We start from the raw sequence: 111,068 nt of genomic DNA, 5'->3' as shown, positions 1-111,068 counted from the left end.
TTGGGCAGATAATCATCGACGCCGGCCTCCAGGCCCTCGATGCGGTGCTCGGGGTCCGAGCGCGCGGTGAGCATGCAGATGGGGACGGGGCGCGTCGCCTTCAGCTCGCGCGCCAGATCGAGCCCGCTTTCGCCGGGCATCATCACGTCGAGCAGCACAGCATCGAATTCGAGGCCGCGCATGCCGGCGCGTGCGGCGGCTGCGTCCTGGGCGGTGGTCACGCGAAAGCCCTGCTCAGCAAGATAGCGGCCCAGCAGGTCGCGGATCTTCTGGTCGTCATCTACAATGAGGACATGCGGTGCGTTGTCGGGCAGCGGTGCGCTCGCGAGTTTGGCGGAGGTTCTCATCTTTGCCCCTCGTCTAGTAGTACCGGTCTATCTGGCGCGCATCCCTGAGGCCAGCTTTACCAGCGCCTCGACGCGCGGGCGATCCGACTCCGTAATCATGGCAAAAAGGAAGCGCCGTGCAAAATCAGCGGCGCCGGGACCGGCATTCGACAGTGCATTCTCGATGTGGCGGCTCTGCTGGGTGGTGAGTTTTTCGGCGAGCCGGCTTCCTTTGGCGGTGACGAACAGGCGACGCTCGCGGCGGTCATCATTTCCGGCGCGTTGCATAATGAAGCCTTTATCGATGAGCTGCTTTAAGACGCGGGCGAGGCTCTGCTTGGTGATCTTGAGAATATCGAGCAGGTCGGCCACCCGCATGCCGGGGTTGCGGTGCACGAAATGCAGGACGCGGTGATGGGCGCGGCCGAAGCCGTATTCCTCCAAGACCGCGTCGGCGCCGGCGGTAAAGTCGCGATAGGCGAAGAAGAGCAATTCGACGCACGCGAGTAGATCGGCGTCGGGTATGGCGTTGCGGCAGGCGGGCTGGCCCGCCTCGGCGATCGCCTGGTCGGGGCCAGACGGCGACAGGCGTGGGGTCGAAACGGCGTCGGAGGTTATGTCAGCCATGTTGACTTATTTGGCCCCGATTGTTAGTGATGACAAGTCATTTTGCGCCATCGATCAGCGCCGTCGCGGGGGCAGAAATTGCCCAGGCGATGTGCGGGGTAGCCCCGAACAGCAGCGGCAGCACCAGACACCGGCCCGGGATCGGGCTAGTCCTGTTGGGCCAGTCTAGTTAGCGATCTGGGCGCGAAAGTCTACGGAGAGGACACGCATGTCAGGGCCAACCCCCTTCAACGATCGCGACGGCTTCATTTGGCTTGATGGGAAGATGGTCCCTTGGCGTGAGGCCAACGTTCACATTCTCACGCATGCTCTGCACTACGGCAGTGCGGTGTTCGAGGGTGTTCGCGCCTATGGCGGCGAGCCTTTCAAGCTGTCCGAGCACTCGCAGCGCCTGAAAGACAGCGCGCAGATTCTCGATTTCGAGGTGCCCTATTCAGTGGCCGAGATCGATCAGATCTGTCGCGACGTCATTGCGGCGAACAAGCTTTCCGATTGCTACGTGCGCCCGATCGCATATCGCGGTTCGGAGCAGATCGGCATTTCGGCTCAAGCAACGAAAATTCATCTCTCGGTCTCGGCTTGGGAGTGGGGTTCCTACTTCCCGATGGAACAGCGGCTCAAGGGCATCCGGTTGACGATGGCGAAGTATCGCCGTCCGGATCCAGCGACGGCGCCCTCCAAGAGCAAGGCAGCCGGTCTTTACATGATCTGCACGGTGGAGAAGCATCGGGCGGAGAAGGCGGGCTACGCCGATGCGCTGATGCTCGATTGGCGCGGCCGCGTTGCGGAGTGCACGGGCGCCAACGTCTTCCTGGTGAAGGATGGCGTCATTCACACGCCCGAGCCCGATTGTTTCCTCGATGGCATCACTCGCCGCACGGTCATCGGCCTCGCCAAGAAGCGGGGCTATCAGGTGATCGAGCGGGCGATCATGGCTGATGAGCTGAAAGACTTCTCGGAAGTGTTTCTCACCGGTACGGCGGCGGAGGTCACGCCCGTGTCGGAGATCGGAGAGCACAAGTACAAGCCGGGGCAGATCAGCGAGACCCTGCTCAACGATTACATGGCCATGGTGCAGCCCTCGCGCAAAGCGGCGGAGTAAATCCACAGCCCAAACCGAGCCGGCCGGCAGCGTAACCCGCTGCCGCGCAAGGGCGTCTGTACAAGGCGTGGCCACAACGGCACACCTGTGCGCGGGTTAAGCACCGTGATTTCGCCATTTGGTTGCTGGTTTCTGGCGGCTCACTCACACTGAAGCCTGGTTGAGATGCATCGAGGCTTCAGGATGCAACGCTTAGGCTTGTGTGCAGTGGTGCTGGCTGCGGCCTTCGCAGTGGTGCCGACTTTCGTGCTGGCGCAGGAAGGCCCCGGCGGGCTGATCAATCCGCAGCGCGATTGCCAGACGATTCTTACCTGCAACTTCCGCAAGGGCGGCTCCTATCGGGGCTGCCTGTCCAGCTATAGCTGCCGCAGCTGCCGATTCGTGAAGGTCGCGTGCGGGAGCGGGCGGGTGTGCGAGAAGCTACGCTGCGGCTGGGGCGGCGTAGGCTAGAGGCCCATCGTCAAAGGGTTTTTCAGCTAGGCAGTGCGCGCGGGGCTGCGTTCAGCGGCGGATCAGCAGTGCGTGGAAGATGGTGGCACAGAAGGCGGCGATGGCCGTGCCGAACACCATCAGGGCGGCAGGGCTGGGCGTGTGGCCAACGGCGCTGCCGATGCCGGCGATCGCGAGGGTCCAGAACAGGGCCGGAAACAGCGAGACGACCAGCATGCCGGCGAACTGATAAGGGGCGTCCTCGTTCGTGCGTGGACGGGCCAGAACTTTCGCAGCTGTCTGCATTGTGTGTCTCCGGCGTGCGGATCTGATACGCCGACGCTAGGTGGCGACTCCTCAACGAGAAGCTAACGCGCTCAAGCACCCCAAAGCTCCACCTGATTAGAATTAATGCACCGTAATCGGTTGTCCCGGCTGGAACCGGCGGACTGGGGCGGCTATGCGCAGGGTCGGAACGGCAAAGATTGAAGGCAGAGCGCGCGGTGATGGGCAGTCAGGTGGCAGGGGCGGGGGATGTCGATGCGCTCATCATCGGGGCAGGTCATAACGGGCTGACCTGTGCCGCCTACCTGGCGGCGGCGGGGCTGCGCGTTCTCATGCTGGAAAAGAACGAGGTCGTGGGCGGGGCCGCGGTCACCGAGGAGTTTCACCCCGGCTTTCGCAATTCGGTCGCCTCCTACACCGTCAGCCTGCTCAATCCGAAGGTGATTGCCGATCTTGAGCTGGCGCGACACGGTTTGCGCGTGGTGCATCGGCCCGCGGCTAACTTCTGGCCGGTGGACGAGACGCGTTATCTGCTGATGCGCGGCGGTTTGAAGGAGAGACAGGCCGCTATAGCGAAGTTTTCAACGCGCGATGCCGAGCGGCTGGCCGACTACGACGCGACGCTGGAGCGCGCAGCCGACGTGCTGCGTGATCTGGTGCTGACGACGCCTCCGAATGCGGGCGGGGGAATTGTAGAAGCGATTAAGGGCGCGGGTGTCGGGCGGCGATTGTGGGGACTCGGCCTCGATGAAAAGCGCGTGCTCGTTGATCTGTTCACGCGCAGCGCTACGGACTTCCTCGATGAATGGTTCGAAAACGAGACCGTAAAAGCAGCGTTCGCTTTCGATGGGATCGTCGGCAACTTCGCTGCGCCTTCGACGCCGGGCAGCGCGTATGTTCTGCTGCATCATTGCTTCGGCGAGGTGAACGGCAAGCGCGGCGCCTGGGGGCACGCGATCGGTGGCATGGGCGCAATCACGCAAGCGATGGCGGGTTCGGCGCGCGAGCGCGGGGTCGAGATCAGAACCGACGCGAAGGTGCGCGAGATCATTTGCAGAGACGGTGTGGCGGCGGGCGTGGTGCTCGACAGCGGCGAAGCAATTCACGCGCGGGCGGTGGTCGCGAATGTGCCGCCGAAGCTGCTGTTCCGCGATCTGGTCCCGGCCGGAGCTGTGCCGCAGCAGACGCGCTCGACGTTCACGGGCATGAAGACGGGCTCAGGCACGTTCCGCTTGAACGTGGCGCTGAGCGAACTGCCTGATTTTGTGTGCCGGCCCGGCAAGACAATGCAGGATCATCACGGGGCGGGCATCGTCATCGGGCCCACGCTCGATTATCTGGAGCGCGCCTATCTCGATGCGCGGCTCGAAGGCTGGTCGCGTGCGCCGGTGGTGGAGATGCTCATTCCCTCAACTCTCGATGACAGTCTGGCACCATCAGGGCAGCATGTCGCGAGCCTCTTCGTGCAGCATGTGGCCCCGCATCTTCCGGCGGGACGGAGCTGGAGCGATCCGCGAGAAAAAGAAGCATTCGCCGATCTCGTGATCGAGACCGTGACGCGGCACGCCCCCAACTTCAAGGCGGCGGTCCTGGCGCGGCAAGTGCTGTCGCCGCTGGACCTCGAAGAACGGTTCGGGCTGGTCGACGGCGATATTTTCCACGGCGCGCTGTCGCTGGATCAGCTTTTCTCGACGCGCCCACGGCTCGGCTATGCAAACTATCGCCTGCCGCTGGGTGGGCTCTACCTTTGCGGGTCCGGTGCGCATCCGGGCGGTGGCGTAACCGGTGCGCCGGGGCACAACGCGGCACGCGAGATCATCCGTGATTTTCGCGGCTGGGGGCGGGGACCGTTCCGCATTTCACGGAAGACTTGAGCGATGCCCAAGCTTGCAATCAACGACCGGGTGGAACTCGACGACAGCGAGATCGAGGAGCGCTTCGTGCGCTCGTCCGGGCCAGGTGGGCAGAACGTAAACAAAGTGTCTACGGCGGTGGAGCTGCGCTTCGATGTGCGTGGATCACCGTCGCTGCCGGGTGACATACGCGTACGCCTGAAACGACTTGCGGGGAGGCGCCTCACCGACGAGGGCGTATTGGTGATCCGCGCGGAGCGTCATCGCACGCAGGATCGCAACCGGGAGGATGCGCGCGAGCGCCTGTTCGAGCTGATCCGCGAGGCGTCGATCGAGCCCAAGCGTCGCATCAAGACCAAGCCGACGCGCGCCTCGAAGGAGCGGCGGAAGGATGCCAAGACGCGGCGCGGGCAGGTGAAGCGGCTGCGCAGCGGGAAGCCGGATCTGGGGTGATCTCCAGCATTTTCGCGATTTGCCGCTTTGCAGCATATCGGACAAGCCAAAGAGTCACAGCGGCCATGCGTGCCCGGCATTGTGCGCGACGCGGGTTTGACCATATCGTCGCCGCATCAGTGTCGCGTCCGTTACTGCAAATCGTCGCCAGCGTGCCATGATCATGCATGAGAATCGCTGGGCTTGATTCGTTCTGATGGCTGGGGCGAGTCCGATTACAAGGGTGCAAGGAATGAGGACTCTGTTGAAGGCGTGCTTCGTCGCGGCTGCGGCGATTGTTGGCACGAGCGCTGGAGCGGCAGAGGGGCCGCTCGGCATTTGGTACGACCATACGGGCCGCGGTGCCGTCGAGATCACGGACTGCGATGGTTCGCTGTGCGGCAAGGTCGTGTGGGTGCAGGACCCGAAATACGCCAAGGGCTGCGGCATGCAGATCATCGGCAACGTAAAGCCGATGGGCGATGGCACTTTCGATGAAGGCTGGATCTACGATCCGGACAAGGACGCCAAGTTCGACGTCGAGCTTGTTCCGCAAGGCGACAAGATGACGGTCGTCGGCTACGCGGGCGTGAAGTTCCTGAGCCAGACGTTCACGTGGACGCGCGCGCCCGACAACCTGCAGCGCTGCACATCGTGAGCGCACGCGCGAGAAGCGTGCTCAACTGACCTTCGACATGGCAGCGGCTGCTTCGGCAGCCGCTATGATCGGATTGCGGGCTCGCCTCAGGCGCTCGACTTCTTCCAGTCCCCACCAATAGGCGTTGCGCACGAGCTCGGTATGCCGGCGCCAATCGAGGATGCCCATGTCCGCGGGGATGGGCGGCACAAAGAGTACGTCGCTTGGCCGTAAATGACGCTGGAAGTCGTTGCGGTTGGCCATCAGCGAGCGCATCAGCACAGTGGTAATGCCGGGGGCTTCCGGCAGCTTGCCCCAGGCAAGAGGGTTGAGCGCCGCGCGGACCATCTCGGTGCGCGAAGGCAGCTTGGCGTAATCGACGTTGAATCGCTCCAGCTCGGGAATGTGGAAGCTGACGACGACGTTGGGGCCGTTCTTCAGGGCGTGCATGGCGCGTACCGGGACGTTGTCCAGCAGGCAGCCATCGACCAGCATCTCGCCGTCGTGCGTGTAGACGGGGGGCAGAAGCACGGGGATCGAGCCCGAAGCGCGGATTGCTGCGAAGAGGTCGCCGCGTTCGTGGCGGTGAAGCTCATAGCTCGACAGGTTCGTCGAAATCGAGAAATACGGGATCCAGAGATCCTCGATGTTTGTACCGGCGAAATAGCGCTCGAGCTGCGCGTCGTAATGCCGGTGATCGAGCAGCCCGTAGCGCGGCCAGGTGTAGCGCTGCATCGCATGATTGGTGACGAAGATGTCGTGCGTGCCGCGGTCGATGTCGTCGGGGTGCTTACCCATCGCGAAAGCCCCGGTCATGGCCGCGCCGGCGGACGTTCCACCGAGCGCGTCGAACTCGAAGCCGCTTTCGATCAGCGCCTTGTAAAGCCCGACGTGCGCAGCGCACAGCGCACCGCCGCCGCAGGCTATGAAGCCAATGGCCGTACCGTTGATGAAGCGAAAGAGGCGCGCGGTGGTGCTGTCGTCATCAAGGGCGACGTGGTGGTGCGCCGCAACCTTTCGCTTGCGCAGCCAACGTGACGTGCCGGTGATGGGCTGGCGGTGCTCGTGCACGAGCACGAGGCGCTGGGCGTCGGGGCTGACGAGGTTGGCGGCGAATAATTCGAGCGGATTGGGTGAAGTATCAGCCCCATCGACGCCTACTGCGAGAACGAGATCAGCATGGCGGATCGCCTTCTGCGACCAGTCGGTTATGTCGGCATCGGCGAGAAAGATCAGATAATCGTATGAGCTTTCCAGCTTGTTGAGCGATTGCGTCGCCTCGATGCTGTCGAGGCGCGTGCCCGATGGCATCTGTTGCGCGGCGCGGGAGGAGTCGAGGACGAGCGCGGTGGCATTGGTTGCGAAGACTTTTGCGAGGGCTTCGAGGAAGCGCTGTGGAATCTGCGATGCACCGGCTCGGATCACGGCGATGGTTCGCGGACGCGGATCGGCTGCGGCCGGCTCAGGGGCCGTGGTTGCGGCTAGCCGCTGGGAGAGAGCGTTGGCCAGTGTGCGCCATATGCTCGGGCATTGGCCGGCAAGGCGCTCGAAATCGCTGCGGTCGAGCCGCAGGACGAGGCTATCGCGCATGGCGGAAACGGTAGCCGTTCGCGTGCCGCCGGTGAGGAACGCGATCTCGCCGATGGGTTGGTCAGGGCCGATTTCGGCGATCGGATCGCGGCGGCCGTCAAGGGTGACGGCAAACCGGCCGGAGATGACGAAGTAGAGGGCGTCGGCCGGGTCCCCCTGCCGCACAAGGATGCCGCCGCGCTGCAGGCTGCGCGTCTCTAATCCGCTCACCAGGGCGGCGCGCTCGCCGGCGGATAGATCGGAGAAGAGACCAACGGCGGGAAAGTCGGGCGTGGAAGATGAAGAGTGCATGCAATGCCCTCAGTGCGGGGCCCTCAGTGCGTGTGCTGAGCTTAGCTCACGTCGCGGGGCAGTGCGCGGGCAATTGCTTGACTGGCGAACGAGGAGTTCCCGGATATTGGCGTGCGCGTCAGATTAGGCGGCGCTCGATGAGCCAGCGGCAACGCAGCGTCTTCTCGAGCGGGGCCATATTGCGTGTCGGTCGCTTGGGGCATGGCGGGGGAGGCTGCTCGGCGTCCTGGGGAAGCAGCGTGTGCTCAGAGAGCATGCGGCCGGGGGCATCCAGGGCGTCCTCGAGCTTGCGGCTATAGCCGAAGTAGGTGAAGTCGCGCGAGTAGATGCGGTGGACCAGCCCGATGGTGACCGGATCGAAATGTTCAGCCAGCTTCTGTTGTGCGCTGCGGGCATGTGGGGAGAAACGGGCGAACTCGAACTCGGGCACGATTTGCTCGAGAAAGCTCGCCATCGGTTCGGCGTTCTCCAGGTAAAACACCGCGTCATACGACACGATGGGGTAGTTCAGATTGATGTGCTGGGGCCGGAAGTGGACATCGAGGAGCAGCGGGTCGTGATCGGCGATGGCGCGCAGGAAGCTCTCGAATGTCACGGATCGCAGATTGCGAAGCTCGGGGTAGTTGCGGTGATCCCCGGCGACGACCTTGTCCAAATAGGCCGAAAGAACGCGCGCCAAGGGATTGCGCACGCACGAGAAGACGTAGCGGTTCCGGCAGTTCGAGGGCGCGAGCCCTTTGCGGCGCAGGCAGTCGTCGTCAGTGTGAGGGTCGACGAGGCGGGTGAATGAGCGGCCCGAGCGCTCGTAGTGTCGAGCCTGGGCGGACTTGAGGCTCTGCTTGATGCTGGAACATCCAGCCTTGGGGTTGCCGACGTAAATGATCGGGATCTGGGGCGTCCACCAGATCTGCATGTTTCCTTGGACGCCGATGTAGCCGAGTACGTAGTTGCGAACGCGTCGGCGCGCTAGCTGCATCTCTCCGGGCCCCCACCCTGAATGTCTTCAGAGGCAGCTTAGCGCAGTGAGTGTCGAATCCGTCAACGAATGTGTTTCGAAATTTTTCTGTGGCAGCTGGGTCACGCTGCGTAGCGGTGCTCGCGGGGGGCGTGGTCGCGGCGATACCCTTCCATGGCAATGACGTTGTCGGCGAGTGCGGCTGATAATTCGAGTAGGAAGAGCTGGGGGTTGAAGCCGCGATGGCCATTGAGGCGCATGCAGGCGGCGACTGAGATCGCCGGGGCAATGGCAGCATAGCCGGTGTCGAGCAGGAGCTGCTGCAGTCGCCGGGTGGCGAACACCTCGATGAGATGGCGGAAGCGGATGACCGCGGCGAGAGAGCCCCGCGGAGCGGTGCGGTGGCGGTTCTGGAGCACGGCACAGGCGGCATCGAGATCGTCGGCCGAGGCGCCGTTGAGCAGGACGAGGGCGCGCCCGTTCTCGATCAGGGTCTGCATGGCGGCGCCGAGGTCGGCCGCGTCGGCGGCGGGTACATCCGAGATGTCAAACGTCGTAGCCATTTCAGTCTCTCCGTTGGCCTAGCAGGTTGAGGGCCTAGTGTTGCGTGCGGCCAAAGACCGACCATGGGGTGCCAGTCATCAGGATGATGTCTTTGGGGCGGCGAGCACTCAGGACGAAGTCGACGGTGTGGCCGACGAGCTTGCCGTTGAGGTTGACGACCTCACTTCCGGTGAAGCGGTAACGCGATCCATCGTCCGCCTCGATTACGCCAGCCCCATTCTGGGGGCTGAATTTGGTGATGCGTCCGTGCATTGCACTCTCTCCGGTTACTGTGGCGCTATGGCCGTGTCGTGGAGGGAGAATGGCGGGGTTGGGGCGAGTGCGCTGTTCCGGCTGTGACAGGTTTTCGCGCTTGTTCGCCGTGCTGCGGCGGCTCGCCGCGGAGGCAAATGCCGTGTAAGAACGGCGAGGCCTACGGATATCCGGGCCGCGTCACTATTCAGGCCGGGTTCATGGGCTAAAGGCTAGTGTCGGCAAGGGAATGATTTAGGGACGTTAAGGTGAGGAAGATGACCACCGCTCGGCAGCGCACCGCTTTGTACCTATTGGCCTTCGCCTGCGCGGTGGCCGCGGCGTCCCTGCCCGCAGCCGCGAATTGCGACTGGTACGTCAGAACGGCGCTGGAGCAGCAGCAGCGCAACCTGAAGCTCAAATGCGGGTTCTCGGGTCCGGAGTGGACGATCGACAAGGGCGCGCATGCGGCCTGGTGCGCTTCGGTGAGCCCGGATGCATCGCGGGCTAGCGCGCAAAAGCGCGAAGCTGAACTCGGCAAGTGCGCGGCGAAGTAGGCGCAACCTTTTCGATTGATTGGTGAAGCGGCGCGCGCCGTAAAATTGCTCTGGCGGTTGCGCGCGCGTTGGGCGGTTTGTCCCCTTGGAGGGCTTGATTGCGTCAGCCGCGCGGCCGATGCTGGCGGCAAAGGAATCTTCCTCTGCCGACACGAGGGACATGCTCAATCCCATCCTTATCGAGGTGACACGCGGGCCGCTGGTTGAGAGCTGGCACCGTGGCGCGATCGCCATTGCGGCGCCTTCGGGGGCGCTGGCGCTGAGCATAGGCGATGTCGATACGCCCGTTTATCCGCGGTCGGCGGTAAAGGCGCTGCAGGCGCTGCCGCTGATAGAATCTGGTGCTGCTGATCATTTCAATTTCGGGCCGGCAGAGATTGCTTTGGCGTGCGGCTCGCATGCGGGCACGGAGCGGCACACGCATCTGGCGGCGGCGATGCTCGACCGGGCGGGACTCAATCCAGATGATCTGGGGTGCGGCGCGCACATGCCGCTCGGCAGTTCGGCGGCGCATGCTTTGATCGCTGCGGGGCAGTCGGCGAGCCAGCTTCACAACAATTGCTCGGGCAAGCACGCGGGCATGCTGGCGACAGCGGTTCATCTCAAAGAGCCGACCGCAGAATATTGGAAGGTGGATCATCCGGTGCAGCAGCGCGTGCACGCGGCGATGCGTGACATCACGGGGATGGCGCTCGGTGCGGATGTGCGCGGGATAGACGGCTGCTCGGTGCCGAACTGGGCGATGCCGCTGCGGGTGATGGCGCAGGCGTTTGCGCGGCTCGTTACGGGCGAAGGCATGTCGGCGGAGCGGAAGGCGGCCGTCGGGCGCATTCTCGATGCGTGCTGGCAGTACCCTGACATGGTGGCCGGCAAGAGCCGCGCGGATACGGTCGTGATGCGGGCGCTGCCGCGCCAGGTGTTCATGAAGACGGGCGCGGAAGGCGTCTATTGCGGCGCATTCCCTGAGCTTGGGCTCGGCTTTGCGCTGAAGATGGAGGACGGCGCCAAGCGCGCCGCCTCGGGTGCTGCGATATCGCTGGTGGAGCGGCTCTATCCGGCGGCGCTTGGCTTGATGCCCGCCGGCGCGATCAAGACGTGGCACGGCCAGATTGTGGGCGAGGTGCGCTCGTCGGCCTACTTCGAGGACGCGCTCGCCAGCTTGAAGGTGTGAAGGTCGTCGTTCGACTGAGGCCGCCCTTTTCACTCCCCGTCAGTAGTCAGACCGATAGGTTGCCGGATATCGAGAGCTGCTTGTCGCTGCTGCCGCCTTGCACCAGTTCCGCCCCAGTGGGGTCGCCGTTGCTGTCCATGGCGCGGATCGAGCCGTTCGTCGCGCCGGAGATCATGTTGCTGGCGAGCAGGCATGCGCCGGTGCCAGGATCGGCCGCGACGAGAATGCCGACCTTGGAAGCCCGCACCAGATTGCTGGTTGCCACCACCTCGCGCATGTAGGCGCCCCACCCGATGACGATGCCCGCGGTCGGAGCGTTCTCGATGACGTTGCCGGTGAGAGCCGTGTCGGCTTCGACGGTGATGCCGTGGCCGCGTTTGTCGACAGGCTCATGCTCGCGGCGAAACAGGTTGCGCACGAGGTTTCCCTGCACGACCGCGAGCCGGCCTCCGTCGTTGAAGTTGGTGACGGTGATGCCGGTTGCGGCGGTGTCGACGATGTTGTTGGCGATGAGCGCGCCTTCGAAACCGAACTCGGCGTAGATGGCGACTTCGCCTAGACGGGCGCACGAATTGCCAATGATCTGGATGTCGTTTGCGGCGTTGCCACGAACGGCGGTGAACGCGCAGTCGGTGATGCGGTTGGCCGACACGAGCACGCTGCCGGCGCGGAAAAGGCTGACGCCGTTTCCGTTCTGTCCGCTGCCGCCGCCGTCGGCGCGGATGCGCGCGATGCGGTTGGCGGAGACGATGCTGCCGTCTTCGCCCGCGTCTGAGCGCCAGACCTGAATGCCGGCGTTGCCACAGTCGGCGATGTCGTTGTGGGTAAGTTCGAGGCCGGCTGCGTCCATGCTGCGGATGGCGGCCTGCATGGCGTTGGTGATGTTGCAGTCGGCAACGCTTCCGGCGCAGCGCGAGAGCGATATTCCGTTGGCGGGGCTGCGCGTGAGCGTGAGACGGCTCAGGTGCACGCCGCGCGCGTTGGTGATGGCGATGAGACCGTCGGCATCGAGCGGGAGATAGGCCCCGTCGAGCGCCACGCCTTCGATGCTGATGTGGTCAGTGTCTTCGGCGGTGATGAAGCTGCCGCCGCCCGCATATTCGAGCGTGGTGGTACCGGCAGCGCCGATGAGGCGGGTTCCGGCCGGAAGCTTCAGCGGTCCGACGCGAAAGCGGCCGGGCGGCAGCTCGATGGGTGCTCCGCTCGCTGCGGCCGCGTCGATGGCCTGTTGCAGGACCGGTGCCTGATCGATGGCGCTGCCGCTGACGAGCCCCGTGTCGCGACGAGGCGCGCTGGCGCGTGCCATTGCTGGACGGGTTCCTGCGGTGACGCCGACGGCGAGGCCCGCGGCGGCACCAGCTCCCAGCAAACTTCGACGATCGAGTGTCATTGGCTCCGGTCTCCGTGACTTAATCGCGTTGGTACGCAAGTCCGGGGCCAGGACTGTCGGAAGCGCTGAATGATGGTTAAGCGGAGGTTTCCTGCTCGAGACAGGCGGCGATGATCTCTATGCCGCCTTGCAAGGCATCATCCCAAGAAATGCGCGATGCGCCGACCGCGGGCATACCGGGTGCGAGATCGGCCGGCAGGTGAACGAAGCCGGCGAGGGTTTGTGTCTCGCGCATCTGCGCGACGGTGAGCGAGTGGTAGAGCGTCGCGTTGCAGAGATATGTGCCGGCGCTATCCGACATTGCACAGGGTAAGCCTGCGCTTTCGAGGCGGGCGATGATGCGGTCCAGCGGAAAAGTCGAGGTGAGCGTTTCCGGGCCGTCAGCGATCAAGCATGTGACATCGGGGATGGCTCCGGCAGCGTCATGGCGCGGCTCGCAGACGTTGCGGCCGATGCGTTCGATCTGGAAACCTGGTGCGTGCCGCGTGACGCCGAAGTGTAAAGCAAGTCGAGGCGACGTTCGGGAGAGCAGCTGTTGCAGCAGTTGCGGTGTACGCGCCCATTCGACCGGCAGAACTTCGTCAACGACATCGAAGTCGGGAAAGCGCGCGCGTGCGCCAGCTGCCAGTGCAGGGACGAGCGCGGCGGTGGCGTTTTTCCCGACACCGGGAAAGGCGCCGAAGCCGGTGAGCAGAATGGTCGGTCGTACTGTGGGCACGGAAGCTCTCTCTACCACTTAGACCCGCAATACAGGGATCACGGACGGATGCCGGCGAGGTCCAGAATTTCGTCGACGGCGAGGGTGGGCAACAGGCGGCCGGCGCGCACGTCGGCTTCGATCTGCGGCAGGCGGGCTGCGACGCGCGGATTGCGTTGAATGCCGGACATGATGCGGTCATTCAGCATGTCATGCATCCAGGAGACGGTCTGGCGCTGACGGCGCTCGGCGAACTCGCCGGACTCGGTGAATGACTTGCGGTGGTTGAGGACGTGCTCCCACAGCTTGTCGAGGCCCTTTCCCTGAATGCCGGACATGGTGATTACCGGCGGCGACCAGGTGGGCGAAGGCGGGTTCAGAATTTGCAGAGCGGCGCGATATTCGGAAGCGGCGCGCTCGGCGCGCGTGACGTTGTCGCCGTCGGCCTTGTTGATGGCGATCATGTCGGCGATTTCGATGATGCCCTTCTTGATGCCCTGCAAGTCATCGCCGCCGCCGGGCAGCAACAGGACGAGGAAGAAGTCGACCATGTCGGCGACGGCGATTTCCGACTGACCGACGCCGACTGTCTCGACGATGATCACGTCGAAGCCGGCGGCTTCGCACAATGCCATCGTTTCGCGCGTCTTGCGTGTGACGCCGCCAAGTGTGCCGGACGTGGGAGAAGGACGGATGAATGCTTTCGGCTCCTGCGCAAGGCGATTCATGCGCGTCTTGTCGCCGAGGATCGAGCCGCCGGTGCGCTTGGACGTCGGATCGACAGCGAGTACCGCCACCTTGTGTCCGCGGCTGGTGAGAAACATTCCAAGCTCGTCGATAGTGGTCGACTTGCCGACGCCGGGCACGCCGGTTATTCCCAGCCGTAGTGCGCCGCCGGTTGCCGGCAACAGAGCCTGCAGAAGCTGCTGGGCGCGGGCCTGATGCTCGGCCTTGGTGCTCTCAACCAGCGTGATGGCGCGCGCGAGCATGGCCCGGTCGCCGGATTTCACGCCAGCGACCAGCATGTCGATTGTCGGGCCGGCCGGAGCCGTGGCTGTTGGAGCGTTCTGCATCGAGCCTTTCCGAATATGCGTCGCGCCCTGTTCATAAGTTGAGAGGACGTCGCTCTCAAGCGTGTCATGCGGCCGCTTTGCTGGGGACGCCGGGTTGCGGTGGCTGGCATCGACCCATAGTTTACGGCCGACCAAAAGGGGCAGGGCCGCAAAGACGGCCTCACGATGGGGGAGGCGATGTCCGCAATTCTCGTCGCTTTGGTCGCCGCGCTAGTGGGAATCGCCATTTATCTTGGCGCGCGGCGTGCCACGGTAGGCCATTCACGTGCCATCCGGCTGTTGGTGCGCGGCGGTGCGCTGTCGCTAATCGGTATTGCGCTGGCGGCCGTGTTCGTGCTGACGCCGACCTTGCAGCAGGCGCACCGGGGCGCTGATACCGAAACGCGTCATGACTCGCGGCTCGATGACGAGGCCCCCGCTGCGCGGGCGCCGGCGAGCGAACAACGGGACGCAGCCGCTCCGCTCGACGCGCCACAGATCGCCGCCGATCCATGGCAGGTGGTGCCGGTCTATTACGGCACGGACCGGGAGGACCAGCCCGACCCGAAGCGCGCGCGCTATGGCGCGGAGCGCGGGCGGCGGCTCGATCTTGGCCGCGCGATGGTGACAGTGCCGAAAAGCCATCTCGTTCCGCAGATCGAGCGACCGTGGGCGATACGCGTGCCTTATTTCGACGTGACGATCTACGAGGAGGCGGAGGATCCGGCGAAGCATTTCACGCTGCAAACGGTGGAGAAGCTGTCAGAGGGAGACTTTCTGCAGCGCGTGCGCGAGCGGCTGGCAGCGTCCAGCCGCTACAAGGATCACGCCATCGTTTTCGTGCATGGCTACAATACGTCGTTCGACAATGCGCTCTATCGTACGGCGCAGATTTCATATGACCTGAAGTTCGACGGCGCTGCGTTTCTCTATAGCTGGCCATCGGGTGGCTCGGTCGCGAGCTACACTTATGATCGCGAGAGCGCGGAGGCTTCGACGCCGTATCTGCGTCAGTTTCTTGAAATGGTGATCGAGAAGACCGGCGCGAAGTCGATCAGCATCATCGCGCACTCGATGGGCAACCAGCCGTTGCTCGATGTGCTGCGGGATCTGCGTGGCAGCGGCCCGGCCAACGTTGTCATCAACGAGGTGATCTTCGCCGCGCCGGACGTGGACGCCGACAACTTCGCCAATCTCGCGCACCGTATCGAGGGCATAGCCAAGGGCGTTACGCTGTATGCGGCGGGCAACGACCGGGCGCTGATCGTATCGCGCGGATTCTGGCGCAATCCGCGGGCTGGCGACGTAATGGCGTCGGGTCCGCTGATCGTGCCGGGGATCGAGACGATCGACATTACGGCGGCTTCTACCGACACGTTCGCGCTTAATCACTCCGGTTACGCGGAGAACAACGATCTGTTGCAGGACATCGGTAAGCTGATCCTAAGTGGGCTGAGGCCGCCAGATCAGCGATTGCCGGTGCTCAAACGTACTGCGTCGCCAAAGGGCGATTATTGGCGCTATACAACGCCCTAAGGGGGCCACAGCCATCAGGTATTGCGGCCGCATTGTTTGCCGCACCAAGTGGGGACGAAACCGTGTCGGCTCGACAGACCATTGTTAGTACAGGCCTTTTGCTGTTTCTGGCGTTGTTTTCTATTGCTGCCAGGGATGTAGCCCAAGCCGAAGAGCGCTGGCCGCCCTGGCAGAGCTTCACCGAAGCCGAAGAGGCGGCGCGTCAGAAGGCGCTGCGCCGTAAGAAGGCAGCAGCTCAGGATCTCGTCAACCTCAAGCGGCAAGCGGCGCAGCTCGAAGCGGCCGGAAAGTACGCGCAGGCAGAGCCGCTGGCGCGGCGGTATCTGGAACGGGTGGACCGGAAGGGCGCGAACAGCATTGTCGTGGCCGATGCGCTGGAAAGCCTCGGCCGCATTCTTGCCGCTCAGGGAAAAGCGGCCGACGCTGAGCCGCTGTTGAAGCGTTCGGTGGGGCTGCGTGAGAAAGCTCCGGGACAGCCGGGCCTCGCTGCTGCTCGCGAGCAGCTTGCTGCCGTCTACGATAAGCTCGGCAAGGGCGATGAGGCTCTTGCGATGCGCAGGGGCGTGCAGCCGGACACCACCGCTGCGGAGCCGGAAAAGGAAGTTGCGGCGAAGCCCGCGGAAGAACCGAAGCCGGTTCAGAACGAGGCTCCGTCGACCGAGGTCGAGGCGCCAGCGGTGTCGCCGGAGAAGCCGGCCGCAGAGGAGCCATTCAGCATTCCATCGGCCGATGCACCCTCAGCCGATGCGCCGCCCGTCAGTGCTGAGGCCGATGACAGCGAGGCGAAGCCTTCCGATCAAGATGCTGCCGCCGAGCCGTTCAGCATTCCGTCTGCGGATGCCCCTTCGGCGGACGCTGCCCCACCGCCGCCGCCTGAAGCCGAGGTGACATCCGAGGACGGGACCGAGAAAAGCGCTGGTGCAGAGAGCGAAGCCCCCGCCACAAGCGATCCAGCTGGTGGTTCCGGTCCGGCCCCGGCCGCAGAGGCTCCGGCGCCTGCTCCGCCACCTGTGGCCGAGCCGGATGTCCCTGACGCTCGTCCATTGCCGAAATACAGCGCACGGCGGATGGAGAGGCCGAGAATCGGCGGCCCGCGTGCTGCTGAACCACCGCCGGCTGCGGCTCGGGCACCGTCTGAGGATATGGCCGCGCCATCACCGCCGCCTCCGCCGCCGGCCGTGGTGGCAGAACCGTCGCCGCAGCCCATGGAAGGCGGCAGCGGTGCAGGCGCGCAACCCTCGACCGGCATGGGGCAGCTAGGTTCAGGAGGCGGCAGTTCTGCCGAGGCACCGGCGGCGGCTGCGCCCTCGCCCAGCGAGAACGACGGGATGGGCGCTGCGGCAGCACCCGAAGCCGTCGAAGAGGCCCCAAAGAATGGGGCTGCCGCGACGGATAATCCCGAAGCAATGATGGAGGCTGCGCCTCCGGCGGCGGGGGGAGCGGCGCCTTCTGGCGGTGCTGCGGTCGCGCCTCAGGTGAACCCTGATTATCAGGTGGTGCCGGTCTATTGGGGCACCGACCGCGCGGTGCAGCCAAATGCGCAGCGGCTGGCATTCGGCTCGGATCGGGCGCGCAAGCTGCAGCTTGGTGTGGCTGAGATCACGGTGCCAAAGGTGCACGAGGTGCCGAATGTTGAGCGCCCGTGGGTGGTGAAGATCCCCTACTTCGACGTGACGCTCTACGCCGAGAAGGAGGACGCCAAGAAGCACTTCACGGTGAAAGACATCAAGGCGCTGACCAAGGAGGAATTGCTGGCGCAGGTGCGGGAGCGCCTGAAGACCTCGAGCATCTTCAAGGATCAGGCGCTGGTGTTCGTGCACGGCTACAACACGTCGTTCGACAACGCGCTCTATCGCACCGCGCAGATTGCCTACGATCTCGATTTCGACGGCGCGCCGTTCGTCTACAGCTGGCCATCGGGTGGAGCGGTTGCGAGCTACACCTACGATCGCGAGAGTGCGCAGGCCTCCGAGCCCTATCTGCGCCAGTTCCTGGAAATGGTCGCCAAGGAGACGGGGGCGAAGAAGGTCAGCATCATCGCGCACTCGATGGGCAACCAGCCGGTGATGGATGTGCTGCGCGACATGCGCAACGCGGCGCCCGAGGGGGTCGAGATCAGCCAGGTGATCCTCGCAGCGCCCGACGTCGATGCGGACAACTTCGCCAACCTAGCCAACGCCATCAAAGGTCTGGCGACGAACGTGACGCTCTATGTCGCCTCGAACGACCGGGCGCTGATCGTGTCGCGTAATTTCTGGGGCAGCTATCGCGCCGGTGACGTGCCGCCGGCCGGTCCACTGATCCTGCCGGGTATCGATACGATCGACGTGACTGCGGCATCGACCGACGCCTTCGCGATCAACCATTCGGGTTATGCGGCCAACAATAAGCTGCTATCGGACATCGCCGAGCTTTTGAAGACGGGTCTCAGGCCACCGGAAATGCGAGCCTTGAAGCCAGGCAAGGTGACGACGAATACCGGCGATTATTGGCGATATGTGCCTGTGCCGCAGTAGAGCGGCGCCGCCAGGCTGATCGGCCGCGGCGAGAGGAAGGGATTGTTTACCGCGTCCTGCCAGAGTCTCTATCGGCCTCCCATTCCTGGGCGGTCGTGGGGACTTGCGCCGGTGATTGCCGGCTCGCTGAGTGGTTCATGCGTAGGCAGCGGCTTTCTAATTTCGATCTGGTAACGGTAGCCCATTGGCCCGCGACTTGCGCACGCCTGATGCCATCAATGGCGTTGTCGGCGTGCGTGCTCGCGGGCGCAATGCTTGTGCTTTATCCGACCCCAGCTCCGGCCGAGGATGACAAGCTCATCGAGGGCGGCAAGGTATACAACTCGGACGATGTTTCGGATCGCGGGATGCCGGCCTCCAATCCGCGTGTCAAATCCATCCTAGCTGCGCACCCGAACGATCTCGTCACAGTGTGCGTCGCGGGCTGTGACAAGCCTACGGTCGTGCAGATGCTGCCGAAGCCGCGCGAGCGGCGGATCGGTGGCATGCGGACGACGGCGGCGGGTGGCGAGGCGGAGGCGCCGCTTCCGGCCTACGATCGTGTCGACCGTGACGCAGTAATGTGCGTTGCCGGTTGCGCCGGGCGATCAGGACAGGTGGTGCAGCGGCTGCCGAACCTTCCACCGGTGAAAGTGGCTCCTGCGCAGGCGCCTACGGGCAACGAGCCGCTCGATCGCTGGCCGTGAGCTAGTTTTCGAGCAGCTTGCGTACTTCGTCGTAGCTGGCGACCTTATAAACAAAGCCATTTTTGATGAAGTAGAGCCATTCGAGTTTGCTCGAAGCGGCGAGGTCTTCCGGTGTCACCGATTGCAGAGCGTCGAAGTTCTGCTTGCGGAACAGCACTGCGGTGGTTTTCGAGGTTTCAGGGTCGAGGTAGCTCCAGTCCTCGCGCTCGGGCAGGCGCGTTGCGGCCTCTCGCTCGAACACGACCTCATTGAGGGCCGACGGTGGTAGCTCACCGGCCTTGATGTATTCGAGAGCTGCTTCGACGAAGCCGATCTGCACCAGACCGGAGCAAATGAATTCGTTGGGCGGGTTCCAATTGCGCTCGCGGAAGCGACGCACGGTGGTGCGGTCACCACTGACGCTGCGCTCGACGCCGAACCACAGGCTTCGCACGATCGAGCCGATCGCCCAGTAGTTATACGAAGCCTTGATCTTATCGAGCAGCAGGCCGCGGACACGCGATTGCTTGGTCTCGTCGAACCAATCCTTCTTGAAGCGCTTGATGCCTATGAAGGCGCTCTTGTCGGCGATGTAGTCGCGTAGATTGGTGAGGTCGACGCCGCCGGTCCCGGCCTCGATGATGAAGGTGCTGGAGTAGCCGGATTCGAACTGCGGGCCGGTAAAGATCATGGCCGCGTGCGAGAACGGCGAGTTGGTGGCCCAGCGGATCGCCCAGGAAGCGGGGTCCCACTCGCGGCGTGTCAGCACGACGTCGGCCCGTTCGAGATGCTTGCCGGCGAGGAAGTCCTCGACGGGCATCGGCCAGACCTCCTGGGGCACTTCGTCCTCGAGAGCGGGCAGCTCGGGCACGGCTGCGGGGACTGGGGCCGTCGCGGCAGGCGGCGGTGTGGCGGCGGGTGTTGCCTGCTGTGCGACTTCTTCAGGTTTCGACGCCGGTTGTGGTGCTGGCGGTGTCAGAGCCAGGGTCGAGCCCGCAATGATCACCAGTCCAAGCACGCTCAATCCGGCAGCAGCGAAATTGCGCTTCATCGACTGCCCCCCTTCAAGAAAGCTCAGGCTCCCAAATTGCCGGTCGTTCGCGGCGGTTGGCGTGGACCGCAGCATAGCTTGTTAGCGTCAGTATGGCGGCATTGTCCGGTATATCCAACTTGCAGTGAGGCGCGGCGTCGGCCAAAAGAGCGGCCCTGAGGCAAGGAGAGGCGTCGGCACCACCATGGGCGTTGCGCAGCCGGTTAATTTCGAGGCGCTCGAAGCGCAGGCACGCACGCTGCTGGCGGTGTTCATCGCGGCCGGCTACGAGGCGGTTGCGCCGGACATAATCCAGCCCGCCGGGGTGTTTCTCGACGTGGTCGGGGAGGCGCTGCGCGGGCGCACCTACGTCTTTACCGATCTCAACGGCGAGGAACTGTGCCTACGGCCTGACCTGACGGTGCCAACGTGCCGGCTCTACCTGCAACGGCATCCGGCGGCTGATCGCGAGGCGTTCTACAGCTACAACGGGCCGGCCTTCCGCTTCCAGCCGGCGGGCGCAGGTGCGTCGCATCCTCGCGAGTTCCGGCAGTCCGGCATCGAGGCATTCGGCGACAAGGACGCCGGCGAGGCGGATGCGCGCACGCTGGTGCTGATCCTGCGCGCCTTGCAGCAGGCGGGACTGGGGAACTGGAAGCTGCGCATCGGCGATGTCGGGCTGTTCGATGCGCTGTTGGGAATGGCGGAAATGCCTGACCGCTGGCGGAGGCGGTTGCGGCACCAGTTCTGGCGCCCGGAAGTGTTCCGAGCCGAGCTGAAGCGGCTGTCGACGGAACCGGCGCGCTCTACGGCTGCGCTGCCCGCTGCGCTGATCGAGGCGCTCGATCCGGACGATGTTGCTGGTGCCGAAGTGCTCGTCAGCGAGCATCTGGAAAAGGCGGGCATCGAGCTCATCGGCGTGCGCTCGGCGGCGGAGATCGCCGAGGGGCTGCTGGCGATCGCAGCGGACGCAAAGGCGCCGCCGCTGAAGCCGGAAGCCGCGGCGCTCATCGATGCGTATGTGGCGACGCGCACGCCGGCGCTCGATGCTGCGGGCGTTGTGCGGAAGCTGGCAGGAAAGACCAGCGATGGTCTCGGCCAGGCCATCGATGCCTACGAGCGGCGGTGCAAGCTTCTGGTGGAAAGCGGCGTCGATATGAGCAAGGTCGATTTCTCGGCCGAGTTTGGGCGCAACGTCGGGTATTACACGGGCTTCGTGTTCGAGGTGCTGGTCGATGCGCTTGGGCCTTCCAGCCCGGTCGCTGGCGGCGGGCGCTACGACGGGCTGCTGAAGGCGGTCGGGGCGCCGCACGATGTGCCTGCCGTCGGCGGCGCCGTACACACAGAGCGATTGCTGACTGTGGTGCGCGGAGGAAAGAAATGAGCGCGCGCCTCACCTTTGCGGTGCCGTCCAAGGGGCGGTTGATGGAGCAGACGGCCGACTTCCTGGCGGAGTCCGGGCTAAAGCTCAAGAAGGTCGGTCATGACCGCGGCTATCGTGGTGAGATCGAAGGTCTCGATGGGATCGATGTCGCGTTCATCTCGGCGTCGGAGATCGTATCGGCGCTGAACAGCGGGCGCGCGCATATCGGCGTGACCGGAGAGGACCTGATCCGCGAGAACATCGTCGATGCGGATACGCGCGTCACGCTGCTGAAGCCGCTGGGGTTCGGACGCGCGGACGTGGTGGTGGCGGTTCCAAGCTGCTGGATCGACGTCAACGCCGTGGCCGATCTCGAGGCCGCAGCGGTGGCGTTCCGGCGCGAGCATGGGCGTCCGTTCCGCGTGGCGACGAAGTACATCAATCTGGCGCGACGCTTCCTGTCGGGGAAAGGGATCGCCGACTACCGGATCGTCGAGAGCCTTGGCGCTACCGAGGGCACACCGGCTGCGGGCACGGCCGACCTCATCGTCGACATCACGACCACGGGGGCGACGCTCGCGGCCAACGGACTGCGCGTGCTCGATGATGGCGTGATCTTGCGATCGCAGGCGAACCTCGTTGCCTCGAAGGTGGCGCAGTGGGACGCGGACACGAAAAAGGCGCGCGATGATCTGTTCGCGCGCCTCGGTCTTTCAGCTTAAACGACAGCCGCTTACTTGTCGGGGCGGACGAAGGCGTCGACGCGCATGCCGGGCAGCAGCGGGGCGTTGCCTTCGAGGTTGATCGTCATTTCGAGCACCTCGATGTCGGACGGGCGACGCGGTCCGCGTGCGGAGATGCGCGGCGTTGCCATCGTGGGCGCCAGGTCGACCACGGTGCCTTCGAAGTCGCGGCCGGGATAGTTGATCGAGCGCACGAAGGCCTTCTGACCGATCCTGAGCTTGGCAACGTCGCCATCGTCGACCTCGGCCTTGACGTGCAGCACGGCCATGTCGCCAACGACAGCGAGCGGTTGATCGGGCGAGGGGGCGACGATCTCGCCCTTCTTGGCGTTGAGCTGCAGCACGGTGCCGGCGCGCGGCGAGCGGATGCGCGTCTTGTCGAGCTGCGAGGCGGCGAGCGCGACGTTGGCACGGGCTGCGGTCAGGGCGGATTCAAACTGGTTGGGTGAAGGCAGGTTGGCTTTCGCCTGGGCCTGGGCATAGGCGAGGCGTTCGCGTTCGACGCGCTCCTCGGCTTTGGCGAGGCGGCGGCGGGCGTCGGCGAGTTGCTGGTCTGTGGTTTCGCCACGACGCTTGCCGGTAAGGGCGGCATCGAGCTCGAAGCGAGCGCCGATGACTTCGCGCTCCGCGGAAAAGACGTTGTCTTCGCCTTTGGTGACGTTCTCGCGTCCACTGGTGGCTGGCTCGGCGTCGCGTTGGCGTTTGCGCAGACCGGCCTCTGCTTCTGCGGCGGCGAGGCGGGCACGTGCTTCCTCGTCGTCGAGGCGGATGAGCAGCTCGCCTTCTTCGACCTTGTCGTTGATCTTCACGGTGACGTCGGCGACCTGGCCGAGAATGGCGGCGCCGATATGGACTTCGCCGGACCCTGGCTCGACGCGGCCCGGGGCTGCCGCCACCCACTGCGGGCCGGTTTTCTCCGTGGCTTTTGCGGCCTTGCTGTCGCCGGAAAAATAAGAGCTGTCACTCATCACGTAGCCAAGCGCGGCGGCGCCAGTAAGAGCGGCTACAATACCAATGGCTTTAAGCATGGCGTCTGATCCTGAAACGGCCGCCGAAGGTCTTTGACGGCGTCGATGGTTTGTCGTCCGGGGCGGTTGCCGCCGGAGCGGATTGAATGGCGTGTGCGTCGTGACCGGCGTCGTACCCTTGTGTGGCGCTCTTGTTCGGCCGCTCGTCGCTGTGAATTTTCCCGTCCTCGATGCGCACGATACGATCTGCATACGCGAGCGTGCGGTGATCGTGTGTTACGGCGAGAACAGCGCGGGAAGGATCTTTTGCGACCTCGGAAAGAAGCTGCATCACGGCGCGGCCATTCTCGGCGTCGAGGGCGGCAGTGGGCTCGTCGGCCAGGATGACTGACGGGGCGCCAGCGAGCGCGCGGGCAATGGCAACGCGCTGCTTCTCACCGCCCGACAGTTTTGCCGGGTAGGCGTTGGCGCGATGGCCCAGGCCGACCGCCTTCAATGCATTGAGTGCGTGCGTCGGCGGGTCGACCACCGGGCGCGAGCGAACATCGAGCGCCAGCATCACGTTCTCCCGCGCGGTCATCGTGGGGAACAGGTTGTAACCCTGAAACACGAAGCCGACGTGCTGGCGGCGGATGTTGGCCAAGCCTTCGGCATCTCGTCCTTCCGTCGAGTTGTCGGCCACGACGAGGCTGCCCTTGGTCGGCGACAGGATGCAGCCGAGGATCGACAGCAGCGTCGTCTTGCCGGAGCCGGATGGTCCCATCAGCAACGTGAGCTCGCCGGCGTAGAGCTTCAAGTCGATGCCCTTGAGCGGCATGACCTCGCCAGCCCCCGAGCCGAACACCTTGGTGATGCCGTTGGCCTCGAGAAGCACACGGCGGTCGTTGGTAGCGGTCATCGGCTGAAGACTCCTGCGGGATCGATGCGAGTGACTTTGAAGATGGCGGATACGGCGGCGATAGCGCACATGCCAATCGTGAGAGCGAAAAGCAACAGCGCCAGTCCTGGCGTCATGACGATGTAGAGTGTGGTGTCCTTGGATGCCCAGATGACGAGCATCGAGAGCACCATGCCGATGCCATAGCCGACAACGGCACTGAGCATTGCCTGGATGAGAATGACCTTGTGAATATACCCGGCAGAGGCGCCGAGTGCACGCAAGGTGGCGAACTCGTTGATGTGATCCTTGGTGCTCGAGTAGAGGGTCTGGGCGACGATGACAACGCCGACGATCATCCCGAGCGCAGCGCCGGCGATGAGGGCGGAGCCGGCGCCGGTCTGGAACAGCCAGTAGTCAACCGAGCGATTGCGGAACTCCTGCTGGGTGAGGATCTCGCGATCCTGCAGGCGGTCTATGAGGTCTTGGCGAACCGTCTCGATGTCTGCGCCCGGTGCGACGGAGACCAGCGTGTAGGACGCCTGATTGCTCCCCGCGTCGAGCAGCATGCGGGCCTGCTTCAGCGAGGTGAACACGTAGGGCAGCGTGGTGAAGGAGCGGATGCCATGCGTGACGGCGGCGATGCGGACGCGTACGCCATTGATCTCGGAGGTGTCGCCGATCTTGTCGATGCCGAGATCCTTGAAATAGGTGTCGTCGGCGGCGACGGTGAATGGGGCATCGAGGTCGCCGAGGTTGCCTTGCGTCAGGTTCCAGGGCTTGAGCGAGCCCTGCTGATGGTCGGAGCCGACGAGCAGCACGGCGGTGGTGCCGCCTTTGGGTTTGCGCCAGGCGGCAAATCCGACGACGAGTTCCTCCGAACCGGCAACGCCAGTGGTCGAAAGCACGGAATATTTCTCGTGGCCGATGAGCAGTGAGGGATCATCGAAGCTCTTGGTGCCGAGGGGAACGACCCACAGGTCGCCATTCGACTGATCGAGCATGGCGGCGATCATGCGTTCAGAACCGATGTAGAGACCGCACTGAACGGCGACCAGAACGACCGAGAAGACGATGCCAGTGAGCGTGACGATGAGGCTGAGGCGGTCGTGAAACAGGTTTCGGTAGGCGAGCTTGGCCGCCATTTTGACGGTCTTGGGCTTGCCTTGAAGCTCGTCGGCGGCCAGCGACATAACATTGGCGTGCGCCTGCATGTGGTTCCCCTTGGCCCGGCGCAATGCATTGCCGGAGTTTGTGGCGGTCTTTGGTAAGGATCCGGCAGAAGCCGGTTGCAATCCAATTTGCCGCGAGCCACCGGGGCGGCCCGCGGTATCTATCAGCTATCTTCTCATTCGCATGGCACAGTGAGGGTCATGCCGACGGATGGGAAGAACTTCTTGCAGTCAAGCTTGCTCGCCTGCTTGCCCGGCTTGATTGCGGGCTTGGGTTCGGGAATCTGAACGTCGATCGACTCAGTGTTGTCGATGTCGGCAGTGGGCTCGCCGGCTTCCAGAGACGCGGTTGTGATGGATGAGTTCTCGGTGTCGGCCGGCGCTGAAACCTGTGCAGGCGCCTTGGCAACGGCAAGGGCTTTTTTCGTTGCCGGCTTGGCGGCGACCTTCTCCTGTTGCTGCTTTTTCGCGACCTTGGGTTCGGCAGATTTCTTTTTGGCGACGTGCACCTTCGGCTTCTTGGCGTGGTGGCGCGCAACGTAACGCTTGCGGTGATATTCGCGGGCGCCGTGATAGCTGTTGCCGTGGGCAGTGAAAGCGGGGAGTGGTCCGCCGAAGCCGAGGCGAATCCTGAAGCCTGCTTCAGCGCCCGAAGCGAATGTCGTGGCGGCGCAGATAATCGCTGCGATGAGAGCGAGGGGAGACCATTTCATTGTTTCCTCCAACGATGCGAGTGCATTTCGGTTGAATGGGCGGTGTCTGATGCTTGCGCCCAACGTGCCCGCATCATCGCCGGGCCTGTGCAATCGTGCTGTTCCTGCTGTGACACCGGGTCGGAGTTTGTTTTGTCCGCTCGCTAATCGCAGGGAACGGAAAGCGTCATGCCGACCGTCGGGAAGAACGTCTTGCAACCGACCTCGCGGTGCGCCGTTCCGCTGCGGTCGTCGGTGCCTTCGGCCAGGCGCGTGCCGCTGGTGGCGATGGATGAATTTTCGATCTTGGCCGTTGCCCGTGGTTGCGAGCTGCTATCGGCGGGCCGACGTGCGACTGGCTGATCGTCCTCGCGCTTTGCAGCGCTTTGGCGAGTACGCGCGTAGGCCTGTTCGGCCTGTCGTGGCTCGTCCCGACGCGGCCGATGACGCGGTTGCTGCTCTACGACGTAGCCTTCCTCTTCGGCTTCTTCGCGCGCGGCGGCGCGTTCGTATGCTGCTTCGTGTGCTTCGATAACGCAGTCGTCATCGCACCAGGCCAGCGCGGCGGACATCGGCAAGGAGCCGAAAATCATGAGCGTGGCACTCAACGGCAGTAGCTTGTTCATTGCAGTCCCCGAGCAGATTGCATCGCTCGGAGCATGATGAACGCGTGATGAATGCAGCGCTGTTCCTGGCGTGACATGCGCGAGAGCGTGCTCGCAAAAGACAATCGGCCCCGGAGATCCGGGGCCGATCGAAGCGTCTGGTGGTGGCGTTGAGGTTGTAGCTTACTCGCAGGGTACAGAGAGCGTCATGCCGACGGAGGGGAAGAACTTTTTGCAATCCATCGCGTGGCCGGCTTCATCGTTTGCTTCCGGAGTTTCTTCCGAGACTAGGGATGCGGTCTCAGCCTTCGCCTCGGCGGGCTTATCGGTCGAGCCGGTCGTGATCGCCGGTGCAGCGTCATTGCTGCTGGAGGCGATGCTGCTTGCTTCGCTGGAGACGGGCTCGGCCTCGACCTCGATCTCCGCGGTCTGCTGCTGCTTGCTCATCGATTTCTTGGCGGCGCGGGCAGGGCTCTTCTCGCGTTCACGGTAGACCGTGCGAGACTTTTTGCGGGCGCGATATTCCTCAGCTTCGTGGTGGCGGTGAGCGTTGGCGATGGCGCCGAGCGCCAGTGCGCCGACGCCGATACCAATGCCGACGCGCATGCCGGCTTGGGCGGTGGTCACGGAAGTCGAGATGGCTAGGATGAATGCGGTGGCGATGGCGAGCAGCTTGGTCATGGTCGTCTCCGGCGGGTTCAGCTCCACGGCCCGTTTGGGCTTCGTTGAACTGGACTATGAGGCGAACCAGGCGACACCGCTGTTCCAGCCGGAACAGGGGCTCCACGGAATAGGGTGCGCCTCGGCGGGGCCTATGTGCCAGAAGCCGCATGTGACATTGTCATGACAGCGGGTCGATGCCGGGACGCAACGGCGGAGGGAAAACGAGCTTTTTTTGGCTCTGGAACGGCAGTTAGCTTGATAATTTGACTCTCGGAGTCGATATTTTTGCTTTAGAAGCATGGGCGATTGGGAGAAGTGGTTGCCAAGCTTGCCCAAGATGCCGTAACGCTGATCAGTCTCAAGTCTGAGAGCCAGATTCGCATGCGCCTAAATAAATCTACCAGTCACGCAGTCCGCATTCTGATCGACTGCGCAACGGCTGAGGGTTCGCTGATCAAGGTGGGCGATATTGCCGGCCGCCTCGATATTACGCAGCAGAACGCCTTCAAGATCGTGCATCTGCTGTCGAAGGCCGGGTTCCTTGCCTCTGTGCGAGGCCGGCATGGTGGCGTGCGTCTGGCGCGCCCTGCGTCGCAAATTCGCATCGGGGACGTGGTTCGCTCGATCGAGAGCCTCGGGCACGACGAGCAAGAGGATGACGGGCGCGGGAGCCTGCATCGGATCGTCGACGACGCGCTCGACGCGTTCATCAGCGTTCTGGACCAGCATACGCTCGAGGATATGGCCGCCGGTGCTGCCCGCAGGGCAGGGGGGCGGGACTCGGGCGGCCGTACAGGTAAGGGCAGCCAGAAGGCGGGCGGAAGTCGCACGCGCCGGGGTTCGCAGCAGTCAGCGCCGCAGCGTCCAGTTTAGTTAACGGGCCCGATTGCGAGAAATAACGCTCAGACCACGTGATTTTACTTCTTTTGAGGCCTTGACTCGAAGGCGCTTCCCTTCAAAAGTTGAGTGATCGTTTCCATAAATAAGGCACGCGCAGCCTTAGATAAAAACGCGCGGCAGGGAAGCTGGCGATGATCGTTTGTTCGTGCACTGTCATAACTGACCGGGATGTCGAGACGGCGCTCGTGGAGATTTTGAATGCTCCCAACGCCCCGATCCCGACGCCAGGCGTGGTTTTCCGCCACCTCGCCAAGCGCATGAACTGCTGCAGCTGCGCCCCTGTTGCCGTCGAGACGATCTACAACAAGGTCGACGAGCTGGAGAAAAAGGGCCTGATCTCGCCCACCCTGAGTGCCACGACGCGCAATAAGCTGCTGACGTTCAAGACAAAACGCGAGCGATTGACCCCGGGTTCGAATGCCGACCAGCCGGCTCGGCAATCGAAGGAAATCGTTCGCAAATCCGCCTGAGCGGCACTTTAGGCTGGAATCTTTCTAATTTACCAATCTATATTGCGCCCGCGTCCTCGAGGCGAGGATCGCGCTCCTGAGTCACGTCGCCAGCGCCAACGTTCGACTCAGCACCCGACCAATTCAGTTGAGGCATAGAGGGCGGCCATGAAGGGTAATAAGGAAGTTATCGACGCGTTGAACTTTGCTCTGAAGCTGGAGCTCGGCGCGGTCAACCAGTACTGGCTGCACTATCGCCGCCTTGATGACTGGGGCTACACCAAGCTCGCCAAGAAGGAGCGCGAAGAGTCTATCGAGGAGATGCAGCACGCGGACAAGATCATCACGCGCATCATCTTCCTCGAGGGTTTCCCGAAGATGCAGGAGATCGCGCCGCTGATGATCGGCGAGAACCTGAAAGAGGTTCTGGAGTGCGATCTGAAGGGCGAGTACATCGCGCAGGAATTCTACTCCAAGGCACGCGAGCTTTGCCGTCAGCATAAAGACTATGTGTCGATGGACCTGTTCGAGGATCTGCTGCGCGACGAGGAAGGCCACATCGACTTCCTCGAGACGCAGCTCGACCTTCTCAAGAACATCGGCATCCAGAATTACGGCCAGCTGCAGGCTGCTCCGGCCAACGAGGTCGAAGGCAAAGCCGACTGATCGACTTCCGGCGAAGACAATTTGCGTGACGAAGTGGCCCCGGGTTCAAAGCCGGGGCCATTTTCTTTGGCGGTGTCAGCCGCCGCGGGCGTCGATTTCCAGAGAGCGGAAATGCCCGCGACGCTGGAGCCATACCATCAGGATCAGCGCTGGGATGGCGCTCAAAGCGGTGCCGATGAAGAACAGTGGCCAGCCAAGTGTTTCGGCAACGTATCCGGTGCCAGACGAGAACAACGTTCGTCCGGTCGAAGCGAGTGCTGTGAGCAGCGCGTATTGCGTTGCCGTGTGCAACGGGTCGCGGCAGAGCGCTGACAAGTAGGCGACGAAAATCACCGTGCCGATGGCGCCGGAGAAGTTCTCGACGATAATGGCAACGGTCAACGCTTCGGGGCTCGGTGTCTGATAGCCAAGCCACAGAAACACGAGGTTGGAGAACATCTGCAGGAATGCGCCGACCCAAAGGGCCGTGTGCATGGACATCGCGCGCGCGACGGCGCCGCCGGCAAATCCGCCGACCAGAAGCGCAACAAGGCCGACGCCCTTTACGATCGCGGCGTAAGTGGCCTTCGAATAGCCGAGCGATAGCACGAACGGGGCAGTCATGGTGCCGGCGAGCGCATCGCACAGCTTATAGAGGATGACGAACAGGAGGATCGCTACGGCGGCGTCGCGGGCGAGGAACTGCGAGAAGGCGCCCTTTGCCGTCTCGAAAAGGCGGGTCATCGGGCTTCCTTCGACTGGCCTCTCATTGAGGTCTGATTTGGGCTCTTTGGCGATGACCGAGGCGAAGAGGCCGACGAGGACGAGGGCTGCCGCAGCGGCATAGGCGAGTGGCCATACCGCGGCCTTGTCGAGGCCCTGGGTTTCGAGCCAGGCACTGAAGCCGATGACACCGGCACCGGATGCGAGCATGCCAATGCGATAGGCGGCGACGTAGCCGGCCATCCCGGCTGCCTGCTCGTCGTTGGGAAGCGCCTGCACGCGGTAGGCGTCAACGACGATATCTTGCGTCGCCGAGGCGAAGGCGACGATCAACGCGCCGAGGCCGATCATCCATGGAGCGTTGATAGGATCGCGCGTGCCGAGAAAAATGATCGCGGCCATGAGCACGAGCTGTGAGGCAATGAGCCAGGCGCGGCGACGGCCGAAGATGTCCTGCAGGTATGGAACCTTCCAGGCGTCGACGACGGGCGCCCAGAGGAATTTCAAGGTGTACGGCAGGCCGGCGAGCGAAAGCAGACCAATGGTGCCGAGATCGACGCCGCGGTCGGCCATCCATACGCGCAGTGTTTCGCCAGAGAGGGCCAGGGGCAGACCCGACGAGAACCCCAGCAGCATGATGACGAGCACGCTCGGCCGAAAGTAAACGGTGAGCGCTTCCAGATACGATGGGGGTTGGCGCGGCTCACTTTGCGTGGGGACGCTCATTCGGGAGGGCTCCGCTGGGGATTCCGCTGGGACAAGGGGCAGCGCTTGCTACTAGGGTCTTGCCGATCTGTCGATGCTGTGTCGCCTGTTAGGGTGACTGCAGTGCGGCAATAAGAAGAATCGGAGGGGGCGATGGGCCGCTACGTGCTGGCGATCGATCAGGGGACAACATCCTCACGGGCGCTGCTGTTCGACGAGAATTGTCATGTGCGGAGCGTATCGCAACAGGAGTTTACGCAACATTTTCCATACTCGGGCTGGGTGGAGCATGACGCGGAGGAGATCTGGCGCAGTGTGCTCGATACGGCGCGCGAGGCCGTAACCAAAGCGGGCGGGCCCACGCAGATCGTGGGCATCGGCATCTCCAATCAGCGCGAGACGACGGTAGTCTGGGAGCGCGCCAGCGGCCGGCCGATCTACAACGCAATCGTATGGCAGGACCGGCGCACGGCGGAAGTGTGCGAGGCGTTGCGTGCTGCGGGCCATGAGGCGCTGGTTACGCAGCGGACCGGACTGCTGCTCGATCCTTATTTCTCGTCGACGAAGATCGCGTGGATTCTCGATCATGTTCCGGGCACGCGTGCGCGGGCGGAACGCGGCGAGCTGGCGTTCGGCACGATCGATTGCTTTCTGCTGTGGCGGCTGACGGGCGGGCGCGTGCATGCGACGGATGCCACGAACGCTGCACGCACGTGTCTGTTCGATATCCGCAAGGGGGAATGGGACGAAGATCTGCTGCGCGTGTTCGGTGTGCCGCGCGCGCTGCTACCGGAGGTGCGCGACAACGCGGCGGAGTTCGGCGAGACGGATGGTGACATCTTCGGCGCGCCAATCTGCGTGCGCGGCATGGCGGGCGATCAGCAGGCAGCGACGATCGGACAGGCGTGCTTCAAGCCGGGCATGCTGAAATCGACATACGGCACCGGCTGCTTTGCAGTGCTGAATACGGGCGATGACTGCATCGCCTCGCGGCATCGGCTGCTATCGACCATCGCGTATCAGATCGGCGGGCGCCGCACGTATGCGCTGGAAGGATCGATCTTCATTGCCGGAGCCGCGGTGCAGTGGCTGCGCGACGGCTTGAAGATCGTGCATCACGCATCAGACACGGGGCGGATGGCGAGCGAGGCCGATCCCGGGCAGGAGGTGGTGCTGGTGCCGGCGTTCGTTGGTCTCGGCGCACCGTATTGGGATCCCGATTGCCGCGGTGCGATGTTCGGGCTCACGCGCAATGCAGGTCCAAACGAGTTCGCGCGCGCGGCGTTGCAGGCGGTGTGCTTCCAGACGCTCGATCTGCTGACGGCGATGCGCGGCGACTGGCCGGCGCAGAACGGCACGGTGCTGCGCGCGGACGGCGGCATGGCCGCATGCGATTGGACGATGCAGCGTCTGGCCGACATTCTCGACGTGCCGGTGGATCGCCCGACGATTGTGGAGACGACGGCGCTGGGCGCGGCGTACCTCGCGGGATTGCAGACGGGATTCTATCCACAGCCGGAACAGTTTGCAGCGATGTGGGCGTTGGGTCGCCGCTTTCAGCCGGGCATGGCGGAGGCCGAACGCGCGCGCCTCATCGCATCATGGCACGACGCGGTGAGGCGAACGCTGACGCAACAAAGGTCACGGCTGTAGCTTACTTGTGGGCTCACTTGTGGGCGTGTTCTTCGCGGGTCTTCGCGGCTTTGCGCGCAGACGCTTCGCGATCTTCCTTCGTTCGCCCCGTGCTTGGATGGCTGCCAAGCTCTTTCCAGTTCTTTTCCGTCATGTCGACGCCGTAATGCGCGGCCGCCTTCTTGATGTTGGCGAACGCAAGCTCTCGATCCTCATCTGACACGCCGACAGTCTGGTCGAAGCGCGCGATCGCGTTTCTGACGTGACTGGCGTCGGTTAACGGCTCTTTACGTTCTTTGGGAAAGGCGAACACGGTATCGGGCAGATCACTGCGCCCGGTGAGTTCTCCATGCTTTTCGTGGGGTTTCCATGTGGTTTGCATGACCGTTCTCCATTGGCTTGGATTGGGCCCCCTCATGCCGACATGGTGGCGCTCGCTGCCAATTTCAAACTACGCAGTTGGGCGATGCGCGGATGCGCAGCATCAAGCCCGAATAAGGTCGATCTCTGGGGGCGACGCTTGGTGCAGATGACCGACTTTATCTGATCACCGCGACGACGCGGGCGGGCGCGGCGGAAGCGCCGACGATCTTCAGTGGAAACACCATAACTTCGAAGCCGGTCGGCGGCAGCGCGCCGAGATTGGTCAATTGCTCCATGTGCCAGAAGGGGCGCTTTTGGCCGACGCGGTGGGCTTCCCAGAACAGCGTTGCGTCGTTCGTTGCTTTCGAGCGTGCGATCTGCGTGTGAAACGGCAGGTCCCATCCCCACTGGTCGATGCCCATGACGGTCGGGCCGCGGTCGAGGAGCCAATCGGTTGCGGCGGCGCTCATGCCGGTGCCGCGCCGCCAGAATTCCTTCGTTCCCATATATCGGTCGCGCCCCGTGCGAATGAGCACGATGGTGCTCTCATCGAGCGTGGCGCTTGTCTTGGCGAGCGCGGCTTCGATGTCGGCCGGTGTGATGGCGTCATCATCGGCCTTGTGGGTGAGGTCGAGTACGACGCCGGGGCCGATGCATTTGTCGAGCGGCATCTCGTCGATGGTTTGCGCGGGAGCGCCGGCGGATGTGGGGCCGTAGTGCCAGGGCGCATCGATGTGCGTGGTCGAATGCACGCCCATCTTGGTGATGGTGTCGTCTGCCCAGCCGGTGAAGTCGGAGGGGAAGAGGCGCTTGGGCAATCCGAGCAGGCGCACCAGAAGCTTTGCGGCGCGGTGTGGCTTGTGGCGGATCTTCACCTGCATGAAGCGTGGATCGCCGTGATTGAACTGGATCGGCTTCGACAGATCTATGACCTGCATTGAATCCTCTAAACGATGCGGTTGGTCAGTGTGCCGATGCCGTCGATGGAGAGGCTGACAATATCGCCGCGTTGCAGAAGGCGGCCGGTCTCGATGCCGCTGCCGCGCGGCAGTGTACCCGTGCCGAAGAGCTCTCCGGGATGCAGCTGCTCGTCGCGGCTGGCGTGCGCCAAGGCTTCACCGAGGGTGTAACGCGCGCCTGCCGTGGCGCAGGTCGAGACTGCGGTGCCGTTGACGGTGACGCCGGCTTTGAGATCGCGCCAGCGCGGCAGGATTTCGTCGGCGCTGACGAGGACGGCGGACATGGCGTTTGCAAAGTGTTTCGACTTCTGTGGGCCGAAGCCGGAGCGCATTTCGGCGAGCTGAACATCGCGGGCCGAAAGGTCGTTGAGGATGACGAAGCCGCCGATTGCGCGCTCGGCTTCGGCAGGCGTGGCGTTGCGGAGCGGATGAGCGAGGACGAAACCGAGTTCCAGCTCATAGTCGAGGGCGTGCGTATAAGCTGGACAGGGAATGTCTTCGCCATCGGCGGCGAAGTTGAGGTGGTTCCCGAAGTAGTAGATCGGCTCGCGGTACCAGAGCGCGGATGGTTTGAGCGCGGGGAATGTTCGCCGCGTCACCCGCTCGTAGATGTCGATGATGCGCGCGCCAGCAGGCATGAAGCGTTGCGCGAAGCCGCGTGCTGCATCAATCGCGTGTGCCTCATACAACATGAAGTCACGGAACGAGCGTGGCGCGAAAGGGAGCGCGGGCCGCGCCGCGGAGCTCTCGGGTGGAGATACATCTTTAGCGGCTTCTGCAATCGCGGCCTGAACGTCGTCCGGCAGGGCGACGAGCGCGACTGCATCGGAGGCATCGACGGCTGCAAGCTGAGGAAGGCGCCGCAACGTCTCTGAGGCGCTGACCCATCCGTGCGGCGCAAGTAGCTCGAGCCGCAGCCTTCCATCGTGTGCAGTGCGGCGGAGCTTCATGGGATGTCCATCACATCAACTGTGGCTCGCATTGTCGTGAGCGGCTTTAGAGTTTCGGAACGGGGCGATTAGTACGACGTTTCCAATGGTTCGGCATAATTCCAATTGATGAGAGGAAACGTCATGACGCTACGGAAAAGAACGATCGTCGGTACTCTCGCTGCAGCGGCTGCTTTTGCGATCAGCGCGGGTGCTGCGTTTGCAGACCATCATTTCGCCGGCACTTGGCAAGTGAAGGATAGCAGCGGTTCCGACTTCAAAATCATGCTCGACAAGGATGGAACGGCGCGTGCTGATCGCGGCTCCGAGGGCATGAAGGGCAAGTGGGAAGAAAAAGACGGCACCGCTGTGATCAGCTGGGATACCGGCTGGACGACGAAAATCGCCAAGCAAGGCGAGCACTACAAGAAGACGGCATTCCAAGGTGACGAGAAAAAGAGCACCTCTGATGCCATGAAGGTGAAGTAGGTCCAACAACTAGGCGAGGTGCCTGCCGGCACCTCGCTCATCAAGCCGATCGGAGCGGGCAATGGTTATAAGCTGGGCGCAGATCATCGTATGGCTGATCATAGGTCTAATCGGTGGCACCCTCGCCGGAATGGTGGTGCGCTGGCAGCGAGAAGGCTTCGGCTTGTGGGAGAACCTCGGCATCGGTCTCGTCGGTGCCTTGGTCGGCGGCTTCATATTCCGAATCTTCAACCTCCTCCCGGCACTCGAGGCGATCTCTATTTCGCTGCGCGACATCGTGTCGGCGGTGATTGGTTCGCTGTTGTTCCTGATCGGGCTTTGGCTCTGGCATAAGCGCGGCGCTGTCTGATGGTGCGTGTGGTCAACATCGACCACATATCGGTTCGAGTTTCCGATTTCGCGCGCTCGAAGGCGTTCTACGGCAGGCTATTCGACTTCCTCGGCTTCAAAGTGCTCGACGAGTACGAGGACGCCATCGGCTGGACCAACGGCAAGACGCGCTATTGGCTCGAGCAGGCGGATCGCAAGGGTCGGAAGCACACGTTCCGCATCGGCGATGTGGGTCTACATCATTATGCGTTCGAACTGCGCAGCCGCAAAGACGTGGATGCGCTGCAGGCATTTCTGAAAGAGACGGGCGCGAAGATCGTCGATCCTGCCGACGAGTATTACGACGACTACTACGCGGTATTCTTTCTCGATCCCGACGGCATGAAGCTCGAAGGCATGAAGTGGGGCGAGAAAACGCGCGCGTTGCAGCGCAAGCGCGCGCTGAGGCGGAAACGTTGATGGCTACCGATGTGCCTTCGATGTGGAAGGCGCGGCGGGCCAGCAAAGGGATATTAGAATTCGAAGCGTCCCAAGTAGTAGTCGGGCGTATCCATCTTGTTTGGAGTGTCCAAGCTGCCGGGAAAGCGCTCGGTGGTATCTTCGAATTTGTAGTGGCTGCGGCTTGCGTACGATACCTCGAGAACGCTGGGAAACGGTACGCCCCCCAGTAGAAGCATGGGAGCATAGTTGTTTGCGTGCACGTGGATTGACTGAAAGCGGTTGTTGAGCTTGCCCAGGACGCGGGCGTAAGTCGCGTATGTAGCGTCGTGAGCAATGCGATCGAAGAAATGGAACTCGCACACGATTTGCGAGATTCGAGATAGCGCGTCGTCAGGTACTGTGTCGAACACCGCCCACTCGTCCCCTTCAATGTCGATTTTGAGGATCGCCGGGGCTTCAGCAGTTACTTTTAGTTCATCCAAGATCTGGGACAACGTCACGCCGACTGCGGCAGGCTTGGCCATGATCTGCTGGCGATGGAAAATGATTCGGTCATCGACAATTGGCGGACCAGAGATCGTGTGATCGAACTGGTGTACGAGCAGCCCGCTGGCCGCGATGTCGGCGTCCCAGGTGGCGTTGGTTCCCACTCCGAAAGACAATGCGATGTGCTGGCCTTCGAAGGCCGGGAGCATCACGTAGCCGCCGTCGCCTTCGCAACCGAAGCGCCTCTTTTTAATTCCAAGGGCGGCCTTCGGCGTGATCAGTTCACCCAAGGTTCTGGCGCGCTCCCCTACATCGAAAGTTGGGACGGCTTCGATTTGGAAGTCGATGCGCCGGCGGAGTCCTTGGATGTCGGAACTCAGTTGATCGATTCGGTTGACAAGTTGGGTTTGGCCTAGAGCTCGACGGAGCCCCGATTTCAATGAGCTAAGAACTACCATCATGGGCCCTTGTGCGAGTTCGCTGTCTAAGGTTGTTCGCTTGGGGGTTCTTTGGCAAGGGCCTGTGAGGGGTTTGGCCACTGGGATTTAGCGGCGCGCCGATCAAGGATGCAATGATGAGCGTCAATGAGCGCTGGGAATTTGGACGGTGACTAGCAGGCCGCCGAGTGGTGATCGTCCGAGGGTGATGTCGCCGCCATAAAGCTGCACGAGGTCTCGCACGATAGGAAGGCCTAGACCTGATCCGTCTCCCGGTTGGCTGGTCCACTGTGCGCCGATCTTGAATACGACATCCCATGCCTCCGGGGGTAGCCCTGGGCCATCGTCCTCGACACTGACAGATACAAAGCCGGGGGCGGCGCTTCCTTCGGCGCGAATGACGACCTCAGTCCTTGCGTGCTTGCAGGCGTTGTCGACGAGGTTGGCGAGCATCTCGTTGAGATCCTGCGCTTCGCACGCCACCATGAGGTTGGCGGGAACGCAATTCTCGATTTTTAGCCCTCGTTCGATATGGAGGCGGCCGAGTGCGCGTACCACCTGCTCGGCGGTGTCGCCCAGCGACGAGGCGGCAACGGGTCTGGACCGGCCTACGGCTGCGCGCGCACGGGCGATCTGGTAGTCGATTTGATTTTGCATGCGCCGGCATTGCTCGCGAATGATGCCCGCTGAGTGCTCTGCGCCGCTTTCACCGAGCTGGCGGGCTTCATCGACGAGGACCGCAAGGGGTGTTTTCAAACCATGCGCGATGTTGCCGGCCTGGGCGCGGGCACGCAAAATCTGCTCGCCCGAAGCCGTCAGCAGATTGTTGAGGTCATCAATGAGCGGCTGCACTTCTTCGGGGAAGGCACCACTTACCTGCGGTGCACCGCTGTTGCGCAGCCGGGCCAGCGCTGCTCGCAGTTGGCCGAATGGCGCCATGGCGTAAAGCAGCAGCAGAACTGCAGCGCCGATCATGGACAGGGCGAAGGCACCCAGCGACCAGGTAAGTACCTTGTTGAATTTCTGCAGTTCGCCATCAAGGTAGCGCTTGTCGGTGCCGATGATGATGCGCAGCGGATCGCGGGTGCTGTCGAGCCAGCGCAAACGTTCAGCGACGAGCAACTCGCCTGTCGGCCCGTTGATACGATGCGTGTGCACTTGGGCATCGGCGCCGTCGTCGTTGGGCACGTTCAACTTCGGTCCCTCGAGAGAGGACGACCGGGCAAGGATGTGACCGCCTTTCTGGATTTCCCAGTAGAAGCCGGAAAGAGGCTTGAGGTAGCGGGGATCGCTGAGCGGACGCTGAAGGCTGAATTGGCCCTTGTCGTCGTACTCCATCAAACCCTGGAGTTCGTCGAGGTGGACATAAAGCTCGTCGTAAAATTGGCCGACGAGAAATTCCCTCGTCACACGCGAAAGCAGGAAGCCGGAGACGATGACAGCGATGGCAATCCAGATGGTCGCCACGGTGATGAGCCGTGTTTTGAGGCTGCGTATCATCGGCTTCAATCCATCCGGTAGCCGAGGCCGCGCACTGTCGTGATGACGTCGCGGCCAAGCTTGCGGCGCAGGCGGCTGATGTACACTTCGATGGTGTTGGACTCGGCGCTATCTTCGAGCGCGTAGAGGCGCTCGGTCAGCTCTCCCTGGGAGATGATGCGGCCCGGGCGGTGCATGAAGTAGGTCAGGAGTTTCAGCTCGGACGCAGTGAGGTCCACCGGCGTGCCTGCGACGGTTGCTTTGCAGGACGCGGTATCGAGACAGATCTCCTTGTGCTTCAGAAGCGCATCGGCAGCGCCGGATTTGCGCCGAATGAGTGCGCGCAGCCGTGCGACAACCTCGGGAATGTGGAACGGCTTAGTGATGTAATCGTCGGCGCCCGCATTTAGACCTTCGACTTTCTCAGTCCATGTTCCCTGTGCGCTAAGGATCAGTACGGGCATGTCGCATTTTTCGATCCGCCACTTCTTCAGGACGGCGATGCCTTGCATTTTAGGCAAACCGAGGTCGAGCACTGCGGCCTCGTATTGATCGCCGAGGCCCATGACGACGCCGTCCTCTCCGGTCTTGGCGCGATCCACGACAAACCCTGCCGTTCGCAGCCCGGAAACGAGCCGCCCAGCGATGTCGTCGTCGTCCTCGACCAGCAAGATGCGAATGAGAGCCTCCAGTATCCGCAACTCATAGGACAGGCAGCTGAATTCAAGCTGAAAGGCCAGTCGGGCTGAAGAACGGGCCGCGCGTTCTTTGGATTTATTCTAGCTTTCAGGTTGGTTTCAGGTAGGTGTGGCACAGCCCTTAAACGCACCTGGAGGGTTGCGCCGTATGTTCTTAACAAAACAAGATTTTTTTGCAGTTGCTAGCGTGATCGCGGCTCTCGTCGCACCGATGTCGGGGGCTTGCGCTTCCGAGATTGCTGTTTCGGAGGCGCAGATCGATCGCCTAGAGATCCGCCTCGAAGAGGTCCGGCCGGCTACTGAAGAGGCCATCGCGCTTCTACCCGGCACGATCATCCCCCCGATGAATTCCCGCATTGCGGTGCCGGCGCCGTTTGCGGGTACGGTCGTTTCGGTTGACGTGCTGCCGGGACAGACTGTAGCCCCCGGCGCTGTCCTTATGACGATTGCGAGCCGCGAACTGGTCGAGACGCTTTCGCAGTTGCGTCAGGCGGAAGCCAATCTCAGTGCGGCGCAGGCGGTGGCCGAGCGATACAAGGGGCTTGCCGATAAGAACATCGCTTCACCGACACGCGCTGCGGAGACAGAGGCGCAGCGGGCGGGATTGCAGGCCGTCGTCGAGGAACATCGCCGGCTCGTGACGCTTGGCAACATCAAGACGAACCCCGACGGGTCATATGCTCTGATCGCGCAGCGGGCGGGCCGCGTCGTCGAATCGAACGTGGCGCCTGGCGCCAGCATCGTCGCCATGGCGCCTGCAATCACAATAGACACGAGCAACGACCTTTGGGTCGAGGCGCAGCTACCCGCATCGCTCATCGGCAGGGTTCGCGCGGGTGACACGATCCGGCTGGACAACGGCGCGACCGGGAAAGTGCTGTCGGTAAGCCACTCGATAGATGCGAGAACGCGATCGGCCCTCCTGACCGGCAGCATCCCGGCGAACTCGGGGTTCGTACCGGGGCAGATGGTGACGTTGAGCATTCATCGCGAAGCTGCACAGAGCGGTCTCGATGTGCCGGCGTCCGCTGTGGTGTGGCTGCGCGGGAAGCCCAGCGTTTTCGTTCGCACTCAGACGGGATTCAATGTGCTCGAGGTTACCCTGAAGGGAAAGACGCTGCACGGCGCCACGATTGAGGGCGCGCTCAATCCCGGCGAGAAGGTCGCCGTGTCGGGGCTCGCACAGCTCGAGAACATGATCGGCGGAGAATAGGATGCTGTTGCGCCGGGTCGTCGAGTTCGCGCTGACGCAGCGAGCGTTCGTGCTGTTCTGCTCGTTGCTGGTCGCGCTGGCTGGCGCGTGGGCGTTCATGCGTATTCCGATCGACGCCTTCCCGGACATTTCCTCGGTCCAGGTGAAGATCATCATGAAGGCGCCCGGCATGACGCCGGAAGAGGTGGAGACGCGTGTCATTACGCCGATCGAGCTGGAGCTGCTCGGTATTCCGCACCTGTCGATCCTGCGTTCATCGGCGAAGTATGCGATTGCCGACATCACTCTCAATTTCGAGGACGGCACCGACATCTACTGGGCGCGTCAGCAGGTTGCGGAACGGCTGGCGGGCGCGAGCGATGCTCTTCCGGCAAATGCTTCGGGTGGACTTGCTCCCATCTCGACGCCGCTGTCCGACGTCTTCATGTTCACGATCGAAGGTGGCAACCTCTCGCTCGAGGAGCGCCGAACGCTGCTCGACTGGACGATCCGGCCGGCGCTGCGCACCATTCCAGGTGTCGCCGACGTGAATGCGCTGGGCGGCATGGTCCGCACATTCGAAGTCGTGCCAGACAGCGCTGCGCTGGCCGCCGCCGGCATTTCGCTCACTGATATCAAGGAAGCCATCGCCGCGACGAACCGCAATGACGGCGCCGGGCGCCTATCTGATGGCGAAAAGGCGTTGGTGGTGCGCGCGGAGGGTGCGATCAAGACGCCAGCCGACCTGCAGCAGATCGTGTTGCGGTCGGAGGGCGGCAAGGTTTTGCGCCTGCAGGATGTCGCATCGGTCGGCATCGGTAATCTCACGCGCTATGGCGCGGTGACGAAGGATGGCAAGGGCGAGGCGGTTGAGGGGCTCGTGCTGTCGCTGCGCGGTGCGGATGCGAGCAGCATCGTCAAAGGCGTTCGGCAGCAGCTAGAGGAATTGAAGTCGGCTCTCCCCCCGGGTGTGGAGCTGCACACGTTCTACGATCGCTCGGATCTCATCCAGCGCGCGGTCGGCACGGTCTCCAAAGCACTGCTCGAGGCCACGGTGCTGGTGGTGGTGCTCTTGATCCTGTTCCTCGGCGACATTCGCGCTTCGATCGTGGTCGCGGTCACGCTGCCGATGGCAGCGCTGATGACGTTCCTGTTGATGAAGCTACTGGGGATGTCCGCCAACCTGATGAGTCTGGGCGGTCTTGCCATCGCGATCGGCCTCATCGTCGATGCCGCGGTGGTCGTGGTCGAGAACGCTGTCGAGCGGCTCAACCATCATGCCGGCGATACGCGCATTCCCCCGTTGCATCACATCTATATGGCGGCGTCGGAGGTCGTGACGCCCGTCGCATCGGGCATCCTGATCATCTGTCTCGTGTTCCTGCCGCTGCTGTCATTGGAAGGCCTGGAAGGCAAGCTGTTCGCACCGGTTGCCATCACGATCGTGCTGGCGTTGTCGGCGTCGCTGCTGCTGTCGCTGACGCTCATTCCCGCTCTGTCGTCGATGGCCCTGCGGGGCAAGGCGCACAAGAACCCCATCCTCATGCGCATCATCGAGGCCGGCTATCGGCCGCTGCTGCGCTTCTGCCTGGCGTTTCCGTACCCCGTGTATCTGGCAGCGGCGGTGGGCGTCATCGCAATGGTCATGGGCTATCTTGCAGTCGGCAAGACATTCATGCCGACGATGGACGAGGGTTCGGTCATCATGCAGACGACCAAGCTACCCTCGATCAATCTCGAACACAGCATCGACGGCGACCTGCGAATCCAGAGGACACTGCTGGAGCGCGTTCCTGAGGTGCAGGAAGTCATATCGCGCGTCGGCACCGACGAACTGGGGCTGGACCCGATGAGCCCAAATGACACGGACGCGTTTCTTGTACTGAAGCCTAAAGGGACGTGGCGCGTGCCGGACAAGGATTGGCTGCTGCAGCAATTGCGCGATGCAATGGCAGATATGGCAGGGGTGGAATTCTCGTTCACGCAGCCGATCGAGATGCGCACATCGGAAATGCTGACCGGTGCGCGCGGCGATCTCGCAGTGAAGATATTCGGCTCAGATCTCAACGAGCTGGCGAAACTTGCCGGAGGAATCCAGAAGGCGATTTCCGGTGTGCGCGGCGCTGCGGAAGTGTTCACTGCGTCCAACGATACTGTCGACTACCTGCAGATCGAGATGAATCGGCTCACTGCCGGCCGCACAGGGCTTTCGGTGACGCGTATCGAGGACGAGCTGCGTGCCCTGCTCGAGGGCACTCCTGCGGGCATCGTCCCCGAAGGGCAGAAGCGCACCAATATCGTCATTCGCGGTCCCGAGACGCTGCGCAAGGCGCCCGAGCTGTTCATGCAGAGCCAGCTCGTTTCTGGCGACGGAGGGCTCGTGCGTATCGGCGATGTCGCGCATCTGAAGCGCACGGCCGGCCTCGTGAAGGTCGATCGCGAGAATGCGTCGCGGTTTGCCATCGTGCAGGCGTACGTGTCGGGGCGCGACCTCGTCGGGTTCGTCGAGGATGCGCAAAAGGCGGTCGATGCCGCTGTGAAGCTGCCGCCGGGCTATCGCCTCGTGTGGGGCGGCGAATTCGAGAACCAGCGGCGCGCCGCTACGCGCTTAGCCGTGGTGGTGCCGATCGCGCTGGCGCTCATTTTCGTGGTGTTGTTTGCGACGCTGCGGTCCGTCAGGCAGGCTTCGCTGATCCTGGCGAATATTCCGTTCGCGCTGATCGGCGGTGTGCTGGCGCTTTGGATATCGGGAGAATACCTGTCGGTGCCGGCGTCGGTCGGGTTCATCGCACTGCTCGGGATTGCCGTGCTCAACGGTCTGGTGCTGGTGAGCTACTTCAATCAGCTGATCGCCAGCGGCATGCCGCTGAAGCAGGTGGTGTTCGAAGGGTCGATGCGGCGTTTGCGGCCTGTGCTGATGACTGCCAGCATTGCCGCCTTCGGTCTGGTGCCGCTGCTCTATGCGAGTGGTCCAGGATCAGAAATTCAGAAGCCGCTGGCGATTGTCGTCATCGGCGGCCTGGTGACGTCGACGACGCTGACGCTCATCCTGCTGCCCATTCTCTTCCGCCGCTTCGGTGTTTCTGCCGGGGCTGCGCTTGCGGATTCACGGAGTCTGGCATGGACCAATCCCTTTGCAAGCTGACGCTCATCTATCCGCCGGCGTCTGAAAACCACCTCGTGGAGGTGATGATGAACTCCGAGCCACCGCTTTCGGGCTTCACGACGTGGCAAGCGGAGGGGCATGGGCATTCGTTTGCGGAGGCCAGCATGCGCGAACGCGTGCGAGGCCGGATCACGCGCGGAGTTCTGATGGTGGTGCTGCCACGTGCCCGCATCGAGCTTCTGGTCGAAGAAATCCTATTGAAGGCGGCGATTGCCGATCTCGTTTACTGGATCGAGCCGGTGTTGGCTTTCGGGCGCATGAGGCCCGTGGCTGCAGCATCCGCGGACGAGCACTCCGGCTGACAATGGCGGCGGGCCGAGATACGGCCGCACCTGCCGGTCTGCGGCGCTGAAAGAGTTTCAGTTTTTCAATTGAATTGGTAGCGGGAGGCGGACTCGAACCGCCGACCTAAGGATTATGAGACCTTCGCTCTAACCACCTGAGCTATCCCGCCACGTGGCGCGCATTTACGGAGTGCCGGCGGGCACTGTCAAGAATCCGCCGGCCGTTGCGCCATAATTTATTCGGCAGCCACGGGCTGGCGTGCCGAGTCGCGCTTGGCGAAACGCATCATGGTGAAAAGTCCGAACGGCCGCAGCGCCTTGCGTTCCAGCAGCTCGAGGTCGTCGCAGACCTCAACGCGCGACTGATCGAAGATCGAGCGCCAGCCGATCTTGTCGGCGAACGGAGCCATGCGCCGCTCGACCCAGCCGCGCACGCCTTCGCGCTGGCTGAAATGATTGACCAGCATGACCTCGCCGCCCGGCTTCACCACGCGGGACAACTCGCGCATGACCTTTTCGGGGTCCGGCACGACGGTCATCACGAACATGGCCACGACGATGTCGAAGGAGCCGTCAGCGAATTTGAGATCGGAGGCGTCCATCTCGTGCAGGCCGGTGACGTGATCGAGCTTTTCCTCGTTCACGCGCTCGCGGGCCTTTTCGAGCATCTCGGGGGAAAGGTCGATACCGACCACTTCAAGATGACGCTTGTAGTCGGGGAGGGAGAGGCCGGTGCCGACGCCAACCTCGAGGATGCGTCCCTGTCTCTGGTTGAGAACCTGAACCGCGTGGCGGCGGCTTTCGCCCGCGACGAGGCCGAAGGTGTAGTCGTAAACGGGTGCCCAGCGGCGGTAGGCGTCGAGCACGTCGCTCTCATCGATGCGCCCGATGCTCACGACCCGGCCCTGATGGCGTTCCAGCACTGCAGATCGTTGGCGATAATCAGTTTGCGACATCGATTTCACGAGCCCCTGGGCCCGCGCCTCTCAAACCCGCTGACTTTTCTGCGCTGCGGGACTCGGATGCCGTGGAGGCTCCGGGCTGCCGCGCGATGGTTCGGGCGATAAAGCCACCGCCCAAGAGGCGGGCATCGTCAGCGCCGCTAGCGTAAAACACGCATGCCTGCCCTGCCGCTACCCCGTCCTCGCCGTCTTCTAACACAACAGTGGCTGTTGCGTCCGCCTCGGCGAACAGCGTCGCCGCCTGCGGAGCCTGCGATGAGCGGATGCGTGCGAAGATCGGCAGACCCTCGCCTGCGGCTACTTCGAACGGCTCATCACCCAGCCAGTTGGTGTTTCTAAGGAGAAGGCTTTTGGTACGCAAGCAGTCACGCGGTCCCACCACGACCTCGTTGTGCTCGGCATCGAGCCGGACCACGTAAAGTGGCTCAGGCCCCGGAATTTTAAGGCCTTTTCTCTGTCCGATAGTGTAGTTGACGATGCCCTCGTGGGTGCCGAGGCGGCGCCCGTCGATGTGGACAATGTCGCCCGGCTTCAGGGCGCCTGGCTTCAGACGCTCTATGACGCCCGTATAACGGCCAGTAGGTACAAAGCAGATATCCTGGCTGTCTGCTTTCTCGGCAACAGGTAGCCCAAATTCGTGCGCGAGCTCGCGCACCCTGGCCTTGGGCATGCCACCGAGAGGGAACCAGAGGTGGCTCAGCTGCTGGGCTGTGGTGGCGAAGAGGAAATAGCTCTGGTCGCGGTCGGGATCCACGGCACGCAGCAGCTCCGGCCCATTGGGGCCCTCGCGCCGCTGAATGTAGTGGCCCGTGGCCAGGACGTCGGCGCCAAGCTCCTTGGCAGTGTCGAGCAAGTCCTTGAACTTGATCTGCTGGTTGCAAGTCACGCAGGGAATGGGTGTCTCGCCCGCGGCGTAGCTCTCAGCGAAGCTGTCGATGACGGCGGAGGCAAACCGGCGCTCGTAGTCGAGCACGTAGTGGGGAATGCCGATCGCATCAGCAACTCGGCGCGCGTCGTGGATGTCCTGCCCGGCGCAGCAGCTGCCCTTCCGGCCCGTTGCGGCGCCGTGGTCGTAGAGTTGAAGGGTAATGCCGATAACCTCATGCCCGGCCCGCTGCATGAGCGCGGCGACAACCGAGGAATCGACACCGCCGGACATGGCGACGACGACCCGGCGGCGGGCTGCATGCTCCGGGCTCGAGGCGAGAACGGTGCTTGCTTCGAGGTTGGGCGTTCTATCGCTCACGCGTTTGGCTACCAGCGTTTTTCTGACTTTTGGGCCCGCCCGGTTTTGCAGCGCCGCGGGCGGCCGAGATTAGGGCTGGACCTGGGGGATACGCAAGTCGGCTCACAGATCGCCGATCAGGCACCGGAATACGGCGTAGTTATGGGGCTTCGTTTGGCCATGCAATTGTTGCATAAACCTTAATGGTCTACAGGACGACGTGCGGCGCCGATTTATGTTATGTTTACTCAAGGGCTTAGGCCGGTATTAATCGTGTTGGACTACAACTGAAGGCTGGTCAGCGAGTGTGTAATGAGTATCATGACCGAGCAACAGATGAGAGCGCGGGTGCGCTACGTTATCGGCCCCGATGGGAGCCCGCTAACGATTGCGGATCTTCCTCCCCGAGATACAAAACGTTGGGTGATCCGTCGTAAGGCGGAAGTGGTTGCCGCGGTTCGCGGTGGCCTACTCAGCATCGAGGAGGCTTGTGACCGCTACAAGCTGACCGTCGACGAGTTCCTGTCCTGGCAGCGCTCGATTGACAAGCATGGCCTTCCGGGCCTGCGGGCTACGCGCATCCAAGAGTATCGAGACTGACGCGTCGAAAAGGTAGCTGACGGGACGATCCATCAGTTGCTCTTCGGAGCAGGCTTCCGCTTGCCCTCCTTTTCGGGGGCGGGGGGTGGTGGCGCGTTCTCGGACCAACCGCCTGATTGTGCCGGTGTGCAACCGATTTCTCCGGTTGCCCAACGTCTGGCGTCTGTCTCCAGCGATAGCGCCACCGGCTCGAGCATCTTGATGTTCTCGAAGGTGAGCGTCGTTGCGTCGTTCTCGGCGGCGATGGTGATCCGGTACGCGCGCATGCCTTTTGGATTGTCCGAGAGGCGATTGCGCTCGTGCAGGCTGATTTCGGCTTTGCCGCCTTTACTCGGGGGATCGGCATCTGCGTGATAGACGTATCCGGCTTTCAGCGGGCCGGCGGCGCCGAACCAGCATGACAGCGCTCCGCGGGCTATACGCGCGTAGACTTCAGTCGGAGAGCCGACCACGGGCGCTTCAGTGACGCTTCCGGTGAGTTCAGGAAGGCTGGGCAGCGAGGAGCCGTTGCCAGAGCAGCCGCCGATAAGGCCGCTCAAGAGTGCTGCGAGCCCCAAGAGGGCTCGGTGCGGAAGACTGCGCATACCCATCACGCCGGTCCGGCTGCAGAAGCGGCGCGATCAGGCGATCGCGCGATGATGCAACTCGTTCGCATGGCCCCAGCACGAAAACAAGCGGGGCCTGGCGGGGCGTTGTTGAGGAGTTCAAAACGGGACGGAGGATTGGTGAGAGGGGCGCTAGCGTTTCAAAACGCGCCCCTCATCATGGGTCAGCGCAGGACGGCCGCGGTGCGCTCGGAACGGCGGCGATTGCGCAGTTGCTCGTGGCTGGTGGTGGTGTCAGCGCGGGCGACCTGCTCCAGCGCTTCGTCGCGCTCGCGCAAGGCGGCTTCGAGCTTCGCACGAAGGCCGTCAGCAGAGGTCTTCAGATTATCGCGGCGCTGGCTCGCTGATTTGGCGAAGGTGGAGTAGGCGAAATGAGCGGGATCACGCACTCCGGTGCGCTCCTCCTCGGCCTTGATCTGGCGATCGAGGTCGCTGGCCATGCCGTCGAACTCACGGATCATGTGCTCAAGATCGGCGACTTTGCGCGCCATTTCGTCGGCGGTGAACCGCTTCAGCCTCATGGCCGATTCACGTGCTTTCATTGTTCGATACCCCGGACTAATTCGAACTCGCGCCGATAACTAAACAAGAATCATGCCAGCGCTTACGTTGACGGCCGAAATCGCAACTTGCCAACCTTGGCCGACCTTGCGGCGAAGCCTCTTCGAGGGCAGCGTGATCGCGGCGCACAACGTTCGCACCAAATCTGACACGCTGCCATTAAGTTGCGGTAAAGCAACGCGAAGATCAATCCCATCAATCCCGACTCGTTTGGGGCAAAAAAATGGCGGCTGCCCCCTAGGGGGGTGCCGCGAATTCTGTTACCTCTTGATTCGTAAGCGCATTGGGCTTGTGTGGCGCTGTCCTGGTTCGAGGCTTCCCGGTCGGGAAGGTGTTCAGGGTGGCATGCCGTCGCGGGCTCCGAGTTCGTCTGCATACCAGCACATATATTATGGCTTCGACGTAGCTTAGCCGCTGCGGACGGCCCGGTTTTGTCGGCGATTTGCGATTGCTGGCGGATGGCAGTGACGCTGGAAGGTAACCAAGTTCGTTACAAGATGAAGTCGCGAAGAAAGACTTAATTAGGGTTTGTTAACCTTTGAGCGGGTAAATTCCTAACGATGGCTTAGCTTGAAAAGAGTGGGCGCTCTTTTGGGCTTTTGGGGCAGCGGCGCGGACTAAGAGGAAGAACCATGAGAGTCCTTCTGATCGAGGACGACAGTGCAACAGCACAAAGCATCGAGCTGATGCTTCAATCCGAAGGGTTCAACGTCTACACGACGGACCTGGGTGAGGAAGGCGTCGATCTCGGCAAACTGTACGACTACGACATCATTCTTCTGGATCTCAATTTGCCGGACATGAGCGGCTATGAGGTTCTGAAGACGTTGCGTGTAGCGAAGGTCGGTACACCGATCCTCATCTTGTCCGGACTTGCCGGCATTGAGGATAAGGTGCGTGGCCTTGGCTTCGGCGCTGACGACTACATGACGAAACCCTTCCACAAGGACGAGCTCGTTGCGCGCATCCACGCCATCGTGCGCCGTTCGAAGGGTCATGCACAGTCCGTCATCGAGACGGGCGATCTGCGCGTCAACCTCGACACCAAGACCGTCGACGTGAACGGGCAGCGCGTGCATCTCACCGGCAAAGAATACCAGATGCTGGAGCTGCTTTCCCTGCGTAAGGGGACGACGCTCACCAAGGAGATGTTCCTTAATCATCTCTATGGCGGCATGGATGAGCCGGAGCTCAAGATCATCGACGTGTTCATCTGCAAGCTGCGCAAGAAGCTGCAGGCGGCGACCGGTGGTCAGCACTACATCGAGACAGTTTGGGGCCGCGGCTACGTGCTGCGCGATCCGAGCGACGATAGCGCGGTCACTGCCGCCTGATAAGGCACGCAAGGTTCGACGCTGCTGCTCTGCTTACTGCGCTTCGGGAGCCTTCGGGCTCCCGTTTGCGTTTGGGCGAGGCAACATCCGTAAGCTTTACGACTTGGCTTTGCGGCTTGACGCAGAAGCCGGGGGAAATAAGCATTGCCCGTCGAAAGCGATGGAGGGATCAGGTGTCTTTGGCGACGTTGGTGGGGTCGGTGGGTGTCGGTCTTTTGCTGCTGGCATTCGTTCTCAATATTGCAGGGGCACTGAAGGCGGAGAGCATTCCCTATTTAGGGCTGAATCTGCTCGGCGCGGGGCTCGCGTGTCTTTCGTCGTGGATGATCGATTTCATGCCGTTCGTCGTGCTCGAAGGCACGTGGGCAGCGGCGACGTTGATTGCGCTGATAAAGACTATTGCGCGGCAGAAGGCGCCAAGTTGAGGAGCGCTTGCGTTTCGGCGTCGGGCAGCCTGTCTCTAATGGCAATCCAAAATACGGCGAGAGAGAACGCACTAACGATGGCGATGTCGGTGTACTGCGGCAATAGCCCAAGTCCGCCCCCGTAGTTACCGGTCAGTGAGAACAGTCCAAGGCCGTTGATGAAGAGCCAGAACCAAAGGGACTGCTTCAGGTCGAGCTTCTCTCGCTCTCCGCCCCAATAATGCAGGGCGATAAGGAGCGCACCGCCAACGAGTGCAAGCGCAAAGACCTTCCAGTTCGTCTGCCAGCCGGCCCAATAGACGATGCAGCCGACGAACATGAAGGCGATCGCCGATATCGTCAGTCCCGCCTTGAGGCGGAATGGGCGCGGATGGTTCGGCAACTGGTGGCGCAAAGCGGCCAGCGAGACTGGGCCGAAGGCGAGCGAAAGAATCGCAGCCGAGGAGATGAAGCCGATCAGCTGCGACCATCCCGGGAGCGGAAGCAGCAACAGAAGGCCGACGAGGAAGTTGATCGTTATCGACCACACCGGAACGGCGGCTGCATTGAGGCGCATGAACAACTTCGGCAGCTGGCCATTCTCGGCCAGGGCGTAGTTGATGCGCGCGGTCGCTCCCGTGTAGGCGATTCCAGTCCCCGCGGGCGACACGATTGCGTCGACGTAGAGCAGCGCGGCGAGCCCCTGCAACCCTAGGATCGTGGCGAAGGCGGCGAAGGGGCCATCGGCGACGTTTTCGGATAGGCGGGTCCAGCCACCAGCGAGGTGGGCGCTCGGCACGGCTCCGACGAAGGCGATTTGCAGCAGTACGTAGATGACCAAGCTGATGACGACGGCGCCGATCATGGCCAGGGGAACGTTACGCTGGGGATTGGATGCCTCTCCCGCCATGTCGATCACGGTGCGGAAGCCGAACAGCGAGAAAATAACGCCGCCACCGGCGACGGCGGCAAAGATTCCATCGGCTCCAGTTGGCATGAAGCCGCCATGGTCGGTGAAATTTGTGCGATCGAAGCCGAAAACGATGAGGCCGACGACCGCCAGGAGGGGGATGGCGAGCTTCCAGGCCGTTACCGCGAGGTTGGCGCGCGCAAGCCAGCGCACGCCGGCCAGGTTGAGAATGACGAATGCGAGCAGCAGAGCCGTTGCAACAATGAGCCCGTGCCCGGTGAGCACGCGGTTGCCATCGACGAGCGTTGTCAGCCACGGGAGGTAGTTGGAAGTGTACTGCAGGACCGCCGTAACCTCAATTGGGGCTGTTGCAACGTAAGCGATCCAGCACAGCCATCCGGCCATGAAGCCGGACATCGAGCCATGGGAGAAATAAGGGATGCGGGCGATGGCACCGGCCAGGGGAAGCATGCCACCCAGTTCGGCGTAGACGAGCGACAGGAGCAGCGCGACGCCGCCGCCGATAATCCATGAGATGATCGCAGCAGGGCCTGCGATCTGGGCGGCATAGAGAGATGCGAACAGCCAGCCCGACCCGATGATGCCGGTGATGCCAGTGAAAAGCAGGGCCACTGGTCCGATCTGGCGCTGCAGCGCGGGCGTCGGCTGAGGTTTAGCGCACTGCGAGGGCCTATGGTCGTTGGTCGTAGTGCTCATTCTGCTCAGTCTCCGGGTGCGCTGGCGGAGCGTACCCCGAAGCTGGTGAAAGTCCGGTGGATGAGGCTTATGTTGCCGTGCTGCTCATAGGGAAACCGGCTCCCACGTTTCCGGGAGCACTCTACGAGGCGTGGCGGGTCTGCGTGGAGAAGTCGATAGCAGGTTGCGGCCGCCCGAACAGGTAGCCCTGGCCTTCGGAGCACCGTTCCTGCCTCAGCACGGCGAGTTGGTCTTCCGTCTCGATGCCTTCGGCGAGGACGGGGATGCCAAGCGTTTTGCCCAGGGCCACGATTGCCCGAATGATGGCGCGGGACTCGCCGCTGCCGACGATTTCAGTGACGAAGAAGCGGTCGAGCTTGATCTTGTCGAAGGGGAAGTAGCGCAGCGTCTCGAGCGAAGAGTAGCCGCGGCCGAAGTCGTCCAGCGCGATCGCGACCCCGAGCCGCTTGATCTGCTGCAATACTTCTCTGGCGGCTTCTTTGTCGGCGATGATCGCCGTCTCGGTAATTTCGAGCTCGAGGCGATCGGGGGCTAGACCGGATTCGATGAGCACGTCGTGAACCAGTTCCGGGAGCCCAGGACGGGCGATCTGCAAGCCTGACAAGTTGACAGCGACCTTGTCCGTGCTTGGCCAAGCAGCCGCATCGCGACAAGCAGTGCGGAGCACCCATTCGCCGATTTCGTGGATCGCCCCGCAGGTTTCGGCGAGCGGGATGAACTCGGCTGGCGAGATGGGGCCCAACTGGGGATGCGTCCAGCGCAGGAGTGCCTCATAGCCGGTGACAGCCATGGTTTTGAGCGACTTCTGCACCTGATAGTGCAGGGACAGCTCGCCATTCTTTGCAGCGATAGCAAGGCCAGCAATGAGGAATCGGCGGCGACGCGCCTCCTTGTCCAACAATGCTTCGTAATAGCAGACGCCATTCGGGACGGTGCTGGCTTTCGAGCGCTCTAAGGCATTGTCTGCCTTGGCGAGGAGGGCGTCGGTGGTGCGAGCGTCATTGGGCCATACGGCAACGCCGATATGAGCGGTTGGGTTCAGCTCATCAACGTTCTGACCGTGATCGATATGCAGGGCCCTCTTCAGGCGCCCAACGAACTTGAATAGATCCGATTGATCGCGGTAACGCCTGAAGGCGACGAATTCGTCTCCGCCGACGCGAGCTACGAATTCACCTTCCTCGAGTGTTTCCGCCAGATTTGCGGCCACTTCCGCGATGACACGATCGCCTACGTTGTGGCCGTGCGTGTCGTTGATCTGCTTGAAATCATCCAGGTCCAGCGATGCGAGACCGATCTTCATATTGGATGGACACTCTGCGACGGCCTTGTCGAGGAAGCGTCGAAGGCTTGCGCGGTTGGGCAAGCCCGTCAGCGCATCGTGCTGCGCCATGTGCGCGATCTTGTCTTCGGCGATGTGCTTGTCGAGTAGGTTGTTGCGGAAGACGACAAGCGATCTAGCTAGCGTTCCCAGCTCGTCGGAGCGCGTGGCGCCCTCGATCGCGACAGCAAGGTTGCCTTCTGACAGGTCGCGTGTTGCCGCAGTGAGCCGCCGCAATGGCGTCAACGTGGTAATGCTCAACACGGCCGCGATCGTGCCGATGCTGATGAGAACGATGCCGAGCGCAGTAGCGATCTCGAACACAGTGTTTTGACGCCACTGCGCCCTCGGAAACGCAAGGTTTACGGCGGCGCTGTAGGTGCCGATGACGTCGCCGTTCGCCAAGCCAGCATGACAGGAAGCGCAGCGGGGAGCGGCTGCGTTGCCAACACCAAGGATCGCGGGGCGGGCGACGTGAAGCCAGTCGCCAATGATTGCGGTCTGTGTTGTCGCTGTTTCAATTGCGGCGCGATCAACCCTGTTGCGCGGTCTCTCAATCTCGCCGGTTGCGCCGGCTTTGCCTACGTTGGCCATCTGCTGTGCGATGAGTTTCGGGCCCATCGACAGCCATAGGCGTATATCGTTGTTGTCCGCCGAGAATTGCTGAATCGCGCCGTCGAGTGTTCTAATGGCAGGGTCGCTGCTGTTCGCTGAACTGCTGTTGAGCATGGCCTGCTGGTGAAGGGTCTCCAGCAAGTCGAGGGCTGCACCAGCTCGCCTTTCGGCACGATGGGCAATCATATTCCAGTCGGACGACATGCGGTAGCCGAGGGCGATTACTTCCATCAAGACGAGCGCTATGCCGATGACGAGTAGGATGGTTCGGGCGACGGATGCAGTTCGTATTGCGTCAGACATTCAGACCTCTGAATTTCGTCTGAGCCGAGTGCATCTGGCGAATTAATTTATAGATAAGCCGAACGCATAAAGCGGGTGTCATCCGACAAAAGTCGGATGCGACAGAACTCCGCTGTATCCCGGAAATCGGGGCTTGCTGCAGCGGTTGTTGATCTAGATCAATCCGCGAGAAGGCGTCCGACGCAGTCGGCGACGCCGGTCTGCCAGGGGGGAAGACGGAGCCCGAACGTGCGTTCCAGCTTGCTGCAGTCGAGTTGTGAATTTGCGGGGCGGGGCGCCGGAGTCGGGTAGTCCGCGGTGCGGATCGGCGCCACGCTAGCGGACGGCCCGCCGAGGGCACGAGAGCGGTCGAACACCTCCTCAGCGAAACCGCGCCAGGTCGTGGTGCCAGTGTTGGCGACGTTATAGATGCCCCAGGGGACATCGGCGTCGGGCTTGGATGCGGTTGCCGCAAGATCAAGAATGGCGTTCACGAGGTGGGGCGCGTAAGTGGGGCTGCCACGCTGGTCGTCGACGACGCGCACGCTTTGGTGCTCACCGGCTTGGGAAAGCATTGTCCGCACGAAGTTGCGTCCGGTGGGACTGAATATCCACGAGGTGCGCAGGATGAGGTGCTTCGGGTTAGTCGCGCGAACAGCCTCCTCGCCTTCGAGCTTGGAGCGGCCGAAGACGGTGGCAGGGGATGTTGCGTCCTCCTCGGTGTAGGGGGCCTGCTTCGTGCCGTCGAAGACGTAGTCGGTGGAGATGTGGATCATCGGGATGCCGCGCTTGGCGGAAGCTTCTGCGAGCAGGCGGGCGCCGTCGCGATTGAGGGCGAAGGCGCGTTCGGGTTCGCTTTCGGCCTTGTCTACGGCGGTATACGCGGCAGAGTTGATGACGACCGTTGGCGAGATCGCCGACAAGGCGCGCTCGATGGATTTCGCCTCGCAGATATCGAGGGCCGCGCGGCCGACTGCGCACGCCATCACATCCGGGCGACCGGGAGCCATTTCTACGAGGGCGCGGGCGACCTGACCCTGCCAGCCGGCAATCAAGAGTCGCATGGGTACTCCGCTTGTTGTTCAGTCGCGTTCGGTTGCCAGACTTGTCTCGCCGTCACCACGGCCGCGACGGTTCAGATGCCACAGCAGCTCTCCGTCCACGATCGCAAAGGCGAAAACGTGGCCCAGCGAGGCTGCGATCACAGTTTCCCCGACGATGCGAACGGTGACGGGCTGGCCGTCGCAGGGTTGTCCTGCGGGAAGGTCGGCAAGGGCGCGCTCCCACACGGGGCGCCCGGTTGCCGCCTCGAGCAGCAGCACCGAGCCCGCGTGACCTACAGCGATGAGCGCGCGCGATTGTTCGGATGTCGAACGTCGCTCAGGCAAGCTCGTCATCCTTCTGGTTGAGGAACAGCAGCACGAGGCCGATGCAGGTGATAAAGCGGAAGGCGGCCTGCTGGCCATTCCACGTCTGAGACTGCCACATCTGGAACCATTCGCCGCCAACGGTCATGAAGCCGAAGAACCACAGCGCAAAGCCGGTGGCGAGGCCGGCAACGGCGACGTCCTTGGCGGCATTGAACGCCGGGGCGGAGGCTGTGCGGGCGTGCCAGAGCTTGCGGGCGCCGAAGAGGCAGAGGATTCCGGCGAGCAGTTCGCCGGCGATGATGAGCGCGTACCCCAAATGATAAAGGGTGGGGTTCGTGATCGCGCGCCAGGTGAGGGTCGAATTCGGGAAAATCGTGTCCATCGACATTACATGCTGCACGAAGGCGTAGTTGGTGCCGTAGTCGATGATGTTGTCGAGCCCGACCAGCAGCGAGAAGATGCCGATCATCAGGACGAGCAAAACTTTTGCGTAGCGCACGACCATCGGCGATGACCCTCAAAGATTCGGCGGGGCGATTATGCTGCTCTGGATAGCTGGAGCCAACTCCGCTACTTAAGGGCCGACACAACTCGTTAACTGCGCGAGGAATAGACCCGCGATATGAGCGATACACCGAACGCAAGCCCAGAGCGCGGCCTCAAGGCGGCGATCATCCCGGTGACGGGATTCCAGCAGAACTGCACGCTGTTGTGGGATCCTGAGACCATGAAGGGGGCCGTCGTGGATCCAGGGGGCGACCTCGATCAGATTCAGGCGGCGATTGCTCAAGTTGGTATGCAACCTGAGAAGATATTGCTCACCCATGGGCATATCGACCACGCGGGCGGGGCGGCGGAGCTGCGCGAGCGGCTGGGCGGCATTCCCATCGAGGGGCCGCACGTCAACGAGCGCCCGCTGCTCGACAACCTGGAGAAGCAGGGCGAAGCGTATGGGGTTCCAGCGCGCGCGGTGACGCCGGATCGTTGGCTGGACGAGGGCGAGACAGTCTCGGTTGCGGGGCACACGTTCGAGGTGCTGCATTGCCCCGGCCATTCACCGGGCTCGGTTGTGCTGGTCAACCGTGCGCAACGATTTGCGCTGATGGGCGATGTGCTGTTCCAGGGCTCGATCGGGCGCACCGATCTGCCGCTCGGCAATCATGAAGCGCTGATGCACTCTATCCGCACCAAAGTTATGGCGCTGCCAGACGAGTTCGTCTTCATTTGCGGCCACGGCCCGATGAGCAGCATCGGCCAGGAGAGGCGGACCAACCCGTTCATTGTGGGGGACGCGGCCTAATCCGAAGCTGTGAAGGTGGTTGGCCAACGCAAAAGCGGCGCTGAAACAGCGCCGCTGAAGCAATTAGCAAGAGTGTCCGAAGCTTAGAAGCTCCACTCCCGACGGAGGCAGCCGAAGATGCCGCATTCGGCGCTGAGGGTGCCGACGCCGATGGGGCTTGCATCATCGATGTTGGCCCAGACGTCTACGGTGTTCACGCGCAGCGTCTCGGAGCAGCTGCGCTTGCAATAGACCCAAGTACCGTGCGGCAGGCGTACCTGATAGCCGACATCGGTTGCCCGGTAGGGCGCGCGGATGGAGCCGTTGCCGTCGTGGCTGTGAGCCGTGACGTAGCCGAGCACCTTGCTGACTGCACGGGGGCCGGCAAGGGCGGGGCTGGCTACGATTGCCATGGCGGCGGCTGCGGCCATGACGCGGGCGACGGTCGAGGGGAACTTCATCTGGATCTCCGGTCAGGCCTCAAGACTTTCGAATCTGGCGAGGCAGATTAGCACGATTGGAGTTGCCCTTCCGGCGCCGGAACTAGGCGGCGGAGGTGCTGTGGCGCCAGGGCATCGCTCCCGCGCGGGTGCAGGCTCAGCTGCCGCGCGCGAAGTTGATGCTGACGCCCTTCAGGGTTGAGCCCTGCGTCGACAGGGAGACCGACTGCGTTTTGTCGTCGAGCGATACGGACAAGAGGCCGGTCAGTGCGCCGCCACCGATATTCAGGCGAAGCTTGGAGTCGTCTGCGCTGCCGGAGATGGTGCCGACCTGATTGTAGGTTCGCTCTTCCCAGGTGCCGGTGACGCGGCCGCCGGCATATTTGAGGACCGAGCGAAGCTCGACCTTGGTCGAGGGGTTGGCGCAGATAATGTTGAGTTTGAGCTGCGAGCCGCCCGAGCCAGAGTAATAGCCCTTGCAGGAGAGCCTCTCGCTCTTGCCGCCTTCCAAGCGGGCCGTGCCCTTGCCGCTCCATGTGCCCACCAGGGCGGAGAACGGACTACCAGCGGTGGCCGGGATGCTGGCCATGAGAACCGCGCTGGCAGCCAAAGCCAGAGCCTTTGCTCCCCCCTTGAACAAGCTCACAGTACACCTCCCAAAGCTCGAACTTCACAAGAATTCCGGTGATCGCTTCTTCCGGCTCTGCCCGACGGGCGGGCGCGCACGGCCTTGCCGCCGAAGAGATTAGTATCGGCATGTCCCAAAATAGCACAGCTATCGTTAAATAAGTGTCGCGTCATCCGATCGACAACCCGGGGGAAGGGGCCAAGGGTGGTCATCGGCCTATTTGCAGCTAGTTCATAAAGATGCTGTGGCCGACGCGCAGCAGCAGTTGCGCTGGGAAGAACGCTGGCTATATTGCGCCGCTTGCGACGGAGGGGTGGCCGAGTGGTTGAAGGCGCACGCCTGGAACGCGTGTAGGCGGGCAACCGTCTCGTGGGTTCGAATCCCACCCCCTCCGCCAGCAATTTCCCAAATTCAGATTGCCGTTCAATTCAGCCGGCAGTGCGAGCCTCCAGACTAAGCCGGGGGGCGGGACGCTGCGTCTGAGTAGAATCAGAATTTCGCGCCGGCAAGCGGGCTTCTCCGTGGGCGCGTGGAAACAAAACCACTGTAACTCAAGTATTTGATGGCCTTCCCGGGCTGCCGGGCCGCAAGGGTTGTCATTGTGGTCAAAGGGGTTACTATTGCAGTGCAATAACTTCTTGAGGAAGCAGCACTCGGTAAGTTGAGCTTATCTCGACCAGTTCGCCGCATTGGCGGCCATTCACCTTGTGCACCCTCTGATCATTGGAGGCAGCGATTTGCGCACAAGCGATCGAGATGTGACTGACGTCCTTAGCAAACGGCAGATCAGACCCAAGCGTCCCATCGGTGAGGGCGCCGACGTACGGCGGGTGGCCGTGCTCGGAGCTGGGGCATGGGGTACGGCGCTAGCCATCGCTTTGGCGCGGCAGGGCCTCGAGGTACGGCTCTGGTCGCGGCGGGCCGACCATGCCCTCGCCATGAGCCGTGACCGCGAGAATGGCGATCGCCTGTCCGGCTGCCCGTTTCCAGCCGAACTTGAGCCGACGCATTCGATGGAAGCGGCGCTCGCGGGCGCCGACCTGGTGTTGCTGGCGGCGCCAAGCGGCGCAGTGGAAGGCCTCGCTGGGCGTGCCCGCGCATTTGTCGGGGACGACGTGCCGGTGCTGGTCTGCGCCAAGGGATTGGCGGGAGACGGCACGCTCCTGTCGCGGCGCGTTGCAGCCAAATGGCAGTCTGGTCCGGTGCTCATCCTTTCGGGGCCGAGCTTTGCCGACGAGGTGGCGCAGGACCTGCCGACGATCGTATCGCTGGCCGGCGAGATGCCGCTTGCGGCATCGCTGGCGGAGCGCCTTTCACGCGGCCGTTTCATGTTGTCGCCGACAAACGATGTGGTCGGCGTGCAGGTGGCGGGCGTCTTCAAGAACGTCGCTGCTACTTTGTGCGGGGCCTCGGATGGATTGAACCTCGGCGCCAACGCGCGCGCGGCCATTCTCAGTGAGGCGGTTCGCGAAGCTTCGAGCCTGATCGTTGCGCTCGGCGGCTGCATCGAGACGCTGCTGGGGCCGGCCGGCTTCGGCGACTTCGTGCTGACGTGCACCGATGCCAAGTCGCGCAACTATCGTTACGGGCTGCAACTGGCAAAGCCAAAGTCCGCATCGTCCGGAGCCTCGGAAACGCATGAAGGGGCAGCCAACGTCGAAGCGCTGATCAGGATGGCGGCGCGTGTCGGCCTCAAGCTTCCGCTGGCGGAAGCTGTCGCCGCGCTGGTATCGGGGCGGCTCGATGCGCGCGGTGCCACGGAGGCGGCATTCGAGGGACGTTGCACGGACGCGATCGTGCTGGCGGAGGCGGGATGAGCGGTGCCCTCAGCACATCGCTCGCTTCGCGTGCACTGTTTCTGGCCGTCGATCTCGACGGGACATTTCTGGGCGGAAGCGATGAGGATCGCGCCGAGCTCTATGGCCTGATCGAAACACGCAGGAGTGAGATCGCGCTCGCCTTCGTCACCGGCCGGGATATTCCATTCGCGTCAGCGCTGGCCGGGACGCACGGCACGCCCGAGCCGGATCTGATCATCGGCGATGTCGGAACCTCGGTCGTGGTCGGGCCGCACTGGCAGCCGCATGCCGAGACGGAGCGCTGGATCGACAGCCGCTGGCCGGGCACCTCGGATGCCGAAGCGATCATGAGCCGGCGCACCAAGCTCAAGAAGCAGGACATCTTCGGGGGTCGCCGTCTTTCGTACTTCTACGACGATGCGGTCGAAGCCGAGGCTGCTGCGGTGGAGATCGATGCTGCAGGCTATGCGGCGCTCACCTCCGCCGATCTTTATTTCGATGTGCTGCCGCGTGGCGTGAACAAGGGCGAGACGCTCCTGAAGCTGCTGGAGCACGAGCGGTTGCCGCATGAGCGCGTTCTGTGTGCCGGCGACACGATGAATGACCTGTCGCTGTTCGAAACCGGGCTCAAAGGTGTTGCCGTCGGCAACGCGGAGCCGCGGCTGCGGGAAGCAATTGCGGATTTCGACAACGTCTATCGCGCGACGCGCGCGGGCGCTGGCGGAATTCTCGAAGCCATTGCTGAGCTGCGTATGCTTCCTCAGTCGCACGCTACGAAGGAGACTGCCTGATGGCTCAAGCCAAAAAATCCTCGTTCGTGATCGTCTACCACCGCCAGCCTTACGAGGAGGTGATCGAGAACGGCCGCGTCATTTATAAGGAGAACAAGAGCCCGAATGGCATCGTACCGGCGCTGAAGGGCTTCTTAGGCAGCGCGAAGGACGCGGTGTGGATCGCGTGGAAGCAGGTGCCGGCGAACGGCAAGGGCTTCGAGCGCACCGTCCACATCAAGGATTCCTACGGCGAGTACGACGTGGTGCGTCTGCCGCTAAAGGCCGAGCAGGTGAAAGCGTTCTATCACGTCACGTCGAAGGAGGCCTTGTGGCCGATCCTTCATTCGTTTCCCGGCAAGTTCAATTACGGGCCCGTCGATTGGGAGAACTTCCGCGAGGTGAACAGGCTGTTCGCGGAAGCTGCGTGCGAACAGGCGAGCGATGACGCGTTCATCTGGGTGCACGACTACAATCTATGGCTCGTGCCGCATTACGTGCGGCGCATCAAGCCGAACGCGCGCATCGCGATGTTCCATCACACGCCGTTCCCGGCAGCGGACACGTTCAACGTGCTGCCGTGGCGCGAGGAGATCCTCGGCAGCCTGCTCGATTGCGATATCGTGGGCTTCCATATTCCGCGCTATGCGGAGAACTTCGCCTCTACGGCCTGCTCGGTGCTTGGTGCCGTGCGCGCCGAGACGCGCGCGGTGAAGGGCCCGTTCTGTCCGACGGGGACGGTTCTTTCGGAGCCCACCGTCACCACTGCGCTGAACTACAACGGCCGCCGCGTCGAGATCGATGCGTGGCCGATCGGGACCAATCCAGAGGTCATCGATAAGCTTCTTTCCACCTTCGAGGCGGGCCAGCGGGTCGCTGAGATCAAGTCCGAGATCGGTGATCGGCGCTTGCTCGTTTCGGTGGGCCGCGTCGACTACGTCAAAGGCACCAAGGAGATGCTCGAGGCGTTCGACAGGCTGCTGGCGCGCCGTCCGGAGCTGAAGGAAAAGGTGAAGCTGTTCTGCGTGTGCGTTGCTCCCGCGGACGGCATGAGCGCCTATCGTGCCGCGCAGCGCGAAGTCGAGCGGCTTGTCGGTTCCATCAACGGCAAGTACGGCAATTTGCGCTGGTCGCCGATCATGCTGTCGACGCGCGGCGTGCCGTTCGAGGAGCTTGTCTGCTACTATCGCGCCGCCGACGTTTGCTGGATCACGCCTTTGAGGGACGGGCTCAACCTCGTCGCGAAGGAATTCATCGCCGCGCAGAACGGCGATCCCGGCGCGCTTATTCTTTCGGAGTTTGCGGGCTCCGCGGTAGAGCTGGCGGAGAGCATTCGCGTCAATCCCTATTCGGAACGCAGCATGGATGCCGCTATCGACGCGGCTCTCGACATGGGTGCAACAGAGCGCTCGGACCAATTGCAAAAGATGCGCGAGCGCGTATCCACCTGGAACGTGGACCATTGGGCGCAGCACGTGCGGGAGCGCTTCGAGGCGTTGCCGGCATCGCAAAACGAGAACGCGCGCAGCGCCGCGTAACAATCGGTGACTGAGAAGGGGGGAGCCCGTGGTTCTGGGCTTGCTCGATTGGGGCGTCATTGGCGCCTACCTGATGGTCGTCGTCGTCATCGGCGTCATCGTCACGCGCAAGGCTACATCTGGGGAGGAGCTGTTTCTCGCCGGGCGTAGCCTCGGGTTTGGCGCGATTGGGCTGTCGCTCTTTGCGTCTAATATTTCCTCTACCACAATCATCGGCGTCTCGGGCGCAGCCTACCAAAGCGGTATCAGCGTTGCGCACTACGAGCTGATGGCGGCACTGATCCTCGTCTTCATGGCGGTGGTGACGATCCCGGTCTTTCTGCGCACGCGCGTCACGACGATTCCGGAATACCTGGAAAAGCGGTTCGGTCCGCTGGCGCGCAAGTACGTCTCGGCGCTGACGATCTTTCTGTCGATCTTCGTCGATACCGCGGGCAGCGTCTATGCGGGCGTTCTGGTGCTGCAGACCCTGATACCGCAGACGCCGTTTTTGCCGGCGTGTATTGCGCTTGCTGTTTTCACCGGTATCTACACGGCGGCAGGGGGATTGCGTGCGGTGGTCTACACCGATGTTCTGCAGGCGATCGTACTCATCGCTGGAACCGGCGTTATCGCCTATGAGGTTTTCGGGCAGTTCGATTTCTCATGGGCGGTCGCTATGGCGGCGGTCGCGCCCGAGAAGCTGTCGCTGGTGCGGCCGCTGGATGATCCGGGTCTTCCGTGGCTTGGCGTGATCGTTGGCCTTCCGGTTCTCGGATTCTACTATTGGGGCACCAACCAATACATCATGCAGCGCGTGCTCGGTGCCCGGTCGCTGGAGCAGGCGCGGTGGGGCGCGATGCTGGCGGCGGCATTGAAGGTGCTGCCGCTGTTCCTGATGGCCATTCCGGGTGCGCTTGCGTTCGCCCTTCTTCCCAATCTCGACAATGCCGATCAGGTGTTTCCGGCTATGCTCGTCACCTTCCTGCCGGTGGGTCTGACGGGACTGGTACTGGCGGGGCTGATCGCAGCCATCATGTCGACGATCGATTCCACGTTGAATGCCGCTTCGACGCTCGTCATGTACGACTTCGTCAAGCCTGATGAGCGGGGATGGTCGGCGGAGCGAGTGGTCTGGGTCGGGCGTGTGGCAACGGCCGTGTTCATCGTGGTGGCGGCGCTATGGCCGCTGGTGATCCGCGAGTTTCCGGGGCTGTTCAATTACATCCAGCAGGTGTTCTCATATGCCGTACCACCGGTCGCCGCTGTGTTCCTGCTTGGCATGTTCTGGCCGCGGATGACCAATGCAGGTGCGATCGCCACCTTGGTGCTCGGGCACATGCTCGGCGCTGCACTCCTCTGCTGGAAGATTTGGAGCCAGTCCGCGGGTGTCGCCGATGGGCTGCCGCACTTCACCATTGTTGCCGGGCTGACGACGCTGTTCTGCCTATGCGTCGGAATTGCAGTGAGCCTGATGACCGCACAGCCCGCACCGGCTCGTGTGGCGGGACTGCTTTGGTCCCGCGAGGGGGCGCCGTGGCGGGGGGGCGCCGATTATCGGTGGCAGGCGACCATGATTGTTGCCACGGTTGGCGTGCTCATTTGGGCGTTCCGCTAGAGTTTCCTTGGTCAAAGGAATTTGCGGAAGCCGAGCTTGCTGTCCCAGGCGTCGATTGCGTCGCCCTGCTGCTCACGATCGATCACGAAAGCGATGGAGCGTGCAATCAGCTGGTGCGTGCGGTCGATGGCGTCCACGGAGGCGCGGCGGTCGGTAGTAATCGCGGCCACAGGGGCGCCGCGCGGCAGGTGCAGGCCGGACCGTTGAAGGCCGCGCAGTCGCCCGAACAGAGGCACTTCGACGGGCATGGAGCCGACGTATCCGACGACCTGGCCGGCGGAGACGAGATCGCCAATTGCAGCGACTCCGAGGAAGAGGCCCGTGCAGGGCGCGTGAACGAGGGTCTCAGGCATTGCGGGTGCGGCATGGGAGGCGCTGGCCGAGCGGATAACGGCACCGGGGTCGTTGCCGCCGATTTCGATGACGATGTCGCAGTCGTCCCCGGCGATGGCGCCTGGCCCCAGGACGATCGTCATCTCCGCCGGTATGCGTGCGCGGGTGGCAGCATCGGGATCGGGCCGTGCATCGATCACTACATCCCACGGCCAGCGCGATATCGCCTCGATCGAGCGCTGGGTGAGGATTGGAATGGTCAGGGCGCTGCGGAGTGCCTGCAGAAATTCCGCGTCAGAGTCGGCGCGGCGGGCCTCGACATCCTCGAGGACGGCGGCGCCGTCGTACCAGGCATCGGAGAAGCTCATCGACCTGCGGAGGATGGCAGGCGGTGCCGGAGCGTGCATGGCGACAGCATAGCCGGCGAGCAGAAGCCGCCGGGCAACCGCTGAAGCAAGCTCGTCCAACCCAAGGACGAGGATGCAGCTCTTGTCGCCCATTATCGATAAGTCCCTACGCTCGCGAACTTGAGGGCATCATAGGGGAACGTTGCGGTCCCCGCTATTTGTTAGCGCCGCCTGCTTCATCTTGCGCAGCCAGACCCAGCTTGTTTTCGAGCGAGGTGATCTCGCTACGCAGCTTCTCCTGCTCCTGGTTGCGGCGGACCATGCGGATCTGGATCTTGCCGATCTCCATTGAAAGCGTGCGGCGCGAGTCGGCGTCGCCGCTGCTGGATGTATCGAACTGCTTGTCGAAGATCGCCTGCTGGTCGGACTTGTTGGCTTCCTGGAGCTGGTGCAGGCGCTCGCGCGCCTGGGCGAGCGCGACGATGTTCTGCGTGTGCTCGGCGTCAGCGCGCCTGGCGGCTGCTTCATCAACGGGGCGGGCGGCACGCGTTGCTGTATTGCCGGTGTCGCCGTCGTTGTGGAAGTGGAACTCTCCCGTCAGCGCTGAGTGATCCCATGGCACCTGCTTGCCATCCGTCGAGGCGAGCACGTCTTTGCGCACTTCGATCATCGTGGAGGTGAGATTGCGGCCGGGCTCGCGCACGTGTTTGGCGAGCGCCGCGGTGAACGGTGAGTTGCGGCCCTTGCCATCCAGCGCGACGTTGCCCGGCTGGGTCGAATAGGAAATGAACGTGCCGACGCCAGTTTCGACCTGGGCGAGGCCTTTGCCGATGCTGGCAGAGCGCGTGCCCATGGAGCGGGCGAGGTTGCGGCCGAACGGGTTATCGCGGCAGGCGTCGAGGAACACGATGTTGGTCTTGTCGCCGCGGCCGAGCTCCATCTGCTTGAGGACGAGATCGAGGCTGACGGCGTCGAAGTCGAGATCGCGTTCATTGGCAAGGCGGGCGTCGGTTGGAATGAGGTAGTTACGTCCGCCGACCTGCAGGCCATGTCCGGCATAGAAGAAGATCGCCACGTCGGAGCCTTCGAGGAGCTCGCCAAAGTTGCGCACGCGGGTGTCGAATGCACGCTTGTCGACGTCGATGCCAAGGATGACTTCGAAGCCAGCGCTTTTGAGTGCGGAGGCGATGTCGTTGGCGTCGTTGACGGGATTGGCTAGCGGCGTTGCCTCGACGTACTTGGAATTGCCGATGACGAGCGCGACGCGCTTTTCGGCAAGGGCTGGCATGGCTGATACGGCAAGGGTGAAGGCGAGGGCTGCAAAAGCGCGAAGCGACAACATGCAAAACTCATTATGTGGTTGGCTGGGGTAGCAGCCCGGGATGAGGGTTATCACCAGATCTCCGTGACAACTTTTGGACTATAGCAGGTTGCGGCGGGGGGGCTGCGCGGCCTGGGAGCCACACCCCGGCGACGTTTACAAAGCGTCGTTAAACGTGATCGATAAGGCCACGTGTCTGCCCCATGCGGCATGCTTCCTCGGCGCCAAGCGAGGGAGAGCTATGGTCCAGAATCACAAGGCAGACAGCTTCGACGGCCGCCGGGCGGCCAGCATCGTGCCGGAGACCAATCCGGTGAGCATGGAAGAGCTGATGCGCAAGGATGCGCCGGGAACAAACGTCGACCCCGACGATGACGATGTGCGCGCGCTGCTGCTTGCAGCGATGGCGCTGACCAGCGGCAACGAGTAGGCGCCGCTTCGGCGGTTGCCCACATGACGCGCGGCCCGTATCAACGGAATCGGCGCGGCTATCATGGCCGCGCCGATTTCACACGAATGCGGGGCTCAGATTTCCAACATGCGTGTTCTCATCACGGGGGCAGGTGGGTTCCTCGGATCGCATCTGTTGCGGGGGCTGCGCGGGCACACGCTTATCGCTGCGTCGCGCCGGCCGGTTGGCGGAACTGAATGGCGGCAGCTCGGTGACCTCGGCGGCTCCATCGATTGGGACGGATTGCTGCGCGACGTCGATGCGGTGGTGCATCTCGCCAATATTGCGCACCGGTCGGCGAGCGATGAAGAGTTCGACCGGGTCAATCGCCAGTCGACGGCAGATCTATGCGCTGCGGCCAAACGAGCGGGACTCCGGCAGCTCGTGTTCGTGTCGTCGATTGCGGCGCAGGTCGGACATTCATCGCAGACGGTCGTCACGGAGGCGGATGCGCCAGCTCCTGTCGGCGCCTACGGGCGATCGAAACTGGCAGCGGAACGCGTGATCGCCGAAAGTGGCGTGCCGTTCACGATCCTGCGCCCCGTGCTGGTGCTGGGTGAAGGTGCGAAGGCGAATGCTGCAAGCCTGGAGAAGCTGGCGCGGCTACCCGTGCCGCTGCCGCTCGGGTCCATTGCGGCTGAGCGCTCGTTCCTGTCGGTGGAGAATTTCGTGTCGGGTGTCGCCACAGTGCTCGGTAATCCGCGGGCGCTGGGCGAGACCTACGTCATAGCAGATCCGCTACCGATGACTGTCGGTGAGGTAATCGCCAAGATGCGAGCAGGCATGGGGCGCCGTCCAGGGATCGTGACGCTCCCGCGCGGCAGCCTTGAGATGCTGATGAAGTTGCCCGGTGCGCGCGCAATTTGGGAGCGCATCGGCAAGCCCCTCGTGATCGATCCGGCCAAATTGATGGGGCTCGGATGGTCGCCTACGCGCTGAGACGTGCGCTTCATGACGCGAGGCTTGGCGAGCCTCGCGTCACGACACTGGTGGGATTGTGTCAGTAGAAGCGACGGTAGTAGCGCGGGCCGTAATAAAGACGGTACGGCCGGTAGTAGCGGTAGGGGCGATAGTAGTACGGGCGGTAGCCGTAGTAGCGGTACGGTCTGTACCAGCGCCGCCAACGCACTTGCTCGACCGGGGACGCGGTCGTGGTGGCTGCAATGTCAGCGCGCGCCGGGGCAGGGAGTGCCGAGGCGCTGGGCATCGTTACGTAGAGAAAAGCTACAAAGGCGGAAGCAACGAGGGCGTTTGTTCGCATGGCGTTCGCTCCTTGGAAGCGTTGAGTGCACCGCTCCCGCCCGGCGTGGCATGTGGTCGGAGAGGCGACTAACAGAAGACCTATGCGGCGACCGCGCCAATTTCCAGCCTCGCAGCTATGCGTGGTTCACGCGGAGTGAAGGCGCGAGTGCATGCGTCGATGATGCGATGCGGACGAGTGCAAGCGCGTTGGGGTTCTGTTAGCCCTTTTGTGACTTCGACGTGCGTCAGGCAGGCGTTGCCGGCGCGGCGGTTGTGCCCTTGCGGGCGGCCTTGCGGCGCTGCCGCCATTCTTCGAAACGCTGCATGATGACGAACACCGACGGGACAAATGCCACCGTGAGCAGCGTCGATCCGAGCATGCCGGTGAGCACGGCGATGCCGATCGATTTCTGAGCATTGGCGCCCGCGCCCGAGGCCAGCACCAGCGGCACGACACCTAGAATGAACGCGAACGAGGTCATCAGGATGGGACGGAAGCGGGAGCGGGCTGCTTCGACCGCCGCATCGAGGATGTCCTTGCCCTCGTGGATGCGAAGCTCGCGGGCGAACTCGACGATGAGGATGGCGTTCTTGCTCGAGAGTGCGATCAGCAGGATGAGGCCGATCTGGGTATAGAGGTTGTTGCCGACGCCGAGTGCGAGCAAGGCCGCGGCGGTGCCGAGCAGCGCAAGGGGCACCGAGATGATGACGGTCGCGGGGGCGATCCAGCTTTCGTACTGTCCGGCGAGCACGAGATAGACGAGCAACAAGCTGAGGCCGTAGATCAGGTAGATCTGATTGCCGACCTCCTTTTCCTGGTAGGACATTGCCGTCCATTCGTAACCAGCGCCGGGCGGCAGCGTCTCGTCGGCGATCTGCTCCAGGAGGTTCATACCCTGGCCGGATGAAAAGCCCTGCGCGGTCGAGGTGATGACGGTTGCGGCCGGGTAGAGATTATAAAGGCTGATAACCGAGGGGCCGGCGACTGTCTCGATCGAAGCCAGCGTTCCGAGCGGCACCATGTTGCCGTCGTTGTTGCGGACTTGCAGGTATTGCAGGCTTTCCGGATTGACGCGCGCGGAAGCATCGGCCTGCACGTAGATCTGGAATACGCGGCCGAACTTGTTGAACTGGCCGACGTAGCTGGAACCGATGAAGGTCGACAAGGCATCGAGTGCATTGCCGAGGGGCACGCCGAGTGTTTCGGCTTTGACGCGGTCGATGTTGACGTTGATCTGGGGCGCGTCGGCGAGGAAGACGTTCGTCGCGGAGCGGACCATCGACTGAGCGCCGGCGCGATTGGCGATCTCCTGCGCAAGGCGCTGCAACTTGGCATAGTCGAACGAGCCGTCGCGCAGTTCCACTTTCATCGTGGAGCCCGCGGTGTTTCCGATGCCCTGAATGGCTGGTGGCGGAATGACGAGCGCAGTGCCGTCGGGGATGTCGGCGACGCGCTTGGAGAGGCCGGTGTAGAGGCCGAGAAGATCCTCGCCCTTGCCGCGCTCGTCCCAGTCCTTGAGGATGACGTAGGCCACACCGGCGTTGGACAGGCTGGCGCTGTCGTTGAGGGCGGCAATGCCGCCGATAGAGACGACGCGTTCGACGCCAGGCTGCTGCTTCAGGCGAATGGTGAGATCATCGAGCGCCTTGGTGGTGCGTTCGAGCGAGGCGCCTTCAGGAAGCTGCACGACGGCGATAAAGTAGCCCTGATCCTCGATGGGGAGGAAGCCGGTGGGCACGCGGCTCAGGCTCCAGACGGCGAGGACGACGAGGCTGGCCACGATCATGAACATGAGGGCGGCGTGGCGCACCATGCGCCGCATCAGGCCGGTGTAAGCGCTCTCCAACTTGTCGTAGACGTAGTTGAAGCCGCGGGCGAGCACGTTGCGCTGCTCGGGTGGCGTGACGGGACGTAGCCACAGCGCGCACTGCGTCGGTTTCAGCGTCATGGCGTTGATTGCCGAAATGAGCGCGGTGGCGGCGATGACGAGGGCGAACTGGCGGTACATCTGACCGGAGAGGCCGGGCAGGAATGCTGCGGGCACGAACACGGCCATGAGGACGAGGGTGATGCCGATGATCGGACCGAGCAACTCGTCCATGGCTTTGACGGACGCGTCATGAGGCGTCATTCCATGCTCGATGTGCTTTGCTGCGCCTTCGACCACGATGATGGCGTCGTCGACGACGATGCCGATCGCCAGGATGATGGCGAACAAGGTCGACAGGTTGACGGTGAAGCCCAGCATCGCCATGGCGGCGAACGCGCCGATGATGGTCACCGGTACGGTGGTGGCGGGTACGAGGGTTGCGCGCCAGTCCTGCAGGAAGACGAGAATGACGACGAGCACCAGCAGGGCGGCTTCTATCAGCGTGTGGTAGACGTCATTGACCGCGGAGGCGACGAACTTGGTGGTGTCGAAGGGCACGAGCCACGTCATGCCTTCCGGGAAGGCCTTCGCCAGCTCGGTCATGCGCGCTTCGACGCGCTTTGCAACATCGAGTGCGTTTGCGTCGGGCAACTGATAGATGGCCATGCCCGCGGACGGTTTGCCGTCGAGCTTGAAGGTCTGGCTGTAGGTCTGCGCGCCGAGCTCTACGCGCGCTACATCCTTCAGGCGGGTGATGCGCCCACCCTTGTCGGTCTTGACGATGATGTTCTCGAATTCGGAGACATCGTCGAGCTTGCCGTGGACGTTGACGGAATACTGGAATGCCTGGCCTTGCGGCACGGGCGGCAGGCCCACCTGACCTGCGCTGGTCGATCGGCTCTGCAGGTTGACGGCGTCGATCACATCCTTGGGGATGAGGCCGCGGGCTTGAAGCTGCTGGGGATCCAGCCAGATGCGGATGGCGTACTGACCCGCGCCGAACACCGAGACGGAACCGACGCCGTCGAGGCGCGCGATCTCGTCGACGAGGTTGATGGTGGCGTAGTTGGAAAGGAACAGGCTGTCGTAGCGGCCGTCAGGCGAACTGAGCGCGACGATCTCGAGGATGGATGTCGACTTCTTGTTCGTCTGCACGCCCTGCTTTTGCACGGCGTCGGGAAGCGAGGCGAGGGCGCTCGACACGCGGTTCTCGACAAGGATCTGCGCCTTGTCGCCGTCGGTGCCGATCTTGAAGGTGACGGTGAGCGTGTACTGGCCGTCGCTGGTCGAGAGCGACGACATGTAAATCATGCCCTCGACGCCGTTGACCTTTTGCTCGATAGGCAGCGCGACCTCGCGCGTCACCGTCGAGGCGCTGGCGCCCGGATAGCGTGCGGTCACGACCACGGTTGGGGGCGTCACGTCGGGATACTGGGCGACCGGCAGGCGCGCGAGCGCGACCAGGCCGAGGATCACGATCAGAAGCGCGATCACATTGGCGAGGACGGGGCGGTCGATGAAGAATTTGGCGATCATTTGCCGCCGGTCCCCGCGTTCTTGGCGTCAGATGCGGCGGCCGCAGCCGTCGTCGTTTTCGGTACGACGGTGTTGCCGGGCAGTGCCCGCATCAGACCGGCGACGATGACGCGGTCATCCGGTTTCAGGCCGCTCGTGATGATGCGCAAGCCGCCGTCAACGAGGTCGCCGACTTCGACGACGCGCTGCTCGACGATGTTCTTGTCGTTGACGATCAGCACGTAGCGTCCCTCCTGGCTGGTGCCGAGGGAGACATCGGGCACAAGGAGAGAGGGCACGTCGATCTGTTTGGGAATGCGCACGCGCACGAACAGACCCGGCGTCAGGATGTTATCCTTGTTGTCGAAGATGGCGCGGCCGGCGAGCGTGCCGGTGCCGGCATCGATTTCCGGGGCGACGTAGTCGAGCGTTGCCTCGTGCGGGTAACCCTGCTCGTTCTGCAGGCCAAGACCGACCGGGATGGGGCCTAGATCCTTCAGCGTGACGCCGGCCTCGCGCATGCGCTCGCGCACGGCAAGTACCTGCTGCTCGTCGATGTTGAATTTTATGTAGATCGGCTTTTGCTGAACGATGGTGGCGAGCTTGGTCGGCTCGCCGGCGCCGACCATGGCGCCGGGATCGACGAGACGTGCGGATACGGTGCCGTCAAAGGGGGCGAGGATGGTCGTGTATTCGAGGTTGCGCTTTGCCTGCTCGACCTGACCCTTGGCCTGCAGGAGTGCGGCTTCGGTCGAGTCGCGTTTTGCGCGCGAGTCATCGAGCTGCGCGACGGATACGGCTGATGTTTTGACGAGGTCCTGCTTGCGCTTCAGATCGGCGTCGGCCTGCTTCAACAGGGCTTCCTGCTGGGCCTGTGTCGCCTCAGCGATCTGGAGCTGGATTTGGTAATCCCGCGGGTCGATCTGAAAGAGGAGATCACCCTTCTTGACCTCGGCGCCGTCCTTGTAGCCGACCTTCTCAAGGAAGCCCTGCACGCGCGCTACGAGGTCGACGCGATTGTAGGCGGCGGACGATCCGGTCACCTCCATATACAACGTAACCTTGCGCTCTTCCGGCTTGGTGACGGTCACCTCGGCGGGGGGCGGTGGCTGGTAGGTGTTGCGGTCGCCGCAGCCGGCGAGAGCCAAAACTGCGAGGGAAAGGCCGAGAAGGAGGGCGGGTCGACGAGATGGCATGGCGCGGCTGATGACCGTTGGCGGGCGGGGACACGGGAAGCGTGGCGGATACCAGTAACCTGACGATGACTTCCGTATAGCTAACAGAACTTCTACCAGGGCGCCTTGCAGCGAATTTCTCGTTTGGGGGGTGGGCAGGCAACGATCGGGTCGCAGGGGACATCGATTGAATGCCTGGTTAGGGGCCGCTATTGAGGCCGCACCCCGGGGCAGTTCGGGCGAATGTCACAAGGGGTTTTGACCAGCGATGGGGCTCATCGATCCAGGGTTGTGGTTTTCAGGCGCCGATGCTGCGGCCTTTGCCGGGCGACCAGCCTTGTTTCTCGACCGCGATGGCGTGATCGTCGAAGACAGCGGATATGTCGGCGACCCCAATGGGGTGCGGCTGATCCCCGGTGCAGCAGAGACCATTGCCGAGGCTAATCGGCTGGCTGTTCCCGTGGTGGTCGTGACCAATCAGTCAGGTGTGGCGCGTGGCTTGTTTGGGTGGGACAGCTTCGAAGCCGTGCAGGATGTGATCCGCACGCGTCTCGCCGAAGCGGGTGCTCGCTTCGATGCCGTGCTGGCGTGCGGTTATCACGAGAAGGGCACGGGAGCGATGGCGGTCGCGGATCATCCGTGGCGCAAGCCGAACCCCGGAATGCTGACGAAAGCGGCCGAGGCGATGCAGATCGATCTGGCGCGCAGTTTGATCGTCGGCGACCGCGTTGCCGACCTCGAAGCCGGGCAGCGTGCGGGTTTGCGCGCGGGTATCTTAGTCGAGACGGGCAAGAGCGGCGAGGAGCAGGGCGACCCGAAATCGTTACCGGCGGACTTCACCTGGCGGCGCGTAGACAGTCTCGGCGCCGCCCGCGGCGCGGTGGTGCGTTACCTGACGCGGCCGCAGCCGCAGCCGAAAGAGTGATTGGTTGAATTTCAGTTGCCCGGAGCGAATGCCTCGAGTGTAAGGGCAATCGGCTCAACCTGCTTTCGCCGCCGGCAATTGATCCATCGCGGGCGCAAGACGGATTTCGATCTGCTCGCAGAGATAATGGTAGATGGTGATGTGGAGCTGCTGAATGATCGGCGTGCTCTTGGACGGCACGTCTATCAGCACGGTGCTCAATGCCGCCATCTTGCCGCCGCCCTGGCCCGTGAGGCCGATCGTGTTCATTCCCAATTCGCGCGCCGTTTCGAACGCACGCACGACGTTGGCCGAGTTGCCGGACGTGCTGATGCCGAGCAGCGTGCCACCGCGCTGGCCGTAGGCCTCGACCTGCCGGGCGAAGACGGTCTCGTAGGAATAATCGTTGCTCCAGGCGGTGACGACGGCTGCATTCGATGTGAGGCAGATGCAGTTGATCGCCTTGCGTTCGAGCAGGAAGCGGCCGACGAGCTCACCGGCGATGTGCATGGCGTCGGAGGCCGAGCCGCCGTTGCCGCAAAGGAGCAGCGGACGGTGAGCGAGGAGGTCGGCGACGATCGTATCGATGGCGGCATCGACGTGTCCGGCGAGCTGCGGAGCTGCGATACATCTATCGAGAGCTGCGCGGGATTCCTCGAGGTAGGAGAGAAGCGAGCTCATGACCGAATGCCTCCAAGTATGATGCGCGGCAGCTTCAAAGCGTGGCCGCGGGATTGAATATCAGTTTATAGCGCTGCTCTGGCACGGTCACTGCGGCCGCACCGACAAATCACATTTGACGTAATCAAGGATGCCGTCCTCAAGCGAGGTCGGCAGGGCGTTGTAGCCGGCAGCCGCAACTTTCTGCATGTCGGCTTCGGTAAAGTACTGGTAGCGGTCGCGGATCTGAAGCGGCATGTCGATAAACTCGATGTTGGGCGCTTTGCCGACGGCCTTGCCGACGGCGTGCACGAGATCGTGGAAGGTGCGCGCCTTGCCGGTCCCGACGTTGAAGATGCCGGAGATTTGGCGATTGTCGAGCAGCCAGAGAATGATCCGGACGCAGTCCTTGACGTAGACGAAATCGCGCAGCTGGCCGCCGTCCTGGTAGCGGGGGTCGTGCGATTTGAAGAGCTGCACGACGTCGCCGGCGACGACCTTTGGATAGACTTTGTGAATGACCGAGCGCATGTCGCCCTTATGGCCTTCGTTGGGGCCATAGACGTTGAAGAACTTGAGGCCTGCCCATTGCGGCGGTTTGGGGCGGCCTGCGAGCACGTCCTCGATGAAGCGCTTATCGACGAAGAGCTTGCTCCAGCCGTAGGCGTTCAAAGGCAGGAGCTGGGCCAGCGCTTGCGGCGACTGATCATCGACGAACCCCTGGGCGCCGTCGCCGTACGTCGCTGCGGACGAGGCATAGATGAGCGGGATGCCGTGCGCTGCCGCGAACTGCCAGAGCTTCAATGAAAGCGCGATGTTGTTATGGACGAGTTTGTCGACGTCGGTCTCGGTCGTGGCGCTGATGGCGCCCATGTGAATGATCGCCGTCAGGTCTTTGGCGTGGGCATCGAGCCAGGCGTCGAGGTTGTCGGGATGGACGATGTCGTGCAGGCGCGTGCGGCGGATGTTGTGCCACTTGTTGCCATTGCGCAGGCGATCGCAGACCACTACGTCATCGCCGCGGGCGGCCAGCGCATCCGCGATATTGGAGCCGATGAAGCCGGCTCCGCCCGTCACCAAATACATTCTCGGTTCCCCAAAGTTCAGGCGGTGGTTGGTGTAGCGGCCTTCTTGGCGAGCCGCGTCGTCGATTGCTCGGGTATTAAATCCGCCAGAACGACTTTTCCTCCCCACGATTTGACGCGGTCGCCGCCGACCACCTGATCCTCCCGATAGTCGGCTCCCTTGATCAGCACGTCGGGCTTCAATGCTTCGATGAGCTCCAGGGGGGTGTCTTCCTCGAAGAGGACGACGGCATCCACTTGCTCGATGTGCGACATGACATACGCGCGCGCGTTTTCGTCCTGCAGCGGCCGGGTGGGGCCCTTGAGGCGGCGTACCGACTCGTCAGAGTTGAGCGCGACGATCAGGCGGTCGCAGGAGGCCTTGGCCGCTTTGAGCAACGAGATGTGGCCGGGGTGGATCAGGTCGAAGCAGCCGTTCGTGAGGCCGCATCTAAGCCCCTGGCGCCTCCACGCCTCGCGCAGAGGGATGGCCGCATCGAGGGACAGGACGCGGTTTTCGTAGCCGAGGCGCGAGCGCATGGTGGCCGCCTGCAATTCGTGCGGGCTGACCGTTGCGGTGCCGATCTTGGCAACGACGATGCCGGCTGCGGTGTTGGCAAGGTCCATGGCTTGGCCAAAATCGAGACCGGCGGCAAGGGCAGTCGCGATGACGGCTGCGACGGTGTCTCCTGCGCCCGATACGTCGAACACGTCCCTGGCCTCGGTCCGGCGATGAAGCGGGTCAGCGCCTGCTCGGAACAAGCTCATGCCGTGCTCGGAGCGCGTCAGCAGGATCATCGAACCGGTCGCTTCGATGGCGTGATCGGCGGCCCTGGCAGCGTCATCATCGCTTTGGCAAGGAAGGCCGGTGGCTGCCGTCAGCTCGGAGCGGTTGGGCTTGATGAGCGTGGCGCCGCGATAGGCGGACAGGTCTTTGCGCTTCGGATCGACGATGGTCATCTTGCCGGCCTTTTCGGCCGTCGAGATTATCTCGGCCAGAATGCGGTCGGTCAGCATTCCCTTGTTGTAGTCGGAGATGACGACGACATCGTTGTCGGGAAGCGCTTCGGCGAAGGCATCGAGAATGCGCTCTTCGGCGGTGTCGCTCGGCGGAGCGGTGACTTCCTCGTCGGCCCGGACAATTTGCTGGCTGCCTGCAACGAACCGCGTCTTGATCGTCGTCGGCCGATCCGTGTCGGGAACGATCTTGAGGTGCTTGATGCCACGCAGCACCTTGGCAAGGCTCACCGCGGTGATATCGTCGCCGCCCAGGCCGATCAGGGTGGCTTGGGCTCCAAGCGCGGTCACGTTCGCGGCGACGTTCGCTGCGCAGCCGGGGGAGTTGGTGGTCGATGTGACCCGCAGCACCGGGACTGGGGCTTCAGGCGAAATGCGGGCAACCTCCCCGTAGACGAAGCGGTCGAGCGCGACATCGCCTACAATGAGGATGCGACAAGCAGCTAGTGTGCGTTCAGAAATCACTCGAACGGGCTCCTGTGCAAAACGCCAAGGTGAGTCCTAATATACCCGCCTCGTAACATATACTCGACGTGTAGAACTGAGCTATCAACGATCCATCGCCTGTCGCGCTAACTTTGCGACCTGGCTGGTGGATTTTCGTATGGCGGACGAACAAGATATTGATGTGAGCAGATTGAAGCGAGAAGGCGACAATGGGCGCCCGGGGGTACGCGTGGCAAGCCTCGATGGCGGCAGGCTGCGGCGGCTATCGGAACGTATAGCCGGCCTCAATGCGTCCGGCGCGAGCCCTCTGGAGACCGGGCGGTTCATGGCCCGGTATGTCTGGACCAAGCTGCCGCTGCTGTGGCAGGGCGCAGCGACGAAGCTGAAGAGCGGGCGGGTACGCAGTTCCATCAAGGCACAGTTGCCGACCGACAAGCCTGTCATTCTTGTGCATACGCTGGGCGGCGGTATCGGTGACAACATCGTCATAGCGCGGTTTCTGCGCGATCTCGGGGCCGCGTGCGGGCCGCTGGAATTCGACGTGGCGTGCAACAGCGCAGGGGCGGCGCGCTGGGTTTTCGAAACCATTCCTGGGTTTCGCGAGTGCCACAGCTCGTTCCTGTTCCGGGAGATTGCGCCACTTTATGCGCTGGCCATCCGCATCACCCAGGTGGCGGAGGTGTGCGCTTACGACGAGCGGCAGCTTGCGCTGCACCCCAAGCTGGCTAGCGTTTGCCGGCGCCTTGAAGCATTCGTCGCTGACAACGCCGGGCTTGTAGCGGAATTGCCTTGCAGCAGCGGCGATTTCGGCCGCCGCGCCGTCTATGCGAACCAGACGCGGAGCTCATACCTGCACTATCAGGCGGGCATTGCGCACGGCGGCGAAGGGTTCGATCTCAGGTTGGACGGATCGGTGCTCGGACGGCTTGGATTGGCCGGCAAGGACTATGTGACGGTCCACAACGGGTTCGATGCCGCGTTCGTCGTGAGCGGGCAGACCTCGACGAAGACGTATCCACGATTTGATGAGGCACTGGCTCTCCTCAAGGCGCAAAGGCCCAATCTGACAATCGTGCAATTGGGGACACCGGAGACCAGCGCGGCTTTGGCGGCAGCAGACATTTCGCTTGTCGGGAAAACTTCCCTAGCGGAGGCCGCCGCGCTGATCGGGGGATCGAGACTGCACCTTGATGTCGACAGCGGGTTGGCGCACATCGCGTCCGTTATCGGGGCGAAGGCTCTGGTGCTGTTCGGTCCGAGCGATGCGGACTATTTCGGCTACGGCCAGAACCGCAACCTGAGCCCGGCATTCTGTGGCGGATGCTGGTGGATCAACGAATCCTGGATGGATCGCTGCCCACGCGGTTTTGCCGAAGCCCGGTGTATGACGTCGCATCAGCCCTCCGACGTTGTCCGGGAAGCCATAGCGATCCTTGATAGCCGCACAGCGCAAAGCGCGCGAAGTGTGTCGCGGGTGACGTCGAGCGCGGATGCGCAGTTGACTGCTCTAACTTGAAGATCGCCGTGGCTTGGTGCCTCGGGCTAGGACGCAAGCTGCATTGATTTGGAGCTTGGCTTCCACACGGCGGCAATTTGCGCAACGACGTCGGCGGGGCGTTGCTCGGAGAGGCAGCGCGCAGTCTTGAAGCCGCGCGGGCAGACGTCCATCCAGGTTTCAGTCGACCACCAGCATCCGCCGCAGAAGTTCGGCAGAACGTTGATGTTGTCCTCGTAGGCGTAATAGTCCGCCGGCGTCGGGCCGAATACGACGCAGCAGCGAGTCCCGAAGGCAGAGGCAACGTGAACGAGGCCGCCTTCGTTGTCGATGTGCAGGCTGGCGTGCTGAACGAGGGCGGCTGCTGCGGCCAGGCTGGTCTTGCTGATGAGATTGATATCCGCATTGGCCAGCGGCTGGCTGGTGGCGTTCCCTATCTGAATGATGGTGAGACCGGGGAAGCGCTCCTTGAGCAAGCGACAGAGCTCGTCGCCGTGGGGATACGTTTTCGTAGAGGCTGTGCCGGTGACGATGAAGCCGGCATCAAAGCCATTGTTGATGGTGACGAACGGGCGGTCGCGCAGGCCGAGCTGATCGATGATGGCGCCGTCTGTCTTCAGGTCGATACGCGGCCCGCCGTAAGTGATGCCCGCCATCCAGTGCAGATATGTTTCTCTCGTCTGATTGTTGAAGACGATGCGGCGCGCAAGACTGGCGTCGAGATGCGGATGATGCTCGATGAAGGGCTCGATCGGACGCCTTGCGCGGGCCAGGTTCATGACGACCTGCTGCAGGCGCTTCGATTTCTGCAGTCGCGCCCAGTCGATCCCGTCGTTGTCGGCAATGACGAATTGGCTGGCACGCAACGCGAGGTCGTAGTTGCCCACGACGCTCTGCACGGTGAAGAGGAATTCAGAGTGGCACTTGTTGAAGCCTGGGACCGCGGCGAAAACCCAGTCACCAATGGCGGGGTTCGAGCAGAATATGTCGAAACGGGCGGGTTCGATTTCTGCTGCAAGATCACGCAGAAAACGTGCCACGACCAGGTAGTCGCCTATGCCGCCGCTGACCAGCATGGCGACGGTGGCGCGATCCGTTTCGCTGCTGACCGATTTGCGGATCGAATCGACGCCGGAGACGTCTTTCAGCACGGAACGGCGGTGCCGCTCACGCTGCACGCGTGACGAAACGAAGCGCCAGGAGAAGATTGCGGTGCGCCGAATATCGCGCGTGTGCTGGCCATGCGTGAGGATGCGCCTCACGAGTTCGCGGGACATTCTATATCCGCCCCGGACTATGCGCTTCGCTTTAGCGGATATGTTGGAAGTACCGCGCAAGAGATACCTAGTGGTTTTGCTACTGCCGGCCAAAAAGTAGGATCACGTGACTTGTGAAATCAATCGGCGATCCTGGATGGTGAAGTGTCGCGGTGCGGGTCCGGATAGCCAAGAACGCGTCCTTCCGGGAATTAATCTGCCTTTTGTGGCAATCGCATTCACGCAGAAGGGAAGTGCGGCTTGGGAGAGTGGGTGACAGCCAACCGATGCGGCCCTGAGGTATATTTCCTCGCCGGAGCAGAGCCTTCAAGCTGTTGAGGGGCATCCATCGGTCAATGTTGGGGATATAGGCGTGCTGACCGGATGTCAGGGCCTGATCCCCGGCTGCGTTATGCACAGCAGCACCCTTCGGCGGGAGCGGCGATCGGGATGGTTGACTAGCAGCGAGGCTTGCAAATTCAATGTGATGACTGTGTGGGCGAAGCTACAATGCGACGGCTGTTCAAGTCTTTAGGGGACTGCGCTGGGAACGGGTTTGCATCGGCGTCCGCATCGGACCATAACCAGCGCGGATTCCGGCGATAGGCGAACCGTCCGCGTCGGAGGGTGAACTTGGTATACCAACCGGCAGACGGGGACATGCTGCAGGGACTCCGCAAATCTGTTGCGATCGCCTGGTACTTTGCCTGGAGCGATACGCGGGCGCGTTATAAGCGCAGTGTGCTGGGCCCGTTCTGGCTGGTTCTGAGCACGCTGATCGGTGTCGTCGGACTTGGGTTCGTGTGGAGCACCCTGCTGCACACTGACAAGGCGGCCTTCATTCCATCACTGGCGATCGGACTGGTGGTCTGGAATATGATCACCGGAAGCATCATCGGGGGCTGCACCGTATTCACGAAGCGTGCCTCGATCATCAGGAACATCAAGACGCCCTCGCTGCGCTTATCGCTCGAGCTGCTGTTCCAGCAGATCATCAATTTCGCGCACAACCTCCTGGTGGTGCTGCTCGTGCTTGTCGTGTTCCAGCAGCCTTTATCGCTGGTCACACTGCTTGTGATCCCCGGATTGCTGCTGGTCTTCATCAATCTGTGGTGGGTGATCCAGTTGCTCGGATTCATAGGGGCGCGGTTCAGGGACATCGATCCGCTCGTTCAAGCGATCATGCCGATCCTGTTCTTCCTCAGTCCCGTTCTTTACCACTCGCATCAACTTGGCCGGACGCAGATCATCATGGCCTTCAATCCGATGGCCTACTGGCTCGACATCGTGCGCGGACCGCTACAGGGTGTGGTGCCCGATGCCCGGATCTGGGTGGGGACCATACTCATGGCCATCGTCGGTTGGGCGCTCGCGCTCTGGATGACCAAGGCCAAGGGCGCTCGGTTGCCATTCTGGGTTTAGAACATGGCTGAAATCACGCTTCAGAACGTATCGGTCGAGTACCCGATTTATAACCTTCGGGCGATGTCGCTGCGGAACAACCTGCTGGCGATCAGCACAGGTGGGCGGCTGTCGAAGGAGTCGCGTGGCATCGTCAGCGTTAGGGCGTTGGATGGGATATCGCTCAAGCTCAAGGAAGGCGACCGGCTCGGCCTTATCGGTCACAACGGATCGGGCAAGTCGACTTTGTTGCGCACGCTGGCCGGGATTTATACGCCCACGCGCGGCCGCATCAGCATCGATGGGCGCGTGTCGACCGTGTTCGGGCTCGGCGCGGGGCTCGAGCTAGAGCTGAGCGGCTATGAGAACATCATCCGCATGGCGATGATGCTCGGGGCATCGCGCCGCCAGGCCGAGGCCGTGATCCCGGACATCGAGGAGTTCAGCGAGCTGGGGAACTTCCTGTCGGTTCCGGTGAATACTTATTCGGACGGCATGCGCACGCGGCTGTCATTCGGTGTGGCGACGGCTATGCATCCAGAAATCCTGCTCGTGGATGAGGTTTTAGGCGCGGGCGATGCGGAATTTCAGGTGCGTGCGCGCAAGCGCATGGTGAAGTTCATCGAACGCTCGAGCATCTTTGTGCTGGCCTCGCATTCGCCCGAGCTGATCGAGACTTTCTGTGATCGCACCATCCATCTGGAGCACGGCCGGCTGATCGGCGAGGAGGTCGTACGGAAGTCTCCGGCAGCCACAGCCACACCGCGCAACCCAGTGCCCTGAGCCACAGCCGAGTTGGCGCTATATCCGGCAAGCGTTGCCGCAGATAGTGCTCAGGCCGGCGCGGTGCGGCGTGCGAGCTCATAGACGCGCATAACCTCGCTTTCGACATGGGCCGAGCTGTATTCCGTCTCGACGAGTGAACGGCTGGCTTCGGCATATCTACGGCGCATGTCAGCATCGCTCGCAAGCTTGATGATGGCTTCGGCGAGCTTTTGGGGATCGTTCGTCGGCACGAGGATGCCGTTCCGTCCAGTGCGAGCGACGGCGCGCGAACCAGGAACGTCGGTGGCGATCAAAGCCCGTCCGCAGGCGGCCGCTTCGACGAGGCTCATAGGCAGTCCCTCGCCAAGCGAGGCGAGGACAGCGATGTGCGCATTGCGCCATACGTCGCGAATGTCGGCGACTTGACCCAGCCAAGTGATGCCTGGGCGCTGTGCCCACTCTTCCAGCTCGCTTGTGGGGATGGAATTGTCATTGGCTGGATCGGGCACTCCGGCAAGAACGAGCCTAACGGGATGACCCTGTTGCTGCACGATTTGATAGGCGGCGACGAGCGTGCGTACGCCTTTGTCGATCAGCATGCGGCCCGCGAAGGCCACCGTGACAGGCGGTGGAGGTTCTGGCAGCACGGAGAAGCGCGCGATATCAATGCCTGAGCCGGGCAGGACGTGGATGCGATCGCTTTCAACCGATAGCGATGCGAGCACATTCTTGTCGTCAGGGTTCTCCACGGTGACGATCGAGCGCGGATTGTTGAGGAGCGGTCCGATGAGCAGGCCGACGCCTGCGCGTGTCACGAGCGTCTTGGCGCTCTTGGCTGTAAAGACGGTGCCGAGGCCGGTCACGGTGTTGACCTGACTTACGGGGAGATTTCGCGCTGCAAGGGCGCCTACCATCGTCGCCTGCAGCGTGACGTGATGCACGATCGTCGGATTGAGAGCCCGGTAGAGCTTGCGCACGGCGCGTGTGGCGCTCACGAATTTGAGCGGATTGACGCTGCCGCGGTGGATGTCGATCGGGTGCACCTTGAAGCCTTCGGCGACAATGGCATCGCGGTACTTTCCCAGACGGGTGGCGACGTGGACGTCGTAGCCAGCCTTCAGCGCCGCGCGTGCCATGGTGAGCCGATGGCCGACGAAATAGGAATCTTCGTTGACGAGGTAGACGAGGCGGGGCGGCGTCATAGGCTCAGGGCTCGGATTGGCGTCGATGTTCGAACTGGTGTCGCGGTCGGTAGCAATTCTGATGTCCCGGTATCATTCCCGGGGCGTTGGTGCGACCCCGTTGTCGGACTTGACGCTCAGAAGTGCCACAAAGAGGGGAAACCAGAGGAACAGATAGTGTGTATTGAAGAACCGCATGGGATCACTGAGATCAGATCCCATGTAGCCGTTGGCGAATACGAGGGTAGAGGCGACGAAGAATTTGGTCTGCGCGGACGCGATTTGGGCAGCTTGATAGAGCGCGGTCGCCATCAGCGCGATGAAGAGCAGCAGCAACGGCACGCCGTAGTGCAGCGCCATCCCCAAGTACGCGTTGTGGGCATGGGTGACGCCCTGCGTGAAGCGGAATGCATATCCGCTGCCCCAAAGGGGGTGCTGGGCGATCAATTGGGCGGTGGCCTGCCAGACGTCATTACGTTTGGAGGGACGGCACGCGAGATCGACGTAAGGACAAAGCGCTTCCTTTATCGGCACCTCGAGCAGGACGAAGCTGCTGACAAGACACCAAGCACCGAATGCAAGCGCGATAAGCAGCCAAGGTAGCCTGCAGCGAAGAGCAAGCGGCGTGGCGATCAGGGCGACCGACAGCGCGAGGATGGGGCCGCGGCTGCCCGTGAAATAAAGGGCGGCCACGAGCAGTGCCATGGATCCCAGCAGGGAGAGTATGCCCCATTTCGTGCGATCCTGACTTGGAGCAGCGAACAAAAGCGCGGCGGCGGCGGTGACGCCGGTCGCAATCGCGCCGGCGCCCGCAATCGCGTGCGAAGCCCGACCGAAAAACTCCAGGCGCGACTCGTGGCCGATCACCATATGCGCGAAGATCGCCGCCAATGCGCAGAGCGCGGCCGCGCTTACGATCATCCAGAGTATGTGGCTGAAGGGCAGGCGGGTGTAGACGTAGAGAGTCAGGCCATAGAGGCCGACGAGTAGCAGTATTCGTGTGATCGCAGCGCCCGGCGGCGCGCCCGTCACTCCATAGGGTGGCAGCAGAATGCGTAGGCTGATGATAATCGCGAAGACGAGCAGCACCGGATTGAGCGGCGGCATGGTCAGGGAGCCGGCGCGGTGATCGCGCACGATGAGTACCCAGGCGGCGACGAACGCGATGATCGCTATCGCATTCGAGGCTGCGCCATTGACGAAGAAGAGAGAGACGAGCAGCGCAGAAAGGAGCGCATAGGCGGCATTTCTTGCGTCCCCTTGCAGAGGCACAGCAGGGTTCGGGTGAAGTATTATCTTACCGGCCAACTCGGTCTTTCCCCCATGCTATGTAAAACGAGAGCCTTCAGGCGACTCCTTGCACGCTAGCGCGGATAAACTCAGCGGCTACTGGTTTTCAGCGCTTCTCGCCATCGTTATGTGGCTTGTGATTTTTGTGCATAACAATTGTAGGTGAGGCTCTACTAAGCCGGTGCGCAGACGAAAAGTCGCATAAGTTATTGCTGTGACAATCGGGTGTTGAGGTTCGTCCGATGCTACTGTTACGCTCGTTCCGCGTCTGAGATTAATTGATAAAATGTTTGGGTTGCGAAGTTTTCGAGCGGCGCCTATCCCCTTTGGCGCATGGGCGTGGCCATACCGAAGGTCGCGCCGTTTTCTAGATGGCCTATCGATGTCGGGTCGCGTCCCGGCTCGTTTCTAGCTTCGGGTTGTCATGCATGTCTTTGTAATCAACCTCGCCTCGGCGACCGATCGGTTGGCTTATATGAGCCAGCAGCTCGGTGGTAAGTTCGAGCGCATCGAGGCGGTGCGTGGCACCGCAATTCCCGAGCATCTCGCGGGTAACTTCGCCAAGTCGGGCGATCTGCTTCCCGGCGAGCTCGGCTGTTACGCAAGCCATCTCGTCGCCGCTGAAACGATCCTCGCTCGGGGTATCCCGTATGCGATCGTTCTCGAAGATGACGTCGATCTCGACGGCGATGTTCGACTGATCACGGAAGAGGCGATTGCGAAGATCAGGGGGGAGTGGGACATCCTCAGCCTATCGGGAGCCAAGCAGCATCCGCATTGCCGGCTGGCTCCCCTTGGCGACGGCACGCATAGCCTGGTGCGATACCTGCACTTTCCGAAGACGACGGCCGCTTACGCGATCAGTGCGTCTGGCTGCCGCAAGCTGCTGGCAGAGAGAAAGCGCACGCGGCCGGTGGATGTCGACATCCGGTATGGGTGGGAGATGGGGCTCGAGGGGTATGGCGTCTATCCGGCTCCTGCCTGGCAGGCGAACAGGTTCGAGTCGTCGATCCCCAAGTCGAAGACCCAAAGGTTCTACTGGCGCGCCAATCCCGTCGGGTATCTCGTGGGCCGGACTGCTGGAGTGTGGAAGCTCGGCCCGATAAACCTGCTGCGCGCCTACTTCGAGGAGTTCCGCGAAGGACGGGCGGGGGCTACTCCAGACGCTCGGCGACGTAGTCTGCAATAGCCAGTGACGACGTCAGACCCGGGCTCTCGATGCCGTAGAGGGCGACGAGACGCGGGATGCCGTGGTCTTGCGCGGTGTGGATGGCGAAGTCGGCGGCCGGTTCACCCTCACGGTAAAGCTTGGGGCGGATGCCGACGGTGTCGGGCTGCAGGGCGCCTGCGGGCAGGCCTGGCCAATAGCGGCGTACCTCGCGCTCGAAGGTGGCGCGCCGGCGGCCTTCATCCTCGACGAATTTGTAGTCGACCTCGTTGCACCATTCGATGTCGGGGCCGAAACGTGTGCGGCCCCCCGTGTCGATGGTGAGATGGATGCCGAGCCACGCGCCTACCGGCATCGGATAGATGAGCCGCTGGAAGGGGGCCTTGCCGCTGAGGGCAAAATAATGGCCACGAGCGGGATACGTCTCAGGGACGATGTAGTCGTTGCCGTACGAGAGCATGCGGCCGAGCCGGGTGGCGCCCAATCCGCCTGCCAGTATGAGGTTGCGGCACGACAGGGTGCTGATCTCGCCGCCGCTCAGCACGTGCAGGAGAAAGCCATCTTCGCGCCCTGCGATATCATCCACCGACGCGTTGAGGACGATCTCTCCGCCGTTGGTGCTGATGTGGCCGCTGAGCGCTTGCATCAGGTCGTGGCTGTCGATGATGCCAGTAGAGGGCGAGAGGTAGGCGGCAATGCATTCAAGCTCGGGCTCCATGGCCTTCGCCTCCTCGCCGGTTAGGCGGCGCAGGTCGGTGACGCCGTTGGCCGCGGCGTTGGCGGCGATGGCTTCCAGCTTCGGCAACTCAGCTTCGGATGTTGCGACGAGAAGCTTTCCCACACGAGTGTGGGTGACACCGTTCTCGGCGCAAAAGCGATAGAGAGCTTCCTTGCCGGCGACGCAAAGGCGCGCGCGCATGCTGCCGGTTGGATAGTAGAGGCCAGCGTGGATGACCTCGGAATTGCGCGAACTCGTCTCAGAGCCGACGCGCGCATGCCGTTCCAGGACGATGACCTGCTGGCCTTTGGCAGACAGTGCGCGGGCGATGGCGAGGCCGACGACTCCGGCTCCGACTACAATGGTTTCAATGTCGCTCATGCGTTTCCAGTGGGGTGCGAAATTGGCGCCTACTCATAGGTCAATTCGGCGGCTTTCTGCGAGATAGGGGAGAAATTCCCAATCGCATTCCCGGGTGATTTCGGGAATGTTTCCCGCTTGCGTGTCACGGAACTGTCACACCCGGGGATGAATTGACGTTGATTGCCCGTCTGTTCTGGGCGGGCCCGTTGCTCACTTTGCCTGCGTCGATAGTGTACTTTTTGTGACGACTTTGAAACGGGGGGACCTTTATATGAAAGCTATGTCGCGAATTCACGCGGCAGCGTTCATTGCCGGTACTGCTTTTCTTATTGCCTGCGCCATCTACTTCGATCTGCAGATTTCATTTCCGCGGGGCTAGTGGGGCGCTCGCGCTGACGGGTTAAAGGCACTTCCAAATGTCCGTAGGTAATTCGGCCTGCTTCCTTAGCCGGAAGCAGGGGCAGAGTCATATTGTCTCCGCGGTTATGGTGATCGCTGGGCTCGTACTTATCGCTTGCGCTCCATTCGTCAGTTATGCGGTGCCGCTTCTCACGCAGCTCGATGCCGACGGACACATCAGCAAACCGTACCTGTTCGCGCGGCCGCTGATCAGCATTGCGACGGTGCTGATCGGGACCGGGGTCCTGCGCTCGGCGTTGATGGCGCGCAGCGACACGACGCTGGAAGCGCAGGTGCTTGCTGACCGCAGATCGCGAATTATCGTCGGTCTGAGCGTTGTCTTCGTGGCAGTGTTGGCGGCTACATACGTCTATGCCGTACTTGGTAGGCCGGTGTACGAAACGATATTTGCCGAGGATGGCCCCCCGGAATATCTGACGGCGGCGTTGTGCTTCACGGGTGTGGCGGCTTACCTCGTGGCTTTGCGCCGCTATCTTGTTCAATCCGATAGGATGGTCATTCCCGTTGCATTCATGCTGCTGGGTTTTACGCTTTCGCTATTTCTGGGCCTGGAAGAAATTAGCTACGGACAGAGAATTTTCGGATGGGCCACGCCGGAGGCTATGGCGGCGAACATCCAGCACGAATCCAACCTGCACAACTTTTTGAGCTATTCGGAGCTCGATGTCATCGAGTGGCTGGGATCGGCTGCGGTGTTCGTTACGTGCTGCGTCATCATCTTCATTCGCGCGACCAGTAACTGGCGGATGCTGAAATTTGCCCCGGGAGCCAATCTGCTGCCTTTGACGGCGGGGGTGGCTGTATTCGCAAGCTACGGGTGGTTCGGCGAAGTGTTTGAAAACAGCACAGCGCTTTTCTTGATGCTGTACGGGCTGCAGTTGGCTCGGCAGACGGGAGAAGCGCGCGGGGCATAGGGCCGCCGGCATCGGATATCGCGCAGCGATTGAACGATCCAACGCTCGCTGACCAGGTGGTGGCCTGAGCGAGCCGCTGTGTTGCGGTGAGCGCACATGTTCACAATGCAGCTCCTGCAGCACTGCTCATCGCCTAGAGCCGGCGGGCGGACGCAAGAGGACGCAGAAAAACAGACCGGGGAAACAGATGGGCAGCACCAGGGGACTATTTATCGGCGCGTATGTGTTTGCGGGGCTGACGGCAATCGTGCTGTGGTTTGCCGATCGCGCGCTGCTCGCCGAGAGCGGTCTTGAAGATCACTTCGCGGAGAATGCGACCGCAGCGTTCTATCTGGCGGCTAGCCTGCTGGTACTCGGCGCGTACGTCGCCTCGCGTACGCAGCCGGCGACGTTCTTCGGCCGGGAGACCGTCGGCAATTTGTGGCTACTGCTGTTGGCGATCTTCTTCGTTGTGTGCTTCGGCGAAGAGGTGAGCTGGGGGCAGCGCGTGTTCGGTTGGGGGACGCCGGAAGCCTGGAAAGAGGTCAACGGGCACCACGAGACGAACCTGCACAATCTGCTCGACAACGCTCAGTTCGGAACGCTGCGCATTCTGACGGTGATTGCGCTTGGCTATGGCGTGCTGGTTCCGCTCGCCGACCGCTACTGGCCGTGGGGGCGGCGCACGATCGCCTGGTTCGGAATGCCGGTGCCTCCGTTGGCGGCTGCCGGTCTGTTCGTCATGGTGTTCATCGCCTATCGGGTGCTGGTCGTGGCTTATCCGCCGCTGGATTCCCCTTACGGCAAGCCGATACGCGAATATCACGAGGCGGGTTACGCGGCGGCGTTCCTCGTAATCTCGATCAGCATGTTCCTCGACTACTGGGGCTTCAATCGCCGCCGTTGATGGCGCGCGATAACAAGGCGCAGCGGCTGGTGGGCACGCTGCGCCTCCTGTTTCTTGGTTGGGGCTAGAGCGAGGGGTAATCGGTGTAGCCGTGCTCCTCGCCCGCGTAGAAGGTGTCGGGATCGGCCGGGGTGAGCGGTGCGCCGTTGCGGAGACGTTCCACCAGATCGGGATTGGAGATGAACGGGCGGCCGAAAGCGATAAGGTCGGCGAGTTTTTTCTCGCGCGCCTCGATGGCGAGCTCCAGCGTGTAGTTGTTGTTGACCATATAGAGGCCGTTGAAGGCGCGGTGGAGCTTCTGCAGGTCGAACCCGCCCGCAGGATTGCGGTTGCCGCGGGTTTCTCCTTCAATGACGTGAAGGTAGGCCAGCTTATAGGGGTTGATCTGCTCGATGAGCGACAGATAGAGCGGCTCGGGGTTTGAATCACCGATGTCGCCGAATGTCGTGAGCGGCGAGAGCCGGATGCCGACGCGGTCGCTGCCGCAAACCTTGGTCACTGCGTCGACAACCTCGACGACGATGCGGGTGCGGTTCTCGATCGAGCCGCCGTAGCGATCATCGCGCTTGTTGGTCTTGTCGGACAGGAACTGCTGCAGCAGGTAGCCATTGGCAGAATGGATCTCGACGCCATCGAAGCCGGCATCGAGCGCGTTCTTTGCTCCACGAGCGTAGTCGGCGATGATGCCGGGGATCTCGGCTGTCTCGAGCGCGCGCGGGGTGACTAGCGGCTTGAAGCCCTCGTACGTATAGGCCTGCTGGTTCTCTGCCGGCACGGCGCTGGGGGCGACGGGCAAAACGCCGCCGGGCTGGAGGTCAGGGTGGGAGATGCGTCCGACGTGCCAGAGCTGCAGGAAGATGCGACCGCCATTGTCATGCACGGCCTTGGTCGTCAGCTTCCAGCCGGCGACCTGTTCCGGAGACCAGATGCCAGGCGTGCGGATGTAGCCCTTGCCTTGGGGCGAGATGTTCGTAGCCTCGGAGATGATCAGCCCGGCAGAGGAACGCTGCGTGTAGTATTTGGCCTGAAGCTCGCCCGGAACACCGGCGTCGTCAGCGCGTGATCGGGTGAGGGGGGCCATCACGATGCGGTTCGCGAGGGTGTAGGGGCCGAGTTGGACGGGATCGAAAAGATCAGTTCTCGCCGCCGCGGCAGCGCTCGCATTCGACATATCGAGATCTCCTTTAGATAGTCGTCGAACTATCTAGGAGGCGGGCCTCGCTCCGGCAAGGGACGCGTGGCGCATTGGTGGGACCCGAAAAAACAAAGAGGCCGCCTTTTGGGCGGCCTCCGTGAGACTTCGGCGGCGAGAGTGCAGCGGTTGTCGCGCTGCGCCGCTGATGCGTCAGGCGTGCACCGGAGGCAAATCCGGCCTGAACCCGAGCGACCGCGACATCGCCGTCCTCAAGATCCCACTCGACATCGGATCACCTCCTTTCGCTGTTGAACCTGTGTATGAGCGTGCCATGATTTTGGCTGCCTGAAAAGTTAAGTTATGGAAAGCTGCTGTCGGGCATTGATCGATGGTCAGCTCTCATGCTTTCACCGTTACGGCTTCAATTTTCGCGGGTTGATGTTCCGGGCGATCACCTTGCAGTTAGTCCTCTAGAGGGCTTGTGCAGACGCCATTTGCACGCGCTGAACGAAAACCGTTGCCGCTACATGCGAATCACCGCTCTCGTTTTGGAGCTTAGCCGCTGAAGGCTGTTGGAGCCTGATCCGGTACTTCATTGAGGGGCGGATTATGGGTAATCCCCGACGTTGGATCAGGCAGTTCTGTGCTTCGGCGCTGGGCGTGCAGAAGGACGTAGAACTTTGGTGGACCCCGGAGCTGCCGGTGGTCTACGTCAACAATCCGAAGTGCGGCTGCTCGACGGTCAAGAATAGCTTGCGACAGGCGCAGGCCGCCCGCTTCCGAGACAAAGGGCGCGGCAGCTTTACTCTCGTTAATGATCCCCACAAGGGTGACGACTGCCTGAAGCAGCGCGGCATCGACGACCTCGTGCGCAGCGATGCGCGCCTAGTCATCTCGTGCGCACGCAATCCGTTCTCGCGGGCGCTGTCGGGATATCTAGATAAGGTGGTGAATGGCGATCCATCGCTGTATCGCGAGTTTCGCGGTAGCCGCCCGCAGAGCTTCGAGGCCTTTCTCGAGGCACTGCTAAGCGCCAAGCCACAGACGCTCGATCCGCACTTCCGGCCACAATATCTAAACTTGTGGCTGACGGGCGTGTCATATGACGCGGTCTTCTATCTTGAAGACATCGCGACTTTGCGGCGAGCTTTGAGCAGCACCATCGGCGAGTTCGAGCTAGAGACCTTTGCGCCACATTCGCGCCGTGCGCAGGAGAAGATGCGCACGTACTACACGCCGCGTGCGGTCGAGCTGGTCAAGGCGGTTTACGAGGAGGACTTTGTCCGCCTCGGATACAGCCGGAACATCGAGCAGGCGACCGAGGCGCCGGGGGCGTACTGGACGCCGCGCGGGATTGTGCAGTTGGGGCGAGAGGGGCACCTCAAGCCTACGAGCGGACTGGCAAGTCTGCGCTCGCTCATCCGCTACTGGCGTCTGGTTGAGGCGCGCGTGATCTGAGGTTCATCTCTGGGCGCCGGTGAGGTGACCGCCTCTCCGGCGCCTTTCTAATCTCTGCGGTGTGATCGCGGACAACAGAACCGCGCGTTCCGCTCACCTCGGATTAATGCGGCTGATCTTGGTGCCTTCGAGCGTCAGGTTATACATCAGGCCTTTCGGATCGAGGATGAAGCCGACGACGGGGCTCGTAATCTTGTTCGTGTCGATCGAGCCGCCGATGCCGACGGTGATCACCGCAACGGACGCGTCGGCGCCAATTTTCCAACCGGCAGTGCGGCGGAATTGCTCCAGAGCCGAGTGCGTCATGAACATGATTATGACGGATCGCTCCTGGATGCCGAGCTGAAAGCCGACCGAGGCGGAAACGGTATTGTAATAGTCGACCGAGCGCTGCTGTCCGCTGATGCGAAGTGCGCCTTCGCCGTATTCGCCGCCGAAGCCGAAGCCAGCCTTCACGACCGAGGGGAAAACGAGAATGCCGACGGACTTGTTGGCAAGTTCGCGGGCGCCGCGGACGTTAGCGAAGAAGCGGTCGAGCGTTGCGTCGACGCCGACGTCGATATCGTAGGCGGAGGCCGCCCGGGTGGGTGCCGAAACGGCGAGAACAGCGGCAAATGCAAGACACGCGCAGAGTAGGTTGCGGAACATCGTTGATTTTCCTTGTTATCTTTTCCTGCGTGTGTGACCGGCATTTGCGGCCAAAATGGTGCGGAGCGGCGCGCCAGAGCTTTGTACCAAAGCGTTCGCGGGAATGTTTCACTGCCTTCTGGATCGGAGGCGCTGTCGGCGTGGTGCGCGCCACCTACTCCCTGACGCAGTCGTAGCCGCTGTCGCGCAGTGACCGGCAAAGTTCTAGCGCGTCGTCGAGATTGGCGAAGGGGCCGAGCCTGACGCGATAGATGGCGCTGTCGGCGAATGCCGTCTCGGCGATCTGAGGTCGCCGCGGGCCGAGGCTGAAACCGCGCTGCGAGGTGAGGCGGACAGCCAATGCGACGGCTTCGCTGCGGGAATGGGCCTCGCCGACGAGCAGGCGGATCTCGGGCGGGGGCAGATCCTGCGCCGGTGCCACCGACACTTCTGTGACGAAGGGCGTCACGGCTGCCTGCGCCGGGGCGGTTGCGCGTGAGGACTTTGATGCGGCGGACGTGGCGCTCTGCTTGCGTGCCGGCGGCAGCGGCGCTAGCGCGACTTGCTGTTTCGTCCAAGCCTTTGGACGCGGCGCGGGCGTAGGCGTCTCTAGCTTAGACTCCTGCAGCGCGCCGGTGGAAATGGCAACGTCCGAGGGGGCCCAATTCTTGGCGGGCTCGGCGGCCGGCGGAATGGAAGCGGTCTCAGCACGGACACCGGCACCAAGTTCTCGGTAGACGGTGTGCAGGCTCTCCGTCGCGTCCGCTGTTTCTTTTTCCGATAGGCCGCCAGATGAGAGCGCCTGGGTCAGATCGGAAATGGCGTCGTTCGGCCGGCCGGCGCGGCGATGCGCGAGGCCGCGATAATAGTAGGCCTTTGCCAGTTGCGCGCTGGAGAGGCGGCCGCGCAGCGCGGCGTTGATGCCGCCGATGGCGGGCTCCATCTCGCCGGCGCGGTAGCGCTCGATCGCCTTGGCGAGAATCTCGTCGGCGATGTCGGCGGCGGCCGGCGCGCTGAAGCCGAGGGCCAGCAAAAGGACGGCGCTTGCGAATGTGCGGATGGCGCGGCTCACGTGCGGCCTCGGATTGAACAGCCGGAAGCACGCGGGCTCATGTGGCGCCGGTGCAACCCGACTATTCCCCGATTCGGCTTGCGTGCAGCTAGCGGGCGGATTGTCCGTTGTGGAGGAAAACGCGCGCTGCCGCTTCGGTCAGCTTTCGGCGACGCGACGGGCGGCAAGCATATCGAGCGTGCGTCCCAATCCCGCGAGTACGGAGCCGACCGCAAACAGCACGATGACGATGATCTGCAGGTAGTTCTCGACACCTTCCTTGGCGATCATGAAATCGGAGATGTCGGCGTCCGAGTTGCGAAACTGTGCAAGGGCCGCATCGCGCTTGGTTTCCACCGCGGTCACCTCCGCGGCGGGGGCATTGAGCTGCTTCAATACCGCGATCTGGCTATCGTAGGTGGCGCGGATCTGAATCTGCGCCGACTGCTGCACGGTGAAGGCCGTGAGGCGCCACTGAATGTCGCGGTCGAGCGGCGCCAGGTAGAACATCTGCGTCGCAGTCGAGGCGAGCAGGAACAGGATGCCGATCAGCTCGCCGTATTGGTGTATCTTGAGCTGCATAGACGTATTTCCCCCGAACGGTAACTGATGCGAATTGTACCGCTTAGCGCCACGTTAGCGGGCATCCGATAGTTCGTTAAGGGGACTGTGGTTGGCATATGCCATCCACTACACGAGGAGGGCTCGATGGGCAGGTTCGACGATATTGGTCTCGTCATTCGTCCGATGCAGCCGGCGGATCTTTTCATCGCTGCAGACTGGGCGGCGGCCGAGGGCTGGAACCCGGGGCTCGGCGATATGCCGTGCTTTGCCTCCATCGATCCGCAGGGCTTCCTGGTCGGCGAGCACGAGGGACGGCGCGCGGCGATCATCTCCAACGTCAATTACAGCGACGGCTTTGCCTTTCTCGGCTTCTACATCGTGCGGCCGGAGCTGCGTGGCCGCGGTTTCGGCTGGCGCATCTGGCAGGCGGCGCTGCAGCATTCGAGGTCGCGGGTGGTCGGGCTCGATGGCGTGGTGGCGCAGCAGGACAATTATCGCAAGTCTGGCTTTAAGCTCGCGTGGCGCAACGCGCGATACGGCGGAGTGCCGGCGCTGGGTGCGTTCCGCGACGAAACCGTGCCTCTGTCCGACATTCCCATAGAGGCGGTCGCCACCGATGATGCTGCGCTCTTTCCCGCCGACAGAGCGGCGTTTGTGCAGGCGTGGGTAGATGCGCCCGGGCACGTCGGGCGGGCAATCGTGCGTGATGGCGAGCTGTTGGGCTGGGGCGTCATTCGTCCGAGCCGCAAGGGGCGCAAGATTGCACCCCTTTACGCGAAGGACCGCGAGGTGGCCGAGACGCTGTTCTCGGTGCTGGCGGCGAGCGGCGAGGGCGAGGTGTTCATCGACGTTCCCGAGCCAAATGCCGAGGCTGCGGCTCTGGCGCTGAGCCGTGGGCTTGCGCCGTGCTTCGAGACTGCGCGGATGTATACCGGGCCGGTGCGGCCTGCCGCGATGGATCGCATCTTCGGCATCACCAGCTACGAGGTCGGTTGAGGCGACGGCAATTGCCGCACGGGCTTTCGCGTGTGCGCGGCATGGCTTATGGGGTGGCGGAACTTCGTCACCAGGGCCCGCGCATACATGATCCGTCTCGACAATATCGGCAAGCAGAACGGCCACCAGATCGTCTTCATCGAGGCGTCCGCGGCGCTGAACCGGGGCGAGAAGATCGGCCTCGTGGGCCCCAACGGCGCGGGCAAGACGACGCTGTTCCGGCTGATCACCGGGCGTGAGCAGCCGGACGAGGGGCAGGTTTCGACCGACCGCGGCATCACCATCGGCTATTTCAGCCAGGATGTCGGCGAGATGTCGGGACGCAGCGCGGTTGCCGAGGTGATGGACGGCGCGGGCCCGGTGAGCGAGGTCGCGGGCGAGCTGAAAGAGCTCGAAACGGCGATGGCCGATCCCGACCGCGCCGACGAGATGGAAGAGATCATCGAGCGCTACGGCGAGGTGCAGGCGCGCTTCGAAGAGCTCGGCGGCTACGCGCTCGAGGGCCGCGCGCGCGAGGTTCTGGCCGGCCTGTCGTTCACGCAGGAGATGATGGACGGCGACGTCGGCGCGTTGTCGGGCGGTTGGAAGATGCGCGTGGCGCTCGCCCGCATTCTGCTGATGCGGCCCGATGCGATGCTGCTCGACGAGCCGAGCAACCATCTCGATCTGGAAAGCCTGATCTGGCTGGAAGACTTCCTGCAGAACTACGAGGGCATGCTGCTGATGACCTCGCACGATCGCGAGTTCATGAACCGCATCGTGAAGAAGGTGATCGAGATCGACGGCGGCGCGCTCAACACTTATTCGGGCGATCACGATTTCTACGAGCAGCAGCGGGCGCTGAACGAGAAGCAGCAGCAGGCGCAGTTCGACCGGCAGCAGGCGATGCTGGCGAAGGAGCTGAAGTTCATCGAGCGGTTCAAGGCGCGTGCCTCGCACGCGGCGCAGGTGCAGAGCCGCGTGAAGCAGATCGCCAAGATCGAGCGCGTGGAGCCGCCGAAGCGGCGGCAGAGCGTGAAGTTCGAATTCCAGCCGGCGCCGCGTTCGGGCGAGGACGTCGTCAGCCTGAAGGCGGTGCACAAGCGCTACGGCAGCCGCACGATCTATGACGGTATCGACTTTCACATCCGCCGGCGCGAACGCTGGTGCGTGCTGGGTGTGAACGGCGCAGGCAAGTCGACGCTGCTGAAGCTCGTTGCGGGATCGGCGGAGCCGGACGAGGGCGTGGTCAACCTCGGTGCCAGCGTGAAGATGGGTTACTTCGCACAGCACGCCATGGATCTGCTCGATGGTGAGCGCACGGTGTTCGAGGAACTGGAATACGCATTTCCGCAGGCGGGCACGGGGTCACTGCGCACGCTGGCGGGCTGCTTCGGGTTCTCGGGCGATGATGTCGAGAAGCGCTGCCGCGTGCTGTCGGGCGGCGAGAAGGCGCGGCTGGTGATGGCGAAGATGCTCTACGACCCGCCGAACTTCCTGGTGCTCGACGAGCCGACCAACCATCTCGATATGGCGACCAAAGAGATGCTGATCGAGGCGCTGGCCGGATACGAAGGCGCGATGCTGCTGGTCTCGCACGACCGGCGCTTTCTTGCGGCGCTGTCGAACCGCGTGCTGGAGCTGACGCCGGAGGGCGTACACACGTACGGCGGCGGCTACACCGAGTACGTTGAGCGCACCGGCCAAGAGGCGCCGGGGCTGCATCGTTAGAAGGGGGCGGCATGACGCGGGCGCACGGTTTGGTCAGCGGCGTTGTGGTTGCTCTGTTGCTGGCCGCTGGCGGCGCGGTACCTGCGGTCGCAGACGGTTCTTCGAGGCTGTATGGCGCCGGTGGGCGTTTTGCCACCTACTTCCCGGTCATAGCGAAATACAACAAGAGCGGAGAGACGTTCAGGGTCGAGGGCGTTTGCCGATCGGCATGCACGCTATTCCTGTCGATCCGCAACGTGTGCGTCGATCGAAAGGCGCTGGTCTCGTTTCACGCCGGGCCGGACCGGGTGACGAAGAAGTGGAACGCCAGTTCCAGCTCGACGAAGACGATGCTAGCTGCGTACAAGCCCGAGCTGCGTGCGTATCTGCTCAAGGGGCATCACGTCGATTCTGCGCGCTATCACACGCTCTCAGGCGCGACGCTGATCGACAAGTTCGGCTACCCGGAATGCGCGCCGCGTACTCCGCCGCTTCCAGTGCGCGCGGAGCGCTGAGCGGCGCGCTGCGCCGCGATTTCGTTATCCGGCGACGCAGCTGGGATAGGGAGCCTGCTCGCCGGCAACGATGGGACACAGGCGGACGGGTCCGAGGTCGTGCAGGCGTTGCATCCAAGTGGCATCGTCGAGAGCGGGAGGCTGGTCGATCGGTGCCGACCGCTCCGCCCACTGGATGGTGTAGTAATCCTGCGCGCCTCGGATGGTGACGATGAGCGCCGTTTCGCCCCGCGTGCCATCACTGGACGTATAGCTGCCGCACCCGGCAACCGCGGCGAAGCCATCAAAGGTGCCGACGTGAAGCTTGCCCAAAGGCTTGGAGGAGAATGAACCGGGGCAGGATTTCTTAAACCCGTTGGCGAGCAATCCCGCGAAGGACTCCGGAGTGATGTCGCGATTGTTCGCCAAGCCCTTTGCGCCAGTTACGGTGATCATCTGGGTCCAGTGGTCGACCGTCTCGCCCTTAGGCACAGACTCGCGCAGGTAGCGTTCTGGAACGGCCTTCTCGAACGCCGGCACGAAGTTCGCCGGCTGGGAAACTACCAGCAGTTGACTGAAGATGGGGGCGATGGTGGTGAACTTTTGCGGTTCCGCGTGGGCTGCGGCGGCTGCCGCCAGAACAGAAGTGAGCAGCGCGCCGCGTAGGTGATGCAAAGCTCTCTTGTGTGCCATGGATGGGATCCCCGGGAATGTCCGAGTCTAGTACGCTGCCTCTGGTCCCGCATCTAGCGCTTCAATTCGGATCGCTCCACGTAGACTTCGGCGCCGAGGTCGCGGAATTTGCGGCTCATCTCGTCCATGCCGGCCTGGCGGGCGGCGGCATTGCCCGCGTCGGTCTCGGGGTCGACCTGGGTCGTTTCCTCGGCGAGTTCCACGGCTCCCTCGTTCAGGCGCGACGCGTAATCGCGCACCTGCTGGGTGATCTCCATGGAGCAGAACTTCGGGCCGCACATGGAGCAGAAGTGCGCGACCTTGTGGGCGTCCTTCGGCAGCGTCTCGTCATGGAAGGAACGCGCGGTGTCGGGATCGAGCGAGAGATTGAACTGATCCTGCCAGCGGAACTCGAAGCGTGCGCGGCTCAAGGCATCGTCGCGCAACTGCGCGGCCGGGTGGCCCTTGGCGAGATCGGCGGCGTGGGCGGCGATCTTGTAGGTGATGACGCCGGTTTTAACGTCGTCGCGGTTGGGAAGGCCCAGGTGCTCCTTCGGCGTCACGTAGCAGAGCATCGCAGTGCCGAACCAGCCGATCATGGCGGCGCCGATGCCGGAGGTGATGTGGTCGTAGCCGGGGGCGATGTCGGTGACGAGCGGGCCCAACGTGTAGAACGGGGCTTCGCCGCATTCACGCAGCTGCTTCTCGACGTTGACCTTCACCTTGTGCATCGGCACGTGGCCGGGCCCTTCGATCATCACCTGGCAGCCTTTGTCCCAGGCGATCTTGGTGAGTTCGCCCAGCGTTTCCAGCTCGGCGAATTGCGCGCGGTCGTTGGCGTCGGCGATGGAACCCGGGCGCAAGCCGTCGCCGAGCGAGAACGAAACGTCATAGCGGCGCATCAGGTCGCAGATCTCGTCGAAGTGCTCGTAGAGGAAGCTTTCGCGGTGATGGGCAAGGCACCACTTGGCCATGATGGAGCCGCCGCGGCTGACGATGCCGGTAACGCGCGTGGCGGTGAGCGGGACGTAGCGCAGGCGCACGCCGGCGTGGATGGTGAAGTAGTCGACGCCCTGCTCGCACTGCTCGACGAGCGTGTCTTTGAAGACGGCCCAATCGAGCTTAACCGGATCGCCGCCGACTTTCTCCAGCGCCTGGTAGATCGGCACGGTGCCGATGGGCACGGGCGAGTTGCGAATGATCCATTCGCGGGTGGTGTGAATGTTGCGTCCGGTGGAGAGGTCCATCACGGTGTCGGCGCCCCAGCGGATGGCCCACACCATCTTCTCGACCTCTTCTTCAACCGATGAGGTGACGGCGGAGTTGCCGATGTTGGCGTTGATCTTCACCAGGAAGTTGCGGCCGATGATCATCGGCTCCAACTCGCCGTGGTTGATGTTCGCCGGGATGATGGCCCGGCCGCGGGCGACCTCATCGCGCACGAACTGGGGCGTGATGAATGGTGGGATGTCTGCGCCGAAGCTCTCGCCATCGGTGAGGGCGGCGCGAGCGCGTTCCAGCATTGCCGAGCGGCCGAGGTTTTCGCGATGGGCGATGTAGGCCATCTCCTCGGTAATGATGCCCGCGCGTGCGAATTCGAGCTGCGTGATCGGTGCATCGGAGACGCCGCGCATGGGTTGCGGCTTGTCGGCGAAGTCGCGCGCCAGATGCGCGCCCGACACATTGCCATTGTCCTCGGGCTTTACGGTGCGGCCCTGGTAGGTCTCGACAGCGCGCTTCTTGATCCAAGCTTCGCGGCGGCGCGGCAAGCCGCGCATGACGTCGATCGTAACGGCGGCGTCAGTGTAGGGGCCGGAGCTGTCGTAGACACGGAACGCCGGTTCGGTACTTTTTTCGGACAGAGAGATCTCGCGGAAGGGGACTTGCACCTCCGCGAAACCCTCGGGAGCGGAATAGATCTTGCGCGAGGCGGGAAGGGGCCCGGTCGTCACTTTCGGCAACGTCAGATCGGAGCTGCGCGTCGGCTTGTTCATGGGGTCACCTTTGCTGGCCGGCGGGGGCGGAGACGGCAACGATCGGACCTAGGGGGAAACCGAAGTCGTTGCGGTTGAGTTCGGGGGCGTAGAGGCGGCAGATCGAGCCATCGAGATAGAGCGCGTTCGGTGTCTTCAGGACGTCGCGAAAGACGCGCGCAAACTGGTGGAAGGTGACGGGGTCATCGGCGAGTGCGAAGATCACCTCGCTGCCTTTGACGCCGACACCATTGCGGCGATTGCGCGAGGTGCTGTCGGCGAGAAAGCGTGGGTGTAGCTTGCCGTCGATCACCAGCATGGGCCCGGATTGCGTCGCGAATTTCGGTTTCAGTTTGCGGCGCGCGAAGGCCTTCGTTTCGAGGACGCCGGCGGATTTTTCAGTGAGGTAGAATACGCCGTTGGGCTTCATGCTGAAGTTGCCCGGGCCATCTGCCGTGGAGAGGCGCTTCAGTTCGCGGCCGCCCTCGACGTAGAGCCCAACTGGTGAGCGGTCCTCGTGGTACATGCCGGCGTTCATGGCGAAGAGCAGCGTGCGGCCGCGCTTTTGCAGAGTATCGCGTACGCGCTCGAACTGGCCGAGCGGGGCGCCGTTTTCGCCGCGCAGGAACAGCTCGATGCCATCGTGCGCATTAAAGCTGCAGATGACGTAGCGCGCGCTTTCGATGCTGGTCGTGCGGCAGGCAGCCTGGCACGCGAAGGCGCTCGCCGCGAGGGCGAGCACGATCAGAACGGCACGAGAAAAGTGCTTAAAATTGCCAGCGTCCATATTCCGTCCCTTCGCCGGTACGAACCGGATCAGGTTCTAAGGGTGCTCGCGCGATCAACGCGATCTCAGCCGGTTCGCCGGCGCCCCTCGGAACGGGCGTAATCTGCGCGTTTGTGCGCGGAGATGCAACCCCGCCGGGATCTAGGGGTGCGTAGCCAGAGTGCAACAGCAGAGAGACAACGGGCGATTTGGTGGGGAAAGACGCTGGGTGCCTCGAAGAGGAGTCGCGTTATCGTTTCTATACGGACGGCCTCAAAGCCGAGCAGCAGGCTCGGCAGCGCGCGCTGGAGGAAAGCAGGAGCTGGAAGGTCGCGCAGTCGCTGAGAGCGCTGCGTAGATGGCAGCCGAGCCTGGCGAGCCTTGTTGGGCGGCGCTGAGGGCGTTGCCGATTACGCAGCGGCGCGTGCGGCAACGGCACTGGCGACCCAGCTCTCGATCTTGTCGGTTGCTGGCGGGCCATCCTGGCGCAAAAGTCGCTGTCCTTCCGACGTTGCCGCATAGCGGAGTACGGCCGCGCATACGAGGCCGGCTTCCGCTGCGGCGACCGATTTGGCATCCATGTAGCCTGCGCCGGTAAGAAGCTGCGCGTGGGTTCCGCGCAGTCCGGGGATGTCCATCACGAGACGGGCCTGCTGCTGCCACAGGCGCAGCGTTGCTGCGCTGATGCCGAGCGGCCGGAGGGTTGTTGCGGAGGCTTCGGGATCGGCGGAGAGAAGGTCGGCGACAGTGAAGATGCCCGCTTCGGCGAGCTTCTGGGCCGAGCGCGTGCCGATCGATGGCGCTGTTTCGACGTCATCTGATGCCTTGAGGAACACGCGCGGGGTGCTGCGGGTCTCGGCGGCTTCGGGTGTCTTTGCGGCCGCTGTTGTGGGCGTCGCTTTCTGGCTGACGGCTGGCCGCGCGGGCGTGCTGGTGGCGAGGCGCTGGGCGCGGGCGGCGGCCTGTTTTAGCTCGCGCGGAGCGATGACTTCCTTCGCGTGCAGGTCGCGCACGGTGCGATCGTCCTCCGGCAATGTCGCTTCGACGCGGCCGGTCGCCTGCAGCTCCTGATACATGGCCCGCACCTGGGCGCGGTCCTCGGCGTTGGCGAGCTTTTTCTCGATGAACTTCATCGGGATCTGCAGCGTGGCGAGGAAGGTTTCGGCGGTGAGAGAGACTTGCGGCGGCTTGGCCGCGCTTTCAGCGAATGCACGGTCGAGGATGCGCGCGAATGCCTTCGACGCCTCAATGATGAGTTCGGCGACGAGGGCACGGGCGGTGTCGTCGAGGCCGGATGGCGGATCGGCGATGCCGCGGTGAATGTCATAGTGGGCAATGAGGCGCTCGTATTGGCGGTTCGCCGTCTCGGCGCCCTGGCAGACCAATTCCTGCAGCCATTTTGCGCTCGCCGGGATGGCGATTTCACTCGTGGCAAATCGCTCGCGGCCGAGCGCTGCGAGCGCATCATAAGAGCGATTGATGCTCCACTCGCAGGCACGGTGGATGGCGTTCTCGGCTTCGGTCTGGCCGGTGTGAAAGGGGTGGAACGGATCGGTCACGTAATGGCTGAGTACGCCGGCGGCGTGGACCGCTTCCTCCCAGGCTTCGGCGCGCAGCTTCTCGAGCAGCGTCGCATACCACTCGACGGCTTTTTCCGGCGCACCGCCCCAATAGTCGTCTCGCACGTGCAGGACGTGATTCTTGAAGTCCTTGAAGACGTTGTCGGGCGCCTTCGAGCCGTCGAGATAGGTCTTCGCGTGCTTGAGAAAGACGTTGCGCCACTGCTCGGCACTTGCATCCTCAAGGTAGCTCAAGGCGTCGAGCGCGAGCTTGTGGTGCGTGCCGTTGGCGTGGGCCGCGTAAATGATGCGGTAGAGGAAGCTCATGCCGGCGCTCCGCGGTGAGGAGGTTTGGCGGCGACGCTAGGCGACTCGGGCAGGGACGCAAACGAGCGTTGCGCCGTTGCTGCAACGTGGGGGTGGATGACTAGGCTCTATTCAAGCCATGTAGCCGGCGTAGCAAAGCCAGAGGCCGATCAGCCCTTCGACGATCCCGCCAACTGTGAGGTAGGTCTTATTGTCGAGCATCCGTTTGCCCAGGCCCATGACCGTCTGCGGGAAGAGCATACGCGCGGCGCCGCCAACGACCGCGAGCCAGCCGAAAATCGTGATGACGATGGGCCAGCCGCCTTCCCAGACGTTGTGCGTATTGACGATGGCGAGACCACCGAGCAGCGTGAGCAAGCCGCTGAGGAAGACCAATGGGCGGCTGGCGATGAACTCCTTCGCCATGGCGCGCCAGGATTCCTGACAGGCGATCAGGCCGATTGCGAGGACGACGAGCATCGGCCCGAGCAAGCGCGCGAGAAATAGCGAGGTGTCCATGGCGTTCTCCTGCTGCGTGGAAGTGTACGTTGCGAAAATGTGCGCCCCATGGCGGGATGGGACAAATCACAATGGGCTGCCGGGGGCACCTGAACGTGGATGATTTCCAATTCGCGGCTGGGACGAGGCTAAAGTGGCGGAGAGGAAAGATGCTGGTGGCGATTGCGCTGGTGGCGACCGCGCTGGCGGCCTGGTACGGGCATACGTACTGGCTGATTGTCAGCGACGGTGGCTCGGCGAAGGCTCTATCGGTGAGGCCCGAGAGCGAGCGTAAGCTGGGCAAAGTGGTGCTCGGCGATCCCAACCGCTACTTCGCCAGCTATCGATTTATCGACGAGGGGGGCCGCGAGCACGCGGGGCGGCAAACGATCAACCGTGATCTCTACGAGGCGCTATCACAAGACGCCGTTCCGCTGACCGTCCATTACAGCCGGTCGCGACCGGACGTGAATGTCGTCGATCTCGATGCGGTGCGCTGGGTGTCGATCATTCTCGCCGCCTTGGCGAGCGTCGCGTGGATTGCGGCGCTGCTGCGCGTCGTGCGCGGATAAGCGGGGAGCCGGCCCCACACAAACGTCATGGCCACGAAGGTGGCCATCCACGCAACTATCGAACGGGGTGACGCCTATTTGGAAGGCCCGGCGTTCTTCCATCGCCGGTCCAGTGTTTTGAAGCTGGCGTAGACGGCCGCCTGCGCGGCCGTGACGGAACAGGGAGGTCAATGCAGCACAGGGCCCGGATGGGTGGTCGCTGCAGAGAAATCACTTGCCTTCGCGCCACCAGGCGAGCGAGACGAGCAGCAGCAGTGCTGCCAGTGCGCCAAAACCGGTGAACATTGGCGTCAGCTTCACGCCGCGGGTGACGAAGGCCTGCCGGTCCTTGAGGCCAAGCCAGCCGGAGCCAGCCAGCACCTTGGCGCCGGAGAGCATTGAGATGCGCGGTACGGCCACCGATGAAGGATTGGCGCGCGTTGATTCCGCTGACGAGCTCATCCAGAAGGCGCCACCGCCTGTGGCGTCGATGATGGGCTGCAGCTTGGCGTCCGTGGCCGTCACTTCGCTCATCTCGATGGGATCGTCGATGCCGGCGTGAGCGACGGCGGTCAGCTCGCCTTCGGGCGCTTCGGTCTGCGCTTTGTAGAGGCCGGGGATTTTTACATCGACGCTGCCGCGCCAGATGCCGTTGCCCGCGGGCTCCAGGACAACCTGCGAGGTTTCGCCGCCCGGGCCGAGTACGGTGACAGGTGCCACCTTGGCTTCCATGGAGCGGCGCTCGAGCGTCAGGTGCAGGCCGCGGGCGGAAGCGATCAGGCGCTCTTCCTCGAGGTCCGGCTCCTTCATGAGCCAGTGCGAAAGGCGGCGCAGAAGATCGCTGTGCGGGCCGCCACCTTCGTATCCGCGTGCCCATAGCCAAGCCTGATCTGAGGTGAGCAGGGCGACGCGGCCTTTGCCTTTGTGATCGAGAATGAGCAGCGGTTCGTTCTCGGCACCGTCCATCAGCGTGCGGCCGTGCTCGGGCTGAACCTCGACCTGGCGGAACCAGCGACCCCAGGTGGGCTGCGCGTTCTTGGCGCCGGCGCCGGTCAGCCCCTGGGTTACAGGATGCTTGCGGCCGTCGTCGGTGAGCTTGGCCTTGAATGGCTCCGACAGAACGCGGCCGGTCGGCACCGCGGGGAGTACCGGCGAGAGCGGTGTGCGGAACAGCGACAGGTTGCCGGCATAGTCATCGCCGGCGGCGACGAGCAGCGCGCCGCCGTGCTCTTCCACGTAGCGGGCGATGTTGTCGTAATAGGGCAGTTGCAACAGGCCGCGGTGCTGATAGCGGTCGAAGATGATCAGGTCGAAGTCGTTGATCTTCTCCGAGAACAGCTCACGCGTCGGGAAGGCGATCAGCGAGAGCTGATTGATCGGCGTCCCGTCGTGCTTCTCGGGCGGGCGCAGAATGGTGAAGTGGACGAGATCGACGGCGGCGTCAGATTTCAAGAGGTTACGCCAGGTGCGCTCGCCCGCGTGCGGCTCGCCGGAAACGAGCAGCACGCGCAGGTTCTCGCGCACGCCTTCTGCGGCGATGACTGCCCGGTTATTGGCCGGCGTCAACTCGCCCGGTGCCGTATCGAGCTCAACCTCGAGAATGTTCTGGCCCGAATGCGGGAACGGCATCTCGATTTTGACCGGCTTGCCGACCATGGTGGTGATCTGCTCGTCGGGGCGGCCCTCGCGGCGGACGCGTAGAGCGATCGGTTCGGCGACGGAGCCCTTCTTGCCGGTTTCGCGGACGGCGACCTCGATGTCGCGCGACTGGCCGACGATGCCGTAGCGCGGCGCCGACAGCACCTCAATGCGGCGGTCGAACTCGTCGGGTGCGCCGGTGATCAGCGCGTGAACGGGCGCGTCGAAGCCGAGTTGGGAAGCGGTCTTGGGAACGTCGTGCACCTCGCCGTCGGTGATCATGACGACGCCTGCGAGGCGGTCGGGAGGGGTATCGGCCAGCGCTTTGTTGAGGTCAGCGAAAAGATGGGTGCCGGGTGATGTGTTGTCGCCCGGGCGGGACGCTGGGATCCACTTCACTTGCAGGTTGGGAATCTTACCGAGCTTGGCTTCGAGGTCCTGCTTTACGGCTGCGGTCTGCGCCTTGCGGTCGCCGAGCGTCTGGCTGGCGCTCTCGTCGACGATTACGATGGCGACGTTGGCAAGGCTTTCGCGCTGCTCCTCGCGCAGCGTCGGGTTGGCAAGCGCAAGCAGCACTGCGGCGATGGCAGCGGCGCGCAGCAGCGCGCCACGCGAGCGGCGCCACAGCAGATAGCCCGTCAGCAGAGCGGCAATGATGCCCGCGGCCCAGAAGAAGGGGCCGGGCAGCATTGGTGCGAAATCGATCGACCAGTTCATCCGCGGCTCCTCATTGTCCGAGCCGTTCGAGCAGCGCTGGGACGTGAACCTGATCGGCTTTGTAGTTGCCGGTCAGCGCATGCATGACGATGTTGATGCCGGTGCGGAAGGCCATCTCGCGCTGGTCCTCGCCGCCGCCGACTGTGGGATAGATCGGCCGTCCGCCTTCATCGAGCGCCCAGGCTGCCGCGAGGTCGTTCGGCGTGACGATGATGGAGGTAACGCCATCGGAGACGCGGGCGCGGCGCGTGTCGGCGCCGCTGTTGTCGAGCGCTTCGACCCACAGCTGCCCGCCATCCCAGCGGCCGGGGAAGTTGCGCAGGAGATAGAACGCTTTTGTCAGCACGTGGTTTTCAGGCACGGGCTCCAGACGCGGCACGTCGAGCTTACCGATGATGCGCTGAAGCGCGGATTCGCCAAGGCCGGGCGCAACGCCGCCAGAGAGACCGCGGCCGTAGTCCTGGGTGTCGAAAATGATGAGGCCGCCCTGCTTCATGTAGGCGTCGATCTTCGCCAGCGTTTCCTCCGGCAGCGGCTGCGCGTCGGGCAGCACCGGCCAATAGAGCACCGGGAAGAACGAGATCTCATCGGTGAGAATGTTGACGCCCATCGGGCGGCCGGGCTCAACGGCCGTGCGCACGGAAAGAAGGCGGCCGAGACCGTCGAGGCCGAGACGGCTGATGTCGTCGACGTTTTTGTCACCCGTCAGCACGTAGCCGAGCGTCACCTTGCTGGTTGCTTCGATGGCGCGTTCATCGGCCGCCTGCTTGCTGCTCATGCTTTGCGCTTGAGGCGCATCCACTGGTTGAGCGTCAGCGCGCGGTGTGGCGGTGAAGGTGGCCGCGCCAGCAATCAATAGCGCGAGCGCTGCGTGCGCTGCGCGTCGCGAGGGACGGCGGAAGATGAAGCCGCCTTGGAGGAAGATCACGGCGAGAATATCCGCAAAAAGAAGGGCGAGCGCGGCGAGCAGCATCCACGACTTGAGAGGGCGTGCGCTTTCGCTGGCGTAGCTGAGGTACTCGGTGCCGGCCGGGAGCGAGGGTAGAGGTTTCAGCGTGCTCTTGAGGCCAAGCACGTTGACGGCATGCGGAGAGCTTCCGCCGCCGTAATAGCCCGGTGGGTGATCGAGGCTCGGCACGAGGTCACGCACCTCGGATGCCGCAATCGGCTGGGCGGTGGGCGGCGGCGGAATGAGGACACCGAAGCCATCTAGCGTCTGCAGCGGAGGCAGCACGGTCGGCGTGTCGGGTGCTCCGGCCTCGTTGGCACCGCCGGCGGCTGCGTCCGTGCCGTCGCCGACATTGGTGCCGAGCGCGGAGATGCGGCGGAGCATTTCGACGAACAGTCCCGACAACGGCAGGTTCGACCAATCGGAATTGCCGGTGACGTGGAACAGGATGATCTGGCCCTCGCCGAGCTTGCGCTCGGTGACGAGTGGTGTGCCATCCTGCAGGCGTGCCCAGACGTGCACGTCTGGGCCGAGCATGGCCGGGTCGGCGAGGACCTGGCGGCTGACGCTCACTTCAGGCGGCACGGGGATGCCGGCGAAGAGGCTCTGATCCTCGATGGGAGCGAGCTTCTGCGGCGTCGACCAAGACAGGGCGCCGCCGAGGGTGCGGCCGCCGACACGTAACGGCACGGGCAACAGATCATCGCCGCCGTTTTCGAGGCGCGGACCGGCAAAGCGCACGAGCACGCCACCCTTTTCAACCCAGTTCTCGACGTGCTTTGCGGCCTCGCCTGACAAGGTGCCAATGTCGGCAAGGATGAGCACGCTGGCATTCTGGGACAGAGCTTGCTGGATGCCGGCGGCGAGGTTGGAGCCCTTCGGCTTGATCAGCTCGGAATAGGGGGCGAGCGCCTTCTCGATGTAGTAGAGCGGGGCCAGCAGCGGCTGCGCCTGCTCGCGGCTTTCGCCGGAGATCAGTGCCACGCGATGCCATTGCGAGCGCGCATCGATCAGGCTGACGGCGCCTGCCGAGCGCTCGCCGGCGATCTCAATGCGGCCGACCTGGTTGCGCAACTCGAGCGGCAATTCGAACGGGATCGTTGCGGCGTTCTCGCCAGAGGCGAGTTTGAACGGGGCTTCGGCGAGGCTTTGTCCGCGCGTCGAAATGGCGTGGAGGAAGCCGTTACGCGCGCCACCTTGGGGACGCAGCACGCGGGCTTCGAGCTTGCCGCTTTCGCCAATGCCGGCAGAAAGCCCTAGCGGTTCTGACGAGCGTGCATCGGCAATGACCGCGAACGTGCCGCCTTCGGCGAGGCTGCGCAGCTTGCCCGCGACGTCGGCTGACTTGCCGTCGTGATCGATGTCGTCACTGAGCCACACGATGCTGGGCGCCCCGCCGTTGCCATCGAGTTCCGTTGCGAGCGCGTTCGCGGCGGCGAGGCGGTTGGGCGCGAACGGTTGGGGTGCAAGCGCAGCGGCCGTCGAGCGTGCATCGGAAGGAGCCTCGATGCGCAGGTTGACGCTCTTGGTGGTGCTAGCGGTCGGTACGATGACGACGGGCCGGTTCTGGCTTTCTGATTCGTTGATGAGGCGATCGATCATCTGCTGACGCTCGGTCCAGTGCGCGGCAGAGGCCCAGCCATTGTCGATCACGAGCGCGACGGGGCCGGATCCTTTCAACGCGGCTTCGCGCGAAGGATTGAGCACGGGTTCGGCGAGCGCGAGGATCAGCAGTGCTGCAGCGAGCAGGCGCAGAAGCGTCAGCCACCAAGGCGATGCAGCGGGAGTCTTCTCGGCATTCTCGAGGCCGACGAGAATGCGCGTTGGTGGGAAGGTTACCCTGTGCGGGCTCGGCGGGACGGTGCGCAGCAGCCAATAGATGATCGGCAGCGTGATGAGCGCCGCCAGCAGCCAGGGATTGAGGAAGGCCAGCGCGCCGAAGCTCATTTGGAGGCCTCGGCCGGGTTGGCGTGCTCGTTGGACTGCCAGCGGCGATCAGACGGGCCGCCCTGCATGCGCATGATGATCGAAAGCAGCGGTTCAGTCGGCGAGCGGTCGGTGTGGTGGACGAGGAACGACCAGCCGAGGCGATGCGCCAGAGCGGCGAGCTCGGCGCGGTGGGCAGCGAAACGTTCCTGGTATTGAGCGCGCAGGCTCTGCACGCGATCCGCGACCCATCGCTGGCCGCCGCCGGGGCTCAAGAATTCGGTGCGTCCCTCGTAGGGGAGCGTTTCCTCGGCGGGATCGACGACTGCAATCAGGTGGCCGACGGCGCCGTCGGCGGCGAGCATCTCGATGTGCTCGCGCGTCGTCTCGATGGGATCGAGGAAGTCGCTGACGAGGATGGCGCCGGAGAAACGCGGCAGATGAATCTTCGGCGGCTGCGTCGCTTGCAGCATGGTTGAATCTTCGTGGGCGAGGATGGCCTCCGCCATGCGGGTGGTGGCCTTGCGGCTTGCGGTGGGGGCCGTGAGGCCAAGCTGGGCGACGCGCTCGCCGCCGCGCACGAGCAACTCGGCAGCAGCCAGTGTCAGCAACAGGGCGCGATCGCGTTTGGTCGTCGTGGCGAGATCGCTGCGGAAATCCATCGACGCAGAGAGATTGGTCCAGAACCAGATCGTGTGGGCGGCTTCCCATTCGCGCTCGCGCACGAAGAGGTGGTCGGAGCTGGCGGAGCGGCGCCAATCGATTTGGCGCAGCGTGTCGCTCGGCTGGAATTGGCGAAACTGCCAGAACGTCTCGCCGGGGCCGGAACGGCGGCGGCCGTGCAGGCCATGCGCGACCGTCTGCGCGATGCGCTGGGCATCGACGAGCAATTCGGGAAGACGGTCGGCGAGGCCGTGCGCTTCACGTTCAAGCGCCAGGACCCCACCGCCTGCGGCTTGGCCCTGGCCGGAGTGAGCGGCATTCGCCATTCGCTACTCCACAGCCGATGCGAGTCGGCTGATGATCGTTCCGAGGTCCTTGCCTTCTGCGCGGGCGGCAAAGGTCAGCGCCATGCGGTGCTTGAGGATGGGGTCGGCGAGCGCGATCACGTCATCGACGGACGGTGCGAGGCGGCCGTCGATCAGTGCCTTGGCGCGGACGGCGAGCATCAGCGACTGGCTGGCGCGCGGTCCGGGGCCCCAGGCGACGTAGCGATCGGTCTCCTCGTTGGCGCCGGTGCCGGGACGGGCGGACCGCACCAGCTTGAGGATGGCGTCGACGACCTTGTCGGGAACGGGGATCTGACGCACGAGGCGCTGGATGCTCATCAGCTCGGGGCCATTGAGCACGGATTCGAGGTGGCGCTCGTCGGTGCCGGTGGTTGCAAACAGCATACGACGCTCGGCGAGCACATCGGGATAGGTGACGTCGATCTGCAGCAGGAAGCGGTCGAGCTGAGCTTCGGGGAGCGGGTAGGTACCTTCATGCTCGAGCGGGTTCTGTGTCGCGAGCACGTGGAAGGGCGAAGGGATGTCGTGGCGCACACCGGCGACGGTGACGTGATGCTCCTGCATTGCCTGCAGCAGCGCCGACTGAGTGCGCGGGGAAGCACGGTTGATTTCGTCGGCCATCAACAGCTGCGTGAAGATCGGTCCTTTGACGAGGCGGAACGAGCGCGACTTGCCGGGAACGTCTTCCAGCACCTCAGAGCCGATGATGTCGGAGGGCATGAGGTCAGGCGTGAACTGCACGCGCTTGGCGTCGAGGCCCAGGACCTTGCCAAGCGTTTCGACGAGCAGCGTCTTGGCGAGGCCGGGAACACCGATCAGCAGTGCGTGGCCGCCGGAAAGGATCGTGATGAGCGTGCGCTCGATGACGACGTCCTGACCGAAGATCACGGAAGCCGCAGCCTTGTGTGCACGTTGCACGCGCTCGGCTGCCGCTTCCAGTCGCGGGACGATGTCAGCTTGGGTGTCGATGACGGTGCTCATGGTGAATGCGGCTCGCTTTGTCGTTATTGGGGCGTGTCAGCAGCGCCTAAGCCAGTTTAACAAAGAAAAGGAGAGGAAACGATCCAAGGCGGCATGCGCTGGGTCAAGTGAATGTTACGTTAGATTGGGGGTAAGGGTGTCACACACCATGTGTTGCAGGTGTCTATGACACCGAAAGCGGAATATGGATGACATAAGGGCAGGAAATTTGGCCGGTCTTGGCAGACTTCAGGATTTAGCCGCTGGTGCAGCGGAACGCCGGCCGGCTCCGGTCGAAAGCTGGAATCCGCCCTATTGCGGCGACATCGGGCTGAAGATCCTGCGTGACGGCACGTGGCTCTACCAGGACAGTCCGATCGGGCGGCCGGCGCTCGTCAAGCTGTTCGCCGGGGTGCTGCGCAAGGATGGCGACGGAAAAACCTATCTGGTCACGCCTGCGGAAAAGGTCGACGTGGAAGTCGAGGATGCACCTTTCCTCGCAGTCGAGATGGAGGTGCAAGGCGGCGGAAGCGAGCAGCGCCTGATATTCCGGACGAACGTCGATGATGTGGTGGCGTGCGGGGCGGAACATCCGCTGCGCTTTGCGGAGCAGCAGCCGGGCGGCGGGCTGAAGCCATATGTGCACGTGCGCGGCCGCCTGGAGGCGCTGCTGACGCGCGCGTTGCTGCACGACCTCGTGGCGCTTGCCGTCGAAGAAGTGCGCGAAGGCAAGCGCGCAGTCGGCATATGGAGTGGCGGCGTTTTCTTTCCGCTTCCAGACGTGGACTAGTGCACCTTGAACTCCGAGCCGACGAGGCGCACCTCGGCCGGCGACAGAAGCTTGTTGTGCGCAACCGTCACCTTGAACAGCTTGCCCTCGAGCTTGGCTTCCCAGAAATCAAGAAAGCCTGTCAGTTTGGGAAAGCGAGGATGGAGATCATAGTCCTGCCAGATGTAGCTCTGCAGCAGGGCCGGATGGTCCGGCAAGCGGTAGAGAATTTCCGCAGTCGTCAGGCTGTAGCCTTTTAGCAGCGAGGCGAATTCGGGCTCGTGCATGTGGTGTCCCCCGAAGTTGTTTGCGAAGTCCCCCCGGACTCGCACGACAGATGATAATTCAGTGAAAGCCTCTGACAACGAATTTGTTCCAATAGTTGAGCGTGTTAGCAGCCTCCGTTAGTGACTGCTGATAGGCGCTGATAATTTGCGCAGGCGGCGCACCAATCCGCCGAATGCATGGGCAAAGATGCTTGAAACTGCGCTGACGAGCTTCGCAACGTTCTTCGCGACCATCGGTCCGATCGAGACAGCGGTCCTATTTGCGACGCTGACGCCAAAAATGGAGCTTGCCGAACGCGCGGCGATCGCCCTGCGCGCGACGGCAATCGCCGGTGTGCTGCTGCTGATCTTCACGCTGTTCGGTCAGCCGCTGCTCGATGAACTCGGCGTCAGCATCGCGGCGCTGCAAACGGCTGGCGGGATTATTCTGCTGATCATCGCGCTCGACATGGTGTTCGCGAAGCCGACGAGCGCATTCAAGCTCACCCAGCCCGAGGACGAGGAAGCGCAGACTAAGGACGATATTGCGGTATTTCCTCTGGCGATGCCGTTGCTTGCAGGACCTGGCGCGATGAGCGCGGGAATTCTGCTGGCGGCGAATGCGGATGGGAATGCACTGCTGCTCGGCACGACCGTAGCCGCACTGGCTGCCGTGATGCTGGTGACGCTGGCTCTGCTGCTGCTGTCGCATCGGATCAATCGCATGATCGGCATCACGGCTCAGCGCGTGCTCATGCGCGTGTTCGGCATCCTGCTCGCCGGTATCGCAATGCAGGCGATATTCAATGGTGTCGCTGCCAGCGGCGTGCTGCGATTTAGTCCGTGATCGTCATTTTGGCACGCCAGTTAGGCGACCATTAACCAACGGGCGCGCACACTCCTCCCAGTCGCGTTTCTGGTTGAGAGGCGTTTTCCCATGTGGTCGTCGCGTTCGTATGTGCGTACCGGCCAGCGTACGGCCGGAAAAGGAGCGTCATGCGTTCGCGTGACGCTCCTTGTCTCGCTGGCAGCCGCTGCGCTCGGCGGTTGCAGCTCTGTAGCGCCGCTGCCCAACAGCGGCCTGGTAAGTGCGTTCGTGCCATCGCAACCCCCACGACCGGTGGTGCCTGTCGACCTGGAAAACGATGGTCGGGAGGCGCAACGGCCCCCGGTGGCGCGCATGTTCCAGCGTGAGGACGATCCTACGCAGCCGTTCAGCCCGAACTACGGCGAGATTCCTCTGCCGCAGCAGCCTGACGACGGTGCCGAAGATCCAGTGCCCGCGCCCGCGTAAACAAAATCCGCGGCGACATCCCATATAAGGGGTGTTGCCGCGGAGTTATTGCCATGTCGCCCTCTCGTATCGCCATTGCCTTTGGTCTCATCGCCGTTGCGGCTTCGGTGGCCGATGCGGCCATGCCGGATCGACGGCCAGGGGTTGCCAAGCCCTATTCGAGTGATGCGCACCGGGCGGGGCCCGGCGGTACTTATGGCGGCTTGAAGGGTAACCCTCCGCCCCCCATGCGCGGGGCCGGCGACGTGCGGGATCGCGGCAGCAAAGAGCCGTATTACTACCGCTACTATAGCGACGATGATCGCTCGCCAGGTTCGTGCCGAAAATACGCGCGGCGCGCGATAGCCACGAAGAATGACAACTGGTGGACGCGCTATCGGGCATGCCTCGGCAGATAAAACGCGCCAATTGGTGGCTGGCGACCTTGATCATTTGCGGTGGGGCTTCCAGATTGGGTTAACGTATCGCAAATGAAGGGCCGCCGCGAGGCGCGCTACAGCTCATGGGGAACACGATGCATCGAGCAGTCGTCGCAGCTTGTGCACTGGTCTTGGGGAGTGCCGCCACGATCTCGACCGCGATCGCCCTTCCGCTGGCAAAGCGGACGACGCCTGGCTCGGAGCCAGTCGTTCAAACCGTCGCGCAGAAGAAGATCGCCGACGATGAGGGGCCGCGCACCAGCAAGAACAAGTCAAAGCGCACTAGTGGCCAGG

Annotated in this window: 109 protein-coding genes, 2 tRNA genes, 1 pseudogene and 1 riboswitch (2 of these 113 only partly in view); of the genes and pseudogenes, 50 read left to right on the top strand and 62 right to left on the bottom strand. The window is 63.0% G+C overall.

The annotated features are described in order from the left end of the window. Positions 1-347, bottom strand: partial view of a response regulator gene (locus NDB2M4_RS07185; protein ID WP_072372442.1) — the beginning only. 367 nt of this gene lie to the left of the window's left edge; only the first 347 of its 714 coding nucleotides appear in the window; the start codon lies at positions 345-347; the stop codon falls past the left edge of the window. Positions 348-374: 27 nt separating this feature from the next. Next, positions 375-953: a MarR family winged helix-turn-helix transcriptional regulator gene (locus NDB2M4_RS07180; RefSeq protein ID WP_072372439.1), complete on the bottom strand. Its 579-nt coding sequence runs from the start codon at positions 951-953 to the stop codon at positions 375-377. A 208-nt stretch (positions 954-1,161) separates the two neighbouring features. On the opposite strand from NDB2M4_RS07180, the gene NDB2M4_RS07175 reads away from it, so the two are divergent. Next, positions 1,162-2,055: a branched-chain amino acid aminotransferase gene (locus NDB2M4_RS07175; RefSeq protein ID WP_072372436.1), complete on the top strand. Its 894-nt coding sequence runs from the start codon at positions 1,162-1,164 to the stop codon at positions 2,053-2,055. A gap of 183 nt (positions 2,056-2,238) precedes the next feature. Continuing rightward, positions 2,239-2,505 carry a hypothetical protein gene (locus NDB2M4_RS07170; protein ID WP_072372433.1) on the top strand — a complete coding sequence of 89 codons (267 nt, stop codon included), beginning with the start codon at positions 2,239-2,241 and terminating at the stop codon, positions 2,503-2,505. A gap of 51 nt (positions 2,506-2,556) precedes the next feature. Here the strand turns inward: NDB2M4_RS07170 and NDB2M4_RS07165 are convergent, their stop codons facing one another. Continuing rightward, complete coding sequence (locus tag NDB2M4_RS07165; protein WP_072372430.1) at positions 2,557-2,790, bottom strand: hypothetical protein; 234 nt, start codon at positions 2,788-2,790, stop codon at positions 2,557-2,559. A 200-nt stretch (positions 2,791-2,990) separates the two neighbouring features. Between NDB2M4_RS07165 and NDB2M4_RS07160 the strand changes: the two genes are divergently transcribed. The 3 genes from NDB2M4_RS07160 (at position 2,991) to NDB2M4_RS07150 (ending at position 5,712) form a co-directional block, all read left to right on the top strand. Beyond that, the gene (locus NDB2M4_RS07160) at positions 2,991-4,643 is read left to right on the top strand and encodes a phytoene desaturase family protein (protein ID WP_072373339.1); all 1,653 of its coding nucleotides are present in this window, start codon (positions 2,991-2,993) and stop codon (positions 4,641-4,643) included. A 3-nt stretch (positions 4,644-4,646) separates the two neighbouring features. After that, entirely contained in the window at positions 4,647-5,075 is a 429-nt protein-coding gene (gene arfB / locus NDB2M4_RS07155) for an alternative ribosome rescue aminoacyl-tRNA hydrolase ArfB (protein WP_072372427.1), read from the top strand. 232 nt (positions 5,076-5,307) lie between these two features. Further along, positions 5,308-5,712, top strand: a complete 405-nt coding sequence (locus NDB2M4_RS07150; protein ID WP_171988049.1) for a DUF2147 domain-containing protein — start codon at positions 5,308-5,310, stop codon at positions 5,710-5,712. 21 nt (positions 5,713-5,733) lie between these two features. On the opposite strand, the gene NDB2M4_RS07145 is transcribed toward NDB2M4_RS07150, so the two are convergent. From NDB2M4_RS07145 to NDB2M4_RS07130, 4 genes are all read right to left on the bottom strand, one after another. Beyond that, entirely contained in the window at positions 5,734-7,572 is a 1,839-nt protein-coding gene (locus NDB2M4_RS07145) for a patatin-like phospholipase family protein (RefSeq protein ID WP_072372410.1), read from the bottom strand. A 118-nt stretch (positions 7,573-7,690) separates the two neighbouring features. Then, positions 7,691-8,548 carry a sulfotransferase family 2 domain-containing protein gene (locus NDB2M4_RS07140; protein WP_072372407.1) on the bottom strand — a complete coding sequence of 286 codons (858 nt, stop codon included), beginning with the start codon at positions 8,546-8,548 and terminating at the stop codon, positions 7,691-7,693. A gap of 101 nt (positions 8,549-8,649) precedes the next feature. Then, entirely contained in the window at positions 8,650-9,090 is a 441-nt protein-coding gene (locus tag NDB2M4_RS07135) for a hypothetical protein (protein WP_072372404.1), read from the bottom strand. A 34-nt stretch (positions 9,091-9,124) separates the two neighbouring features. Further along, complete coding sequence (locus NDB2M4_RS07130) at positions 9,125-9,343, bottom strand: hypothetical protein (protein ID WP_072372401.1); 219 nt, start codon at positions 9,341-9,343, stop codon at positions 9,125-9,127. A gap of 257 nt (positions 9,344-9,600) precedes the next feature. On the opposite strand from NDB2M4_RS07130, the gene NDB2M4_RS07125 reads away from it, so the two are divergent. Together NDB2M4_RS07125 and NDB2M4_RS07120 are read left to right on the top strand one after the other, a co-directional pair. Next, a complete protein-coding gene (locus NDB2M4_RS07125; RefSeq protein ID WP_072372398.1) occupies positions 9,601-9,879 on the top strand; it encodes a hypothetical protein in 279 nt (92 codons plus the stop codon). Between the two features lie 160 nt (positions 9,880-10,039). Further along, on the top strand, positions 10,040-11,050 hold the full coding sequence (locus NDB2M4_RS07120) for an asparaginase (RefSeq protein ID WP_072373336.1): 1,011 nt from the start codon (positions 10,040-10,042) through the stop codon (positions 11,048-11,050). 46 nt (positions 11,051-11,096) lie between these two features. Here NDB2M4_RS07120 and NDB2M4_RS07115 read toward each other — a convergent pair whose 3' ends face one another. The 3 genes from NDB2M4_RS07115 to meaB form a co-directional block, all read right to left on the bottom strand. Continuing rightward, positions 11,097-12,440, bottom strand: a complete 1,344-nt coding sequence (locus NDB2M4_RS07115) for a TIGR03808 family TAT-translocated repetitive protein (protein WP_072372395.1) — start codon at positions 12,438-12,440, stop codon at positions 11,097-11,099. Between the two features lie 76 nt (positions 12,441-12,516). Continuing rightward, positions 12,517-13,158: a pyroglutamyl-peptidase I gene (locus NDB2M4_RS07110; protein ID WP_072372392.1), complete on the bottom strand. Its 642-nt coding sequence runs from the start codon at positions 13,156-13,158 to the stop codon at positions 12,517-12,519. A gap of 38 nt (positions 13,159-13,196) precedes the next feature. After that, complete coding sequence (gene meaB / locus NDB2M4_RS07105) at positions 13,197-14,210, bottom strand: methylmalonyl Co-A mutase-associated GTPase MeaB (protein WP_072372388.1); 1,014 nt, start codon at positions 14,208-14,210, stop codon at positions 13,197-13,199. 177 nt (positions 14,211-14,387) lie between these two features. Between meaB and NDB2M4_RS07100 the strand changes: the two genes are divergently transcribed. The 3 genes from NDB2M4_RS07100 (at position 14,388) to NDB2M4_RS07085 (ending at position 18,927) form a co-directional block, all read left to right on the top strand. After that, the gene (locus NDB2M4_RS07100) at positions 14,388-15,725 is read left to right on the top strand and encodes an alpha/beta hydrolase (RefSeq protein WP_083556066.1); all 1,338 of its coding nucleotides are present in this window, start codon (positions 14,388-14,390) and stop codon (positions 15,723-15,725) included. Positions 15,726-15,787: 62 nt separating this feature from the next. Beyond that, positions 15,788-18,241, top strand: coding sequence for an alpha/beta hydrolase (locus NDB2M4_RS19770; protein ID WP_139247135.1), 2,454 nt, complete (start codon positions 15,788-15,790; stop codon positions 18,239-18,241). A 218-nt stretch (positions 18,242-18,459) separates the two neighbouring features. Then, a complete protein-coding gene (locus NDB2M4_RS07085) occupies positions 18,460-18,927 on the top strand; it encodes a hypothetical protein (RefSeq protein ID WP_072372385.1) in 468 nt (155 codons plus the stop codon). A gap of 1 nt (position 18,928) precedes the next feature. On the opposite strand, the gene NDB2M4_RS07080 is transcribed toward NDB2M4_RS07085, so the two are convergent. Beyond that, positions 18,929-19,957 carry a C40 family peptidase gene (locus tag NDB2M4_RS07080; protein ID WP_171988047.1) on the bottom strand — a complete coding sequence of 343 codons (1,029 nt, stop codon included), beginning with the start codon at positions 19,955-19,957 and terminating at the stop codon, positions 18,929-18,931. Between the two features lie 184 nt (positions 19,958-20,141). On the opposite strand from NDB2M4_RS07080, the gene NDB2M4_RS07075 reads away from it, so the two are divergent. Both NDB2M4_RS07075 and hisG read left to right on the top strand, forming a co-directional pair. After that, positions 20,142-21,320 (top strand): ATP phosphoribosyltransferase regulatory subunit, encoded by a 1,179-nt coding sequence (locus NDB2M4_RS07075; protein WP_072372379.1) that lies wholly within the window; start codon positions 20,142-20,144, stop codon positions 21,318-21,320. Further along, positions 21,317-21,970 (top strand): annotated as a pseudogene (gene hisG / locus NDB2M4_RS07070) (ATP phosphoribosyltransferase); the annotation flags it as partial. The gene NDB2M4_RS07075 and the pseudogene hisG, both read left to right, overlap by 4 nt. 62 nt (positions 21,971-22,032) lie before the next feature. Here hisG and NDB2M4_RS07065 read toward each other — a convergent pair. From NDB2M4_RS07065 to NDB2M4_RS07040, 6 genes are all read right to left on the bottom strand, one after another. Beyond that, the gene (locus NDB2M4_RS07065) at positions 22,033-23,070 is read right to left on the bottom strand and encodes an HlyD family secretion protein (RefSeq protein ID WP_072372373.1); all 1,038 of its coding nucleotides are present in this window, start codon (positions 23,068-23,070) and stop codon (positions 22,033-22,035) included. Continuing rightward, entirely contained in the window at positions 23,063-23,908 is an 846-nt protein-coding gene (locus NDB2M4_RS07060) for an ABC transporter ATP-binding protein (protein WP_072372370.1), read from the bottom strand. The genes NDB2M4_RS07065 and NDB2M4_RS07060 overlap by 8 nt, the downstream gene beginning before the upstream one ends. After that, a complete protein-coding gene (locus NDB2M4_RS07055; RefSeq protein ID WP_072373331.1) occupies positions 23,905-25,032 on the bottom strand; it encodes an ABC transporter permease in 1,128 nt (375 codons plus the stop codon). The genes NDB2M4_RS07060 and NDB2M4_RS07055 overlap by 4 nt, the downstream gene beginning before the upstream one ends. A gap of 203 nt (positions 25,033-25,235) precedes the next feature. After that, positions 25,236-25,772: a hypothetical protein gene (locus NDB2M4_RS07050; RefSeq protein WP_072372368.1), complete on the bottom strand. Its 537-nt coding sequence runs from the start codon at positions 25,770-25,772 to the stop codon at positions 25,236-25,238. Positions 25,773-25,915: 143 nt separating this feature from the next. Continuing rightward, positions 25,916-26,377, bottom strand: coding sequence for a hypothetical protein (locus NDB2M4_RS07045; RefSeq protein ID WP_072372365.1), 462 nt, complete (start codon positions 26,375-26,377; stop codon positions 25,916-25,918). Positions 26,378-26,539: 162 nt separating this feature from the next. Next, entirely contained in the window at positions 26,540-27,037 is a 498-nt protein-coding gene (locus NDB2M4_RS07040) for a hypothetical protein (RefSeq protein ID WP_139247134.1), read from the bottom strand. Between the two features lie 363 nt (positions 27,038-27,400). Between NDB2M4_RS07040 and NDB2M4_RS07035 the strand changes: the two genes are divergently transcribed. The 3 genes from NDB2M4_RS07035 (at position 27,401) to bfr (ending at position 29,034) form a co-directional block, all read left to right on the top strand. After that, entirely contained in the window at positions 27,401-27,892 is a 492-nt protein-coding gene (locus NDB2M4_RS07035; RefSeq protein ID WP_072373327.1) for an RrF2 family transcriptional regulator, read from the top strand. A gap of 158 nt (positions 27,893-28,050) precedes the next feature. After that, the gene (locus NDB2M4_RS07030; RefSeq protein ID WP_072372360.1) at positions 28,051-28,389 is read left to right on the top strand and encodes a (2Fe-2S)-binding protein; all 339 of its coding nucleotides are present in this window, start codon (positions 28,051-28,053) and stop codon (positions 28,387-28,389) included. A gap of 147 nt (positions 28,390-28,536) precedes the next feature. Next, positions 28,537-29,034 carry a bacterioferritin gene (gene bfr / locus NDB2M4_RS07025; protein ID WP_072372358.1) on the top strand — a complete coding sequence of 166 codons (498 nt, stop codon included), beginning with the start codon at positions 28,537-28,539 and terminating at the stop codon, positions 29,032-29,034. Between the two features lie 75 nt (positions 29,035-29,109). On the opposite strand, the gene NDB2M4_RS07020 is transcribed toward bfr, so the two are convergent. Further along, positions 29,110-30,462 (bottom strand): AmpG family muropeptide MFS transporter, encoded by a 1,353-nt coding sequence (locus NDB2M4_RS07020; RefSeq protein ID WP_072372355.1) that lies wholly within the window; start codon positions 30,460-30,462, stop codon positions 29,110-29,112. Positions 30,463-30,594: 132 nt separating this feature from the next. Here NDB2M4_RS07020 and glpK point away from each other — a divergent pair, with 132 nt between their 5' ends. Further along, the gene (gene glpK, locus NDB2M4_RS07015) at positions 30,595-32,094 is read left to right on the top strand and encodes a glycerol kinase GlpK (RefSeq protein WP_072372353.1); all 1,500 of its coding nucleotides are present in this window, start codon (positions 30,595-30,597) and stop codon (positions 32,092-32,094) included. 13 nt (positions 32,095-32,107) lie between these two features. Here glpK and NDB2M4_RS07010 read toward each other — a convergent pair whose 3' ends face one another. The 3 genes from NDB2M4_RS07010 to NDB2M4_RS07000 form a co-directional block, all read right to left on the bottom strand. Further along, the gene (locus tag NDB2M4_RS07010; protein ID WP_210186514.1) at positions 32,108-32,455 is read right to left on the bottom strand and encodes a DUF6582 domain-containing protein; all 348 of its coding nucleotides are present in this window, start codon (positions 32,453-32,455) and stop codon (positions 32,108-32,110) included. Positions 32,456-32,612: 157 nt separating this feature from the next. Continuing rightward, positions 32,613-33,374, bottom strand: a complete 762-nt coding sequence (locus NDB2M4_RS07005; RefSeq protein ID WP_072372351.1) for a cyclase family protein — start codon at positions 33,372-33,374, stop codon at positions 32,613-32,615. A gap of 8 nt (positions 33,375-33,382) precedes the next feature. Next, positions 33,383-34,345 carry a fumarylacetoacetate hydrolase family protein gene (locus NDB2M4_RS07000; RefSeq protein WP_072372349.1) on the bottom strand — a complete coding sequence of 321 codons (963 nt, stop codon included), beginning with the start codon at positions 34,343-34,345 and terminating at the stop codon, positions 33,383-33,385. A 123-nt stretch (positions 34,346-34,468) separates the two neighbouring features. Between NDB2M4_RS07000 and NDB2M4_RS06995 the strand changes: the two genes are divergently transcribed. From NDB2M4_RS06995 to NDB2M4_RS06985, 3 genes are all read left to right on the top strand, one after another. Further along, positions 34,469-34,813, top strand: a complete 345-nt coding sequence (locus NDB2M4_RS06995; protein WP_072372347.1) for a hypothetical protein — start codon at positions 34,469-34,471, stop codon at positions 34,811-34,813. Positions 34,814-34,874: 61 nt separating this feature from the next. Then, positions 34,875-35,162, top strand: a complete 288-nt coding sequence (locus tag NDB2M4_RS06990) for a GlsB/YeaQ/YmgE family stress response membrane protein (RefSeq protein WP_072372345.1) — start codon at positions 34,875-34,877, stop codon at positions 35,160-35,162. Further along, positions 35,162-35,602, top strand: coding sequence for a VOC family protein (locus NDB2M4_RS06985; RefSeq protein ID WP_072372343.1), 441 nt, complete (start codon positions 35,162-35,164; stop codon positions 35,600-35,602). The genes NDB2M4_RS06990 and NDB2M4_RS06985 overlap by 1 nt, the downstream gene beginning before the upstream one ends. 53 nt (positions 35,603-35,655) lie before the next feature. Here the strand turns inward: NDB2M4_RS06985 and NDB2M4_RS06980 are convergent, their stop codons facing one another. The 3 genes from NDB2M4_RS06980 to NDB2M4_RS06970 all read right to left on the bottom strand — a co-directional run bounded on the left by NDB2M4_RS06980 (position 35,656) and on the right by NDB2M4_RS06970 (position 38,666). After that, entirely contained in the window at positions 35,656-36,531 is an 876-nt protein-coding gene (locus tag NDB2M4_RS06980; RefSeq protein WP_139247133.1) for an FkbM family methyltransferase, read from the bottom strand. A gap of 120 nt (positions 36,532-36,651) precedes the next feature. Next, the gene (locus tag NDB2M4_RS06975) at positions 36,652-38,007 is read right to left on the bottom strand and encodes a sensor histidine kinase (RefSeq protein ID WP_072372339.1); all 1,356 of its coding nucleotides are present in this window, start codon (positions 38,005-38,007) and stop codon (positions 36,652-36,654) included. 5 nt (positions 38,008-38,012) lie between these two features. Beyond that, entirely contained in the window at positions 38,013-38,666 is a 654-nt protein-coding gene (locus NDB2M4_RS06970) for a response regulator transcription factor (protein ID WP_072373324.1), read from the bottom strand. A 205-nt stretch (positions 38,667-38,871) separates the two neighbouring features. Between NDB2M4_RS06970 and NDB2M4_RS06965 the strand changes: the two genes are divergently transcribed. From NDB2M4_RS06965 to NDB2M4_RS06955, 3 genes are read left to right on the top strand one after another with little or no spacing between them, the layout of a single operon-like run. Continuing rightward, positions 38,872-39,897: an efflux RND transporter periplasmic adaptor subunit gene (locus NDB2M4_RS06965; protein ID WP_244536079.1), complete on the top strand. Its 1,026-nt coding sequence runs from the start codon at positions 38,872-38,874 to the stop codon at positions 39,895-39,897. A gap of 4 nt (positions 39,898-39,901) precedes the next feature. Next, complete coding sequence (locus tag NDB2M4_RS06960) at positions 39,902-43,021, top strand: efflux RND transporter permease subunit (RefSeq protein WP_072373318.1); 3,120 nt, start codon at positions 39,902-39,904, stop codon at positions 43,019-43,021. Further along, entirely contained in the window at positions 42,997-43,344 is a 348-nt protein-coding gene (locus NDB2M4_RS06955; protein WP_072372337.1) for a DUF3240 family protein, read from the top strand. The genes NDB2M4_RS06960 and NDB2M4_RS06955 overlap by 25 nt, the downstream gene beginning before the upstream one ends. 75 nt (positions 43,345-43,419) lie before the next feature. Here NDB2M4_RS06955 and NDB2M4_RS06950 read toward each other — a convergent pair. From NDB2M4_RS06950 to mnmA, 3 genes are all read right to left on the bottom strand, one after another. Beyond that, a tRNA-Met gene (locus NDB2M4_RS06950) sits at positions 43,420-43,496 on the bottom strand. A 66-nt stretch (positions 43,497-43,562) separates the two neighbouring features. After that, on the bottom strand, positions 43,563-44,282 hold the full coding sequence (locus tag NDB2M4_RS06945; RefSeq protein ID WP_083555980.1) for a class I SAM-dependent methyltransferase: 720 nt from the start codon (positions 44,280-44,282) through the stop codon (positions 43,563-43,565). Continuing rightward, entirely contained in the window at positions 44,269-45,534 is a 1,266-nt protein-coding gene (gene mnmA, locus NDB2M4_RS06940; protein ID WP_280173524.1) for a tRNA 2-thiouridine(34) synthase MnmA, read from the bottom strand. Before mnmA ends, NDB2M4_RS06945 begins: the two co-directional genes overlap by 14 nt. A 300-nt stretch (positions 45,535-45,834) precedes the next feature. Between mnmA and NDB2M4_RS06935 the strand changes: the two genes are divergently transcribed. Continuing rightward, entirely contained in the window at positions 45,835-46,113 is a 279-nt protein-coding gene (locus NDB2M4_RS06935; protein WP_072373309.1) for a CtrA inhibitor SciP, read from the top strand. A gap of 32 nt (positions 46,114-46,145) precedes the next feature. On the opposite strand, the gene NDB2M4_RS06930 is transcribed toward NDB2M4_RS06935, so the two are convergent. Further along, complete coding sequence (locus tag NDB2M4_RS06930) at positions 46,146-46,670, bottom strand: hypothetical protein (protein WP_072372335.1); 525 nt, start codon at positions 46,668-46,670, stop codon at positions 46,146-46,148. A gap of 212 nt (positions 46,671-46,882) precedes the next feature. After that, positions 46,883-47,260: a flagellar export protein FliJ gene (locus tag NDB2M4_RS06925; RefSeq protein ID WP_072372333.1), complete on the bottom strand. Its 378-nt coding sequence runs from the start codon at positions 47,258-47,260 to the stop codon at positions 46,883-46,885. A 651-nt stretch (positions 47,261-47,911) separates the two neighbouring features. Here NDB2M4_RS06925 and NDB2M4_RS06920 point away from each other — a divergent pair. Then, the gene (locus NDB2M4_RS06920) at positions 47,912-48,613 is read left to right on the top strand and encodes a response regulator transcription factor CtrA (RefSeq protein WP_072372331.1); all 702 of its coding nucleotides are present in this window, start codon (positions 47,912-47,914) and stop codon (positions 48,611-48,613) included. A 173-nt stretch (positions 48,614-48,786) separates the two neighbouring features. Beyond that, entirely contained in the window at positions 48,787-49,038 is a 252-nt protein-coding gene (locus NDB2M4_RS06915; RefSeq protein WP_072372329.1) for a CBU_0592 family membrane protein, read from the top strand. Here the strand turns inward: NDB2M4_RS06915 and NDB2M4_RS06910 are convergent. From NDB2M4_RS06910 to NDB2M4_RS06890, 5 genes are all read right to left on the bottom strand, one after another. Continuing rightward, entirely contained in the window at positions 49,010-50,644 is a 1,635-nt protein-coding gene (locus NDB2M4_RS06910; RefSeq protein WP_083555977.1) for an APC family permease, read from the bottom strand. The two genes, NDB2M4_RS06915 and NDB2M4_RS06910, sit on opposite strands and share 29 nt — an antisense overlap. A 121-nt stretch (positions 50,645-50,765) precedes the next feature. Beyond that, entirely contained in the window at positions 50,766-52,883 is a 2,118-nt protein-coding gene (locus tag NDB2M4_RS06905; protein ID WP_072372327.1) for a putative bifunctional diguanylate cyclase/phosphodiesterase, read from the bottom strand. Between the two features lie 158 nt (positions 52,884-53,041). Next, positions 53,042-53,926: a dTDP-4-dehydrorhamnose reductase gene (gene rfbD / locus NDB2M4_RS06900; RefSeq protein WP_072372325.1), complete on the bottom strand. Its 885-nt coding sequence runs from the start codon at positions 53,924-53,926 to the stop codon at positions 53,042-53,044. 18 nt (positions 53,927-53,944) lie between these two features. Further along, positions 53,945-54,250 (bottom strand): hypothetical protein, encoded by a 306-nt coding sequence (locus tag NDB2M4_RS06895; RefSeq protein ID WP_139247131.1) that lies wholly within the window; start codon positions 54,248-54,250, stop codon positions 53,945-53,947. Further along, the gene (locus NDB2M4_RS06890) at positions 54,243-54,737 is read right to left on the bottom strand and encodes a DUF2165 family protein (protein WP_072372321.1); all 495 of its coding nucleotides are present in this window, start codon (positions 54,735-54,737) and stop codon (positions 54,243-54,245) included. Before NDB2M4_RS06890 ends, NDB2M4_RS06895 begins: the two co-directional genes overlap by 8 nt. A 117-nt stretch (positions 54,738-54,854) precedes the next feature. Between NDB2M4_RS06890 and NDB2M4_RS06885 the strand changes: the two genes are divergently transcribed. Continuing rightward, complete coding sequence (locus tag NDB2M4_RS06885; protein ID WP_072372319.1) at positions 54,855-55,532, top strand: MBL fold metallo-hydrolase; 678 nt, start codon at positions 54,855-54,857, stop codon at positions 55,530-55,532. Positions 55,533-55,615: 83 nt separating this feature from the next. On the opposite strand, the gene NDB2M4_RS06880 is transcribed toward NDB2M4_RS06885, so the two are convergent. Both NDB2M4_RS06880 and NDB2M4_RS06875 read right to left on the bottom strand, forming a co-directional pair. After that, positions 55,616-55,972, bottom strand: coding sequence for a hypothetical protein (locus tag NDB2M4_RS06880; protein ID WP_072372317.1), 357 nt, complete (start codon positions 55,970-55,972; stop codon positions 55,616-55,618). Positions 55,973-56,108: 136 nt separating this feature from the next. Continuing rightward, positions 56,109-56,597 (bottom strand): hypothetical protein, encoded by a 489-nt coding sequence (locus NDB2M4_RS06875; protein ID WP_083555975.1) that lies wholly within the window; start codon positions 56,595-56,597, stop codon positions 56,109-56,111. Between the two features lie 289 nt (positions 56,598-56,886). Here NDB2M4_RS06875 and NDB2M4_RS06870 point away from each other — a divergent pair. The 5 genes from NDB2M4_RS06870 to NDB2M4_RS06850 all read left to right on the top strand — a co-directional run bounded on the left by NDB2M4_RS06870 (position 56,887) and on the right by NDB2M4_RS06850 (position 62,283). Then, positions 56,887-56,976, top strand: a tRNA-Ser gene (locus NDB2M4_RS06870). Between the two features lie 361 nt (positions 56,977-57,337). Continuing rightward, the gene (locus NDB2M4_RS06865) at positions 57,338-58,396 is read left to right on the top strand and encodes an NAD(P)H-dependent glycerol-3-phosphate dehydrogenase (protein WP_171988046.1); all 1,059 of its coding nucleotides are present in this window, start codon (positions 57,338-57,340) and stop codon (positions 58,394-58,396) included. Beyond that, a complete protein-coding gene (locus tag NDB2M4_RS06860; protein ID WP_072372315.1) occupies positions 58,393-59,169 on the top strand; it encodes an HAD-IIB family hydrolase in 777 nt (258 codons plus the stop codon). Before NDB2M4_RS06865 ends, NDB2M4_RS06860 begins: the two co-directional genes overlap by 4 nt. After that, complete coding sequence (ggpS, locus tag NDB2M4_RS06855; protein WP_072372313.1) at positions 59,169-60,686, top strand: glucosylglycerol-phosphate synthase; 1,518 nt, start codon at positions 59,169-59,171, stop codon at positions 60,684-60,686. The genes NDB2M4_RS06860 and ggpS overlap by 1 nt, the downstream gene beginning before the upstream one ends. A gap of 28 nt (positions 60,687-60,714) precedes the next feature. Next, positions 60,715-62,283 carry a sodium:solute symporter gene (locus tag NDB2M4_RS06850; RefSeq protein ID WP_210186513.1) on the top strand — a complete coding sequence of 523 codons (1,569 nt, stop codon included), beginning with the start codon at positions 60,715-60,717 and terminating at the stop codon, positions 62,281-62,283. A gap of 11 nt (positions 62,284-62,294) precedes the next feature. Here NDB2M4_RS06850 and NDB2M4_RS06845 read toward each other — a convergent pair whose 3' ends face one another. Both NDB2M4_RS06845 and NDB2M4_RS06840 read right to left on the bottom strand, forming a co-directional pair. Further along, positions 62,295-63,116, bottom strand: coding sequence for a hypothetical protein (locus NDB2M4_RS06845; protein ID WP_072372311.1), 822 nt, complete (start codon positions 63,114-63,116; stop codon positions 62,295-62,297). Positions 63,117-63,177: 61 nt separating this feature from the next. Further along, positions 63,178-64,305, bottom strand: coding sequence for a caspase family protein (locus tag NDB2M4_RS06840; RefSeq protein WP_072372309.1), 1,128 nt, complete (start codon positions 64,303-64,305; stop codon positions 63,178-63,180). Between the two features lie 220 nt (positions 64,306-64,525). Between NDB2M4_RS06840 and NDB2M4_RS06835 the strand changes: the two genes are divergently transcribed. Both NDB2M4_RS06835 and NDB2M4_RS06830 read left to right on the top strand, forming a co-directional pair. Beyond that, on the top strand, positions 64,526-64,714 hold the full coding sequence (locus NDB2M4_RS06835; protein WP_072372307.1) for a hypothetical protein: 189 nt from the start codon (positions 64,526-64,528) through the stop codon (positions 64,712-64,714). Between the two features lie 108 nt (positions 64,715-64,822). Further along, positions 64,823-65,674 (top strand): NAD-dependent epimerase/dehydratase family protein, encoded by an 852-nt coding sequence (locus NDB2M4_RS06830; protein WP_171988045.1) that lies wholly within the window; start codon positions 64,823-64,825, stop codon positions 65,672-65,674. 61 nt (positions 65,675-65,735) lie between these two features. Here the strand turns inward: NDB2M4_RS06830 and NDB2M4_RS06825 are convergent, their stop codons facing one another. From NDB2M4_RS06825 to NDB2M4_RS06815, 3 genes are all read right to left on the bottom strand, one after another. After that, positions 65,736-65,996 (bottom strand): hypothetical protein, encoded by a 261-nt coding sequence (locus NDB2M4_RS06825; protein ID WP_072372305.1) that lies wholly within the window; start codon positions 65,994-65,996, stop codon positions 65,736-65,738. A 226-nt stretch (positions 65,997-66,222) separates the two neighbouring features. Further along, positions 66,223-69,384, bottom strand: coding sequence for an efflux RND transporter permease subunit (locus NDB2M4_RS06820; protein WP_072372303.1), 3,162 nt, complete (start codon positions 69,382-69,384; stop codon positions 66,223-66,225). Then, positions 69,381-70,559: an efflux RND transporter periplasmic adaptor subunit gene (locus tag NDB2M4_RS06815; protein WP_072372301.1), complete on the bottom strand. Its 1,179-nt coding sequence runs from the start codon at positions 70,557-70,559 to the stop codon at positions 69,381-69,383. Before NDB2M4_RS06815 ends, NDB2M4_RS06820 begins: the two co-directional genes overlap by 4 nt. Positions 70,560-70,806: 247 nt before the next feature. Here NDB2M4_RS06815 and NDB2M4_RS06810 point away from each other — a divergent pair, with 247 nt between their 5' ends. Next, positions 70,807-71,463 (top strand): D-glycero-alpha-D-manno-heptose-1,7-bisphosphate 7-phosphatase, encoded by a 657-nt coding sequence (locus NDB2M4_RS06810; RefSeq protein ID WP_072372299.1) that lies wholly within the window; start codon positions 70,807-70,809, stop codon positions 71,461-71,463. Between the two features lie 54 nt (positions 71,464-71,517). On the opposite strand, the gene NDB2M4_RS06805 is transcribed toward NDB2M4_RS06810, so the two are convergent. From NDB2M4_RS06805 to rfaE1, 3 genes are all read right to left on the bottom strand, one after another. Then, a complete protein-coding gene (locus NDB2M4_RS06805) occupies positions 71,518-72,123 on the bottom strand; it encodes a D-sedoheptulose-7-phosphate isomerase (protein ID WP_072372297.1) in 606 nt (201 codons plus the stop codon). 87 nt (positions 72,124-72,210) lie between these two features. After that, the gene (rfaD, locus tag NDB2M4_RS06800; RefSeq protein WP_072372295.1) at positions 72,211-73,188 is read right to left on the bottom strand and encodes an ADP-glyceromanno-heptose 6-epimerase; all 978 of its coding nucleotides are present in this window, start codon (positions 73,186-73,188) and stop codon (positions 72,211-72,213) included. A gap of 17 nt (positions 73,189-73,205) precedes the next feature. Next, positions 73,206-74,648, bottom strand: a complete 1,443-nt coding sequence (rfaE1, locus tag NDB2M4_RS06795) for a D-glycero-beta-D-manno-heptose-7-phosphate kinase (RefSeq protein ID WP_072372293.1) — start codon at positions 74,646-74,648, stop codon at positions 73,206-73,208. Positions 74,649-74,787: 139 nt separating this feature from the next. Here rfaE1 and NDB2M4_RS06790 point away from each other — a divergent pair, with 139 nt between their 5' ends. Continuing rightward, on the top strand, positions 74,788-76,146 hold the full coding sequence (locus NDB2M4_RS06790; protein WP_083555967.1) for a glycosyltransferase family 9 protein: 1,359 nt from the start codon (positions 74,788-74,790) through the stop codon (positions 76,144-76,146). Positions 76,147-76,172: 26 nt separating this feature from the next. On the opposite strand, the gene NDB2M4_RS06785 is transcribed toward NDB2M4_RS06790, so the two are convergent. Continuing rightward, positions 76,173-77,402, bottom strand: coding sequence for a glycosyltransferase family 9 protein (locus NDB2M4_RS06785; protein WP_072372289.1), 1,230 nt, complete (start codon positions 77,400-77,402; stop codon positions 76,173-76,175). Positions 77,403-78,041: 639 nt separating this feature from the next. Here NDB2M4_RS06785 and NDB2M4_RS06780 point away from each other — a divergent pair. Both NDB2M4_RS06780 and NDB2M4_RS06775 read left to right on the top strand, forming a co-directional pair. Next, positions 78,042-78,803, top strand: a complete 762-nt coding sequence (locus NDB2M4_RS06780) for an ABC transporter permease (protein WP_083555965.1) — start codon at positions 78,042-78,044, stop codon at positions 78,801-78,803. 3 nt (positions 78,804-78,806) lie between these two features. Beyond that, positions 78,807-79,565 carry an ABC transporter ATP-binding protein gene (locus NDB2M4_RS06775; protein ID WP_072372285.1) on the top strand — a complete coding sequence of 253 codons (759 nt, stop codon included), beginning with the start codon at positions 78,807-78,809 and terminating at the stop codon, positions 79,563-79,565. A 50-nt stretch (positions 79,566-79,615) separates the two neighbouring features. Here the strand turns inward: NDB2M4_RS06775 and NDB2M4_RS06770 are convergent, their stop codons facing one another. Both NDB2M4_RS06770 and NDB2M4_RS06765 read right to left on the bottom strand, forming a co-directional pair. Beyond that, the gene (locus tag NDB2M4_RS06770; RefSeq protein WP_072372283.1) at positions 79,616-80,749 is read right to left on the bottom strand and encodes a glycosyltransferase family 4 protein; all 1,134 of its coding nucleotides are present in this window, start codon (positions 80,747-80,749) and stop codon (positions 79,616-79,618) included. A gap of 72 nt (positions 80,750-80,821) precedes the next feature. Beyond that, positions 80,822-82,036, bottom strand: a complete 1,215-nt coding sequence (locus tag NDB2M4_RS06765; protein ID WP_139247130.1) for an O-antigen ligase family protein — start codon at positions 82,034-82,036, stop codon at positions 80,822-80,824. Positions 82,037-82,442: 406 nt separating this feature from the next. Here NDB2M4_RS06765 and NDB2M4_RS06760 point away from each other — a divergent pair, with 406 nt between their 5' ends. After that, the gene (locus NDB2M4_RS06760; protein ID WP_072372278.1) at positions 82,443-83,207 is read left to right on the top strand and encodes a glycosyltransferase family 25 protein; all 765 of its coding nucleotides are present in this window, start codon (positions 82,443-82,445) and stop codon (positions 83,205-83,207) included. Here the strand turns inward: NDB2M4_RS06760 and NDB2M4_RS06755 are convergent. Beyond that, positions 83,173-84,285: an NAD(P)/FAD-dependent oxidoreductase gene (locus NDB2M4_RS06755; RefSeq protein WP_072372276.1), complete on the bottom strand. Its 1,113-nt coding sequence runs from the start codon at positions 84,283-84,285 to the stop codon at positions 83,173-83,175. The two genes, NDB2M4_RS06760 and NDB2M4_RS06755, sit on opposite strands and share 35 nt — an antisense overlap. A 398-nt stretch (positions 84,286-84,683) precedes the next feature. On the opposite strand from NDB2M4_RS06755, the gene NDB2M4_RS06750 reads away from it, so the two are divergent. Together NDB2M4_RS06750 and NDB2M4_RS06745 are read left to right on the top strand one after the other, a co-directional pair. Further along, the gene (locus NDB2M4_RS06750) at positions 84,684-85,601 is read left to right on the top strand and encodes a hypothetical protein (RefSeq protein ID WP_139247129.1); all 918 of its coding nucleotides are present in this window, start codon (positions 84,684-84,686) and stop codon (positions 85,599-85,601) included. A 187-nt stretch (positions 85,602-85,788) separates the two neighbouring features. After that, a complete protein-coding gene (locus tag NDB2M4_RS06745; protein ID WP_139247128.1) occupies positions 85,789-86,487 on the top strand; it encodes a hypothetical protein in 699 nt (232 codons plus the stop codon). Positions 86,488-86,551: 64 nt separating this feature from the next. On the opposite strand, the gene NDB2M4_RS06740 is transcribed toward NDB2M4_RS06745, so the two are convergent. After that, positions 86,552-87,658 carry an alkene reductase gene (locus NDB2M4_RS06740; RefSeq protein WP_072372270.1) on the bottom strand — a complete coding sequence of 369 codons (1,107 nt, stop codon included), beginning with the start codon at positions 87,656-87,658 and terminating at the stop codon, positions 86,552-86,554. A gap of 573 nt (positions 87,659-88,231) precedes the next feature. Between NDB2M4_RS06740 and NDB2M4_RS06735 the strand changes: the two genes are divergently transcribed. After that, positions 88,232-89,080, top strand: coding sequence for a sulfotransferase family 2 domain-containing protein (locus tag NDB2M4_RS06735; protein WP_072372267.1), 849 nt, complete (start codon positions 88,232-88,234; stop codon positions 89,078-89,080). A 93-nt stretch (positions 89,081-89,173) separates the two neighbouring features. Here NDB2M4_RS06735 and NDB2M4_RS06730 read toward each other — a convergent pair whose 3' ends face one another. The 3 genes from NDB2M4_RS06730 to NDB2M4_RS06720 form a co-directional block, all read right to left on the bottom strand. Beyond that, the gene (locus tag NDB2M4_RS06730) at positions 89,174-89,728 is read right to left on the bottom strand and encodes a BPSL1445 family SYLF domain-containing lipoprotein (RefSeq protein WP_072372265.1); all 555 of its coding nucleotides are present in this window, start codon (positions 89,726-89,728) and stop codon (positions 89,174-89,176) included. A 154-nt stretch (positions 89,729-89,882) separates the two neighbouring features. Then, positions 89,883-90,779 carry an SPOR domain-containing protein gene (locus NDB2M4_RS06725; protein WP_072372263.1) on the bottom strand — a complete coding sequence of 299 codons (897 nt, stop codon included), beginning with the start codon at positions 90,777-90,779 and terminating at the stop codon, positions 89,883-89,885. 138 nt (positions 90,780-90,917) lie between these two features. Then, complete coding sequence (locus tag NDB2M4_RS06720; RefSeq protein ID WP_072372261.1) at positions 90,918-91,340, bottom strand: hypothetical protein; 423 nt, start codon at positions 91,338-91,340, stop codon at positions 90,918-90,920. 126 nt (positions 91,341-91,466) lie between these two features. Between NDB2M4_RS06720 and NDB2M4_RS06715 the strand changes: the two genes are divergently transcribed. From NDB2M4_RS06715 to NDB2M4_RS06705, 3 genes are all read left to right on the top strand, one after another. Then, the gene (locus NDB2M4_RS06715) at positions 91,467-92,318 is read left to right on the top strand and encodes a GNAT family N-acetyltransferase (RefSeq protein ID WP_072372259.1); all 852 of its coding nucleotides are present in this window, start codon (positions 91,467-91,469) and stop codon (positions 92,316-92,318) included. An 87-nt stretch (positions 92,319-92,405) separates the two neighbouring features. Beyond that, complete coding sequence (locus tag NDB2M4_RS06710; protein WP_072373279.1) at positions 92,406-94,028, top strand: ABC-F family ATP-binding cassette domain-containing protein; 1,623 nt, start codon at positions 92,406-92,408, stop codon at positions 94,026-94,028. Positions 94,029-94,039: 11 nt separating this feature from the next. After that, positions 94,040-94,522 (top strand): hypothetical protein, encoded by a 483-nt coding sequence (locus tag NDB2M4_RS06705; protein WP_072372257.1) that lies wholly within the window; start codon positions 94,040-94,042, stop codon positions 94,520-94,522. Between the two features lie 24 nt (positions 94,523-94,546). Here NDB2M4_RS06705 and NDB2M4_RS06700 read toward each other — a convergent pair whose 3' ends face one another. The 5 genes from NDB2M4_RS06700 to NDB2M4_RS06675 form a co-directional block, all read right to left on the bottom strand. Next, positions 94,547-95,194: a hypothetical protein gene (locus NDB2M4_RS06700; RefSeq protein WP_072372254.1), complete on the bottom strand. Its 648-nt coding sequence runs from the start codon at positions 95,192-95,194 to the stop codon at positions 94,547-94,549. A 53-nt stretch (positions 95,195-95,247) separates the two neighbouring features. Beyond that, positions 95,248-97,167 carry a phosphomethylpyrimidine synthase ThiC gene (gene thiC, locus NDB2M4_RS06695; protein ID WP_072372251.1) on the bottom strand — a complete coding sequence of 640 codons (1,920 nt, stop codon included), beginning with the start codon at positions 97,165-97,167 and terminating at the stop codon, positions 95,248-95,250. 4 nt (positions 97,168-97,171) lie between these two features. Next, on the bottom strand, positions 97,172-97,933 hold the full coding sequence (locus NDB2M4_RS06690) for a phosphodiester glycosidase family protein (RefSeq protein WP_072372248.1): 762 nt from the start codon (positions 97,931-97,933) through the stop codon (positions 97,172-97,174). Continuing rightward, positions 97,923-98,031: riboswitch (TPP riboswitch) on the bottom strand. (Overlaps the previous gene by 11 nt.) A gap of 291 nt (positions 98,032-98,322) precedes the next feature. Then, positions 98,323-99,798, bottom strand: coding sequence for a DUF4332 domain-containing protein (locus tag NDB2M4_RS06680; protein WP_072372242.1), 1,476 nt, complete (start codon positions 99,796-99,798; stop codon positions 98,323-98,325). Positions 99,799-99,909: 111 nt separating this feature from the next. Then, positions 99,910-100,296: a hypothetical protein gene (locus NDB2M4_RS06675; protein ID WP_072372239.1), complete on the bottom strand. Its 387-nt coding sequence runs from the start codon at positions 100,294-100,296 to the stop codon at positions 99,910-99,912. A gap of 149 nt (positions 100,297-100,445) precedes the next feature. Between NDB2M4_RS06675 and NDB2M4_RS06670 the strand changes: the two genes are divergently transcribed. Continuing rightward, a complete protein-coding gene (locus tag NDB2M4_RS06670) occupies positions 100,446-100,847 on the top strand; it encodes a hypothetical protein (protein WP_072372235.1) in 402 nt (133 codons plus the stop codon). A 210-nt stretch (positions 100,848-101,057) separates the two neighbouring features. Here the strand turns inward: NDB2M4_RS06670 and NDB2M4_RS06665 are convergent, their stop codons facing one another. Genes NDB2M4_RS06665 through NDB2M4_RS06650 form a run of 4 tightly spaced genes read right to left on the bottom strand, consistent with a single transcriptional unit; the run spans position 101,058 to position 108,047 of the window. Further along, positions 101,058-103,181: a hypothetical protein gene (locus NDB2M4_RS06665; RefSeq protein WP_072372232.1), complete on the bottom strand. Its 2,124-nt coding sequence runs from the start codon at positions 103,179-103,181 to the stop codon at positions 101,058-101,060. Between the two features lie 10 nt (positions 103,182-103,191). Continuing rightward, positions 103,192-106,077: a DUF4159 domain-containing protein gene (locus NDB2M4_RS06660; RefSeq protein WP_072372228.1), complete on the bottom strand. Its 2,886-nt coding sequence runs from the start codon at positions 106,075-106,077 to the stop codon at positions 103,192-103,194. Beyond that, positions 106,074-107,045 carry a DUF58 domain-containing protein gene (locus NDB2M4_RS06655; RefSeq protein ID WP_072372226.1) on the bottom strand — a complete coding sequence of 324 codons (972 nt, stop codon included), beginning with the start codon at positions 107,043-107,045 and terminating at the stop codon, positions 106,074-106,076. Before NDB2M4_RS06655 ends, NDB2M4_RS06660 begins: the two co-directional genes overlap by 4 nt. A 3-nt stretch (positions 107,046-107,048) precedes the next feature. Further along, positions 107,049-108,047: an AAA family ATPase gene (locus NDB2M4_RS06650; protein ID WP_072372222.1), complete on the bottom strand. Its 999-nt coding sequence runs from the start codon at positions 108,045-108,047 to the stop codon at positions 107,049-107,051. Between the two features lie 184 nt (positions 108,048-108,231). Here NDB2M4_RS06650 and NDB2M4_RS06645 point away from each other — a divergent pair, with 184 nt between their 5' ends. Beyond that, on the top strand, positions 108,232-108,816 hold the full coding sequence (locus NDB2M4_RS06645) for a DUF1285 domain-containing protein (RefSeq protein ID WP_072372219.1): 585 nt from the start codon (positions 108,232-108,234) through the stop codon (positions 108,814-108,816). Here the strand turns inward: NDB2M4_RS06645 and NDB2M4_RS06640 are convergent. Continuing rightward, positions 108,813-109,082, bottom strand: coding sequence for an usg protein (locus tag NDB2M4_RS06640; protein WP_072372216.1), 270 nt, complete (start codon positions 109,080-109,082; stop codon positions 108,813-108,815). The two genes, NDB2M4_RS06645 and NDB2M4_RS06640, sit on opposite strands and share 4 nt — an antisense overlap. Before the next feature lie 187 nt (positions 109,083-109,269). On the opposite strand from NDB2M4_RS06640, the gene NDB2M4_RS06635 reads away from it, so the two are divergent. The 4 genes from NDB2M4_RS06635 to NDB2M4_RS06620 all read left to right on the top strand — a co-directional run. Continuing rightward, entirely contained in the window at positions 109,270-109,908 is a 639-nt protein-coding gene (locus tag NDB2M4_RS06635) for a MarC family protein (protein WP_072372213.1), read from the top strand. Positions 109,909-110,067: 159 nt separating this feature from the next. After that, positions 110,068-110,355 (top strand): hypothetical protein, encoded by a 288-nt coding sequence (locus NDB2M4_RS06630; RefSeq protein WP_139247127.1) that lies wholly within the window; start codon positions 110,068-110,070, stop codon positions 110,353-110,355. A gap of 53 nt (positions 110,356-110,408) precedes the next feature. Further along, entirely contained in the window at positions 110,409-110,753 is a 345-nt protein-coding gene (locus NDB2M4_RS06625) for a hypothetical protein (RefSeq protein WP_072372206.1), read from the top strand. A 116-nt stretch (positions 110,754-110,869) separates the two neighbouring features. After that, on the top strand, positions 110,870-111,068 hold the start of the coding sequence (locus tag NDB2M4_RS06620) for a hypothetical protein (RefSeq protein ID WP_139247126.1). 281 nt of this gene lie beyond the right edge of the window; the window shows 199 of its 480 coding nt (coding positions 1-199); it begins with the start codon at positions 110,870-110,872; its stop codon lies beyond the right edge, outside the window.

This window comes from Hyphomicrobium sp. NDB2Meth4 (assembly GCF_900117445.1).
In the GTDB taxonomy this organism is placed as follows: Bacteria; Pseudomonadota; Alphaproteobacteria; order Rhizobiales; family Hyphomicrobiaceae; genus Hyphomicrobium_A.
Note: the sequence above shows the minus strand (reverse complement) of the source record. Positions and strands in the feature narration are given on the sequence as shown.

Coding starts and splice junctions, on each gene's coding strand:
- NDB2M4_RS06770 (WP_072372283.1), bottom strand. CDS start 80,749: ATGACGCCGCCCCGCCTCGTCTACCTCGTCAACGAAGATTCCTATTTC.
- NDB2M4_RS07140 (WP_072372407.1), bottom strand. CDS start 8,548: ATGCAGCTAGCGCGCCGACGCGTTCGCAACTACGTACTCGGCTACATC.
- NDB2M4_RS06780 (WP_083555965.1), top strand. CDS start 78,042: ATGCTGCAGGGACTCCGCAAATCTGTTGCGATCGCCTGGTACTTTGCC.
- NDB2M4_RS06905 (WP_072372327.1), bottom strand. CDS start 52,883: ATGTCTGACGCAATACGAACTGCATCCGTCGCCCGAACCATCCTACTC.
- NDB2M4_RS07180 (WP_072372439.1), bottom strand. CDS start 953: ATGGCTGACATAACCTCCGACGCCGTTTCGACCCCACGCCTGTCGCCG.
- NDB2M4_RS06740 (WP_072372270.1), bottom strand. CDS start 87,658: ATGTCGAATGCGAGCGCTGCCGCGGCGGCGAGAACTGATCTTTTCGAT.
- NDB2M4_RS07065 (WP_072372373.1), bottom strand. CDS start 23,070: ATGCTTAAAGCCATTGGTATTGTAGCCGCTCTTACTGGCGCCGCCGCG.
- bfr (WP_072372358.1), top strand. CDS start 28,537: ATGAAGGGTAATAAGGAAGTTATCGACGCGTTGAACTTTGCTCTGAAG.
- NDB2M4_RS06750 (WP_139247129.1), top strand. CDS start 84,684: ATGTCCGTAGGTAATTCGGCCTGCTTCCTTAGCCGGAAGCAGGGGCAG.
- NDB2M4_RS07040 (WP_139247134.1), bottom strand. CDS start 27,037: ATGACCAAGCTGCTCGCCATCGCCACCGCATTCATCCTAGCCATCTCG.
- NDB2M4_RS06955 (WP_072372337.1), top strand. CDS start 42,997: ATGGACCAATCCCTTTGCAAGCTGACGCTCATCTATCCGCCGGCGTCT.
- NDB2M4_RS06830 (WP_171988045.1), top strand. CDS start 64,823: ATGCGTGTTCTCATCACGGGGGCAGGTGGGTTCCTCGGATCGCATCTG.
- NDB2M4_RS06885 (WP_072372319.1), top strand. CDS start 54,855: ATGAGCGATACACCGAACGCAAGCCCAGAGCGCGGCCTCAAGGCGGCG.
- NDB2M4_RS06690 (WP_072372248.1), bottom strand. CDS start 97,933: ATGGACGCTGGCAATTTTAAGCACTTTTCTCGTGCCGTTCTGATCGTG.
- NDB2M4_RS06860 (WP_072372315.1), top strand. CDS start 58,393: ATGAGCGGTGCCCTCAGCACATCGCTCGCTTCGCGTGCACTGTTTCTG.
- NDB2M4_RS06700 (WP_072372254.1), bottom strand. CDS start 95,194: ATGGCACACAAGAGAGCTTTGCATCACCTACGCGGCGCGCTGCTCACT.
- NDB2M4_RS07050 (WP_072372368.1), bottom strand. CDS start 25,772: ATGAAATGGTCTCCCCTCGCTCTCATCGCAGCGATTATCTGCGCCGCC.
- NDB2M4_RS07135 (WP_072372404.1), bottom strand. CDS start 9,090: ATGGCTACGACGTTTGACATCTCGGATGTACCCGCCGCCGACGCGGCC.
- NDB2M4_RS06845 (WP_072372311.1), bottom strand. CDS start 63,116: ATGGGCGACAAGAGCTGCATCCTCGTCCTTGGGTTGGACGAGCTTGCT.
- NDB2M4_RS06945 (WP_083555980.1), bottom strand. CDS start 44,282: ATGTCGCAAACTGATTATCGCCAACGATCTGCAGTGCTGGAACGCCAT.
- NDB2M4_RS06820 (WP_072372303.1), bottom strand. CDS start 69,384: ATGATCGCCAAATTCTTCATCGACCGCCCCGTCCTCGCCAATGTGATC.
- NDB2M4_RS06655 (WP_072372226.1), bottom strand. CDS start 107,045: ATGGCGAATGCCGCTCACTCCGGCCAGGGCCAAGCCGCAGGCGGTGGG.
- NDB2M4_RS06755 (WP_072372276.1), bottom strand. CDS start 84,285: ATGAGCGACATTGAAACCATTGTAGTCGGAGCCGGAGTCGTCGGCCTC.
- NDB2M4_RS06635 (WP_072372213.1), top strand. CDS start 109,270: ATGCTTGAAACTGCGCTGACGAGCTTCGCAACGTTCTTCGCGACCATC.
- NDB2M4_RS06890 (WP_072372321.1), bottom strand. CDS start 54,737: ATGGTCGTGCGCTACGCAAAAGTTTTGCTCGTCCTGATGATCGGCATC.
- NDB2M4_RS06910 (WP_083555977.1), bottom strand. CDS start 50,644: ATGAGCACTACGACCAACGACCATAGGCCCTCGCAGTGCGCTAAACCT.
- NDB2M4_RS06715 (WP_072372259.1), top strand. CDS start 91,467: ATGGGCAGGTTCGACGATATTGGTCTCGTCATTCGTCCGATGCAGCCG.
- NDB2M4_RS06805 (WP_072372297.1), bottom strand. CDS start 72,123: ATGAGCTCGCTTCTCTCCTACCTCGAGGAATCCCGCGCAGCTCTCGAT.
- NDB2M4_RS06675 (WP_072372239.1), bottom strand. CDS start 100,296: ATGGACACCTCGCTATTTCTCGCGCGCTTGCTCGGGCCGATGCTCGTC.
- NDB2M4_RS06985 (WP_072372343.1), top strand. CDS start 35,162: ATGGTGCGTGTGGTCAACATCGACCACATATCGGTTCGAGTTTCCGAT.
- NDB2M4_RS06640 (WP_072372216.1), bottom strand. CDS start 109,082: ATGCACGAGCCCGAATTCGCCTCGCTGCTAAAAGGCTACAGCCTGACG.
- NDB2M4_RS07125 (WP_072372398.1), top strand. CDS start 9,601: ATGACCACCGCTCGGCAGCGCACCGCTTTGTACCTATTGGCCTTCGCC.
- NDB2M4_RS07000 (WP_072372349.1), bottom strand. CDS start 34,345: ATGAAGCTCCGCCGCACTGCACACGATGGAAGGCTGCGGCTCGAGCTA.
- glpK (WP_072372353.1), top strand. CDS start 30,595: ATGGGCCGCTACGTGCTGGCGATCGATCAGGGGACAACATCCTCACGG.
- NDB2M4_RS06975 (WP_072372339.1), bottom strand. CDS start 38,007: ATGATACGCAGCCTCAAAACACGGCTCATCACCGTGGCGACCATCTGG.
- NDB2M4_RS07175 (WP_072372436.1), top strand. CDS start 1,162: ATGTCAGGGCCAACCCCCTTCAACGATCGCGACGGCTTCATTTGGCTT.
- NDB2M4_RS06665 (WP_072372232.1), bottom strand. CDS start 103,181: ATGAACTGGTCGATCGATTTCGCACCAATGCTGCCCGGCCCCTTCTTC.
- NDB2M4_RS07010 (WP_210186514.1), bottom strand. CDS start 32,455: ATGCAAACCACATGGAAACCCCACGAAAAGCATGGAGAACTCACCGGG.
- NDB2M4_RS06990 (WP_072372345.1), top strand. CDS start 34,875: ATGGTTATAAGCTGGGCGCAGATCATCGTATGGCTGATCATAGGTCTA.
- NDB2M4_RS07130 (WP_072372401.1), bottom strand. CDS start 9,343: ATGCACGGACGCATCACCAAATTCAGCCCCCAGAATGGGGCTGGCGTA.
- NDB2M4_RS06710 (WP_072373279.1), top strand. CDS start 92,406: ATGATCCGTCTCGACAATATCGGCAAGCAGAACGGCCACCAGATCGTC.
- NDB2M4_RS07030 (WP_072372360.1), top strand. CDS start 28,051: ATGATCGTTTGTTCGTGCACTGTCATAACTGACCGGGATGTCGAGACG.
- NDB2M4_RS06760 (WP_072372278.1), top strand. CDS start 82,443: ATGCATGTCTTTGTAATCAACCTCGCCTCGGCGACCGATCGGTTGGCT.
- arfB (WP_072372427.1), top strand. CDS start 4,647: ATGCCCAAGCTTGCAATCAACGACCGGGTGGAACTCGACGACAGCGAG.
- NDB2M4_RS06730 (WP_072372265.1), bottom strand. CDS start 89,728: ATGTTCCGCAACCTACTCTGCGCGTGTCTTGCATTTGCCGCTGTTCTC.
- NDB2M4_RS06650 (WP_072372222.1), bottom strand. CDS start 108,047: ATGAGCACCGTCATCGACACCCAAGCTGACATCGTCCCGCGACTGGAA.
- NDB2M4_RS06680 (WP_072372242.1), bottom strand. CDS start 99,798: ATGAGCTTCCTCTACCGCATCATTTACGCGGCCCACGCCAACGGCACG.
- NDB2M4_RS07005 (WP_072372351.1), bottom strand. CDS start 33,374: ATGCAGGTCATAGATCTGTCGAAGCCGATCCAGTTCAATCACGGCGAT.
- NDB2M4_RS07120 (WP_072373336.1), top strand. CDS start 10,040: ATGCTCAATCCCATCCTTATCGAGGTGACACGCGGGCCGCTGGTTGAG.
- NDB2M4_RS06790 (WP_083555967.1), top strand. CDS start 74,788: ATGGCGGACGAACAAGATATTGATGTGAGCAGATTGAAGCGAGAAGGC.
- ggpS (WP_072372313.1), top strand. CDS start 59,169: ATGGCTCAAGCCAAAAAATCCTCGTTCGTGATCGTCTACCACCGCCAG.
- meaB (WP_072372388.1), bottom strand. CDS start 14,210: ATGCAGAACGCTCCAACAGCCACGGCTCCGGCCGGCCCGACAATCGAC.
- NDB2M4_RS06835 (WP_072372307.1), top strand. CDS start 64,526: ATGGTCCAGAATCACAAGGCAGACAGCTTCGACGGCCGCCGGGCGGCC.
- NDB2M4_RS07085 (WP_072372385.1), top strand. CDS start 18,460: ATGGCGTTGTCGGCGTGCGTGCTCGCGGGCGCAATGCTTGTGCTTTAT.
- rfbD (WP_072372325.1), bottom strand. CDS start 53,926: ATGCGACTCTTGATTGCCGGCTGGCAGGGTCAGGTCGCCCGCGCCCTC.
- NDB2M4_RS06825 (WP_072372305.1), bottom strand. CDS start 65,996: ATGCGAACAAACGCCCTCGTTGCTTCCGCCTTTGTAGCTTTTCTCTAC.
- NDB2M4_RS06735 (WP_072372267.1), top strand. CDS start 88,232: ATGGGTAATCCCCGACGTTGGATCAGGCAGTTCTGTGCTTCGGCGCTG.
- NDB2M4_RS07045 (WP_072372365.1), bottom strand. CDS start 26,377: ATGAACAAGCTACTGCCGTTGAGTGCCACGCTCATGATTTTCGGCTCC.
- NDB2M4_RS06645 (WP_072372219.1), top strand. CDS start 108,232: ATGGATGACATAAGGGCAGGAAATTTGGCCGGTCTTGGCAGACTTCAG.
- NDB2M4_RS06745 (WP_139247128.1), top strand. CDS start 85,789: ATGGGCAGCACCAGGGGACTATTTATCGGCGCGTATGTGTTTGCGGGG.
- NDB2M4_RS07080 (WP_171988047.1), bottom strand. CDS start 19,957: ATGAAGCGCAATTTCGCTGCTGCCGGATTGAGCGTGCTTGGACTGGTG.
- NDB2M4_RS07060 (WP_072372370.1), bottom strand. CDS start 23,908: ATGACCGCTACCAACGACCGCCGTGTGCTTCTCGAGGCCAACGGCATC.
- NDB2M4_RS06625 (WP_072372206.1), top strand. CDS start 110,409: ATGTCGCCCTCTCGTATCGCCATTGCCTTTGGTCTCATCGCCGTTGCG.
- NDB2M4_RS06980 (WP_139247133.1), bottom strand. CDS start 36,531: ATGATGGTAGTTCTTAGCTCATTGAAATCGGGGCTCCGTCGAGCTCTA.
- NDB2M4_RS06920 (WP_072372331.1), top strand. CDS start 47,912: ATGAGAGTCCTTCTGATCGAGGACGACAGTGCAACAGCACAAAGCATC.
- NDB2M4_RS07150 (WP_171988049.1), top strand. CDS start 5,308: ATGAGGACTCTGTTGAAGGCGTGCTTCGTCGCGGCTGCGGCGATTGTT.
- NDB2M4_RS06785 (WP_072372289.1), bottom strand. CDS start 77,402: ATGTCCCGCGAACTCGTGAGGCGCATCCTCACGCATGGCCAGCACACG.
- NDB2M4_RS06880 (WP_072372317.1), bottom strand. CDS start 55,972: ATGAAGTTCCCCTCGACCGTCGCCCGCGTCATGGCCGCAGCCGCCGCC.
- NDB2M4_RS07165 (WP_072372430.1), bottom strand. CDS start 2,790: ATGCAGACAGCTGCGAAAGTTCTGGCCCGTCCACGCACGAACGAGGAC.
- NDB2M4_RS07100 (WP_083556066.1), top strand. CDS start 14,388: ATGTCCGCAATTCTCGTCGCTTTGGTCGCCGCGCTAGTGGGAATCGCC.
- NDB2M4_RS06670 (WP_072372235.1), top strand. CDS start 100,446: ATGCTGGTGGCGATTGCGCTGGTGGCGACCGCGCTGGCGGCCTGGTAC.
- NDB2M4_RS06995 (WP_072372347.1), top strand. CDS start 34,469: ATGACGCTACGGAAAAGAACGATCGTCGGTACTCTCGCTGCAGCGGCT.
- NDB2M4_RS07145 (WP_072372410.1), bottom strand. CDS start 7,572: ATGCACTCTTCATCTTCCACGCCCGACTTTCCCGCCGTTGGTCTCTTC.
- thiC (WP_072372251.1), bottom strand. CDS start 97,167: ATGAACAAGCCGACGCGCAGCTCCGATCTGACGTTGCCGAAAGTGACG.
- NDB2M4_RS06660 (WP_072372228.1), bottom strand. CDS start 106,077: ATGAGCTTCGGCGCGCTGGCCTTCCTCAATCCCTGGCTGCTGGCGGCG.
- NDB2M4_RS07170 (WP_072372433.1), top strand. CDS start 2,239: ATGCAACGCTTAGGCTTGTGTGCAGTGGTGCTGGCTGCGGCCTTCGCA.
- NDB2M4_RS07035 (WP_072373327.1), top strand. CDS start 27,401: ATGCGCCTAAATAAATCTACCAGTCACGCAGTCCGCATTCTGATCGAC.
- NDB2M4_RS06810 (WP_072372299.1), top strand. CDS start 70,807: ATGGGGCTCATCGATCCAGGGTTGTGGTTTTCAGGCGCCGATGCTGCG.
- NDB2M4_RS06840 (WP_072372309.1), bottom strand. CDS start 64,305: ATGTTGTCGCTTCGCGCTTTTGCAGCCCTCGCCTTCACCCTTGCCGTA.
- NDB2M4_RS06935 (WP_072373309.1), top strand. CDS start 45,835: ATGACCGAGCAACAGATGAGAGCGCGGGTGCGCTACGTTATCGGCCCC.
- NDB2M4_RS07075 (WP_072372379.1), top strand. CDS start 20,142: ATGGGCGTTGCGCAGCCGGTTAATTTCGAGGCGCTCGAAGCGCAGGCA.
- NDB2M4_RS07160 (WP_072373339.1), top strand. CDS start 2,991: ATGGGCAGTCAGGTGGCAGGGGCGGGGGATGTCGATGCGCTCATCATC.
- NDB2M4_RS06705 (WP_072372257.1), top strand. CDS start 94,040: ATGACGCGGGCGCACGGTTTGGTCAGCGGCGTTGTGGTTGCTCTGTTG.
- NDB2M4_RS06925 (WP_072372333.1), bottom strand. CDS start 47,260: ATGAAAGCACGTGAATCGGCCATGAGGCTGAAGCGGTTCACCGCCGAC.
- NDB2M4_RS07020 (WP_072372355.1), bottom strand. CDS start 30,462: ATGAGCGTCCCCACGCAAAGTGAGCCGCGCCAACCCCCATCGTATCTG.
- NDB2M4_RS06815 (WP_072372301.1), bottom strand. CDS start 70,559: ATGCCATCTCGTCGACCCGCCCTCCTTCTCGGCCTTTCCCTCGCAGTT.
- NDB2M4_RS07055 (WP_072373331.1), bottom strand. CDS start 25,032: ATGGCGGCCAAGCTCGCCTACCGAAACCTGTTTCACGACCGCCTCAGC.
- NDB2M4_RS07115 (WP_072372395.1), bottom strand. CDS start 12,440: ATGACACTCGATCGTCGAAGTTTGCTGGGAGCTGGTGCCGCCGCGGGC.
- rfaD (WP_072372295.1), bottom strand. CDS start 73,188: ATGTATTTGGTGACGGGCGGAGCCGGCTTCATCGGCTCCAATATCGCG.
- NDB2M4_RS06775 (WP_072372285.1), top strand. CDS start 78,807: ATGGCTGAAATCACGCTTCAGAACGTATCGGTCGAGTACCCGATTTAT.
- NDB2M4_RS06720 (WP_072372261.1), bottom strand. CDS start 91,340: ATGCAGCTCAAGATACACCAATACGGCGAGCTGATCGGCATCCTGTTC.